The following is a 109,703-nucleotide window of genomic DNA, read 5'->3' on the forward strand; positions in this document are numbered from 1 at the left end:
GCGACAACGGCGCCTGCTGCCGCACCGGCAACGGCACGTTCGCTGTCATTGTACTGACAGCCCGCCAGGACGGCCGCGCAACCAACCGCGACCATGAATTTGAGATACTGCATCGTCTTCCGCCTCCTTGGGGTCGTTTTATGGAAACGATATGGGAGGGAAGATGCCGATTTGCAAAGCGAAATTCCGCCGCACCAGCCTTTTCGGCGCCGCACCGCCGATGGGGTGCGGGGGCAGAAAATTCTGGCCTGACCCGAAAAGGGCCAGACCAGAGGGAAGGGGAAGGGTAACGGTTAGTACAGGAGGGTGCGCCGCGACGCATGCAAACGACCCGCCATATGGATACAGTGTCGAAGAATTGTTGCCGAGAAAAGCACAAATAAAACATTTCTGCAGAATGAGCCATTTTTCGCCTAAAGCGGGTATTGCACAGCAGAATCATGCCAAGCCCCCACGGTCGATCAGACCCGGGAATGATTCTTCGACCGCGTCGGGATCGATTCGCAGCAACGCGTCGTAACTGGCTGGATCAAAAGCCTCTTCCACCGCCAGCACCTCGCGCCCAAAGAGCCATGACAGGCGCCCCGCATCGAGGTTTCCGCGCTCGAACGGCTCGGGTCCGAAATACTCCCACAGCGCGAGCAGGAAGCCTTCGTCGGCGCGCCGGTCAGCGGGGCGGCGATCGGCATAACGGGCACGCGCGACCAGCGGCGTGGCGCCTTCCTTGTTCGCGCGGCGGATGGTGAATTGGTAATCTGTACCGGGCAAACGGCCAGGGAAACCCCTGTGTTTTAACATTGCGCGCCCTCCCCGGTCCGGGGCGCGGTGTTCGGGGCGGGCAGAGCCCGCCCCGAAAAATGCTTACTTGTATTTGCCGGTGTAGACGGGCTCTTCCGTGACGGGCTCGACATACACAACTTCTTCTTCCTGCTGGGCACAGGCCGACAGGAAACCGACAAACGACAGGGCGATGAGTGCCTTGAAGGTGTTCGACATATTAAAGTCCTCTTTCTGTTATTTGTCCGACCCCCGCCGCAGGGCGTGAACCGGACTGGTCGCAAGGCAATGCGCCTGACGCATCCCTCTGGCGGGATCATAGCGGATCGCTCAAAAAATATACAAGCATTGCCGTGCACAACCTGCTCCTGTGTCAGGAATGCCGCATTTCGCAGGCACCGCCCGGGATATCCCGCAAGATATTGTGTCATCTTCAAAATCCCTCCCAGATACAGGTGCCATTTTCGGGGCGATAGGCCTCGAAAAACTGGGTTGCATCCGGCGAAATCTCGCCAAATTCGAGGATCCTGTCGGACAGCGAAATGATGATCTGCGAAATCGCCGGTCCGGACCCCGCCATGCGGGGCAAAGCATAGTGTTCGCACAGATGCGCCATGTCGGCTTCGGCCTCGATAAAGGTCATCCGGCCAAGGTCGCGTTCGATCTGCGGGGCAAGGAATCGGAACCGCACCGTCAGCCCATCGGGCCCGGGCGCGTTCCAGATCGTTTCGATCAGGCTGATCGGCTGGCCCGAGGGGACCTCGATCAGCGTGTCATCCGTGGCCGGTTCGATTCGCAGCGGATCGCCGCCCTGCCCTGTCTGCGTTTCGGTCATGTGCGGTCCCCCGCAGCATGGGCCAGCCAGCGGGCGCGATGACCGGGCCGGGCCAACAGATCGGCGATCTGCGCCTCGGCCTGGGCCTTGGCGAAGGGGCGCGTATCGACCTGCCCGCCCGCCGTAACCGTCAGGTACGGGCCATCCTCCATGACCCGCACCACCGGGCTGAACCCGCGCAGATGCCGCAGCATCCGCCAAAGGTCCTGCCGTATCTGATGCGCCAGACGCCCCTTGCGCGCAGCCGGAAACACGGCACTGACCGCCAGGTCGAACCGCGGCGGCACGCGCCGGGCGACGGTCAGCGATGTGTCATCGCGCAGGGTATGCCAAAGCGTCTTCGCCATCGTTCCGTTTCGATATCCCGCGATCAGAGCGGAATATTATCGTGCTTTTTCCAAGGGTTAGTCAGCTTCTTGTTGCGCAGGCTGGCGAAGGCACGGGCCACCCGGCGGCGCGTGCTGCGGGGCTGGATCACCTCGTCGATGAAGCCCTTTTCGGCGGCAACGAACGGGTTGGCGAACCGGTCCTCGTAATCCTGCGTGCGCTTGGCGATCTTTTCGGGGTCGTCCAGTTCCGAGCGGTACAGGATCTCGACCGCGCCCTTGGCGCCCATCACGGCGATCTGCGCCGTGGGCCAGGCATAGTTGAAATCGCCGCGCAGGTGTTTCGACGCCATCACGTCATAGGCGCCGCCATAAGCCTTGCGGGTGATCACCGTCACCTTGGGCACCGTCGCCTCGCCATAGGCAAAGAGCAGCTTCGCACCGTGCTTGATGACGCCGCCATATTCCTGGCTGGTCCCGGGCAGGAAGCCCGGCACGTCGACGAAGGTCAGGATCGGGATTTCGAACGCATCGCAGAACCGCACGAAGCGCGCGGCCTTGCGGCTGCTGTCGATGTCCAGGCAGCCGGCCAGCACCATGGGCTGGTTGGCGACCACACCCACGGTTTGCCCTTCAAGCCGGATGAAACCGGTGATGATGTTCTTGGCGTAGTCTTCCTGGATCTCATAGAAATCCCCCTCGTCCCCGATTTTCAGGATCAGTTCCTTCATGTCATAGGGCTGGTTGGGGTTTTCCGGGATCAGGGTGTCCAGGCTTTCCTCGATCCGGTCGGGGGCGTCGAAGAACGGGCGTACGGGCGGCTTTTCGCGGTTGTTCAGCGGCAGGAAATCGACCAGGCGGCGAACCTCGATCATCGCCTCGACATCGTTTTCGAACGCGCCATCGGCGACCGAGCTTTTGCGGGTATGGGTGATCGCGCCGCCCAGCTCTTCGGCGGTGACGTGCTCGTTGGTCACGGTCTTGACCACGTCGGGGCCGGTCACGAACATGTACGAGCTGTCTTTCACCATGAAGATGAAGTCGGTCATTGCGGGGCTATAGACCGCGCCACCGGCGCAGGGGCCCATGATCACGCTGATCTGCGGCACCACGCCCGAGGCCATGATGTTGCGCTGGAACACATCCGCGTATCCGGCCAGCGACGCGACGCCTTCCTGGATCCGCGCGCCACCGGAATCGTTCAGACCGATCACCGGCGCACCGTTCTGCACCGCCATGTCCATGATCTTGCAGATCTTTTCGGCATGGGTCTCGGAAAGCGAGCCGCCGAAGACGGTGAAATCCTGGCTGAACACATAGACCATGCGCCCGTTGATCGTGCCCCAGCCGGTGACCACCCCGTCACCTGCGGGCTTGTCGGCATCCATTCCGAATTCGGTACAGCGATGCGCCTTGAACATGTCGAACTCTTCGAACGAGTCCTCGTCCAGCAGCAGCTCGATCCGTTCGCGCGCGGTCAGCTTGCCTTTCTTGTGCTGGCTGTCGATCCGGCGCTGGCCACCCCCCAGTCGGGCGTCCTTGCGGCGTTCTTCCAATTCGTGAAGGATGTCTTTCATGTCGGCGGTTCCCCGATTAATTTTGCCGCAACCTATGCGCGCGACCGGCGAACATAAAGGAAATTTCGGTAAATTTGCAAATCTTTGTCGCGCTGATATCTGCAATTTGAATAAGTGCAAAATATGTGCATGGGTGAACAGTCACAGTGCTTTTGACCCGATGGACAAATCCCCGCCCGTGCGGCCCTATGATCGCGTTTCAGAAAGCCCTGTCATGCTCAGCTCTTCCCAGGTGCGGTTCCTGGATCGCCAAACGCCGCCGCATATCATGACGCTTGTTCTGCTGTCGGGGCTGTCGGCCCTGACGATGAACGTGTTCCTGCCCTCGCTGCCCAACATGACCGCGTATTACGACACCGATTACCGGCTGATGCAGCTGTCGGTGGCGATCTATCTGGCGGTGAACGCGGTGATGCAGATCCTGGTCGGGCCGATCTCGGACAAGCTGGGGCGGCGGCCGGTGCTGATCGGCGGCATCGCGCTGTTCATCCTGGCGTCGCTGGGCTGTGCGCTGGCGCCGACGGTCTGGACCTTTCTGGGGTTCCGGATGATGCAGGCGACGGTGGTGGTGGGCCTTGTGCTGAGCCGGGCCGTGGTGCGCGACCTGTACAGCCAGGACGATTCCGCCTCGATGATCGGTTATGTCACGATGGGCATGGCCGTGGTGCCGATGATCGGCCCCGCCATCGGGGGGGTTCTGGACAGCACGCTGGGCTGGCAGGCGAATTTCTGGCTGCTGATCGCGCTGGGGCTGGGCGCGCTTTGGCTGACCTGGAGCGACCTGGGCGAGACCAAGGCCGCGTCGGGCAAATCCCTGCTGCAGCAGTTCAGCGAATATCCCGAACTGTTCCTGTCGCCCCGGTTCTGGGGCTATGCGCTGGCGTCGGGCTTTGCCTCGGGGGCCTTCTTTGCCTATCTGGGCGGCGCGCCCTTCGTGGGGTCCGAGGTCTATCACCTGACCCCGTCGCAGCTGGGCTTCTTCTTTGGCGCCCCGGCGATCGGGTATTTCCTGGGCAATTACCTGTCGGGCCGCTTTTCGGTGCGGTTCGGCGTCAACCGCATGGTGCTTTGGGGGGCGATGGTGAATGCGGTGGGCATCCTGATCTCGCTGGGCGTGACCTATGCGGGGGCGGGCAGCGCGCTCAGCTTCTTCGGGCTGATGACCTTTGTCGGGCTGGGCAACGGCATGTCGATCCCCAATGCCACCGCAGGCATGCTGTCGGTGCGCCCGCATCTGGCGGGTACGGCATCGGGTCTGGGCGGGGCGATCATGCTGGGCGGTGGCGCGGCGCTCAGCGCGCTGGCGGGCGCGATGTTGCACCCCGATACGGGTGTGCTGCCGCTGCTGTGGATCATGGCTGCGACCGCCGGTCTGGGCATCCTGTCGATCAGCATGGTGATCTGGCGGACGCGGCAGTTGCGCAATTAGTCTGGACGCCGGGACTTTGCAAAGCTAGCCTGAGTCACCCGCAAATCCGCAAAGACCAGGCCCATGGCGACCCAGAAACTCTATGCCGGTGTCAAGCTGCGCGAAACCCGCACCCGTCTGGGCCTGACCCAGAAGGCCTTTGCCGCCAAGCTGAATGTCAGCCTGCCCTATCTGAACCAGATGGAAAACAACAACCGCCCGGTCAGCACCGGCGTGGTTCTGGCGTTGGCGCAGGAATTCGGCTTCGACGTGACCGAGCTGTCGACCGGCGACGCCGAGCGTATGGTCAGTGACATGCGCGAGGCGCTGGCCGACCCGGTCTTTGACGCCGACGCCCCACCTCTGGCGGATCTGCGGCTGGCGGCCTCGAACGCGCCGGCGCTGGCACGGGCGTTTCTGAACCTGCACCGCGCCTATCGCCAGACCCACGAACGGCTGGCCTCGCTGGACGAGGCGCTGGGGCGCGAGGATGCCCGCGTGCAGGCCAGCCCCTGGGAAGAGGTGCGCGATTTCTTCCATTATTGCGATAACTATATCGACGCGGTCGACCACGCCGCCGAACGGTTCGCCGCCACTAATACCGCGCAGGATGCCGACCCGATGGACACCGCCCGCGCGGCGCTGACCAAGCTGGGCATCACCATCCAGCGCAGCCGCGACGCCGATATCCGCGGCTATGACCCCGACACACAGGTGCTGACGCTGTCCAGCACCGCCGCGGCCCCGACCCAGCGGTTCCAGATGCTGCTGCAGGTGGCGCTGCTGACCCAAGGCAAGCTGCTGGACGCGACGCTGGATCTGGCGCGTTTCCAGTCCGAGACCGCCCGCGCCATCGCCCGGATCGGGCTGGCGAACTATTTCGCCGGTGCGGCGCTGATGCCCTATACCCGGTTCCTGCAGGCGGCACAGGAATACCGCCACGACCTGGAGCGTCTGGCCGACCGCTTCGGCGCGTCCATCGAACAGGTGGCGCACCGGCTGTCGACCCTGCAACGCCCCGGCGCCAAGGGCATCCCGTTCTTCTTTGTCCGCGTCGACCAGGCCGGCACGATCACCAAGCGCCACAGCGCCACGCGGCTGCAATTCGCGCGTTTCGGCGGGGCCTGCCCGCTGTGGAACGTCCACCGCGCGTTCGAAACCCCGGGCCGCTTCCTGCGCCAACTGGCTGAAACGCCCGACGGCGTGCGGTACCTGTGCCTGGCCTATGACGTGTCGAAACCCGCCGGCGCGTGGGCGGCCCCGGTCCGCCGCTTCGCCATCGGCCTGGGCTGCGAGGTGCAGCACGCCGAACAGATCGTCTATGCCGACAACCTGGATTTCAGCCGCGACGCCGCGTTTGCCCCCATCGGCATTTCCTGCCGCATCTGCGAACGCAAGGACTGCCACCAACGGTCCGTCCCGCCGCTGGAACGACGGCTGACAATCAACCCCAACCGGCGCGCGGTGCTGCCGTATGAGATTGCGGAGTAGCGGGGTGGTAAAAGCTGCCGCCGCTTTCCGGCCGCCTCGCTGAAGGGCGTTTCCGGCACACAGATTGGAAGACCGGCTCACCCCATGAGGAAACAATATCACACACGTTTTGTTGGCGATGATCGGCACACCTGGGATGTTCACCGCCTGATCCGGCTTTCCAAAACGCTCCCCGTGAGGGCCATGCTGATTTCGGACATTGCAGAGATTGACGAGCTCTGGTGGTATCGAGGCGACAACGATATTCCCACACCGCGATCCATTGCCGACCACATGCGATTGGTCGAACAGACTGATCTTCAGTGGCCCATCATCCTTTGTGCGGAAGGGCGTCTGATGGACGGGATGCACAGAGTCGTCAAAGCGCTGAAAGAGGGGCGCGAGAAAATCCTGGCCGTCCGCTTTCAACCGACACCAGAACCCGATTTTGTGAACGTCAACGTCGATACGCTTCCTTATCCCGACGAAGAGGTGTGAAAAGGCCCGCGCGTGAACGCGCCTTGTGTTCATGTGTCTTCAGATGGCGCCGAGCCGTTGCCCCGGAACGGGCTCTGACAGAACGCCAATCGTTTCAAACGCGACCGAAAGCAAACCCCGACAAGGGCGACCTTGCCGGGGCTGTCATGACGAATGGCCTTGGAAGCGCCCTACCCCTCGGCAGGCGCGGCCAGCATGCGGGCGATCTCGTCCTTCAGCGCCAGCCGCTGCTTGCGCATCTCCTGCTGGTGCAGGTCGTCGGTCGGCTCGACATCCGTTTCCGCCCGGTGCACGGCGCGGTTGATCTCATGATACTCGTCCACCAGCTTGGCGAAATGCGCGTTCTTGGCCTTCAGCGCGTGGATGGCGTCGACCTGATCGGGGAATTCCTCGGCCAATTCGTGCGGGGTGTTGGACATGGGACAGTCTCCTTCCTGTTCTGCGATCCCCACCCTAGGGCCGGTCGCTCCGCCCCACTTTGACCGGGATCAAACCGGACGGTTTCGCACAGAAAAAACCTCAGCGCTGCGACCCTTTCCAATCGGGGTGAATCCAGGGCGCGTCATTGGCCGGGGCCAGCGGCGCGCGGCCCAGGATGTGATCGGCGGCCTTCTCGCCCACCATGATCGACGGCGCGTTCAGGTTGCCATTGGTGATGCGCGGAAAGACCGAGCTGTCGGCCAGCCGCAGCCCATCCACACCGATCACCCGCGCCTGCGGATCAACCACCGCCATCGGGTCGTCGGCCCGCCCCATCCGGCAGGTCCCACAGGGGTGATAGGCGCTTTCGGCATGGTCGCGGATGAACCCGTCCAGCTCGTCATCCGTCTGCAGATGCGCACCCGGCAGGATCTCGGATTTGACGAAGGGCTTGAATGCCGCCTGCCCGAACACCTCTCGCGTCAGGCGCAGGCAGGTGCGGAAATCCTCCCAATCCTGCGCGGTCGACATATAGTTGAAGAAGATCCGCGGCGCGGCCTTGGGATCGGCCGAGGTCAGCGTGACCGCCCCGCGCGACGGGCTGCGCATCGGTCCGGTGTGGATCTGGAACCCATGCCCCTCGGCCGCGGCCTTGCCGTCATAGCGCACCGCTATGGGCAGGAAATGATACTGGATATCGGGATATTCCACGCCCCCGCGCGACCGGATGAAGGCGCAGCTTTCGAATTGGTTACTGGCGCCCAGCCCGGTTTTCGTGAACAGCCACTGTGCCCCGATCAGCGCCTTGCTGATCAGGTTCCAATGCCGGTACAGCGTCACCGGCTGGGCACTGGCCATCTGGAAATAGACCTCCAGATGGTCCTGCAGGTTCTGCCCCACACCGGGGCGATCCGCCACCAGCGGCACCCCGTGCTCGGCCAGATGCGCCGCCGGGCCGATCCCCGACAGCATCAACAGCTTGGGCGAGTTGATGGACGAGGCCGCGATGATCACCTCGGCCCGCGCGCGGATGACCTCGACCTTGCCGCCGCGCTCGACCTCGACCCCCACGGCGCGGCCATCCTCGACCACCACCCGGCGGGCGAAAGCGCGGACCAGGTCACAGTTTTCACGCCGCAACGCCGGTTTCAGATAGGCATTGGCCGCCGACCAGCGCCGCCCCTTCCACACCGTCTGTTCAAAGGGCCCGAACCCCTCCTGCTGGCGGCCATTGTAGTCCTCGGTCACCGGATAGCCCGCCTGCCGCCCGGCCTCGATAAAGGCCGCGTGCAGCGGATTGTCGCGCGGGCCGCGCGTCACATGCAGCGGGCCGTCGCTGCCCCGCCAATCGGGATCGCCGCCATGCCCGCCATCGTGCCAATGCTCCATCCGCCGGAAATAGGGCAGCACATCGGCATAGGCCCAGCCATCCGCCCCGACCGACGCCCAGTGGTCGAAATCCCGCGCGTGGCCGCGCACATAGACCATCCCGTTGATCGAACTCGACCCGCCGATCACCTTGCCCCGCGGCGTCACCAGCCGCCGCCCGCCGAGATGCGGCTCGGGCTCGGTCTGAAAGCCCCAGTCATAGCGCGCCATGTTCATCGGATAGCTCAGCGCCGCCGGCATCTGGATGAACGGCCCCCAATCGGTGCCGCCATGCTCGATCACCAGCACCGACCGCCCCGCCTCGGCCAGGCGATAGGCCATCGCGCAGCCCGCGCTGCCGGCCCCCACAATCACATAATCCGCTTCCATCACAGCTTGACCTTCGGCTTGCCCGTTCCCCGGGGCTTCTTCTTGGCAAAAATACTCATGGCCCCACCGATGCCACCTGCGCGTGGCCGGGCATGGGCCGCGTCAGAACGGCGCCTCGACATCGTTCATCGACACATAGACCGACCGCATTTCCGAATAATGGTTGATCGCCAGCTTCGAATTCTCGCGCCCCACGCCCGAGGCCTTGACCCCGCCAAAGGGCGCCTCGACCGGGGCCAGGTTATAGGTGTTGATGAAACACGACCCGGCCTCAAGCTGGCCGATCACCCGATGCGCGCGGGTCAGGTCATTGGTGAAGACCCCCGCCGCCAGACCGAATTCGGTCGCGTTGGCGCGCGCGATCACCTCTTCTTCATCCTCGAAATCCAGCACCGCCATGACGGGGCCAAAGATCTCCTCGCGGGCGATCACCATGTCATCGGTGACATCGGCAAACACGGTGGGTTGCAGATACCATCCGTCGCGGTCCAGCCGCTTGCCGCCAAAGGCCAGGCGCGCGCCCTCCTCTACCCCTTTGGCGATATAGTTCAGCACGATGTTCAACTGCCCTTCACTGACCATCGGGCCGAAACTCGTGGCCTCGTCCAGCGGATCGCCGATCACCGCCGTACCCAGCCGTTCGGCCAGACGCTTCAGAAATGCCTGCTTGATGCCCTTCTGCACGAAGACGCGGGTGCCGTTGGAACAAACCTGGCCGGTGGAATAGAAATTCCCCAGGATCGCGCCCGAAACGGCGTTTTCCACATCCGCATCGTCAAAGACGATCAGCGGCGACTTGCCGCCCAGTTCCATCGTCACATGCTTCATTTCAGCCGCCGCAGCGGCGTAAACCTTGCGGCCCGTCGGCACCGATCCGGTCAGCGACACCTTGGCCACGCGCGGGTCCGTGACCAACGCCGCGCCGACATCGCCCAGGCCCTGCACCACGTTGAACACGCCCGGCGGCGCGCCCGCCTCGGTCAGGATCTCGGCCACTTTCAGCGCGCAAAGCGGCGTGGTCTCGGACGGTTTGAACACCATCGTGTTGCCGCAGGCCAGCGCGGGCGCGCCTTTCCAGCAGGCAATCTGGGTGGGATAGTTCCACGCCCCGATGCCCACGCAAACCCCCAGCGCCTCGCGCACGGTATAGACGAAATCGCCACCGGCCAGCGGGATATGCTCGCCCGTCAGGCTGCCCGCCAGACCGCCGAAATATTCCAGCGCATCAGCCCCCGATGTGGCATCGGCCACCAGCGTTTCCTGCAAGGGCTTGCCGGTATCGAGGGTTTCCAGCACGCTCAGTTCGTGGTTGCGCTCGCGGATGATATCCGCCGCCCGGCGCAGGATGCGGCCACGCTCGGTGCCCGACATGGCGGCCCACGCCTTTTGCGCGGCTTTCGCGGCCTGCAAGGCCTGGTCGACAATGGCGAGCGTGGCGGAATGCACCTGCGCGATCTGTTCGCCCGTGGCGGCATAGATCACGGGGATCGGCGCGCCGGCGGTGTCTTCGACATAGTGGCCATTGATGAAATGGCTGGCGGTGGGTTGGGCATTTTGCGGCATTGGGATCTCGGCTTCAGATGGTGTCGCGCAGCGCGTCATAGGACAGCATGACGGCCTTTTGATAAGCGGGGCGCCGGGACAGGCGATTATAGTATTCGGTCAGGTTCGGCAGCGCGGGGCGTGGGATTTCGATATCGAAATATCGGAAAAGGACATGGCCGAACTGGATATCGGCGAGCGTCAGATCGGGGCCTGCCAAAAAATCGTGCTTGGCCAGTTGCGCCTCAGCGGTCGCAAGTTCGCCCTCCAGTGTGGCCAGCGCCTTGGCGATGGCCGGCTTGTCATGGCGTTCGGCGGGCGTGCGGACAACACGCCAGAAAACGGGCCCGGTAAAGCCCTCGGCCACGTGCCGCTTGGCCCATTCGGCCCATTGATCGACCTGCGCCCGCGCGACGGGGTCCTTGGGCCAGAAGCTGTCTGATCCAAAGACCGTGGCCACATAGCGCAGGATCGCGCCGGTCTCGAAAATCGGCGGCAGGTCGTCCTGCACCAGAACCGGGATCCTTCCGTGCGGGTTCATCGCGCGGAATGCGTCTGTGTCGAGGCCGCCGAACCCCTCGCCATAATCCAGCCGGGTGTATTCACACCCCAGTTCCTCCAACGCCCAGATCAGCGCCTGTACATTCGACGAGGTCGCGCGCCCATAGACCGTCAGCATCGGATGTCGTGCCTCCGGCGGGAGTATTTGCGGAACAATGAAGCCATCACTCCCCCCTCGGGAAGCGCGCGTTTTCCTCGACCACGTTCAGGTCCATGTGGTTGCGCATGTAGCGTTCGCTGGCCTTTTGCAGCGGCTGGTAGTCCCAGGGGAAATAGGCGCCGTTGCGCAGCGCCTCGTAGACGATCCAGCGGCGGGCCTGGCTTTCGCGCACCTGTGCGTCGAACTGGTCCAGATCCCAACGGGCTTCGGATTTGGCGCGCAGGCTGTTCAGGGTTCCGGCATGGGCGGGGTCGCCGGCCAGGTTGGTCAGCTCGTGCGGGTCTGCCGCAAGGTCGAAGAGCTGATCGGGGTCGAGTGCGCAGCTTGTGTATTTCCACTTGCCATAGCGCAGCGACACCAGCGGGGCATAGGACGCCTCGGCCGCGTATTCCATCGCCACCGGCGCGGTGCGTTCGGTGCCCGTGGCCGTGGGCACCAGGCTTTCGCCATCGGTCCATGGCATGACCGCGTCCATGCTGACACCGGCCAGATCGCACAAGGTGGGCGTCACGTCGATGGTGGACACGGGCGTGTCGATCCGACCCGCGGGCAGGTCGGGGGCCGCGATCATCAGCGGCACGCGCGCCGAGCCTTCGAAGAAGGTCATCTTGAACCACAACCCGCGCTCGCCCAGCATATCGCCATGGTCGGACACGAACAGGATCACGGCCTCTTGCCGTGTCCGCTCCAGAGTGTCGAGGATTTCGCCGATCTTGTCGTCCAGGTAGCTGATATTGGCGAAATAGGCGCGGCGCGACCGGCGGATGTCTTCTTCGGTGATGTCGAAATTGCGCCAGTCATTGGCATCAAAAATGCGCTGACTGTGGGGGTCATGGTCGGAATAGTCCATGGCCGGAACCTGTGGCAGCAGGTGGTCGCATCCTTCGTAGAGGTCCCAGTATTTGCGCCGCGCGACATACGGATCGTGCGGATGGGTGAAGCTGACGGTCAGGCACCACGGGCGGTCGTCATGGCCGCGCGCCAGGTCGTAAAGCTTGCGCGTGGCGTGATAGGCGACCTCGTCATCATATTCCATCTGGTTGGAAATCTCGGCCACGCCCGCGCCGGTGACCGAGCCCATGTTGTGATACCACCAGTCGATGCGCTCGCCCGGCTTGCGGTAGTCTGGGGTCCAACCGAAATCGGCGGGGTAGATGTCGGTGGTCAGGCGTTCCTCGAACCCGTGCATCTGGTCGGGGCCGACGAAATGCATCTTGCCCGACAGCGCGGTTTGGTATCCAGCCCGGCGCAGGTGATGGGCATAGGTCGGGATGTCGGAGGCGAATTCGGCCGCGTTGTCATAGACCCGGGTGCGCGACGGCAATTGCCCGGTCATGAAAGACGCCCGCCCCGGCGCGCAAAGCGGTGAGGCGGTATAGGCGTTGGCAAAGCGCGTCGACCGCGCGGCCAGCGCCCGCAGGTTCGGGGCGTGCAGCCAATCGGCCGGGCCATCGGGAAAGAGCGTGCCGTTCAGCTGATCGACCATCAGGATCAGGATATTGGGCCGGGTCATGCGCGCGCCTCCAGCTTGGCATCAAGGTAATCCAGCACCATCGCCGTGGCCGCAGCGCCGTCGGGCGGCGCCTCGCGCAGGGACTGGCGGATATAAAGCCCGTCGATCATCGCGGCCAGCCCTTCGGCAAGCGCATCCGCGCCCGGCCCGGCCAGCGGCCGCAGACCGGCGCGCAGATTCGACCGCAGACGGTGCTGATAGATTCGCAACAGCCGCGCCACATCGGGGGCATTCTGGGCCTGAACATAGAAATTCAGCCAGGCGCTGATCACCTCGGGGCTGAAGTTCAGATCGTCGAAACCGGCGCGGATCACCGCCTCGACCCGCTGACGCGGCGTGCGCGCGCCGGCCAGCGCGGCCCGCACATGGGCGCCGTATTGCCCCAGGATATGGCGCATCGCGGCCAGAAACATCTTGTCCTTATTGCCGAAGTAATGATGCGCCAGCGCGCTGGACATGCCCGCCCGCTTGGCGATCTGGCTGACCGTCACATCCAGCGATCCCGCCCGCCCGATTTCCAGGATGGTGGCCTTGACCAAGGCATCGCGCCTTATGGGTTCCATTCCGACTTTGGGCATGGTCCACTCTTGACTTGTCTTGCCATATCGAGACTGTTGTATTTTAATTGACTCGTCAATCAAGAAAACAGGGAGCGCCTACATGACCTTCAAAACCAGCCTGGCCGCCATGGCCGTGGCCAGCCTTGGCACCACGGCCCTTGCCGATTGCGGCACCGTGACATTCTCGGACGTGGGGTGGACCGACATCACCACCACCACCGCGACCGCCAATATCATCCTGACGGCGATGGGCTATGACGTGGACGTCAAGGTCCTGTCGGTGCCGGTGACCTTCGCCTCGCTGGAAAGCGACGATGTGGACGTGTTCCTGGGCAACTGGATCCCGGCCCAGAACGGCGCCATCGGCCCCTATCTGGAAAGCGGCGAGATCGAGCAGCTGACCGTCAACCTGGAAGGCACCAAATACACGCTGGCCGTGCCGACCTATACCTATGACGCGGGCCTCAAGACCTATGCCGATATCGCCAAGTTCCGCGACGAGCTGGACGAAAAGATCTATGGCATCGAGCCGGGCAACGAGGGCAACGCCTATCTTGTCAGCCTGACCGAGGAAAACAAATTCGACCTGGCCGGGTTCGAGGTCGTCGAAAGCTCGGAACAGGGGATGCTGGCGCAGGTCGCCCGTGCCTATAAGGACGAGAAACCGGTTGTCTTCCTGGGCTGGGAACCGCACCCGATGAACGCCAACTTCTCGCTCAAATACCTGACGGGCGGCGAGGATTTCTTTGGCGGCGAGGGCGTGGTCTATACCACCACCCGCAAGGGCTATGCCGCCGAATGCCCCAATGTGGGCAAGCTGCTGAGCAACATGAAATTCTCGCTGGCCATGGAAAACGAGATCATGGGCGCGATCCTGGATGACGGCGAAGAAGCCGACGACGCCGCGACCGCCTGGCTGACCGCCAACCCTCAGGTGCTGGACACCTGGCTGGACGGCGTGACCACGTTGGACGGTGGCGATGCCATGGCTGCGGTGAAATCCGCGCTTGGTCTGTAATCACGCGACCAACGCCCCCACATGCCCCCTCCCCCCGGCCACGGGGGGAGGACGGGAGGGGGGCCGAGGCGGCGTGGCGGGGTGCAAACCCCGGCAATTCGAAAGGCACCCATGGACTGGCTGACAGAAACGAAAATTCCCGTCGGGAAAACCGCAAAGGCGGCTTTCGACTGGCTTCAGGACAACGGGGCGTGGTTCTTCGACGGGCTGGCCGACGCGATGGAGGCCCTGATCGACGCCATCCTGTGGGTGTTGCAGACACCGCATCCGCTGGTCGTCGTGGCGGCGTTCGTCGCGCTGACATGGGTGCTGCAACGCAGTTGGAAAACCTGCCTGTTCGTGGTGCTGGGCTTCCTGTTCATCCTCAACCAGGATTATTGGGAGGAAACCACCGAAAGCCTGACGCTGGTCTTATCGGCCTGTGTCGTCTGCATGGCCGTGGGGGTGCCCATCGGCATCGCGGCAGCCCACCGGCCCCGGCTTTACGCCTGGATGCGTCCGGTGCTTGACCTGATGCAGACGTTGCCGACCTTCGTCTATCTGATCCCGGCCATCGTCTTTTTCGGCATCGGTATGGTGCCCGGCCTGATCGCCACGGTGATCTTTGTCGTGCCCGCCCCCATCCGCCTGACGCATCTGGGGGTTTCGTCGACGCCAGAGCCGCTGCTTGAGGCCGCGCGCGCCTTTGGCGCCACCCCGCGCCAGACCCTGCTGAAGGTCGAGCTGCCCTATGCCTTTCCGCAGATCATGGCGGGGCTGAACCAGACCATCATGCTGTCGCTGTCGATGGTCGTGGTCGCTGCACTGGTGGGCGCCGATGGATTGGGCGTGCCGGTGGTGCGGGCGCTGAACCAGGTGAACACCGCACTTGGGTTCGAATCCGGCTTCATCATCGTGGTTGTCGCCATCATGCTGGACCGCATCCTGCGGGTGGAGGGCAACAAATGACCGTCGCCGTCGATTTCGATACCGTTTCCATCGTCTTCGGGGACCGCCCCGACAGTGCCCTGCCCCTGATGGATGCGGGCCAGACCCGGCCCGAGATACAAGAGGCGACCGGCCAGGTGCTGGGCGTGCATGACTGCAAGCTACAGGTCAAGACCGGCGAGATCCTGGTACTGATGGGCCTGTCGGGCTCGGGCAAGTCCACGTTGCTGCGCGCCGTGAACGGGCTGAACCCGGTGGTGCGCGGGGCGGTGCGGGTGAATGACGGGCAGGACATGGTCGACATCACCCATGCCGACGCCCCCACCCTGCGCCGCATGCGCCGCCGCCACGTGGCGATGGTTTTCCAGCAATTCGGCCTGCTGCCATGGCGGACCGTGGCGGAAAATGTGGGCCTTGGGCTGGAGCTGGACGGGATGCCCAAATCCGAACGCGCCGACAAGGTCGCGGCGCAGCTGGACCTGGTGCATCTGTCGGATTGGGCCGACCGCAAGGTGGGCGAGCTGTCGGGCGGGATGCAGCAACGCGTGGGGCTGGCCCGCGCCTTTGCGACCGAGGCGCCGATCCTGCTGATGGACGAACCGTTCTCGGCCCTCGACCCGCTGATCCGCACCCGGCTGCAGGACGAGCTGATCGAGCTGCAGCAAAAGCTGAAACGCACCATCATCTTCGTCAGCCACGACCTGGACGAGGCGTTCAAGATCGGCGACCGGATCGCCATCATGGAAGGCGGCCGGATCGTGCAATGCGGCACCCCGCAGGAGATCTTTTCCAACCCGGTGAACGACTATGTCGCCGATTTCGTGGCCCATATGAACCCGCTGGGTGTCCTGTGCGCCCGCGACGTGATGGAACCCGCCACCGGCACCCCCGAAATCACCGTCGCCCCAGACGCGCAGATCCAGTCGGTGATGGAAACCGTCACCCATACCGGCCGCCCCGTCGGCGTGATCGAGGACGGCCAGATCGTCGGGCAAATCACCAAGGACGGCGTGCTGGCCAAGCTGCTGGACCCGCGGGGATAGACCCTCGCCCCGTATCGACGGCGAGGGCCTTCAAGCTGTTTTAAAGCGCCCCAATCCGCACCGCGTCGCCATCGAAGGTCGGCACGGTCATCACGAACGGATCTGTGGGATAGCATAGCGCCTGTTCCTGCAGCATGCCAATGGCAATCTGCTCGCCCATGCGCAGGCTGTCGTAATAGTCCGAGAAATAGTGCACCCCGGCCATGTTCCGCCCGATTGAGATATTGGCGGCCAGCTTGTTCAACTCACCCTCCAAGGTCAGTGGACAATCCGGTGTGGAATGCGAAAGCTCGTTTCCGTTCGCCACCGCCCAATATTGAATGGGTTCGCTAATATCCTTGGCCGCGTGGAACCCGGCCTGACCGTCGCGCAGACCGAAGAGCGCCGAGGTATCGAAAAACGCCTTCAGGATGGTGACGCAGGCCCCCGCGACCGTCGCATGCCCGGCGCCGTAAGACGGGTGCATGGGCGAGCCTTCGGCAAAGGCCATCGGCAACAAGGCAGTCGGGTTGCCGCCGTTCGCCGCATTCTGGTTGTGATCGCGGATCTCGGCGATGGTATCGGCCAGCTGATCCCGCATCGCGGTGAAGCAGCCGCAGGTCGCGGGGTATTCCTGGTCGATCCAATCCGCCTTTTCCAGACGCGCTCCCAGAACCTCGGGGCGTGGGCGAAGATGGTTGTTGAACTTCTGATAGCGCACGGCCTTTAGCGCACGCGTCGCAACCTCGGTCACCAGAGTCAGGATATGCGGCCCGCCATAAAGCGCGAAGCCCCCGGCATTGGCGTCGATCTCCTCATAGGTCGAAGCATTGACCAGGAATTTGTGCATCGCCGAGCCAGACAGGTGATCGAAATTCGGGTCCAGCGGCGTGCCGTTCGACCACAGGATCAGCGCGGCGTTCAGATAGGCCTGATAGAGCGCATCGAAATGCACATAGGTCGCCAGATCGCGCGGCGTAAAGATCCAGCGCCTGCTACCAGTGAAATTCTGCGCCGGACCCGCGGGTTTGAACCCTTGCTGGACCTCATACCAGTCATCCCAGAGCATCATGAAATCGTCCCCTTCGGCAGCTTCGGCGACGCGCTGGTCGATCTGCTGCGCACCATAGGTGATGCGCCCGTCGGTGGGATCGGAGGCACCCGTCTGATCCGAGTTACCGATCAGCAGGAACTGCGAGATATAAGGCCCCGCCTCGACCCCCGGCGCCGAGCCGCGAAACGCCGTCTGACGGGTTAGCACCCCGCCTTCGGTCTTGCGCGGACGACCGGGAAAACCCGCCTGCGCGAAGGGCAGCGCGTTCAGCCGCCCCAGCGTATCGTTCAATGCCCCCGATCCCGGCCCGCCATTCTGGTCGAACACGTAGAACGGCTTGTCGCGCAGCAGGGCCAGCTCATAGACCTCGGCCATTTCGAAGGCCAGTTCGTCCGAGCAAAGCTCTGGCGCGGGTGGCATGGTGACGGCCTGGGCGTCCGGCCCTTGCAGGTCGAACGCCGTCCCGGCGGTTGGGGCCTCCCATTGGCGGCGGGGCTTGCAGCCGTCGCGCGGCACCGGCACACGGGTGGTGAAGGGTTCGATGAAACCGTTGTTGATGCAGTTTCGGAAAGCCACCAGATGCTCGCGGCTGCGGATCAGCCCGGTGTCATAGTTATGATCCAGACCCTTGGTAAAGGTCATGGCGTAATTGGCCGCGGCATATTTCTGCTCGTCGCCATTGGCCTTGTGCGTGGGATGGGTGCGATTAAAAGCGGCCGCCGCTGCGTCTTCGCGCACACGACGCGCCGTCAGGCGTCTGTCGGTCGTCATATCAATACCTATAATAAATTAACGTTCAAAATAGTCGTATTCCCCCCGAAGACCGACGCCGGAAATATTGGCGCGCCTATGCCGAGGGCTTTTCAATTCTACAACTTGAATACGTTTCCGACAAGCCCGCAGGCCTTAGCCCTTGACCTGCGACACGGTCGGCGTGATCGCCCGGCGCTTCAGCATCGCCTCGCGCCAGGTGATGAAGCTGATCGCACCGATGATCAGCCCGCCGCCCAGCACGACATAGGCGTCGATCCCCTCGTTGAAGACCAGCCAGCCCAGCAGCGTCGCCCAGACCAGTTGCAGGAAGCTGACCGGTTGCGTCACCGTCAGCGGCGCGGATTTGAAAGCCATTGTCATGCAGTAATGCCCGGCCGTGGCAAAGGCCGCGACCAGGAACAGCCAGAACAGGTCGGCCCATGTCGGCGTGACCCAGACGGCGGCAGCAAAGGGCGCCAGGCCGATGGTGACAGTGATCGACAGCATGGCGACGACCACGGTCGGGCTGACCTCACCCGCCATGCGGTTGGCGATCAGGTAGGACGCCGCGAACAGCAGCGCGGTGCCCAGCATCGCGATGTGTCCCGGCGACACCTCGCGGAAGCCGGGGCGCAGGATGACAACCGCCCCCAGAAGCGCCACCAGCACAGCAAAGATCCGGCGCGCGGCCAGCTTCTCGCCGAAAAACAGCGCCGCGCCGATGGTGACATAGACGGGCGACAGGTAATTCATCGCCGTCACCTCGGCGATCGGGATCTGGGTCATGGCAAAGAACCACAGGATCACGCCCAGCGAATGCACCACACCGCGCGCCGAAAACAGCGCCCAGGCCCGGCGGCTCAACCCCGCCCGCCACAAAGGGCCCAGCATCGGGATCAGAAAGACCAGCCCCAGCACATAGCGCAGGAACGCCGCCTGCGCCGCGGGGACCGCATTGCCCACATATTTTACGATGGCGGTGACGGCCACGAAATTCAGGCCGGTCAACAGCATCCAGATCACACCCCCGACGGGGTTCGATTGCGCTTGACTCATGGCGCCACCTGACCCCATCGGCGGGGCGGGCACAACCCTAGAACAACAGGCTGGCCGCAATCGCCCACATGGTCAGTCCCACGATCACGTCCAGCACCCGCCAGGACACCGGATTGGCAAAGAACGGGCGCAACAGCCGCGCGCCATAGCCCAGCGAAAAGAAGAACACGCCCGAAGCCATCATCGCCCCGGCGGCAAAGGCCAGCTTGTCGTCATATTGCGCCGAAACGCTGCCCAGCAGGACGACCGTATCCAGATAGACATGCGGGTTCAGCCAGGTCAGCGCAAGACAGGTCAGCAGCGCCGCCCGCAGCCCCACAGCCGGGCCATTGCCCACCTGCAACGCCTCGCCGCCGCGCCACGCCGCCCGCAGGTTCATCGCCCCATACCAGATCAGGAACGCCGCCCCGCCGTAGCGCATCGCGCTTTCCAGCCACGGCACCGCCTGGGCCAGCGCCCCGAACCCCGCCACACCCCCCGCGATCAGCACCGCATCCGACACCGCACAGGTCAGGCAGATGGCGAACACATGTTCCTGCCGCAGCCCCTGACGCAGAACGAACGCGTTCTGCGCCCCGATGGCCAGGATCAGCGAAAAACCCAGCGCGAACCCCGATTGAAATGCCCACATATCGCCCTCTTGCGTTTCTGGCGGTCATCTAGGGCAATGACGAGTGATAAGTGTAGTGAATTTTTCTTATATCAATTAAGCAATACTTATGCAGCTCGACCCCGACCACCTGGCCACGCTGGCCGCCATCCTGCGCTGCGGCAGCTTCGATGGCGCCGCGGCCGAATTGTCGATCACTCCCCCGGCGGTGTCGCAGCGCATCCGCGCGCTCGAAGAACGCATCGGCACCACGCTGATCGAACGCGGCAGCCCCTCCCGGGGTACCGAAACCGGCCGCCGCCTGGCCCGCCATGCCGAGGCGCTGGCGCTGCTGGAACAGGATCTGGCGCGCGATATCTCGGGCCTGTCGCCCGCGCGCAGCACGGTGCGGATCGCCACCAATGCCGACAGCCTGGCGCTGTGGGTGATCCCCGCGCTGGCCGAGGTGCCGGATATGCTGTTCGACCTGGTGATCGACGATCAGGATCACAGCGGCGACTGGCTGAAACGCGGCGACGTGGCCGGGGCCATCACCGCCCATGCCACACCGATCCGGGGCTGCAACGCCACGCCCCTGGGCGCGCTGCGCTATGTCGCTTGCGCCGCGCCGGGTTTCATCGCCCGGCACTTTGCCGATGGCGTCACCGCCCCGGCGTTGCGCGCCGCGCCTGCCCTGCGGTTCAACCTGAAAGACCGGCTGCAACAGGAGTGGATGCGCCGCCATACCGGACAGGACATCACCCCTGCCTGGCATCAGATCGCGGCGGTGGACGCCTTCAACCAGGCCGCCCTGCACGGGCTGGGCTGGGGGCTGATCCCCGAGCCGCTGGCCGCGCCATTGCTGCAAACGGGGCAGCTGCGGGAACTGATCCCCGGCACGCCCCATGACGTGCCGCTCTACTGGCAGGTCAGCCGCCTGATGGCGGCACCGCTGAAACCGCTGACCCGCGCCCTGCGCCAAAGCGCGGCGCAGGTGCTGATCGGTTAAAGCTGCTCCATCACCTCGTCCGAGGCGTCGAAATTGCTGGTCACACGCTGCACGTCGTCATCGTCTTCCAGCGCGTCGATCAGCTTCATCAGCTTCTGCATGCCGTCCAGATCCATCTCGGTCGTGGTGGTCGGCTTCCAGATCAGCTTGGTCGAGTCGGATTCGCCCAGCTCTGCCTCAAGCGCGGTCGCTACCGCGTTCAGATCGGTATCGGCGCAATAGATGATATGCCCGTCCTCCGAGCTTTCGACATCCTCGGCCCCGGCCTCGATCGCGGCCAGCATCACCGTGTCGGCATCGCCCGCATCGGCGGGATAGGTGACCTCGCCCTTGCGCTCGAACATGAAACCGACCGAGCCGGTCTCGCCCAGGTTGCCGCCGTTCTTGGTAAAGGTCGACCGCACGTTCGACGCGGTCCGGTTGCGGTTGTCGGTCATCGCCTCGACAATCACCGCCACGCCGTTGGGGCCGTAGCCCTCGTACCGGATTTCCTCGTATTCCTCGCCGTCGCCGCCCGTTGCCTTCTTGATCGCGCGCTCGATATTGTCCTTGGGCATGGACTGGCCCTTGGCCTCCTTGACCGCCAGGCGCAGGCGCGGGTTCTTGTCCGGATCCGGGTCGCCCATCTTGGCGGCCACGGTAATCTCCTTGCTCAACTTGGAAAACAGCTTCGACCGGGCCGCATCCTGCCGCCCCTTGCGGTGCTGGATATTTGCCCATTTTGAATGGCCTGCCATGGGGACCTCCGGCGTCTTCGTATTTCGGGTTCCGACGTTCTATACGGCCTGCCCCCGCCATGGGCAAGCCACGGCCGCCTGCGCGCGTCCTGCCCCTTCTTCTTGGCACAAATACTCTCGCCGAAGGCGTCCCGACATAGCCGGCCGCACACCGGCAGCGGCTCAGGCGCGTTCGTCCTTGGGCGAGCCCATGACCACATGGGTCGTGATCTGGCGCACCTGCGGCTGCACCCCCAGCTTTTCGGTGTGAAACAGCTTGTATGCCGCCAGGTCCGCCGCCTCGACCCGCAACAGGTATTCCACGGTCCCGGTGATGTTGTGGCACTCGCGCACCTCGGGGCACAGGTTCATCGCGCGCTCGAAATCCTCTTGCGCAGCCTTGGTGTGATCCGACAACCCCACGGTGACATAGGTCACGAACCCCGCCCCCAGCGCCGCCCGGTCCAGCACCGCGCGATAGCCGCGGATCACCCCGCTGCGCTCCAGCTCCTGCACCCGCCGCAAACAGGCCGAAGGCGACAGCCCCACCTGTTCGGCCAGCTCGATATTGCTGAGTCGCCCGTCGCGCGACAGCGCCTGCAATATCCGCGTGTTTATCTGATCCATCTTCGCCATTTATTGCAAAGAAAGCCATATACGCCGCAACAACGCAATCCCGATGCGGGAATTTCAGGGCAGGATTGCGCCATGACCTATGAACTCCTCCCCGCGCTGATCGGCTTTGCCTTTGTCAGCACCATGACACCCGGCCCCAACAACCTGATGTTGCTGGCCTCGGGCGCGAATTTCGGCTTCCTGCGCACGGTGCCGCATATGCTGGGCATCGGCATCGGCTTTGCGCTGATGGTGTTTCTGGTCGGTGTCGGGCTGATGCAGGTCTTTGTCGCCCTGCCGCCCCTGCGCATGGTGATGCAGGCGCTCAGCATCGCGTTTCTGCTCTATCTGGCGTGGAAGATCGCCACCGCCGCGCCCCCGGCCGAGGGTGCCGCCACGGGCCGGCCGCTGACCTTCCTGCAGGCGGCGGCGTTTCAGTGGGTCAATCCCAAGGCCTGGGCGATGGGCATGGCCGCCGTGACCACCTATGCCCCCGGCAGCGGCGCCTGGGCGGCGCTTGTCGTCGCGTCGGCATTCGCGTTTTCCAGCCTGTTTTCCACCACCGGCTGGACGGCGCTGGGGCAACAGCTGCGCCGCTGGCTCAGCCGGCCCGGGCGGCTGCGCGCGTTCAACCTGACCATGGCGCTGTTGCTGCTGGCCACGCTTTACCCGATCCTGCTGGGCTAAGCCGCTCAGGGCGTGCCAAAGATCCAGTTGCGCCCGCCGCCGCCTTCGATCACCACGGTGGGACCGGCGCCCTTGCCCGCCAGGACCAGTTCCTGCCGCCTGGGCCGGGTCCCGTTTTCCAGATGTACCGCATAGGGATAGCTGACCGGGCATCCCGCCAGCTGTCCCGACCAACCGGTTTCGGTCACGGTCCCCTCGCTGCGGAAGCCCACACAGGGCCAGCCATTGCTCAGGCGGATGGTCACGCGGTCACGTTCCAGCAGCACCTGTTCCGGGGTCGCGCCGCCGCCCCCGCCGCAGGCGGCCAGAAGCAGCAAACCGATTGTCAGAATTCGCCACATCGCGCCCTCCCCGTCACGCCGATCCGCCAGAGCGCGAACCTTACAGCGGCCAGATGAAGGGGATCAAGGCCGAAGCCAGCAGCCCGACGCTCAGGTTCAGCGGAATGCCGACCTTCATGAAATCGGTGAACCGGTATCCGCCGGGACCATAGACCAGCATGTTGGTCTGATACCCGATGGGCGTTGCGAAACTGGCCGACGCCGCCACCATCACCGCCACGACCAGCGGGCGCGGATCGACGCCCAGCGCCTGCCCCAGCCCGATGGCGATGGGGGTCATGACGACCGCGACCGCGTTGTTGCTGACCAGTTCGGTCAAGACCGAGGTCAGCAGATAGATCGCCCAGACGATCAGGAACGGCGGCAGGTTGGTTAGGGCGGGCGCCACGGTCTCGACGATCAGGGTGACCGCGCCGGAATGTTCCAACGCCGCGCCGACCGCCAGCATCGAGAAGATCAGCGCCAGAAGCCGCCCGTCGATGAAGGAAAACGCCTCTTCCGCGTCGATGCAGCGCGTCAGCAGCACCAGCGCCACGCCCAGGATCGACAGCATCAGGATCGGCGCCACGCCCAGCGCGGCCAGCACCACGATCCCCACCAGCGTGGCGATCGCCAGCGGCGCATGGCCCCGGCGATAGGCCCGTTCCGACGGGCGGGTGATATCGACCAGCTCCATGTCGGCGGCCAGACGCTGGATGTCCTCGGGCGTGCCCTCCAGCAGCAGGGTATCGCCCACGCGCACCACCAGATCGTCCAGCTGGCGGCCGATATTCTGGTTCCGCCGATGCACCGCCAGCGGATAGACGCCATACCGGCGGCGCAGGCGCAGTTCGCCCAGCGACCGGCCCACCATGCGCGCGCCAGGGCTGATCAGCACCTCGACCGTGGTCGTCTGGACCGAGCTCAGCTTGTCGACCATGCGCAGGCTCTTGTTCTGTTGCAGGCCCAGCAGTTCCGACATCTGGGTGCGAAGGACCACGCGGTCACCGGCCTGAAGCGTCACGTCCTTCAGATTCCGCCGAAGCGAGGCATCGCCGCGCAGCACGTCGATCAGCCGCACGCCGCCGCGCCGGAACAGGTCGATCTGCGTGACCTCCTGCCCGATCAGTTCGCTGTCTTCGGGGATCGCGACCTCGGTGAAGAATTTCATCTTGGACTTGTCCGACAGCAGGTTGGCCATCGACGCCCGGTCCGGCAACAGCCGCGGCCCCAGGAACCGCAGATAGATCATCCCCCAGGCCACGACCACCAGGCCAAGCGGCGTGACCTCGAAGATCGTGAAGGGCTCCAGCCCGCGCGCCCGCGCCACCCCGTCGACCAGCAGGTTGGTCGAGGTCCCGATCAGCGTCAGCGTGCCTCCCATGATCGCCGCATAGCTGAGCGGGATCAGGAATTTCGACACCGGCTTGTTCAGCGTCTGGCTCAGCTGCACGAAGATCGGGATCATCACCACGACCACCGGCGTGTTCGACACGATCGCGGACGAGGCGATGACGAACAGCATCAGCCCCGCCACCGCCAGCATCGGACGGGATTCCGCCTGGGATTGCGCCAATTGGGTGAACCCGTGCAACGCCCCCGTCCGCACCAGCGCCCCCATGACGATGAACATCGCCGCGATGGTCCATGGCGCGGGGTTGGACAGCACCGCCAGCGCGTTCTGATAGGGCAGCACGCCGGTGATCAGCATCACCGATACCCCGGCCAGCGCCACGACCTCGGCCGGGTAGTCTTCGCGCAGAAACAGGATGAACATGAAACCGACAATGCACAGCGCCAGGATGGCGATGCCGGTCTCGGATAGGGGAAGGTCGATCATTCAGGTCGCCCGTTGCCTCGGTCAGCGTTTATCTTTAGCGGCAGATTGCGACTGTGCAAGCGTGGCGTTCGGGCGCGGCTGTACCAGAAAGATCCCCAGCAGCATCGCCAGAAAGGCCAGCCAGACCCAGCCGGGATAGGATTCGTGCAAGATCAGCACCGACCAGACCATGCCGAACCCGGTCACCAGATACGCCACCTGCGCCGCAAAGACCGCCCCCGCCTGCGCCAGAAGCCACAGGAATCCGGTATAGACGCAGGCATGGATCGCCGCGACCGCCAGCAGCGCCAGATCCGGCGGCGACAGCGGCCAGCGCGGGGCAATGAACTGTCCGGTGGCCAGCGCCAGACCACCCGCCGCTGGAAGGACCAACAGCATCGTTCCCAAAAACAGCTGTATCGGATCCATCCCGGCACGGCCGAACCGGGTCAGCAGGTTGCCGTTCAGCGCATAGCAGAGTGGCGCCACCGCCCCCAGCGCTACGAACCAAAGCGGGCTTTCACCGCCCAGCCCGCTGCGCGCGGCGATCAGGCACCCCGCCCCCGCGAACCCCGCCAGCAGCCCCGCCGCGCGGCGCCGGGTAAAGGCATCCTGCCCCAGCCCTACGGCGATCGGCAGCGACAGGATCGGGATCGGGATCGCCGCCATGATCAGCGCCATCACCCCCGCCGGCAAATGCGCCACCGCGCTGTAGGTGGCCCAATGTGGCAGCAGCGTGCCCAGCGTGGCCACCATCGCGCAGACCCGCCATTGCGCCGCCCCGCGCGGCAGACCACGCCCCCGCGCCGTGTTGATGATCATTAACAGGATCAGCGCCACGCCGCTTTGCCAGAAGATGATCCCCCAGGGACGATAGCCGCCGCTGACCACGATCTTGTTCAGCGGCTGCCCCAAGCCCCAGGCCGCCCCGAACAGGACAAGCGCCGCGGCAAGCAGCGGCGCGGGGGCGGTATGGGATCGGGCATTCATACCCGGAGTGCTAGCAGCATTGGCCGGATCGATGAAGCCCGGCGGTTCGGGGCGCGCATGCGCGTCGCGCGCCCCGCTCATCGGCCTAGGACGCCATGATGGCCTTTACATCGTCCAGCCCAAGGGCCCGGCCCCCGACGCCCCAATGCCCGTCCCTGACCTGATCGATGACAACCCAGGTGACATCGCGCAGCTTGTCGCTGGTGATTTCGACCACCACATCGGTGATCTTGGCAATCAGCGCCTCGGATTGTGCATCGGTCAGTTCGTTTTCAAAGGTTTTCACCTGGATCAGCGGCATGTGCTCTCTCCCTTTTCATGGCTGCCTTTCACCGCGAAAGACATAACCGTCTTTAAGTTATTTAGACGGTTAGACATGCGATCCCCCCAAAAGGTCGTAGAGGCCATGGGCAACGCGGGCCAATGGCTGACAACATCATGACTTTAAACGGATAATATGCGCCCGGATGGCGCAACTTCCGGGTCTACACGTTTTCTTGAACGATGGCCGGACGGTGTTGAACGGCAAAGGCCCGCTCGCCCGTTCAGGGTGCCGCCTGTTCCAGCCGCCCGCCCTGGCGGATCATCCGGACGCGCGTCGCCTTGCCCGTGCGGTCGTCCGTTTCGACGTAAAGACCCGACAGCGTGGCCGCGCCCGCCGCGGGGGTGAAGCGCGATTTGGGCATGCCGGTGATGAAACGGCGCATCGGCTCGGCCTTGTCCATGCCGATGACGGAGTTGTAGTCGCCACACATCCCCGCATCCGACTGGAAAGCCGTGCCGCCGGGCAGGATCTGCGCGTCGCCGGTGGGGACATGGGTGTGGGTGCCCACCACCGTGCTGGCCCGCCCGTCGCACCAATGGCCCATCGCCATCTTTTCCGACGTCGCCTCGCAATGCATGTCGACCAGCGTGGCATTGGCCAACCCGCCCAAGGGATGGGTTCTCAGCACCGTGTCGATGGCCGAAAACGGATCGGCGAAGGGGCGTTTCATGAATACCTGCCCCAGCACCTGTACCACCAGCACCTTGCGCCCGCCCGGCGCATTGAACAGCCGCGCGCCCTTGCCCGGCGCGTCCTTGGCAAAATTCAGCGGCCGGATGATCCGCGGTTCCTGTGCGATGAAGCTGAGCATGTCCTTCTGGTCGAAGGCGTGATCGCCCAGCGTCAGGCAATCGGCCCCGGCATCGAGCAGCGTCTTGGCATGGGCCGCCGACAGCCCCGCGCCCGAGGTCGCATTTTCGCCGTTCACCACCACGAAATCCAGCGCCCACTCGGCGCGCAGCCGCGGCAGGTTTTCCGTCACCGCCGCGCGCCCGGCGCGGCCCATCACATCGCCCAGAAAGAGTAACTTCATCCCCTTGGCCTAGGGGCAGCGGCCCGCAAGGGCAAGATCAAATCCGCGCCGCGCGTCGATGTGGATGGTGCGGCCAGAGTTTTCATGCCTCCGGCAGGAGTATTTGCGCCAAGAAGAAGGCCAGGGTCATGCGCATGTCAGAACGCCCGCTTCGGTCACGATCATGTCGAGCGGCTGGTCCGTGCCCTCGTGCGGGAGGGTGTCGGCCTGTTGCGCGGCATAGGCGAACCCGATGGCGGTGGTCGGGCGGGCAGCGCGCAGCTGTTGCAGCGTCCGGTCGTAGAAGCCGCCGCCATAGCCCAACCGCCCGCCCCGTGCGTCGAAGGCCACAAGCGGCACGATCAGCACATCGGGCGTGATGACATCGGCGGTGGCGGGCACCAAAGCGCCGAAGGGGCCGGGCACCATGGCGCAGCCCGGGGACCAGGTGTGAAATTGCAGCGGCCTGTCGGGGCCCTGGATCACCGGCACCCCCACCGGGCCATGATCGGCCATGGCGGTCATCGCGGGCCGCGGGTCGATCTCTGTCCGGATCGGCATGTAGCCTGCGAGCACCCGTCCGCGATAAGGGGCGAGCGCGGTCAGAAGGGCGGCGTTTGCGGCGTCGGTACGGGCGGGGTCGGTATGGGCGGTCTTGCGGCGCAGGAATGCGGCCTGGCGCGCCGCCGCCTTGGCCTGCGCCAGATCGGTCACAGCAGGACGGCCCCGGCCAGGCCCAGAAACGCGAAGAAGCCCACGACATCGGTTACGGTGGTCACGAAGGCGCCCGAGGCCAGCGCCGGGTCCACGCCCGCGCGTTCCAGCGCCACCGGGATCAGGATGCCAGCCAGCCCCGCGATCACCAGGTTCACGACCATCGCCACAGCGATCACCACACCAAGCATGACCGGGCCGAACCAAAGCGCGCCGACAATGCCCATCACCACGGCGAAGATCACGCCATTGACCAGGCCCACCATCGCCTCGCGTCGGACAACGCGCCAGACGTTGCTGCCGGTCAAGTCCTTGGTGGCCAGCGCGCGCACCGCGACGGTCAGGCTTTGCGTGCCCGCGTTGCCCCCCATCGAGGCCACGATCGGCATCAGCACCGCCAGCGCCACGAATTGCGCGATGGTGTCTTCGAACTGGGCGATGACCATCGAGGCCAGGATCGCCGTCACCAGGTTGACCGCCAGCCATGGCAGCCGCTGCCGGGTGGTTTCGATCACCCGGTCGCTCAGGCTGCTTTCGCCGACACCGGCCAGGCGCAGGATGTCTTCCTCGTGCTCTTCGTCCAGCACCGCCATCGCGTCGTCGATGGTCACCATCCCAATCAGCCGCCCGTCATCATCGACCACGGGCGCCGAGATCAGGTGATACTGGTTGAAGGCATAGGCGACCTCGGATTCCGATTGCAGGACCGGGATGGTCAGGAAATTGGCCTCGAATATGCGGGTCAGCGGGACCGACCGCTTGGCCGAAAGAAGCTTGCCCAGCGAAACATATCCCACCGGTTTCATACGCGGATCGACGACGAAGATGTGATAGAATTCTTCGGGCAGCGCCTTCTTGTTGCTGCGCAGATGGTCGATGGCGTCGCCCACGGTCCAGTGTTCTGGCGCGGCCACGACCTCGCGCTGCATCAGGCGGCCGGCCGAGAATTCAGGATAGGTCAGCGCCTGTTCGACGGCGACACGGTCGGTGTCTTCCAGCGCGTCCAGAACCGCGGTCTGGTGGGTTTCGTCCAGATCCTCGACCAGGTCGACGACATCGTCGGATTCCAGCGCCCGGACGGCATCGGCCAGCACGTCCCTGGGCAGGAATTCGATCACCTCGTCGCGGATGCTTTCATCCAGTTCCGACAGCACCTCGCCATCGAAGAAGCGCGCGCCCAGGAACAGGATCTCGCGCCGGTGGCTGCTGTCGACCTGTTCCAGAAGGTCGGCGATGTCGGCGGCGTGCAGCGGCTCCAGCAGCTCGCCCAGACGGTCGCCATCCCCGGCGGCGACGGCCATGCGGATGGCCGCAAACGTGCCGGCGTCCAGGGCATAGGCCGCCTCGTCGTGTTCGGTCTCGGTAACGATGTCGTCCGCCATGCCTGCCCCCTGCGCTTTTGGCCCAGCTTAGACAATCCCGCCGTGCTGCAACAGCGAAGATTGCGTGATTTACGCGCGCGCCGCCCGGGCCTAGGCTGGATCCGGCGGGAAAGGGATTCCATGACAGGCCAACATCTTCTTCTGGGACAGGTGCTGCGGTTCGACGGTACGCCCTTTGCCGATATCGGCGCCGCGCGGCATATCCGGCGGGGCGCCGTGCTGGTCGTGGATGGCCGGATCGCCGATCACGGCGATGCCGATGCGTTGTGCGCCGCCCATCCACAAGCGACGCGGCATGACTATGGCGCGGGGCTGATCACCGCGGGCTTCGTCGATGCGCATGTGCATTACCCGCAGACCGCCATCATCGCCAGCTGGGGCAAGCGGCTGATCGACTGGCTGAACACCTATACCTTCCCCGAGGAGATGCGGTTTGGCGATCCCGATGTCGCGGCCGAGATCGCCGCGCGATACCTTGATCTGACGCTTTCACATGGCACCACAACCGCCTGTTCCTATTGCACAATCCACCCCGAAAGCGTCGATGCCTTCTTTACCGCTGCCCAGGCGCGGGGGCTGCGGGCGCTGGCGGGCAAGACCTGTATGGACCGCAACGCGCCGGACGGGCTGCGCGACACTGCCCAAGGCGCCTATGACGACAGCCGGGCGCTGCTGAACCGCTGGCATGGGGTGGATCGGCTGTCCTATGTCATCACGCCGCGCTTCTCGCCCACCTCGACCCCGGAACAGCTGGATGCGCTGGGGGCGCTTTGGGCCGAACACCCCGATTGCCTGATGCAAACCCATCTGAGCGAACAGGTGGACGAGGTCGAATGGGTGCATGACCTGTTCCCCGAGGCGCGCGATTACCTGGACACCTATGAACGGTTCGGCCTGCTGGGTCCGGGCGCGGTTTTCGGGCATGCGATCCACCTGACCGGGCGGGAACGGGCGCGGCTGAAGGATACCGGTGCCAGTCTGATCCATTGCCCGACCTCGAACACCTTCATCGGCTCGGGCCTTTTCGACATGGACGGGCTGATGGCCGAGGGGCAACGTATCGGGCTGGCGACCGATACCGGGGGCGGCTCCAGCTTTTCGATGCTGCGGACGATGGCGGCGGCCTATGAGGTCGCGCAGCTGATGGGCCGCGCGTTGCACCCGGCCGAGCTTTATTGGCTGGCCACCGCCGGGTCGGCGCAGGCGCTGCGGCTGGATGAAAAGATTGGCAATATCGCCAATGGTTTAGAGGCCGATCTTATCGTTCTGGATCTGGCCTCCACCCCCGCCATCGCGCAGCGGGCCGCGCGTGCCGATGATATATGGGAGGCGCTGTTTCCCACCATCATGATGGGCGATGACCGGGCGATCCGGCAGGTCTGGATCGGCGGCGTGCCGCGCGGGTGATCACCCCGCCAGACGCCGCGCCAGCCGGTTCTGATCCTCGATCGCCCGGGGCAGGTCGATGGTGGTGATCTGCCCGTCGCGCACCACTTGACGGCCCTCCACGAACAGGTCGCGCACCCGGGTCGGCCCCGCCAGCAACAGCGCGGCGGGATCCCAGCTGCCCGCGCTGTCGATGCCCGAAACATCCCAGATCGCCACATCGGCCCGCATGCCGGGGGCCAGATATCCGCAATCGTCGCGGCCCAGCACTTGGGCGCCGCCTCGGGTCGCGATCTCCAGCGCCTCGCGCGCGCTCATGGCATCGGCCCCGCGCGCCACACGTTGCAACAGCATCGCCTGCCGCGCCTCGGCCACCAGATTACCCGCGTCGTTGCTGGCCGAACCATCGACACCCAGCCCCACGCGTACGCCCGCATCCAGCATCGCCCGCACCGGCGCGATGCCCGACCCCAGACGGCAGTTGGAACAGGGACAATGCGCAACGCCGGTTCCCGTTCTGGAAAACAAATCAACCTCTTGCGCGTCCAGCTTCACGCAATGGGCATGCCAGACATCGTCGCCGGTCCAACCCAGATCCTCGGCATATTGCCCCGGGCTGCAGCCGAACTGCGACAGGCTATAGGCGATATCCTCGTCATTCTCGGCCAGGTGGGTATGGAGCCGCACCCCCTTGTCGCGGGCCAGCAGCGCGGCGTCGCGCATCAGATCGCGGCTGACCGAGAACGGCGAACAGGGCGCGATGCCCACGCGCACCATCGCCCCCGGGCGCGGGTCGTGGAAGGCGTCGATCACCCGGATGCAATCATTCAGAATGGCGTCTTCCCGCTCGACCAGCGCGTCGGGCGGCAGGCCACCATCGGATTCGCCGATGCTCATCGCGCCGCGCGTTGGCGCGAAGCGCAATCCGATCTGGCGCGCGGCGTCGATCGTATCCTCCAGCCGCGATCCGTTGGGATACAGGTACAGGTGATCGGAGCTGAGCGTGCAGCCCGACAGCGCCAGTTCCGCCAGACCGATCAGGGCGGACACCCGCATCTCCTCGGGCCCGAACCGCGCCCAGATCGGATAGAGCGTCCGCAGCCAGCCGAACAGCAACGCATCCTGCCCGCCGGGAACCGCGCGGGTCAGCGTCTGATACAGGTGATGATGGGTGTTCACCAAACCGGGCGTCACGACGCAGCCGCGCGCGTCGACCAGTTCCGCGCCATCGGCGGACAGCCCCACCCCGGCCTCGACCACCACGCCGTCGCGCAGCCGCAGATCGGCGCCCGCCAGTTCGGCGCGCGTGTCGTCCATGGTGACGATCACGTCGGCATTGCGGATCAAGGTGTGGGCCATGCGGCCTAGTCTTGCGGCGCGTGCCGCAGGATGTCCAGCGCGGCGGCGTGGATCGCGGGGTTCGCGGCGGCCAGAACCCGCCCGCCCATATGCACCGGCCCGCCCTGCCAGTCGGTGACGACGCCGCCCGCGGCCTCGATCACCGCAATCGGCGCCTGGATGTCATACGGGTAAAGCCCGGCCTCGATCACCAGGTCGATCTGCCCCAGCGCGATCAGCGCATAGGCATAGCAATCCAGCCCGTAGCGGGTCAGCTTGACGCGGTCGCGCACCTGCTGGAACGCGGCGCGCTCGGCCTTGGACCCGATTTCGGGGAAGGTGGTGAACAGAACCGCATCGGCCAGATCGGCGGTCTCGCGCACCTTGAGCGGCGCGGTGCCATGCGGCCCCTGCAACTGCGCGCGGCCCAAGCCGCCCTCGAACCGCTCGCCGATATGGGGCTGGTCGATGATGCCATATCGCGGACCGCTGTCATCCGACACCGCGATCAGCACGCCCCAGGTCGGGCTGCCCGACATGAAGGACCGCGTTCCGTCGATGGGGTCCAGCACCCAGGTCAGGCCACTTTCGCTGGGCTTGTCGCCGAACTCCTCGCCCAGGATACCGTCCTGCGGGCGCCGCTCGGCCAGAATGGCGCGCATGGCCTGTTCGGCCGCGCGGTCGCCTTCGGTCACGGGATCGAACCCGCCGTCATGCTTGTTGTCGATGCCAAGACCCCGGCCGCGGAAATGCGCCAGGGTCTGAACCCGCGCCGCATCGGCCAAGGCATGGGCCGTTGCGATCAATTCGGTCTTTTCAGCATCGTTCATTGCACGTCCCCGGTCGCCCTGCACCCTGTCGGGCGGTAGCCGCAAGCCGGGGGAAGGTCAAGCGATCCGGCGCTTACGCCGCATCGCTTAGCACACGCGCCAGCTCGAACAGGCGACGGCGCTGATTTTCGGGGATCGCGTAATAGGACCGGACCAGTTCCAGCGCCTCTTTGTCCGACAGCAGGTCGGCCGGCAGGCTGGCTTCGGTCTGGGCGCCCGCGTTCTTCTGGTCGAGCCCTTCGAAGAAGAAGCTGACCGGCACTTCCAATGCATCCGCGATATCCCAAAGCCGCGAGGCACTGACACGGTTCATTCCGGTTTCGTATTTCTGGATCTGTTGAAACTTGATCCCAACGCGTTCTGCCAGCTGCTGCTGGGTCATGCCGACCATCCACCGACGGTGGCGCACGCGTTTCCCCACGTGAACATCAACGGGATGTTTCATTGGCGCACTCCTGTGTTACGCAGTTATGTATGCAATTTCCGTGCCAAACCCACGTCTCATCGCAAAAATATTTCAAATTTGCCCTATCGCGCTGTTTTACAGGCGAGTTTCCCCGGCTACCTGATGCACCTTACACAAAAACCTGCCATTTGGCATGTGTTGAATGATAAAAACGCAATTCTCGCCCTGCGTGTTTCGCGTTTTGCAATGCAATATGCAAAGCCTTTATCTTAACCTTTTGTTTTTATGACCAGAAAAAAACCGTTAAACAGGGCAGCGAAACGATCACAAATTTTGGAAAACTGTACAAGGACAGGGATGCGCGCACTTCAGGTAGAGAGAATCGGTACCGATCCGCTGATGGTTGAGGTCGACCGCCCCGAACCCGGCCCGAACGACGCCCTTGTGCGGATCGCGGCCTGCGGTCTGAACTTCGCCGATCTGCTGATGATCAAGGGCAGCTATCAGGAAACGCCGGAACCGCCCTTTACCCTGGGGCTGGAGATGGCGGGCACGGTCGACGCGCTTGGCGACGGGGCCGATCCGGCGCTGATGGGCCAGCGGGTCGCGGTTTTTGCCGGATCGGGCGGGCTGGCCGAATACGGCGCCTTTCCGGCCGCGCGCTGTGTCCCCCTGCCCGACCGGATGACGTTCGAGGAAGCCGCCGGGTTCCAGATCGCCTATGGCACCAGCCATGTCGCGCTGGACCACAAGGCGCGGCTGCAACCGGGCGAAACGCTGCTGGTGCTGGGCGCGGCGGGGGGCGTGGGCCTGACCGCGGTCGAGATCGGCAAGCTGATGGGCGCCCGTGTCATCGCCGTGGCGCGGGGGGCCGAAAAGCTGGCGGTGGCCGAGCGCGCGGGCGCCGATCACCTGATCGACGCGGAATCCGACGATCTGCGCGGTCAGCTCAAGGCCCTGGGCGGGGTCGACGTGATCTATGACGCGGTGGGCGGAAGCTTGTGCGAACAGGCCTTTCGCGCCTGCAACCCCGAGGCACGCATCCTGCTGATCGGTTTCGCCAGCGGCCAGGTGCCGGTGATCAAGCCCAATCACCTGCTGGTCAAGAATGTCTCGCTTCTGGGGCTGTACTGGGGCGGCTATCTGAATTTCCGCCCCGAGGTTCTGACCGACAGCATGGCGCAACTGTTCGACTGGTACGATGCGGGCAAGCTCAGCCCGCCGGTCGGGCATGTGCTGCCCTTCGACCAGGCGCTTGAGGGGCTGGCCATGCTGCGCGAGCGGCGCTCGACCGGCAAGGTGGTTATCCGACTGCCCTGATGCGCGACACCGGCACGTTGGCATAGCCCTGGCGGATCAAATCCGCCAGCGCCCCGCTCAGCGGGTCCTTGGGGTCGGCCACATACATGTTGATCGACTGCGCCGGCAACTCGGGCAGCGCGCCGCCGTGGTGGATCACCTCGAGCTGTGGCGGTTCGGACCCCTCCAGCATCACGCCCACGGCCAGATCGGCGCTGACCGTCGCCTCAATCGTGCGATCCGATTCGGTATCCACCGCGCGCTCCCAGCCGATCCCGTCGCGATCCAGAACCGCGATGGCCAGCGGGTGAAACCGGCAATGCCGTGACGACCCGATCCGCAGCGGCCGCTGGCGCCAGCAATTGCCGCCGGGCGCGCCGATCCAGCGCAGCGGAATGGTTGTCAGACGCTCGGCATTTCCCGCGACCTCGTCCTCGGTCGTCAGGATCAGGTCGCATTCCCCCTTTGCGAATTGCTGCTTCAGATCGTTGGTATAGGACGAGATCAGCTGCACCTTCACGCGCGGAAACTCTGCCGCGAACCGTTGCAGCACCTGCGGCACCACCGGATAGATGATGTCATGCGGCACGCCCAGCAGGACCTCGCCCTCGAACGCGGTGTCGGTCAGGCGGCTGTAGATCTCGTCGTTCAAGTCCAGCATCCGCCGCGCATAGCTGAGCAACTGCTCGCCCGATGCGGTCAGCGCGATCTGCCGCGCGCTGCGGTCCAGAAGCGTGGTGTCCAGCGATTCCTCCAACCGTTTCAGCTGCATCGACACCGCCGATTGCGTCAGGTTCAGGAACCCGGCGGCGCGGGTCACCCCGCCGGTATCGGCCACGGTCACGAAAGAGCGCAGGGCGGTCAGGTCGAGATTTCTGGGCACATCACGTTCCTTGATGGTTCAGATAAAAATCATTCGTTTGATTTATGACATGCGGCACGGCACATATCAAGCATGTTCATGGGTAACCAAACACCCATCACAGAAACGAAAGGAAACGACATGGCACATTCGATTATCGAGCGTCACCCCGCCCGCGCCGCCGCTGCCGGTGGCGTTCTCCCCCGTATCTATCGCGCATTCGCCGTCGCCGAGCAGCGCCACAAGCTGGCCCAGATGGACGATGCGCGCCTTGCCGATATCGGTGTCACCCGCGCCCAGGCCCGCGCCGAAGCGCGCCGCCCCTTCTGGGATGTCCCCAAGGGTTGGAAAGCATAAGCGAAACCGTCGGAAATCCGGACGGAAACACTTGAAAATTGGCGCATACTCGCCAATATTTACCCCAAAGCGGCTGTCCGACCGGATGGCCGTCCCTGGTAACATGGAGGCTTGAATGGCTGAATTTGATACGATCCGCGCAGGTCAGGCGGGCGTCCGCACTGCGCAGATTGACGAGGGCCTGCGCGCCCATATGAACAAGGTCTACGGCACGATGTCGGGTGGCCTTCTGGTGACCGCGCTGGTGGCGTGGGCCGTTGGCACGAACGATGCGATGGTCAGCGCGATCTTCGCAACGCCGCTGAAATGGCTGGTGATGTTCGCGCCGCTGATCATGGTTTTCGCCTTTGGCGCGATGATCAACCGCCTGTCGGCCGCCGGTGCGCAACTGTTCTTCTATGCCTTCGCGGCGATGATGGGCCTGTCGATCAGCTATATCATGGTGGTCTTCACCGGCATCTCGATCGCACAGACCTTCCTGATCACCTCGATCGCATTCGCCGGCCTGTCGCTTTGGGGCTATACCACCAAGAAAGACATCTCGGGCTGGGGCAGCTTCCTGATCATGGGTGTGATCGGCCTGATCGTGGCGTCGATCGTGAACATCTTCCTGGGCAGCCCGGCGCTGATGTTCGCAATCTCGGTGATCGGCGTGCTGATCTTCGCGGGCCTGACCGCTTATGATACGCAGAAGATCAAGACCGATTACCTGCAGCACGCGCATGCGATGGACAGTGAATGGCTGGGCAAAGCGGCGATCATGGGCGCACTGAACCTGTACCTGGACTTCATCAACATGTTCATGTTCCTGCTGCAGCTGTTCGGCAGCCGCGAGTGATCCGCGCGAACATCTGAAAACACCAAGGCCGGCATCACGCCGGCCTTTTTCTTGTGCGGTGTCAGCGCTTGATCCGGCCCGTCCAGAACAGGAATGCGCCGTCCTGCCCCACCACCTGCAGATCCCGCAAGCGCGGCGCCAGCTGCGGCAGGTCATCCTGATGGCACACGCCGCGCAGCTTGCCCCTGAGCCGTTCGCGATACCCATCCACGCGATCGGGGGTCTTCAGCCCGACAAAGGGCTTGTCATTAACCGCGCCATAGACCGAAATCATACCATCGGGAAAACGGCTTTCGCGGGTGAAATTGCACACGACAAGGGTTTCGTCCTGCTGCAATCCCGGCGCCATCTTCGACAACGCCGCGATCTTGGCCAGGGTCAGGTCGCTGGGATAGAGCGTCAGGTCCGCCGCCGGACGAAACGGCCCGCCCGCCCCGGCCGAGATCAGCGCGGCCAGGCCCAGCCCCAGCACCTGCCAGCGGCGCGCGCACAGCGACACCAGCACCACGCCCAGCGCCGCCGCCAACAGCGGCACGAACAGCAGCGTATAGCGCGCATAGACGCTGCCATTGGCCAGCAGCATGGCCAACGCGAAAATGGCAAACAACCCCGGCAGGAACAGAAGATCCGCCTGCCGCAGGCGGAACGGCAACCAGGCCAGCGCCACGATCATCAGGCTGCGCAACAGCGGCTCGGACGCGATGATCAGATCATAAAGATCGCTGCCGGTGCGCTGCTTCACCACCGGGCCGACGGGCGCGAACCGCTCGACCATCTGGCGCCCGTACAGGTCCTGGATCGCGATCCCCCCATGCAGCAGAGACTGGAACAGGGGCCAGACCAGCACGCCCGCGATGGATAGCCAGATCGCGCGCTTGTAGTGCGGCGTTTCCTTGAACCGCGCGGTGGTGCCGCCGTGATAGGCCGCCGTCCGGTTATACAGCCACAGGCCCAGCCACAGTATCACCAGCCCCACCGGCGCCTTCTGCAACGCGCCCAGCGTGATCGACAGCGCGACCGCATACCACCATCGCGGGTTCTGGAACGCCTTGAGCATGGTGATCAGCGTCAGGGTCAGGAAAAACGTCGCCCCCACATCCAGCATCGCGGATACCGCATGGCCCCACAGCTCGACCGAGCTGGCGCATAGCAGCACCGCGGCGGGCATCGCCCAGGGCAGACCCGGCGCCAGCAGCAGCGCCAGCCAGGCGCACAGCCCCAGCGTGCCCAGCATGAACAGCATCGACGGCAGGCGCAGCGCCACGGTCTGGTCGACCCCGGCCTCGATCAGGCCGCCGATCATCCAGTATTGCAGCGGCGGCTTGCGAAAACCCGGCCTGTTGTTGTTATAGACGGTCGTCCAATCGTCGAACCGGGCGAAGCCCATCGACCGGTCCAGCGTGTGGAATTCGTCGAAATGCCGGATCGCCCCCTGGGGCAGGTATTGCAGATGCCAGATCCAGACCGCCGCGATCAGCAAAACGGTGACAATGGCCGGCAAAAGCACGGGCCCGGGCACCGCGCCCAAAGGCGGCTTTGCCTGGAAATGTTCCTTGATACGGTCGCTCAGCCGCGCAAGCGTCTGCTTCAACATCTTTGCCCCCAGCCCTGACCGGGGATCAGGATTTCTGGCCCTAAACTTCAAAGGGCCGCGCTGATGCGCGGCCCTGTGTCATGTTTACGATCAGGAAGGCTTACTTGATCTTGCCTTCTTTGTATTCGACATGCTTGCGCACGACGGGATCGTATTTCTTTACCACCATCTTCTCGGTCATGGTGCGGGCATTCTTCTTGGTCACATAGAAGTGGCCGGTGTCCGCGGTCGAGTTCAGGCGGATCTTGATCGTGGTCGGCTTCGCCATTTTTCGTCTCCGTCGAGCGGGCGGCGCGGCCACCCGTGAAATCCTTGAAGCCCGCCTTTTACTGTTCTGACGACCCGAGTCAACCGCGATTTCGCAATAACTGCGCCTGACCGGGCCGTGCCGTGGGAAAACCGGCCTGTGCCGGGCCGGTTCAGGCCTTCATCCCCATCGCCGCATGGACCCGGGCGCGGGTCGCATCGCTGAGACCCAGCGCCTTGGCCAGCCCGTCGAGATACTGTGCCTCGGGCGCGCTGTCGACCTTGACCGTCATCAATGAGGTTGCATAGACCTGCGATTTCATCTGTTCCGAGGTATCGGCAGCCAGCGCGGTGATATCGACGGGCGCGGCCATTTCCTTTTTCACGAAGTCGCGCTCTTCCTTGTCGAGCTCGCCCATCATCTCCATGATCTTGGCCTGCTCGTCCTTGTCGATCTCGCCATCGACCTTGGCGGCCTGGATCATCGCGCGGATCATCAGCTTGGCGTTTTCCTCCATGCTGGAACTGGCGACCTTGTTACCGGTCAGCGTGTCCCAGAAGGCGCCGGTCTGCTCGGCGCCCGCGGCGGCGGCCCCGGTCATGGCGCTCATCAGCCCGCCCATGCCCGCCATCGCGCTTTCGCCCGCCTGCGTCGGCATGCCGAATTTCGAAAACATGTCCTGCATCGCCTTGGTCCCGCCGGGAATGCCCAGCTTTTCCATCATGCCGTCCATCTGCTCGGCCATGTTGGCCGTGGCCGGGTTGGATTTCATCGCCTCTTGCAGGCCCGCCATGCCGCCCATCTGCTTGTATTTGTCCAAGCCCTTGGCGGCGGCGAAACCTGCGGCCAGCGTGGCCAGCGTTCTGACGAAACTCATGGAAATCTCCTTTGTGGCACCCTGCGATGAAACGTATCGGACCCACTGTAGCAATTTTTTTCGCGATTGCAGAAAAATATGCGCGGATGGCCTGTAAGCCGGATTCTGTCCACCCCGGACCGTGATCCGGGGCTGGATGACCATTCCTCTGGGCGCATCGTTGCCGATACGCTCTAGCTGCCAACCCGGGTCTCTGGGCCAAAGCTTCCCTGCGGGCGCACCCGCGCGAGACCCCTATTCGGCATTGCTCCCGGTGGGGCTTGCCGTGCCACGACTGTTACCAGCCCTGCGGTGGGCTCTTACCCCACCGTTTCACCCTTGCCCCGGCCGGGCCGGGGCGGTCTGTTTTCTGTGGCGCTTTCCCTCGGGTTTCCCCGGCCGGGCGTTACCCGGCACCGTTGCCTTGTGGAGTCCGGACTTTCCTCCCTGGCGGGTTGCCCCGCCGAAGGCGGCCATCCGGCCATCCGCGCAAGGGGGCAATACTCTTTGTGGACGGTCCGCGTCAATGCGGCTCAGGTCCACAGCGCGCTGTGGCCCAGGGGCGTGAAATCCTCGGGCGCCAGCGGCCCTGTGGCCTGCGGGCGGTACCGCAAGCGCACAGCGGCCAAAAGGGTTTCGTCGTCAACCGGGGCCGTGAACCCCGCATCACGAGCAAGCTGTCGAAACAAGTCTGCCGGCACGTCCCCCGGCCCGGCATCATACCCCCGTCGTCCAGCCAGCCCCATCCGTTCCAGCCGCAGCCAGTCGAAACGCGGACCGGGATCGCATTTGCGGCCCGGCGCCATGTCGGAATGCCCGATCACGCCTGCGGGCGGAATGGACCAGCGCGCCATGATACCGGGCAAAAGCCGTTCCAGCGTCGCCATCTGGGGTTCGGGGAAAGGGTGATCGCCGGTATTGGCCAGCTCGATCCCGATGGAATGGGAATTCACATCCGTGATCGCGCCCCACTGCCCCGCCCCGGCATGCCAGGCGCGCTGGCCCTCGTCCACCATCTGCCACAGGGTGCCGGTTTCGCAGATCAGGTAATGCGCCGAAACCTCGGCCAGCGGGTCGCACAGGCGTTCCAGCGCCGCATGGGCGCTGGTCATGGCGGTATAGTGCAGCACGATCAGACCGGGCCGCGCCCCGTCACGACGCGGGCCGAAATTGGGTGACAGGTGCCGGATCGGCGTCACCGTGCTCAGCGGTTCACGGCCAGCCGGAACGGGCGCGGGTCCCAACCACAGGCAAAGCCGTCGCCATCGGGGTCCAGGTTCAGCTTGTCCTTTTCCGGGCCACCGGCCTTCAGGAAGGCCTCCTGCGCCAGATCGGACGAGGTGTATTTGGCACAGGACCGCGCCGGATCGCCGCGCAGCCCCGACCGGCGATAGGCCTGCTGTCCGGGCTGGTTGTTGGTGGACAGCGCGAAGTCGACGATGTTCACACCGCTGCCGCCCTGCCGCGTGGGCACGGCGGTGGGCGCGATCACCTCATAGGTCTGGCGCTGCGCCTGCAGGCGCTGGCGGTCGCTCTGTATCGTTTCACGCTCGGACACGGCCGAAAAATCCTGTTCGTCCGAGATCCCGGGGTTGTTGGTCGTGACCACAGGCGCGGGCGCGCCCGTCCCCTCTGACGCGTCAATGGCCGCACCCGCGACCCGGGCGATGTCGACCTCGGCGGATTCGGGGGGACCCGCGATCTGTTGCGGGCTGACGGTTGCCTGACCCTGCGGCGCGCGCACGGTGGTTTCCCCGGCCAGCTGCCGGTCCCGCTGGATACGCTGCTGCTGATAGCTGCCGTAATCTTCAAACCCGACACCGGCACCGGAATCCGGCACCTGCGGCGCGCATGCCGTCAGAAGAACACCGACCAGAACGAAGGAACCCGTACGCATCATACCAACCTGCCCTTGTTTTCAAGCGTTTCGGCGCAACTTACCACCATTTCACAGGCTTGGAAACAAAGCCCGCGGCGGCTTCCAGCGCATAGGCCGTGTTCAGCAGATCGCCCTCTTCCCACGGCCGCCCGATCAGTTGCAGCCCTAGCGGCAGCCCTTGTTTATCAAGCCCCGCGGGCACCGAAATGCCGGGCAGACCGGCCAGGTTCACGGTGACGGTGAAGACGTCGTTCAAATACATTTGAACCGGATCGGCATCGGCCATCTCGCCCAGCCCGAAGGCGGCCGAGGGCGTCGCGGGCGTCAGGATCGCATCGACCCCGGCGGCAAAGACATCCTCGAAATCCTTCTTGATCAACGCGCGCACCTTGCGGGCGCGGTTGTAATAGGCGTCATAGAAGCCCGCCGACAGCACATAGGTGCCGATCATCACCCGGCGCTTGACCTCGGGGCCGAAGCCCTCGGCGCGGGTCTTTTCGTACATCTGCACGATGCCGTCGCCCTGTGCCAGCTTGGCCCGGTGGCCATAGCGCACCCCGTCATAGCGCGCCAGGTTGCTGGACGCCTCGGCCGGGGCCACCACGTAATAGGCGGGCAGCGCGTATTTGGTGTGCGGCAGGGTGATATCGACGATCTCGGCGCCCGCATCCTTCAGCATCTCGGCGCCGTCATGCCACAGCTTCTCGATCTCTTCGGGCATGCCATCCATGCGGTATTCCGCCGGGATGCCGATCTTCTTGCCCTTGATGTCGCCGGTCAGCATGGCTTCGAAATCCGGCACCGGCAGATCGGCGCTGGTGCTGTCCTTGGGGTCATGGCCCATCATCGCCGTGCCCATGATCGCCGCATCGCGCACGGTCTTGGTCATCGGCCCGGCCTGATCGAGGCTCGAGGCAAAGGCCACGATGCCCCAGCGCGAGCACCGGCCATAGGTGGGTTTCAGCCCCACGATGCCGGTAAAGGCCGCGGGCTGGCGGATCGAGCCGCCGGTATCGGTGCCGGTCGCCGCCAGGCACAGGTCGGCGGCCACGGCACTGGCCGAGCCACCGGACGAGCCGCCCGGCGTCAGCGCCGCGTCGTCATTGCCGCGCCGCCAGGGGTTCACCGCATTGCCGTAAACGCTGGTTTCATTGGACGATCCCATGGCGAATTCGTCCATGTTCAGCTTGCCTAGCATCACCGCACCGTCATCGGCCAGTTTCTGGCTGACGGTGGATTCGTATTCCGGCTTGAACCCTTCCAGAATGCCACTGGCGGCCTGGCTGGCCACGCCTTTGGTGCAGAACAGGTCCTTGATCCCCACCGGGATGCCGCACATGGCGGGCGCGTCCCCGGCCTGAATGCGGGCATCGGCGGCCTTGGCACGCTCCAGCGCGATCTCGGGCGTCTTGTGCACGAAAGCGCCCAGCGCATCGGCGGCGTCGATGGCGCTCAAACAGGCTTCGGTCAGTTCGACGGCGGTGGTGTCGCCCGCGCGCAGCTTGTCGCGCGCCTCGGCAATGGTCAGGTTGTTCAGATCAGACATTATTCCACCACCTTCGGCACGGCAAAGAACCCCTCGCGCGCGTCGGGCGCGTTCGACAGGATCTGGTCCTGATAGCCCCCGTCGGTCACCACGTCGTCACGGCGTTTCAGGCGCATTGGCGTCACGCTGGTCATCGGCTCTACGCCCTCGACATCGACCTCGTTCAACTGCTCCATGAAGGTCAGGATCTGCGACAGCTCGCCCGCCAGCGCGGGCAGGTCGGCTTCGTCTACAGCGATGCGCGCCAGATGGGCCACCTTGCGCGCGGTGTCGATATCGATGGACATGGAAATCTCCGTCTCTTGTCAGCGCCGGGTTTAGCCTTGCGGGCCTTGGGCTGCAAGCCTGTGGCGGCGCAGAACCGCGATCATCCAGCCCAGCATCAACGCATTGCAGCAATGCCACAGGAAATGCGTGCCCACCGGGATCGCGGCGCAAAGCGGTTGGTCGAGACTGCGAAAGGTCAGCGACACCACCAGAAGCCCCGCGCCGATGGCCAGCCCGCGCGCCACCTGCGGCAGGCGGTTGCGCAGCAGCACGGCATAGATCGCGATCAGGATCGGCAGCGGCGCATAGGCCGATGCCGCCTGCATCCCGGGCACCCGGTCGACCAGCGGGGTGACCACGGCGGCAAAGGGAAAGAACAGCGCCGTCAGGCCCAGCGCAAGCCAACGGCCAAGCCCCCAGAACCGGCGATTGGCCGCAAAGATATAGAGCAGCGAGAACACCGCGATGGGCGCCACATCCGCCACCCCGGCCCAGACCGTGGCATGGGTGTGAAACAGGTACGACCCCACCCCGATGCCCCCCAGGATCAGGCACAAGGCACGCTCCAGCACGCCATCCACCCGCCGCCACATCACCAGCGCCGCAATCACGAAGGCGGCATTCGTCACCGCGTTCAGCGGCTCGGCCCAATAGCCCGGGCCAAGCCGTTCGCAATAACCGTCAACCTGACGCATCCAGTCCATCGTGACAGGGGCCCGTGCTTTGTTAGACTTCCCCCAACCACATAGGAGGGAATCGATGAAAATCATATGGCTCGGGCATTCCGGCTTTCGCATCGAAATCGGCGATCAAGTCCTGCTGGTCGACCCGTGGCTGACCGGCAACCCGATGTTCCCCGAAGGCGCGCGGGCCGAAGCCATTGCCGGGGCGACCCATATCCTGCTCAGCCACGGTCATGGCGATCACTCCGCCGACACGCTGGCGATTGCCAAGGACCTGTCGATCCCTGCCGTCGGCATCTATGACCTGATGTCCTTCTGGGAGGAAAGCGAGGGCATCGCCACCGTGGGCTTCAACAAGGGCGGCACGGTCACCCTGGGCGATGTGTCGGTGACGATGGTGCATGCGGTGCATTCCTCGTCGCTGGGGTCGGCCAACGGGCCGGTCTATGCCGGGTCCGAGGCCGGGTTCATGATCTCGGGCGAGGGGCGCACGATCTACTTTACCGGCGATACGGATGTGATGGCCGACATGGCGCTGTTTCAGGACCTGCATGCGCCCGATATCGGCATTCTGTGCGCGGGCGGGCATTTCACGATGGGGATGGAACGCGCGGCCTATGCGGCAAAGAAATTCTTCGATTTCAAAACGGTCATCCCCTGCCACTACAAGACCTTCCCGCTGCTGGAACAATCCGCACAGGCGTTGAAAGACGGGTTGCCCGGCGTCGATGTGATCGAGCCCGAGGTCATGACACCCATGGTGCTGTAACCGCATGCCCGCACAGGATTTCACACCCGCCGAATACGAAACCCGCCTGTCCCGCACCCGCGCCGAGATGGCGCGCCGGGGGCTTTCCGTCCTGATACTGGCCGATCCGTCGAACATGGCCTGGCTGACCGGCTATGACGGGTGGAGCTTTTATGTCCCCCAGGCCGTCATCGTGCATGTGCGCGACGGCGTGTTGTGGTGGGGGCGAACAATGGACATGCCGGGGGCCGCCCAGACCACATGGCTGTCTGATGACGACCTGTTCGACTGGCCCGAGGCGCATGTGCAGCACCCCGACCACCATCCGTTCGACCATCTGGCCGAGAGCCTGCAATCGCGCGGCTGGACCGCCGGGATCGGGGTCGAGATGGACAATTACTATTATTCCGCCGCCGCGCACCGGGTGCTGGAACGCGCGCTGGGGGCTGGCGCGTTGCAGGATGCGACCGGGCTGGTCAACTGGCAGCGCGCGGTGAAAAGCGGCGCCGAACTGGCGCTGATGCGCAAGGCCGGGCAACTGACCGCCGCCATGCATCGGGTGTTGCGCGAAACCGCCCGGCCCGGCCTGCCCAAGCACGAGCTGGTGGCGCGGGTTCAGGCCGCAGGGCTGACCGGCGTGCCGGGGTTGGCCGGCGATTACCCGGCAATCGTACCCATCGCGCCATCGGCGCGCGAGGCCGCCGCAGCGCATCTGACCTGGAACGACAAGCCGATGCAGCCGGGCGAGGCGACCTATTTCGAGATCTCGGGTTGCTATCAACGCTATCACTGTCCGGTCAGCCGCACGCTGCACCTGGGCCCGCCCCCGGCCGAGATGAAGCGCGCCGAAGAGGCGGTTCTGCAAGCGGTCGCGGATGCGCTGGCCGCCGCCCGGCCCGGCGCAACCTGCGAGGCTGTGGCGGCCTGTGTCTATGACGCGCTGGGGCGGGCGGGGTTCGAAAAGACCAGCCGCACCGGCTATTCCGTGGGCCTCAGCTATCCGCCCGACTGGGGCGAGCGCAGCATGAGCCTGCGGCCCGGCGATACGACGGAGCTGCAGGAAAACATGTGTTTTCACCTGATGCCCGGGCTTTGGACACCCGAATGGGGGCTGGCGATCACCGAAACCTTTGTGGTGACCCCCGATGGCGGCCAGCCGCTGACCGACATCCCGCGCGGGATTGCCGAAATCGGCTGACCCCGCGCGCCCGTCACCACAGATCGTGCCGCCCCGCCGAGGTGGGCGGCACCGGGGGCAAGCCGATATCGCGCCGCAAATGATCGGACAGATCCTGCGGCGGCATGTGCCGCGCGCGGGGTTTCAGGACCACCGCGATCACCGCCCGCAGGGTCGCCCGCGCGCCGTAACGGGCGATCAGCCGTTCGACCGTATCGGACAGGGGAATTTCATCGTCCAGAAGATCAATATTCATAGCGGGTCCCAGCCGGTGCTTACCGGCCCTTTCGAAATAGATTGGTCAAGACATCTGCGCAGACCCCGCAACCGGGTGCCCTGCGCTTACGCGTCCGAAGCTGTGAAGGGTTTGAAAAATCCAGCCGTCAGGCTGGACGCCGGATCAGCGCTGACGGCCTCGTCGTGCTGCGGCAACCGCTGCCACTGTGCAATAGCCGGGGCGCGAAATCATGTACGTCATGTCAGTGCCTCCTTCTTGCATTGGCGGGATGCGTGCTCTTTAGCAATTTATGGGAAAAATTGCCATGCATTTCTGCGGGCACCGCAGACCGGCACGCACCGCGCGCGGGAAACCGCCGGAATTTGAGTATTTTCGGAGCAATGAAACAGCCGGGTGGCGATCTTAGCGCAGCCGGTCGAAGAACGACCGGAGCAGGCTTTCGGCCGCGCGCGCGTCGATCCCGTCATAGACCTGTGGGACGTGGTGTGCCTGTGGGTGGTCGAAGACGCGCGGGCCGTGGGCCACGCCGCCCGATTTCGGATCGGCCGCGCCATAGTATAGCCGCGCGATGCGGGCCTGGCTGATCGCGGAGGCACACATCGGACACGGCTCCAGCGTCACATAGAGGTCATGTCCCGGCAGCCGTTCCGATCCGGCGGCGGCGCAGGCGGCGCGCAGGGCAAGGATCTCGGCATGGGCAGTGGGATCGTGCAGCTCGCGCGTGCGGTTGCCGGCGCGGGCGACGATGCTGCCATCCGGCGCCACGATCACGGCGCCCACCGGCACCTCGCCCCGGGTGGCGGCGGCGCGGGCCTCGTCCAAAGCGGCCTGCATATGGCTGGTGAAGGGGCTCATGCCCCCTGATGCCCTGCCCCGCCCCGGCTGCGCAAGCCGCTTTCGCTTGGCCGCGGAAACCGATAGGGATCGGCCATGAGCACTGAAACACCCAAGGGCGACCGCATCGCCAAGGTTCTGGCGCGGGCCGGTATCGCCAGCCGGCGCGAGGCCGAGCGCATGATCGAGGCCGGTCGCGTGACCGTGAACGGGCGCAAGATCGACAGCCCGGCGCTGAACGTGACGCCCGCCGACAAGATCACCGTCGACGGCAAGCCGCTGGCCGAACCCGAGCCGCCGCGGCTGTGGCTTTACCACAAGCCCACCGGGCTGGTGACCACGGCACGCGACGAAAAGGGGCGCGAGACCGTGTTCGACGCCCTGCCCGAGGGGATGCCGCGCGTGATGTCGGTGGGGCGGCTGGACCTGAATTCCGAAGGCCTGCTGCTCTTGACCAATGACGGCGAGATCAAGCGGCGGCTGGAGCTGCCGTCAACCGGCTGGCTCAGGCGGTACCGCGTGCGGGTCAAGGGCGCGCCCGAGGATGCGACGCTGGAGCCGCTGCGCCAGGGGCTGACCGTCGATGGCGAGGCGTTCCAGCCGATGGAGGTCACGCTGGACCGGCAGCAGGGCGCGAATGCCTGGCTGACCGTCGCCCTGCGCGAGGGGCGCAACCGCGAGATCCGCCGCGCGATGGAGGCCGTGGGCCTGACGGTGAACCGGCTGATTCGTGTCAGCTATGGCCCGTTCCAGCTGGGAAACCTGAAACCCGGCGAGGTCGAGGAGCTGCGCGCGCGCGTTCTGCGCGACCAGCTGGGCCTGGACAAGGAATTCAAGCCTGCGACAAGCCCGAAACGGGCGGTCAAACGCCCGGCGCGCAAGCGTGGGGGAAAACCGCCGCGTCAGTAACCTTGCCCCAGGGTCGGGAATATGGCTGGATGCCACGGGACCAACCGGGATGGAGAGGCGTTGAATGGCCGACTTGCTGACGATCGAAAATCTGGGAAACCTGCTGATGCTGTGTTTCCTGCAGGCCGTGCTGGGCTTCGACAACCTGTTGTATATCAGCATTGAATCGCAACGCGCGCCGGTCGCGCAACAACGCGCGGTGCGGTTCTGGGGCATCATCATCGCCGTGGCGCTGCGGGTGGTGCTGCTGTTCGTGATGATCAACCTGATCGAACGCCTGAGCGAACCGTTCTTCGTCATGAACTGGACCGGCATCCTGGAAGGCGGGGTGAATTTCGCCACGCTGGTCTTCGTGATCGGCGGGATTTTCATCATCTATACGGCGGTCAAGGAAATCTCGCACATGTTGTCGGTCGAACACCTTGACCATGATGTGGAACATAAATCGGGCAAGTCCGCGGTTCAGGTGATCATGCTTATCGTGTTCATGAACCTGATCTTCAGCTTCGATTCGATCCTGTCGGCGCTGGCCATCACCGATGTCTTCTTTGTTCTGGCCACCGCGATCCTGCTGTCGGGGGCGGCGATGCTGCTGTTGGCCGATCATGTGACCGCCTTTCTGGAAAAGAACCGCATGTACGAGGTTCTGGGCCTGTTCATCCTGCTGATTGTCGGCGTGGTTTTGCTGGGCGAGGCCGGGGTCGCGGCCGAACATGCGATGCATGCGGCCGCAGCCGAGGCCGCCCATGGTGCGGCCGATGCCGCACACGGTGCCGCCGAAGCCACGGATCTGAGCATCAGGGTCTTCGGCTATCCGCTTGTTCCGATGTCGAAAACCACGTTCTATTTCGCGGTGATCGTCCTGTTTGCGGTCGAGATCCTGCAATCGGGCTATGCCCGCAAGCTGGCCGCCGAACGCCACGCCGCGCAAAGCCGCAAGGTCTGAGCGCCGCGCTTTCACCGAAACGCTGCATCGCCTATAACGGGCGGTGTGGCACGTTCAGGGGGTGACCTTCCATGTCGGAAACGGGACTGCAGAAAATGTCCTTTCTTCTGCTGGTGATGCTGATCTTCTATGTCTCGGCCAGCGCGGTGGCTGGCTGATGGCGCAGCGCTATGGCGGCAAATACAGCCCCCAGGGCGATCCGGCTGGCACGACGCCGCCGGGGCAGAACCCCTATCACGGCAAGAAACGCACCCGGGTAGGCGCCAAGATCAACATGCTGTTCTTTGCGCCGCTGCCGCTGGCGATCAAGGCGTTTTCGGCGGAACCGGTGGTCATGGCGACCTATCTGGTGGCGTTCGGCACGCTGATCCTGGCGGCCTGGCTGACGCGCGAGGGGCTGATCGCGCAAGAGGCGTTTGAGGCGCGCAAGATCGCCCGCCGCCCCGCCCTGCCGCGCAAGATCCTGGGATCGGTGCTGACCGGCGCCGGGCTGGCGATTGCCGGGTTCGCGGGCCACGGGGTGGTCGAGGCTGCGATTTTCGCCGTGCTGGGCGCGGCGCTGCATTTCTTCACCTTCGGGCCGGACCCGCTGCGCGACAAGGGGATGGACGGTGTCGACACGTTCCAGCAGGACCGTGTCGCGCGCGTGGTGGACGAGGCCGAAGCGCATCTGAAAGCCATGTCCGACGCAATCCGCCGGGTACAGGACCGCCAGCTGGAAACGCGCGTGGACCGGTTCATGACGATCGCCCGCGACATGTGCCGCACGGTCGAGGATGACCCGCGCGACCTGACCGCTGCGCGCAAGTATCTGGGCGTCTATCTGCTGGGCGCGCGCGATGCGACGGTGAAATTCGCCGATCTTTACGCCCGCAACCGCGACCCCCGGGCGCGCGCCGATTACGAGGCACTGCTGGACGATCTGGAACGCAATTTCACCGCCCGCACGCAGACCCTGCTGCTGGATGACAAGACCGACCTGGATGTCGAAATCGAAGTGCTGCGTGAAAGATTGCAGCGCGATGGCGTGCGCCTGGAACGCGCGCAGTAAAATGGAGAGTTGAGAGATGTCTGATACCGTTCGCGATAAGGCCAAGCAGGCCCTGGCCGAGGTCGAGGAGATCACCGCCGTGATCCTGCCCGAACCGGCGGGCGATGTGGTCCCCCTGGCGGCCGCCGAGGCCCCCGTCGCCGGCGAGATCCGCAAGCGCATGGACGAGATCGACATGTCCAACACCCAGTCGATCATCGAATTCGGATCCTCCGCCCAGGCCGAGTTGCAGGAAATCAGCCAATCGATGCTGGCCGATGTCCGCAACAAGGATGTCGGCCCCGCCGGTGACAACCTGCGCGACATCGTCACCACCATCCGCGGCTTTTCGGTCAGCGAACTGGATGTGCGCCGCAAGCGCAGCTGGTGGGAACGGCTGCTGGGCCGCGCCGCGCCCTTCGCCAAGTTCGTCGCGCGTTACGAGAACGTGCAAAGCCAGATCGACAAGATCACCGACAACCTTCTGGGGCATGAGCACAAGCTGCTGAAGGACATCAAGTCGCTGGACAAGCTCTATGAGAAGACGCTCGATTTCTATGACGAGCTGGCGCTTTACATTGCGGCGGGCGAGGAGAAGCTGGCCGAGCTGGACAACACCATCATCCCCGCCAAGGATGCCGAGGTTCAGGCCGCGCCCGAGGACCAGCAGGTCATCAAGGCGCAGGAGCTGCGCGATCTGCGCGCCGCGCGCGACGACCTGGAACGCCGGGTGCATGATCTGAAACTGACCCGCCAGGTGACGATGCAGTCGCTGCCGTCGATCCGGCTGGTACAGGAAAACGACAAATCGCTGGTGACCAAGATCAACTCGACCCTGGTCAACACCGTGCCGCTTTGGGAAACCCAGCTGGCGCAGGCGGTGACCATCCAGCGCTCGCGCGAGGCGGCCGAGGCCGTGCGCGAGGCGACCGACCTGACCAACGAGCTGCTGACCAGCAATGCCGAGAACCTGAAAGAGGCCAACAAGGTCGTCCGCCAGGAGATGGAGCGCGGCGTTTTCGATATCGAGGCCGTCAAGCACGCCAACGCCACCCTGATCGACACGATCGAGGAAAGCCTGGCCATCGCCGACGAGGGCAAGGCGCGCCGCGCCGCCGCCGAGGTCGAGTTGAAGAAGATGGAGGCCGAACTGCGCGATACGCTGGCCGCCGCCAAGTCACGGCGCGACGGTGTGGGCGATACCGCCGGCACCTCGGTTCCGCGCAGCTGACGCGCCGACGCGACGAATGAAACGGATCCGCGCCGCCATAATCGGTTGTCTTGCCCTGATCGCGCTGGGGGCCTGCGAATTGCAGGACCCCGGCAGCGGCACGGTCCCGCCCCCGGCCGAACCGGCCAAGCCCGAACCCCCGACGCCACAGCCCCCGTCAAAGGCCAGCCAATCCATCGCGCGCCATTTCGCCAGGGTACAGGCGGACCTGGTCGCGCGCGGCTTGCTGCGCACCGATGGCGGCGGGCCGGACGTGCCCTTCGACGCCAAGATGCTGGCCGAGGATTTCGTCCGCATCGCGCTTTACGACGAATATGTCACCAATGGCGGGGTGCTGGTCGCGCGCGAAACCGAAAGCCGCCTGCGCCGCTGGAAGGACCCGATCGCCCTGGGCGTGGTCTTTGGCGATTCCGTGCCCGCCGCCAAGCGCGCCAAGGACAAGGCGATCATCGCCAGCTATGCCGCGCGGCTGCGCCGAGTGTCCGGGCACCCGATCTTCGTGGTCCCGCCCGAACACGCCAATTACCACCTGCTGATCCTGAACGAGGACGAACGCCGCGCCCTGGGCCCGCGCCTGCAGGATCTGGTGCCGGGGGTCGACGATACCGTCATTCGCACCATCACCCAGATGCCGCGCTCGACCTTCTGCCTGGTCTTCGCCTCGTCCGAGGGCGCCTCGCCCAACTACAAACAGGCGGTCGCGGTCATCCGGTCGGAACACCCCGACCTGCTGCGCAAATCCTGCATCCACGAGGAGCTGGCCCAGGGCATGGGCCTGGCCAACGACAGCCCGCAGGCACGGCCGTCGATCTTCAACGATGACGAGGAATTCGCACTGCTGACAACGCATGACGAACTTCTGCTGAAGATGCTCTACGATCCGCGCCTGCGCCCCGGCATGACCCCGGACGAGGCCCGCCCGATCGTTCAGGCGCTCAGCCGTCAATTGCTGGGCGGCGAAAGCTGACCGGCCCGAAACCGAACACACAGCAACCCGACATGCCGGGAGGTAACCATGGGTATTTTCGATTTTCTGTCCGGTGAATTCATCGACGTCATCCACTGGGTCGACGACACGCGCGACACGATGGTCTGGCGCTTCGACCGCGAAGGGCACGAGATCAAATACGGTGCCAAGCTGACCGTCCGCGAGGGCCAGGCCGCCGTCTTCGTCCACGAGGGGCAGCTGGCCGATGTGTTCACGCCCGGGCTCTACATGCTCGAAACCAACAACATGCCGATCCTGACCACGCTTCAGCATTGGGATCACGGGTTCAAATCGCCCTTCAAGTCAGAGATCTATTTCGTCAACACCACGCGGTTTGCCGATCTGAAATGGGGCACCAAGAACCCGATCATGCTGCGCGATCCGGAATTCGGCCCCACCCGGCTGCGCGCCTATGGCACCTATACGGTCAAGGTGAGCGATCCCGCGCGCTTCCTAGTCGAAATCGTCGGCACCGACGGCGAATTCACCATGGACGAGATCAGCTATCAGATCCGCAACATCATCGTGCAGGAGTTTTCCCGCATCATCGCCTCTGCCGGTATCCCGGTGCTGGACATGGCCGCCAATACCGGCGCCCTGGGCAAGCTGGTTGCGACCCATATCGCGCCGGTGCTGGAACAATACGGGCTGACCATCCCCGAGCTTTACATCGAAAACATCAGCCTGCCCCCCGCGGTCGAAGAGGCGCTGGACAAGCGCACCTCGTTGGGGATGGCGGGCGATCTGGGCCGCTTCACCGAATATTCCGCGGCCGAGGCGATGACATCGGCCGCCCGCAACACCGGCGGTGCGGGGGCCGGGATCGGCGCGGGCATCGGCATGGGGCTTGGCATGGGGCTGGCGCGCCAACTGCCGCAATCGGGCCCTTGGGGCCCGGTCACCCCCGACCAGCCGCAATTGGCAAAGATGCCCACCGCGGCCCAACTGCCGCCCCCCGCCCCGGTCGAACATGTCTGGCACATCGCCGAGGCCGGCCAGACCCGCGGCCCCTTCTCCAAGGCCGACCTGGGCCGCATGGCGCTGGACGGCAGCCTGACCCGCGACACCCATGTCTGGACCCCGGGCCAGGACGGCTGGCAAACCGCCGACGAGGTCGCCGAGCTCGCGCAGCTCTTCACCATCCTGCCCCCACCGCCACCGGGGGCGTGATATACCGCTTCTTCTTGGCCGAAATACTCCCGCCGGAGGCATGAAATCAAAATGGCCCTGCGCCCGTTTCCCGCGCCTGACGATGCGATGCAGGAACACCGCTTTCCCTGCGACAATTGCGGGGCCGATTTCCGGTTCGATCCCGAAACCGGCGATCTGGCCTGTGATCATTGCGGCAACCGCCAACCGATCGAGGGGTCGGGCCATTTCACTTCCGCGATCCGCGAGCTTGACCTGCGCACCGCGTTGCAGGCCGCCCTGCCCGAGGCCGAGATCGAGGAAACCCGCGTCCTGTCCTGCCCCAATTGCGGGGCGCAGGTGGAATTCGATGCCGACACCCATGCCGCCGAATGCCCGTTCTGCGCCACGCCCGTGGTCACCGATACCGGCACGCACCGGCATATCAAACCCAAGGCCCTGCTGCCCTTCGCGCTGGACGAAGGCACCGCGCGGCAGGCCATGAGCGACTGGCTGGGCCGGCTTTGGTTCGCGCCAAACGGGTTGCAGCAATATGCACGCAAGGGGCGCCGGATGCAGGGGATCTATGTGCCCTATTGGACCTTCGACGCCGACACGCGCAGCGTCTATCACGGCGAACGCGGCACGGTTTACTATCAGACCCGCACCGTCACCCGGAACGGCAAGCGCCAGCAGGTCCGGGTCCAGAAAATCCGCTGGACCCGCGCCTCGGGCCGGGTGGCGCGGTTCTTCGACGACGTGCTGGTGCTGGCCAGCCGGTCGCTGCCCAAACGGTTCACCGACGCGCTGGAACCCTGGGATCTGGCCGCGCTGGAACCCTATCGCCCCGAATACCTGGCGGGCTTCCGGGCCGAGGGTTACACGGTCGAGCTTGAGGACGGGTTTGGCGAGGCGCGCCACCACATGGACCGCATGATCGAACGCGACGTGAAATTCGATATCGGCGGCGACCGGCAGCGGATCCACAGCCTGGATACCAGCCTCAGCGATGTGACCTTCAAGCATATCCTGCTGCCGGTCTGGCTGGCGGCCTATAAATATCGCGGCAAATCCTATCGGTTCGTCGTCAATGGCCGCACGGGCCGGGTGCAGGGCGAACGCCCCTATTCGGCCTGGAAAATCGCCGCCGCGGTGATCCTGGGCCTGATCGTCGCGGCGGCGGTGGGCTATGTCTTTGCGCTGAACCAAGACGCGGGCGGCTGGGTGCCGCGCTAGCCCTGCCGAAATGCGCGGAAAACCGGTTCCGGGAACCTTGACCAGTGCTGGAATTCGCTCCACCGAGCGGGTTGAAAAAATAGGAGGGAAGCGGCAATGCGCGCAGTTGTTCAACGGGTATCCGAGGCCCGCGTCAGCGTGTCCGGTCAGGTGGTCGGGCAGATCGGCGCGGGGCTGGTGATCCTGGTCTGTGCCATGCCGGACGACACCGCCGAAACCGCGCGGGCGCTGGCGGCCAAGATCGCGAAGATGCGGATCCTGGCCGATCCCGACGGCAAGATGAACCTGTCGCTGCTGCAGACCGGCGGCGGGGCGCTGGTGGTCAGCCAGTTTACCCTGGCCGCCGATACACGCCGCGGCAACCGGCCGGGCTTTTCCGCCGCCGCGCCGCCCGATCTGGGCCGGGCGCTGTACCGGGAATTTGCCGCGGCCCTGCGTGCCTTGGGCATGCCCACCGAAACCGGCCGGTTCGGCGCCGACATGCAGGTTTCGCTGACAAATGACGGGCCCATCACGATCTGGCTGGACAGCGACGGCTGACGGGCGCCCAAAAATTAACCATTTGCCCACCCGCTGGACGATTTTGCAGCGTCAGCCGGGGTGTTTCGACGAAACAAGTTGCAGCCCGCTGCTCAAATCCTAGGCTTGACCCATGACGGACGAACCCCATTTCTTTGACGAAATGCGTAAGGCAGACAACGCACCGCGCGCGCCTTACCAAGGCTTCAACAACTGGTTTTCGGGCGAGGATATCAGCCGGCTGCAACGCAAATCGCGCGAGGCCGAGCAGTTCTTTCGCAAGACCGGCATCACCTTCAACGTCTATGGCTCGGGCGAGGCCGATGAGCGGCTGATCCCCTTCGACATCGTGCCGCGCATCATCTCGGCGCAGGAATGGGCGCGGCTGACCAAGGGGATCGAACAGCGCGTGCGCGCGATCAACGCGTTTCTCTATGACATCTATCACCGGCAAGAGATCCTGCGCGCGGGCCGCATCCCGACCGAGCTGATCGCCCGGAACGAGGCGTTCCTGCCGCTGATGATCGGCGTGGCACCGCCCGGCGGGATCTATACCCATATCGTGGGCGTCGATCTGGTGCGCACGGGCGAGGATGATTTCTTCGTGCTCGAGGACAATGCCCGCACGCCATCGGGCGTGTCCTATATGCTGGAAAACCGGGAAACCATGCTGCAGATGTTCCCCGAACTGTTCAGCAAGATCAAGGTGCAGCAGGTGTCCGATTACCCCACCCGGCTGCGGCGGTCGCTGTGCGCCGCGGCGCCGCCGGCGACCACCGGCAAGCCGGTGGTGGCGGTGCTGACGCCGGGGCTGCACAACTCGGCCTATTTCGAACATTCCTTTCTGGCCGATCACATGGGGGCCGAGCTGGTCGAGGGGCACGATTGCCGCGTGGTCGACGGGCGGATCGCCATGCGCACCACGCGCGGCTATCAGCCCATCGATGTGCTCTATCGCCGCGTAGACGACGATTTCCTGGACCCGCTGAACTTCAATCCCGACAGCATGCTGGGCATTCCGGGCATCATGGATGTGTACCGCTCGGGCGGGATCACCATCGCCAATGCGCCCGGCACGGGCATCGCCGATGACAAGGCGATCTATAGCTACATGCCCGATATCGTGGAGTTCTATACCGGCGAAAAGGCGATCCTGAAGAACGTGCCGACCTGGAGATGTTCGGAACCCGATGCGCTGGCCTATGTGCTGGATCACCTGGACGAGTTGGTGGTGAAAGAGGTCCACGGCTCGGGCGGCTATGGCATGCTGGTGGGGCCTGCCGCGTCCAAGCGCGAGCTTTCGGCGTTCCGCGCCAAGCTGACGGCGCGGCCCGGCAACTATATCGCGCAGCCGACGCTGGCGCTCAGCACCTGCCCCATCCTGACGAAAGCAGGCCTGGCGCCGCGCCATGTTGATCTGCGCCCGTTTGTTCTGGTGTCGCCCGAAAAGGTGGATATCACGCCGGGCGGTCTGACCCGCGTGGCGCTGAAAAAGGGATCGCTGGTGGTGAATTCCAGCCAGGGCGGCGGGACCAAAGACACCTGGGTACTGGGGGAGTAACGGGTCATGCTGGGCAAGACGGCCGGTGGCATTTTCTGGATGTTCCGCTATCTGGAGCGGTCCGAGAACACCGCGCGCCTGATCGAGGCGGGCTTTCGCATCGCGTTGACGCGCCCGGATTCGGCGCAGGACGAATGGGCCTCGGTCCTGCAATCGGCCAGCGTACGCGACCTCTATGACCAGCACCATGACGACTATGACGCCAGCCAGGTGGTCAACTTCCTGCTACGCGACAAGGCCAACCCGTCGTCGGTCCTGAGCGCGTTCGAGGCGGCGCGCAACAATGCCCGCATGGTCCGCACCGCCCTGACCCAAGAGGTGTGGGAGGCCGTGAACGAAAGCTGGATGCAGCTGACCGATGCGCTGCGCCGCCCCGTGCGCGAGGCCGACCTGCCCGAGGCGCTGGGCCTGATCCGCCGTCACAGCGCGCTGGTGCGCGGGGCGACCCACGGCACGATGCTGCGCAATGACGTGTTCGATTTCGCCCGTGTGGGCACATTCCTGGAACGCGCCGACAACACCGCGCGCATCCTGGATGTGAAATACTATGTGCTGCTGCCGTCGATCACCCAGATCGGATCGTCGCTGGACAATGTGCAGTGGGAAACCATCCTGCGGTCTGTTGCGGGCCAGCGCTCGTACCGCTGGCTGCACGGCACCGATATCAGCCCGCGCGGCATTGCCGAGTTCCTGATCCTCGATTCGCGCATGCCGCGTTCGTTGGCGTTCTGCGTGTCCAAGATGTCGGGCAACCTGGGCTATCTGCAATCGCAGTATTGCGAGGACTGTCCCAGCTTTGCCAGGATGCAGGTGCTGCGCGATCAATTGAAGGAAACCGAGATTGATCATGTGTTCGAGATGGGCCTGCACGAATTCATCATCGGCTTCCTGCGCGACAACGCCGATCTGGCCGCCCAGATCGAGGAGGATTTCCGTTTCAATGGCTGACGCATGCTTCTGAACCTGACACACCGCACCCGCTACAGCTATGAACGGCCGGTCACCTATGGGCTGCAGCAATTGCGCCTGACGCCGAAATCGCGCCAGACGCAAAAGGTGCTGAGCTGGGAGATCGAGATCACCGGCGGCGCGATCGAGCTGCAATTCGATGACGAGCATATGAACACCGTCACGCTGATCAGCTTCGACGGCGATGGCCACACGATCGAGATCGCCTGCCACGGCCAGGTCGAAACCACCGACACATCGGGCGTGATCGGCCAGCACAAGGGCGACGTGCCGCTGTGGCTGTTCGAAACCCCAACCGACATGACCCGCGCCGGCAATGCCACGCGCAAGCTGATCAAGGGGCTGAGCGCCGAATTCGACGATCCGATCGCACGGATGCACGAGCTGTCGCGCCGGGTCCTTGAGGCGGTCAAATATGAGCTGGGCCACACCCACGCCCTGACCAGCGCCGAGGATGCACTGGCCGCCGGGCATGGTGTCTGCCAGGATCACGCGCATGTCTTTCTGGCCGCCGCCCGCGCGATGGGCGTGCCCGCGCGTTATATCTCGGGCTATCTGATGATGAACGACCGGGTGGAACAGGATGCCTCCCACGCTTGGGTCGAGGCGCATATCGACGGCATCGGCTGGGTCGGCTTCGACATTTCGAACCAGATCAGCCCCGATGAACGCTACGTCAGGGTGGCCACGGGTCTGGACTATCGCGGTGCGGCCCCGATATCGGGTATCCGGATCGGCGATCACGGCGAAGAAGCGCTCGAGGTGGACATACAGGTCCAGCAATAAGATGATCGGCGCAACAAGCGGCAAGGCGGGCCCATGACCTATTGTGTTGGCATGATGTTGAATGCGGGACTGTTGTTCATGTCCGATACCCGCACCAATGCGGGCGTCGACAACATCTCGAGCTTTCGCAAGATGCAATGCTGGTCGGAACCCGGCCAGGCGGTGATCACCGTGATGACGGCGGGCAATCTGGCCACCACCCAGGCGGTGATCAGCCTGTTGGACGAACGCAGCAAGGCGAAAGAGGACCGCAACCCGTCGATCCTGGAACAGCCGTCGATGTTCCGCGTTGCACAGCTGGTGGGCGAGACCCTGCGCGAGGTCATCGCCGAACATGCCGACGAAGGCCAGCGCGCCGACAGCTCGTTCAACGCCACGATGATCGTCGGCGGCCAGATCGGCAATGGCGCCCCCCGGCTGTTCCTGATCTATCCCGAGGGCAATTTCATCGAAGCCTCGCCCGACACGCCGTTCTTTCAGATCGGCGAAACCAAATACGGCCGTCCGATCCTGGTGCGCGCCTATGATCCGGACATGAGCTTTGCCGAGGCGGTGAAGCTGTTGATGGTGTCCTTCGATTCCACCATCAAGGCGAACCTGTCGGTCGGCCTGCCGCTGGATTTCCAGACCTATCGCACCGACAGCCTGACCCCCGATCCGATCCGCCGGATCGAACGCGACGATCCTTATTACGAAACGATCTCGGACGGTTGGGGCGATGCGCTGCAGCTGGCTTTCAACAGCCTGCCCCCGTTCCAGATGCCCGAGGACGGCTGAACGCCGCCCTTTCGGCGCCCCGAAAACGGCCCGGCACCCGCGTGGCGCCTGGCCGCTTGTCATCCGCTCTCAGGGATGAAACAAAGACCGTGGAATTGCGCCCCGGCCCTTTCGTTTCACAGGAGAGTTGATCATGAAAGACCTTGATAACACTGGCTTTGGTCCGTCGCTGGCCGCTTTCGACTGGGCCGATCCCTTCCGTCTGACCGATCAGCTGGACGAAGACGAACGGATGCTGGCCGATGCCGCCCATGGCTTTGCCCAGGACGTTCTGTTGCCGCGCGTGACCCAGGCCTATGCCCAGGAAACCGTCGACCCCGAAATCTTTGCCCTGATGGGGCAAGCCGGTCTGCTGGGCAGCACCATCCCCGAGGAATTCGGCGGGCTGGGCGCGGGTTACGTGACCTATGGCCTGATCGCCCGCGCGGTCGAACGGGTGGACAGCGGATATCGGTCGATGATGAGCGTTCAAAGCTCGCTGGTGATGTATCCCATCCACGCCTATGGCTCGGACGCGCAAAAGGCGAAATACCTGCCGGGCCTGTCCAGTGGCGAACTGATCGGCTGTTTCGGCCTGACCGAACCCGATGCCGGATCGGACCCCGCGGGCATGAAGACGCGCGCCGAAAAGATCGACGGCGGCTATCGCCTGACCGGCTCGAAAATGTGGATTTCCAACAGCCCGATTGCCGATGTCTTTGTCGTCTGGGCGAAATCGGCGGCCCATGACGGCAAGATCCGCGGCTTCGTGCTGGACAAGGGCCTCAAGGGCCTGTCCGCGCCCAAGATCGAGGGCAAGCTTTCCCTGCGCGCCTCGGTCACCGGTGAAATCGTTCTGGACGGGGTCGAGGTCGGCGAAGACGCCCTGCTGCCGGGGGTCGAGGGGCTGAAGGGCCCGTTCGGCTGTCTGAACCGCGCCCGCTATGGCATTGCCTGGGGCACGATGGGCGCGGCCGAGGATTGCTGGCTGCGCGCCCGCGACTATGGTCTGGACCGCAAGCAGTTCGGCCGCCCGCTGGCCCAGACCCAACTGTTCCAGAAGAAACTGGCCGACATGCAGACCGAAATCACGCTGGGCCTGCAAGCCGCGCTGCGCGTGGGCCGGTTGATGGACGAAGGCAAGGCCGCGCCCGAGATGATCTCGATGATCAAGCGCAACAATTGCGGCAAGGCGCTGGATATCGCGCGCATGGCCCGCGACATGCATGGCGGCAATGGCATCAGCCAGGAGTTCCACGTGATCCGCCACGCCGCGAACCTGGAAACGGTGAACACCTATGAGGGGACCCATGACGTGCACGCGCTGATCCTTGGGCGGGCACAGACCGGGCTTCAGGCGTTCTTCTAAGTCATGGACCGCACCCGGATCGTCGAGGAGAATTTCCTGACCCGCGTCGCGACCGGGGATTTCCCCGCAGGCGGCGATCCGGTCGCGGGGCTGGGCGATGACGACGCCGTAGGCCTGTTCCGCGCGCAGGTGCTCAGCCGGGCGCTGGACCTGGAAGCACGCGCGATGCAGAAGGCGGGCCAGGGGTATTACACCATCGGTTCGTCCGGGCACGAAGGCATGGCCGCTGTTGCGCACGCCCTGCGCCCCACCGACCCCGCGTTCCTGCATTACCGCGACGGTGCGTTCCAGATTGCCCGCGCGGGTCAGGTGCCGGGCCAGACGATCCTGCGCGACATGCTGCTCAGCTTTGCCTGTTCGGCCGAGGACCCGATCTCGGGCGGGCGGCACAAGGTGCTGGGGTCCAAGGCGCTGTGCATCCCGCCGCAGACCTCGACCATTGCCAGCCACCTGCCGAAAGCGGTCGGCGCGGCCTATGCCATCGCGGCGGCCCGGCGCAACCGGCCCGAACATGCCGAATACGCCGATGATGCGATTGCGGTGGCGACATTCGGCGATGCCTCGGCCAACCATTCCACGGCGCAGGGCGCGTTCAACACCGCCGGCTGGACCAGCTTTCAATCCGCCCCGCTGCCGATCCTGTTCGTGTGCGAGGATAACGGCATCGGAATTTCGGTCAAAACGCCGAAGGGCTGGATCGCGGCCAGTTTCGCGCAGCGCCCCGGCATCCGGTATTTCCATGCCGACGGGCTGAACATCTATGAGACCTATGCCGTCGCGCGCGCGGCGGCCGATTACGTGCGCACCCAGCGCAAGCCCGCCTTTCTGCATCTGCGGACCGTGCGGCTTTACGGCCATGCGGGCGCGGATGTGGCGACCAGCTATCTGCCCCGGGCCGAGGTCGAGGCGGATGAGGCCAACGATCCGCTGCTGCATTCCGCCCGGCTTCTGGCGGCGACCGGCGCGCTGGCGCCCGACGCGGCGGTGAATATCTATCACGACACACGGGCCGAGGTTGCCCAGGCCGCGCAGGAGGTCATCACCCGCCCTCGCCTGCGAACCGCAAGCGATGTGATGGGCAGCCTTGTGCCCCCTGCCCGCGCATGCGCCGCCACGAACGGCCCGACGGACGACGCCCGCGCCGCGGCCTTTGGCGGGGATCTGAAATCGCTTGCCGAGCCGCAGCCGATGAGCCGCCTGATCAACTGGGCGCTGACCGATCTGATGCTGGACCACCCCGAGATCACGTTGATGGGCGAGGATGTGGGCCGCAAGGGCGGCGTCTATGGCATCACGCAAAAGCTGCAAAATCGCTTTGGCCCGGACCGGGTGATCGACACGCTGCTGGACGAAACCTCGATCCTGGGGCTGGCGATCGGTATGGCGCAGAACGGCTTCATCCCGATCCCCGAGATCCAGTTCCTGGCCTATCTGCACAATGCCGAGGATCAGTTGCGGGGCGAGGCCGCCACCCTGCCCTTCTTCTCGAACGGGCAATACACCAACCCGATGGTCGTGCGGATCGCCGGGCTGGGGTATCAGAAGGGCTTCGGCGGGCATTTCCATAACGACAACTCGGTCGCCGTGCTGCGCGATATTCCGGGGCTGATCCTGGCCTGCCCGTCGAACGGGGCCGATGCCGCCCGGATGCTGCGCGAATGTGTCCGGCTGGCGCGTGAAGAACAGCGGCTGGTGGTGTTCCTGGAACCCATCGCGCTTTACCCGATGCGCGATCTGGATGCGCCGGGCGATGGCGGCTGGATGCATCCCTATCCCGCGCCGGACGAACGGATCGGGCTGGGCGAGATCGGCCAGCATGGCGATGGCACCGACCTGGCGATTGTCAGCTTTGGCAATGGCGTCTACCTGTCACGTCAGGCGCAGGCGCGGCTGCTGGCCGAGGGGGTTGCGGCCCGGGTGATCGACCTGCGCTGGTTGTCGCCCCTTCCCCGCGCCGCTCTGCTGGAGGCCGTGCGCGACTGCGCCCATGTGCTGATCGTCGATGAAACCCGCCGCTCGGGCGGGGTGTCCGAGGCGCTGATGACCCTGATGGCCGAGGATACGGATATCCCCACCCGCCGCATCGCGGCCGAGGACAGCTTCATCGCCACCGGCCCGGCCTATGCCGCCACGATGCCGTCGGCCGACACCATCCACGCCGCCGCCCGCGCGCTGATTGCCGGGCAAAAGCAATGACACGACAGGAGCCGAAGATGACCCATGCAGATGTTTTGAAAGCCGCCGGACTGACCGAGGCGGAATTGCAGGGCGGCACGCTGGCGGTGCAGTCACCGATTGACGGGGCCGTGGTGGCGCATGTGCACGAAACCGGGCCCGAGCAGATGCCCGACATTATCGCCCGCGCGCAGGCGGCGTTCAAAGCCTGGCGCAGCGTGCCCGCCCCGCGCCGGGGCGAGTTGGTCCGCCTGCTGGGCGAGGAGCTGCGCGCATCCAAGGAGGAACTGGCCGCCGTCGTAACGCTGGAAGCCGGCAAGATCCTGTCCGAAGGCCTGGGCGAGGTGCAGGAGATGATCGACATCTGCGACTTTGCCGTCGGCCAGTCGCGGCAGCTTTACGGGCTGACCATCGCCTCGGAACGGCCCGGTCACCGGATGATGGAAACCTGGCACCCGATGGGGCCCTGTGGCGTGATCACCGCGTTCAACTTCCCCGTCGCGGTATGGTCGTGGAACACCGCGCTGGCGCTGGTCTGCGGCGATCCGGTGATCTGGAAACCGTCGGAAAAAACCCCGCTGACCGCCATGGCCTGCATGAAAATCCTGGACCGCGCGCTGGCCCGGTTCGGCGACGCGCCCGACGGTCTGGTGCAGCTGGTCATCGGCGGGCCCGAGATCGGCGCGGCGCTGGTCGCCTCGACCGATATCCCGATCCTCAGCGCGACGGGATCGACCCGGATGGGCGGCCAGGTGGGGCCGCAGGTCGCCGCGCGCTGGGGCCGCCCGATCCTGGAACTGGGCGGCAACAATGCGATGATCGTGGCCCCCTCGGCCGATCTGGAAATGGCCGTGCGCGCCATCGTCTTTTCGGCGGTGGGCACTGCCGGGCAGCGCTGCACCTCGCTCCGCCGGGTGATCGCGCATCATTCGATCAAGGACGATCTGGTGGCGCGGCTGACGGCGGCCTATGCCAGCCTGCCCATCGGCGATCCGCGCGACGCCGCCACGCTGATCGGGCCGCTGATCGACCAGGCCAGCGCCGACCGCATGGCAGCGGCCCTGTCCGATGCCACGGCGCAGGGCGGCACGGTGCATGGCGGCGGCGCGGCCGATTGCGGGATCGGCGGTGCCTATGTCCGGCCCGCGATCGTCGAGATGCCCGCGCAGACCGAGATCGTGCGCACCGAAACCTTTGCGCCGATCCTGTATGTCATGGGCTATGACGATCTGAACGCGGCCATCGCGCTGCAAAACGACGTGCCGCAGGGGCTGTCATCCTGCATCTTCACCCTGAACCTGCGCGAGGCCGAGGTGTTCCTGTCCGCCGCTGGCTCGGATTGCGGGATCGCCAACGTCAATATCGGGCCGTCGGGGGCCGAAATCGGCGGGGCGTTCGGCGGCGAGAAGGAAACCGGCGGCGGGCGCGAAAGCGGCTCGGACGCGTGGAAGGGCTACATGCGGCGCCAGACCAACACGATCAATTACTCAGCCGAATTGCCGCTGGCGCAGGACGTGGTGTTCGACATCTAGGCGTGATCTGCCCCGGCGCAGCGTCGGGGCATATTCCTGTTGCCGTGGGGCGGCCCGGTGCGGCTAAGCTGGCGCAGCACCAACAGGACGACCCGATGCCCGACAGCCCGGCGATCTTTCCCGCCACCGAATACGCCGCCCGTGTCGCGCGGCTGCAATCGGGACTGCATCGGGCCGGGATCGACGCGCTGCTGCTGACCACACCGGCGGATGTGTTTTACGTGACCGGTTTCCTGACCCGGTTCTGGGAAAGCCCCGCGCGGCCCTGGTTCATCGTGGTGCCCGCCCAGGGCGATCCGGTCGCCGTGATCCCGGCCATCGGCGCTGAGCTGATGGGACGCACCTGGATCAGCGATATCCGCACCTGGCCCGCGCCCGACCCGCAGGATGACGGCGTCGGGCTGCTGACCGATACGCTGGCAACGCTGGTCCCCGAAGGCGGGCAGATCGGCATCCCGATGGGTCTGGAAACCCACCTGCGGATGCCGCTGGCCGATTACCACCGCCTGCGCGACCTGCTGGCCCCGCGCCGGTTCGTGGATGCGACCGCATTGGTGCAGCGCGTGCGCGAGATCAAGTCCGAAGCCGAGATCGCCAAGATCCGCGCGACCTGCGCCGTGGCGGACCGGGCCTTTGCCCGCGTGCCGGAATTTGCCGGGGTCGGCCGACCGCTCGACCGGGTGTTCCGCGATTTTCAGATCGCGCTGCTGCAGGAAGGCGCCGATTGGGTCAGCTATGTCGCCGGCGGCGCGGGCCCCGGCGGTTATGGCGATGTGATCTCACCCGCCGATGCGCGGCCACTGGCGCGCGGCGATGTGCTGATGCTGGACACCGGCGCGGTGCGCGACGGGTATTTCTGCGATTTCGACCGCAACTTTGCCATCGGCGCCGCCAGCGATGCCGCCAAACGCGCCCATGCGGCACTGTTTGCCGCGACCGAGCGTGCCTTGCGCGATCTGCACGCGATCCTGTGGGATGCGCTGATTGCCCGGGACGCCACGCCACTGGACGGGCGGCTGGGGCACGGTCTGGGCCTGACGCTGACGGAATGGCCCTCGCTGTCGGCAAAGGATAACACGGTGCTGCGGACGGGGATGGTGCTGACGCTGGAACCGGGCGTGGAAATCGAGAAGGGCAAGATCATGGTGCATGAGGAAAACATCGCCCTGCGCGACACCGGGCCGGAACTGCTGTCGCAACGCACGCTCGACACCCTGCCCGAGATCGACACATGATCCGCGCGCCCTATCGCCTGGCCACACCCACCGGCGCGACGTTGGGCCTTGTGGTGCTGCAATCGGATGAAACGGTCGAACAGGACATCCGCCGGCTGTTTCCCTACCCGGATACCGCGCTGCATTTCACGCGCATCCCCTCGGGCGCGGCGGTGACGCCCGAAACACTGACCCAGATGAAAACCGACCTGCCGCGTGCGGTATCACTGTTGCCGCCATCGGCCAGCTTCGACGTGATCGGCTATGCCTGCACCTCGGGCGCGACGATGATCGGGGCGGCGGCCGTGCATGCGCTGGTCGCCGACAATGCCCGGACCCGCGCCGTCACCGACCCGTTGACCGCCGCGCTGGCCGCGCTGAACAGCCTGCAAGCGCGCAGCATCGCCATCGTCTCGCCCTATATCGACACGGTGGCCGCGCCCATGCGCCGCGCGTTCGAGGCCGGCGGGATCAACGTGCGCGAAACCGTATCCTTCGGCGAAGAGACCGAGGCCCGCGTCGCCCGGATCGACGCCGCATCGATCCGCGACGCGGCGCTGCTGGCGGCCCGGACGCCGGGCATCGACGCGCTGTTCCTGTCCTGCACCAATCTGCGCACGCTGGACGTGATCGACGATCTGGAAGACCGGCTGAACCTGCCGGTGCTGAGCAGCAATCAGGTGCTGGCCTGGCACATGGCCGTTCATGCCGGGTTGCCGCTGCCCGGCCTTGGCCCGAGACGGCTGTTCCGACAATAAGGGCGGCCGTGAGCGGGTGGATTCGCTCGCCAGGCGCCACGCGCCCCAGCCAACAAAGGCAGAAATTGCGACCGTAATGCGCACAGTCCGCGCGCAATCGGGATAAAAACGATGCAATTGCGATCTGCGGGCGGATGCTGCGCACGCGAGACTGGACAATCCGCCACCGGGGTTTCCACCATGGAAACGGTGTAAGGGGTCCAGCCAGACCGATTCCGATCGGTCCGCGTTGCCAGATCAGGCATTTCCTTGAAAGGCCATTAAGCCATGCACTTCGACGTTGCAGAGCCAATTCGTGTCATTTCCTCGGCCTCCCGCCGGCCCAGCGATCACAGTGCGACGCGGGAAACCGAAATCTCGTCGCTTGAGACGCTGTTCGAAATCTCGAAGATCCTGACCGGCGCGGTCGATCCCGTTGCCGCGATGCCGGGGGTGTTTTCCGTGCTGTCGTCCTTCATGGGGCTGGAGCACGGATCGCTTGCGCTGATCTCGGAACCCGATACCCGGCGTGGGGCGCGGCCCGGGCAGAACCCGTTCATCCTGGCCGCCACCGAACACGGCACGGCTGAGAACCTGTCGCGCAAGACGCCGCGCCCGAACCGCGCGGTCGAGATGGTGATGCTGACCGGTGTGCCGCTGGTGTCGCTTGATATCGTCGGGGAGTTCGGCCGCGATGCGCTGCCGCCGCGAGTCGACCCGGGCAAGCACGCGCTGATCGCCGTACCCGTGCGCGCCGAGCCGCATCTGCCGCTGGTCGTGGGGGTGCTGACCGTCTATCGCCCCTTTGTCGATGACCCCGCGCGCGAGGTCGCCAACGATCTGCGGGTCATGTCGATGATCGCCTCGGTGCTGGAACAGTCGCTGCGGTTCCGCCGCGCCGTCGCACGCGACCGCGAACGGCTGTTCCGCGAGGCCGGCAATGCGCTGAAGGCCGCGCAGGAGGTTCACGAGCCCGTCGAGCCGCTGGCGCCCGAACAGGGGATTGTCGGCGAAAGCCCGGTGATCCTGTCGGTGATCAAACGCATCCGCAAGGTGGCCAAGACATCGGCCCAGGTTCTGCTGCGTGGCGAAAGCGGCACCGGCAAAGAGCTGTTTGCGCGCGCCATCCACCAGCTGAGCGACCGCGCCGACAAGCCCTTCGTCAAGGTGAACTGCGCCGCGTTGAGCGAAACCCTGCTGGAGACAGAGCTGTTCGGGCATGAAAAGGGCTCGTTCACCGGCGCCACGACCCAGCGCAAGGGCCGGTTCGAACTGGCCGATGGCGGCACGCTGTTCCTGGACGAGATCGGCGAGATCAACCCCGAGTTCCAGACAAAGCTGCTGCGGGTCCTGCAAGAGGGCGAGTTCGAACGCGTGGGCGGCACCAAGACGCTGAAGGTCGATGTCCGCCTTGTGACCGCGACCAACCGCGATCTGGAAGCCGATGTCGCGCAGGGCAAATTCCGCGCCGACCTGTATTTCCGGATCTGCGTCGTGCCGATCCAGCTGCCGCCGCTGCGCGAACGGCCCGAGGATATCCCGGAGCTTGCCCAGACCTTCCTGACCCGTTTCAACCAGGAAAACGGCACCTCGATCGGGCTGTCGCATGACGCGCTGGACACGCTTGTGGGCTGCCGGTTCCCCGGCAACGTGCGCGAGCTGGAAAACTGCGTCAACCGCAGCGCCGCGCTGTGCGAGGGCGATGTGATCCGGGAACAGGACATGGCCTGCACCCAGGGCACTTGCCTGTCGGCCCTGCTGTGGCGGATGCAGAACAACTCGATGACCCCCATCGAAAGCCTGTCGGCGGGCGAGGTCGTCTTTCCCGCCACGCCCAACACCCCCAACCCGCGCGCCACGACGCCGCGCGCGCCGGTGCAGCCGCGTAAATCCACCAATACCGAACGTGACGAACTGATCCAGGCCATGGAACAGGCCGGGTGGGTTCAGGCCAAGGCGGCCCGGCTTCTGGGCCTGACGCCGCGCCAGATCGGCTATGCGCTGAAAAAGCACAATATCGAGATCAAGAAGATCTGATCCGCCCCCCCCGGCCCCTTTCCCATTTTCTGTAATTGTCGATGTCGGTTTCGCGACGGCTTTGTCGGCCCCGCAACGGGCGCGCAAATATTATCCCCCTGATTTCACGTGATAATATCTTGGCACGCCCCTTGCTTTGATCCTTTCAGGAACACGCGTAGTCAGAAAGGAACAGCGCATGACAGAGAATGTTATCTCGCTTGGCGGTCTGCAGGTGACAAGCCGCGACGCCCTCAGCAAGGCCATGGAAAGTTCCGGCTGCGAAAGTTCGGCCTGCGGCACATCGGACGGCCCCGCCGACATGGCGCCCGAGGTCTGGGAAAAGGTCAAGGATCACCCCTGCTATTCCGAAGAGGCGCATCACTACTTCGCCCGCATGCACGTGGCCGTGGCGCCGGCGTGTAACATTCAATGCAACTACTGCAACCGCAAATACGACTGTGCCAATGAAAGCCGCCCCGGCGTCGTGTCGGAACGACTGACCCCCGATGGCGCGGCCCGCAAGGTGATCGCCGTTGCCAACGAGATCCCCCAGCTGTCGGTGCTGGGCATCGCCGGCCCCGGCGACAGCGCCTATGACTGGCGCAAGACCAAGGCGACATTCCAGCAGGTGGTGCAGGATCTGCCCGACATCAAGCTGTGCCTGTCCACCAACGGCCTGGCCCTGCCTGACCACGTGGACGAGTTGATGGATATGAACATCGATCACGTCACCCTGACAATCAACATGATCGACCCCGAGATCGGGACGAAGATTTATCCCTGGATCTTCTATGACCACCGCCGGATCGAAGGGCTGGAAGCCAGCCAGATCCTGCATGAACGGCAGATGCAAAGCCTGGACATGCTGTCCGAACGCGGCATCCTGGTGAAGGTCAATTCGGTGATGATCCCCGGCATCAACGACAAACACCTGCTGGAGGTCAACAAAGAGGTCAAGAAGCGCGGCGCGTTCCTGCACAACATCATGCCGCTGATCTCGGACCCCGCGCATGGCACCGTCTTCGGCCTGAACGGCCAGCGTGGCCCGACCGCAGCCGAGCTGAAGGAACTGCAGGACGCCTGTGCCGGTGGGGCCAACCTGATGAAGCATTGCCGCCAGTGCCGCGCCGACGCGGTCGGCCTGCTGGGCGAGGATCGCGGCCAGGAATTCACCATGGATCAGGTGCCCGAGCAGGTCACATACGATCCCAGCAAGCGCGAGGCCTATCGCGAATGGGTGGCCGAGGAACGTGGCGAACGCCGCGCTGCCGCGCAGGAGGCCAGGACCGAAACCGCCGCGGCAGTCACCAGCGACGCCGATGCGATGCTGATTGCCGTGGCCACCAAGGGCGGCGGCCGGATCAACCAGCATTTCGGCCATGCGACCGAATTCCAGATTTTCGAGGTCGACGCCCAGGGCGTGCGCTTCGTCACCCACCGGCGCTGCGACAATTACTGCGTCGGCGGCTATGGCGAAGAGGACAAGCTGGAGCTGGTGATCAAGACGCTGGAGGGGATTGACACGATCCTGTGCGCCAAGATCGGCGATTGCCCGCGCGAGGATCTGGCCGCCGCCGGGATCGAGGCGATCCAGGACTATGCCTATGACTATATCGAAACGGCGGTCTCGGCGGTCTATCGCGCGCGGATGGGCCAGCCTGCAACCGAAGCCGAAATCGCCTGATCCCCAAGGCGCTTGTCAGGAAAGGAAGCCCCGATGGCCCTGAAGATCGTCGTTGAAAACTGCACCGTGTGCGGAGCGTGCGAATTCGAATGCCCCAACGCCGCGATCACCTTCGCCGATGACACCTATGTCATCGATCCCGACCTGTGCACCGAATGCAAGGGCCACTATGACACGCCGCAATGCGTGGCGGTCTGCCCGGTGCCCGAAACCTGCGTTCCGGCCTGAGCCGATGCCCGAGGGTCCCGCCCCCGTCGACTGGCAGGGCACCGCGCTGGATTGCGCACGGTGCCGGTTCCGGGCGCGCCTGGACCTGGGGCGCTGCGGCTTGCGATGGGCCTGTGTGCATGACCGCTATGCCAAGCGGATCGAACGGTTCTTCGTGCTGAACCCGGAACTGGCCGACGATTGTCTACGCATGCCCTATTTCGAAACCCGCATCAACGCGGCGCGGGTGGCCACGCTGTTCCGCCTGCCGCCGCTGCTGAATGATCCCGATGCCGGGGTGCGGGCGATGGCGGTGCTGCGCCTGCCGGTCAGCCACGCGCGACGGCGGATCAAGGATCCCGACCGCCGAGTGCGGATCGCGGTGGCCCATCGCCTGCCATCGGACGAACTGCTGCCGATGCTGTCCGATCCCGACAATTACGTCCGTCAGATCGCGGTGCGGCGGGCCGAACCCGGCACCCTGCCCGCCCTGCTGGGCGACGCAGACCCCGAGATCCGCCGCGTGATCGTGCGCCGCATCCGCCCCGACTGGCTGACCGCGTTCATCACCGATCCCGATCCGCTGGTGCGGCGCGACGCCGCCCATCGCATCGCGCCCGAACGGCTGCACGGGTTTGCCGCCGATCCCGATATTCGGGTGCGCCACGCGGTGGCCGAACGCGCGCCCCGCCCGGTGCTGGAAACCCTGCTGCACGACCCCGAGGCGCTGATCCGCGAAACCGCGGCCGAACGGCTAGCCGCCCCCACACAGGAGACACCCCATGTCGACCGATGACCGCGAGATCGAGGTCTATAGCCCGCCTGTCTTTCTGCCGGGGGACAAGGTGGTTTCGAAGAAGAACGTCAAGAATGACGGCACCATGTTCGGCAAGGAGATCGGCGAGGTCGTCGTGCGCAAGGGCGATGTTGGATACGTCCGCGATATCGGCACGTTTCTACAGCAATTCTACATCTATGCCGTCGACTTCATCGAGCGCGGTTCGATCGTCGGCATGCGCGCCCGCGAATTGACCAGCCTCGCCGAACCGGCCACCGAAAAGGAGAAGACATCATGAAGATCATGGTTCGCAAGACCCCCAAGGGCACCGAGGTCTATGTGCCCAAGAAAGACCTGGAAGAGATGGTGGTCGAAACCGAAAAGCCGGGCCTGTGGGGCGGCTGGGCGCGGCTGTCGAATGGCTGGATGCTGGAAATGCCCGCCTTTCCCGAGCCGCCCAAGATGCCGATCACCGTCGATGCCCGGCGCCTGGCGGATGCGGAGTGACGAAGATGAGCGATATGGACAAGCTGAACGCCGCATTGGATGCCGTCGCCGCAGGCCGGATGATCCCCTATCTCGGGCCCGGCATCGCCGGGTTGAGCGATGCGGTTCCAGCCTCGCCCGAGGCGCTGTGCGCGCGGATCGAGGCCGAGGTGCGGGTGCCGAAACGGTCCACCGGCAACCTGTGGTCCGCTGCGCAATATGTCGAAAGCCGCAAGTTTCGCGCCACGCTGGACGACATCATGCACCGCGCCTTTGCCCCCGGGCTGGGACAGGCGAACGCGGTGCACAAGGCGCTGGCGGCCATGCGCCCGCCGATGATCGTCGACACCTGGTATGACGACGGGATGCTGGCGGCGCTTGACGGGCAATCCGGCTGGGGCTGGGTTCAGGGCGTCAGCCGCAATGGCGAATGGATCGAGATCTGGACCCGAACCTATGCCCCCGACGGGACCGAACGCGCCGAAGGCCCCGACAGCGGCTGGGAAACGCTGGTCTACAAACCGCACGGCATGGCGCGCAAGGGGTCGAGTTTTCTGATGTCGGACAGCGACTATGTCGAGGTCCTGACAGAGATCGACATCCAGACCCCGATCCCGGACGAGGTCCGCACCCGCCGCACCGACCGCGGCTTTCTGTTCCTGGGCTGCCGGTTCGACGACCAGATGCTGCGCATCTTCGCGCGCCAGATCGCCAAGCGGTCGGGCGGCCAGCATGTCGCGGTGATCGAGGGCGAGCTGACCCGGATGGAACGGAAATTCCTGGACGAGCTGAACATCACCCGGCTGGACCTGCCGGTATCGGCCATCACGGACGCGCTGGCCGCCACGGTCTGATGCCCGCCCCGCCGCACCCCGAACGGCCCGTTGCGCTCCCGTCGGCGCAGCGGGCTTTTCTTATGGCGTTGGGCCCTGAACAGGTGGATTGCGCGATCGCGGTCATGCTGAAGATCCTGGACGGCAAATGCCGGATGCCCCCGCCCGAGGCGCGGATCATGACCGGCGTCTATGAGCTGTTGCGTGACAGGTCCGGCGCGCGCCTGGGCGCGGACAGTCACCGCCTGATCGACCGGGCGCGGGCGGATCGCGACATGCCGCGCCGTCAGATCTATGAGGCGCGCGTTCTGGCCGAAACCCGCATCTCGCGCCCGGTGATGAAGGCGTTCAAGGCCGCCCTGCGCGATGCCCGCGTCCTGCCGGACAAGACCCCGCCCGCCCCGGCCGACAGGCCCTGACCGGCCGGCCGCGCGAATGTCGGGGAAATGTTGCGTTCAGCACATTGGACCGATCCGGCGAAACCCCGGCAACCACCTGAAAAACAACAGTTTCACACGAAACCGGGCTTGGCACGCTTGCTGCTTCTAACCCGGCAGGGCGGAGGATCGCCCTTTGATGGATGAAACTGACCTGCAAAAGGACCTTACCATGAGCGAACTCCGGCAGATCGCCTTTTACGGCAAGGGTGGCATCGGCAAATCGACCACCTCACAGAACACCCTCGCGGCACTTGTCGAGATGGGGCAGAAAATCCTGATCGTTGGCTGCGACCCGAAAGCGGACTCCACCCGGCTGATCCTGAACTCCAAGGCCCAGGACACGGTCCTGCACCTGGCCGCCGAGATGGGATCGGTCGAGGATCTGGAGCTCGAGGACGTGCTGAAAGTCGGCTATCAGGACATCAAATGCGTGGAATCCGGCGGCCCCGAGCCGGGCGTTGGCTGCGCCGGTCGCGGTGTCATCACCTCGATCAACTTCCTTGAGGAAAACGGCGCCTATGACGATGTGGACTATGTGTCCTATGACGTTCTGGGCGACGTGGTCTGCGGCGGGTTCGCGATGCCCATCCGCGAGAACAAGGCGCAGGAAATCTATATCGTCATGTCGGGCGAGATGATGGCGCTTTATGCGGCCAACAACATCTCGAAGGGCATTCTGAAATACGCCAACTCGGGCGGAGTGCGCCTGGGCGGGCTGATCTGCAACGAACGCCAGACCGACAAGGAGCTGGAACTGGCCGAGGCGATGGCCGCAAAGCTGGGTTCGAAGCTGATCCATTTCGTGCCGCGCGACAACATCGTGCAACACGCCGAACTGCGCCGCCAGACCGTTCTGCAATACGCCCCCGACAGCCAGCAGGCCGACGAATACCGCCAGCTGGCCAAGAAGATCCACGAGAATTCCGGCAAGGGCGTGATCCCGACCCCGGTCACGATGGACGAGCTGGAAGAGATGCTGATGGAATTCGGCATCATGCAGTCGGAAGAAGAGCGTCTGGCCGCCATCGCCGCCTCGGAAGCGCAGGCCGGCTGAGCACCCCCAGGGGGCCGGGTGCGACCGGCCCTTTTTCCCAAACCCGCAGTGAGAGGAGCCAAAAGAATGGCCAAAGATCACGCAGACGGCCCGGAAGACTATGAAGCCCTGATCGAACAGGTGCTGGAAGCCTATCCCGCCAAAGCCAAGAAGAAGCGCGCCAAGCACCTGCAGGTGTCGGCGCCCGATCCCGAAGCCGAGCCCGATCCCGCGACCGGCATCGCATCGAAATGCGACACGACCAAGTCGAACATCAAGTCGATCCCCGGTGTGATGACCGTGCGCGGCTGTGCCTATGCAGGGTCCAAGGGCGTGGTCTGGGGGCCGGTCAAGGACATGATCCACATCAGCCACGGCCCCGTGGGCTGCGGACAATACAGCTGGTCGCAGCGCCGCAATTACTACATCGGCAAGACCGGCGTCGACAGCTTCGTGACGATGCAGTTCACCACCGATTTCCAGGAAAAGGACATCGTGTTCGGCGGCGACAAGAAGCTGGCCAAGATGATCGACGAGCTGGAAGAGCTGTTCCCGCTGTCGAATGGCACCACGATCCAGTCGGAATGCCCCATTGGCCTGATCGGGGACGACATCGAAGCGGTCGCCAAGCAGAAGAACAAGGAACACGACAAGACGATGGTTCCGGTTCGCTGCGAAGGGTTCCGCGGGGTGTCGCAATCGCTGGGCCACCACATCGCCAACGACGCGGTCCGCGACTGGGTCTATGAAAAGGGCGATGGCGGCGCGGCCAAGGATTACGAGCCCGGCCCCTATGACGTGAATGTCATCGGCGACTATAACATCGGCGGCGACGCATGGGCCTCGCGCATCCTGCTGGAAGAGATGGGCCTGAACGTGGTCGGCAACTGGTCCGGCGACGCGACCCTGGCCGAGATGGAGCGCGCGCCCAAGGCGCGGCTGAACCTGATCCACTGCTATCGGTCGATGAATTACATCTGCCGCTACATGGAAGAGAAGTACGATATCGGCTGGATGGAATACAACTTCTTCGGCCCGACCCAGATCGCGGCGTCGCTGCGCGCCATCGCCGAGAAATTCGACGACAAGATCAAGGAAGGCGCCGAAAAGGTCATCGCCAAGTACCAGCCGCTGGTGGATCAGGTGAACGCCAAGTATCGCCCCCGCCTAGAGGGCAAGTCGGTGATGCTGTACGTGGGCGGGCTGCGTCCGCGCCACGTGGTCACCGCCTATGACGACCTGGGCATGAAGGTGGTCGGCACCGGCTATGAGTTCGGGCATGGCGACGACTACAAACGGACCGGCCATTACGTCAAGGACGGCACGCTGATCTATGACGACGTGACCGGATACGAGCTGGAGAAGTTCATCGAGGGCATCCGCCCCGATCTGGTCGGCTCGGGCATCAAGGAAAAGTACCCGGTGCAGAAGATGGGCATCCCGTTCCGCCAGATGCACAGCTGGGACTATTCCGGCCCCTATCACGGCTATGACGGCTACGCGATCTTTGCCCGCGACATGGACCTGGCGATCAACAACCCCGTCTGGGGCATGTACGACGCCCCCTGGACCCAGCCCGCGGCCATCGCCGCCGAATGATCCCCGCCGGTGCGCGCAGCCCGCGCGCACCGCAACCACCGCGGGGAGGTGTCCCGCCCTCCCCGCGGCCCAAATCTTCAGACAAGGCGCGTCTCGGAATGCGGACGGCCCATAGAAGGATCAAGACTATGCCTCAATCGGCTGACAAAGTGCTCGACCATGCTCCTCTGTTCCGCGAACCGGAATACCAGGAGATGCTGGAAAACAAGAAGGTCAAATATGAATGCGGTCACCCGGACGAACTGGTCCAGGAGATCGGCGACTGGACCAAATCCTGGGAATACCGGGAAAAGAACCTGGCCCGCGAGGCCGCGACGATCAACCCCGCCAAGGCCTGCCAGCCGCTGGGCGCGGTCTTTGCTGGCGCGGGCTACGAAAAGACCATGAGCTTCGTGCATGGCTCGCAAGGCTGCGTGGCCTATTACCGGTCGCACCTGTCGCGCCATTTCAAGGAACCCAGTTCCTGCGTGTCCTCGTCCATGACCGAAGACGCGGCGGTGTTCGGCGGTCTGGTCAACATGGTGGACGGCCTGGCCAACACCAAGGCGCTTTACGACCCCGACATGATCGCCGTTTCAACCACCTGCATGGCCGAGGTGATCGGCGACGACCTGAATTCGTTCATCCTGCAGGCCAAGGAAAAGGGCTCGGTCGCCGAGGATTTCGATGTGCCCTTCGCCCACACGCCCGCTTTCGTCGGCAGCCATATCGATGGCTATGACAACATGCAGAAAGGCATCATCAGCCATTTCTGGAACAAGACCGACGCGCGCACCGAAACCGACAGCATCAACATCATCCCCGGCTTCGACGGGTTCGCGGTCGGCAATGTGCGCGAGCTGAAGCGCATTCTGGCCGAGATGCAGATCACCGGTTACACCATCCTGTCGGACGTATCGGATGTCTATGACACCCCGTCAGATGGCGAATTCCGGATGTATTCGGGCGGCACCAGCCTGGCCGACATGCCCGCGGCCAAGAACGCCAAGGCGACGCTGAGCCTTCAGGAGTTCTGCACGCCCAAGACGCTGGCCTATTGCAAGGAAAAGGGCCAGGAAACCGCGTCCTTCCACTATCCCATGGGCGTCAAGGGCACCGACGCATTCCTGATGAAACTGTCGGAACTGACGGGCAAGGAGATCCCCGAAAGCCTGCGCCTGGAACGCGGCCGCCTGATCGACGCGATGGCCGACAGCCAGGCACACCTGCATGGCAAGACCTATGCGATCTATGGCGATCCGGATTTCGTCTATGCCATGGCCGCGTTCATCCTGGAAACCGGGGGCGAGCCGCGCCACTGTCTGGCCACCAACGGCTCCAAGGCCTGGGCCAAGCAGATGCAGGAACTGTTCGACAGCTCGCCCTTCGGCAAGGAATGTCAGGTCTGGGCCGGCAAGGATCTGTGGCACATGCGCTCGTTCCTGAACACCGAGCCGGTGGATATGCTGATCGGCAATTCCTATGGCAAGTATCTGGAGCGCGACACCGGCACGCCGCTGCTGCGTCTGGCCTTTCCGATCTTCGACCGGCACCATCACCACCGCTTCCCGACGATGTTCTATCAGGGGACGCTGACGGTGCTGGTCAAGGTTCTGGACATGATCTTCGACAAGTTCGACCTGGACACGATCGAACCGGGGGTCACCGATTATTCGTTCGACCTGACACGCTGATCTCTCCGCGACTGCCACCCCCAAGCTGGCAAGACGCACCTGACCGGCCGCTCCGTGCGGCCGGTCCTTTTTTGTTGATGAGGGCCAGTCCAGACAGCGCGCCGCAATGTCGTGTCGCATCACCGACAATCGCGCACGAAAATCGCACTTTGCCGCCCACAACGGCCGATCCGCCACTTGGCACGGTTGATGCTTGAGAAAGGGCAGAAAGCGGTGGAGAGCCAGATGTCCGATGCGCTGAAAAGCAAGATCAACGATGTGTTCAACGAACCCGCCTGCGGGCACAACGTGAACAAGACCGAGCAGCAGCGCAAGAAGGGCTGCGCCAAGCCGCTGACCCCCGGCGCGGCGGCGGGCGGCTGTGCCTTTGACGGGGCCAAGATCGTGCTGCAACCCATTGTCGATGTCGCCCATCTGGTCCACGCGCCGCTGGCCTGCGAGGGCAATGGCTGGGACAATCGCGGCGCGGCCTCGTCGGGGTCGGAACGCTATCGCACCGGGTTCACCACCGACCTGACCGAGCTGGATATCGTCATGGGCCATGGCGAAAAGAAGCTGTTCCGGTCGATCCGCGAGGTGATCGAGGCCGAAAATCCCCCCGCCGTCTTCGTCTATGCCACCTGTGTGCCGGCGCTGATCGGCGATGACATCGACGCCGTCTGCAAGGCCGCGACCCAGACCTTCGGCGTGCCCTGCATCCCGGTCAATGCGCCGGGCTATGTCGGGTCCAAGAACCTGGGCAACAAGCTGGCGGGCGAGGCGATGCTGGATCACGTGATCGGCACGGTGGAGCCCGCGGAATGCACGCCCTATGACCTGAACTTCGTCGGCGATTACAACCTGTCGGGCGAGCTGTGGCAGGTCAAGCCGCTGCTGGACCGGCTGGGCATCCGCATCCTGGGATCACTGTCGGCGGACGCGCGCTATAAACAGGTCGCGATGATGCACCGCGCCCGGGTGACGATGATGGTCTGTTCCAAGGCGCTGATCAACGTGGCCCGCAAGCTGGAAGAAAATTACGGGATCCCCTATTTCGAGGGGTCTTTCTACGGCATCTCGGACACGTCGGACAGCCTGCGCCAGATGTGCCGCATCATGATCGAGCGCGGCGCCGCGCCCGAGCTGATGGATCGCTGCGAGGCGCTGATCGCCGAGGAAGAAGCCAATATCTGGGCCCAGCTGGAACAGTTCCGCCCCCGCGTCGCGGGCAAGAAGGTGCTGCTTTATACCGGCGGCCACAAAAGCTGGTCCGTCGTCGCCGCGCTTCAGGAACTGGGGATGGAGGTGATCGGCACCTCGGTCCGCAAGGCCACCGAGGGCGACAAGGACCGCGTCAAGGACATCATGGGCGATGACAAGCACATGTTCGACAACATGGCGCCCAAGGACATGTACCGCCTGCTGAAAGAGGCAAAGGCCGATGTGCTGATGTCGGGCGGGCGCAGCCAGTTCGTGGCGCTGAAGGCCAAGATGCCCTGGGTCGACGTGAACCAGGAAAAACACGAACCCTATGCCGGTTACATGGGGATGGTCGATCTGGTCCGCGCCATCGACCGGGCGGTGAACAATCCGATGTGGGCCGACCTGCGCGGCCCGGCCCCGTGGGACGAACCGGTCGCCAGTCAGGGCGCTTATGTCCCGCCGCTGCGCGGGACCTGTCCGGTCACCAATGCCAGCACGCCGGGGGTGACCATCCCCGTCGCGGATGCGGCGTTCGGCCCGTCCTCGGACACCGATTTCGAGGATTGCTGAGATGGCCCGCATCACCCACCCCAAACGCGCATTGTCGACGAACCCGCTGAAATCCTCGGCCCCGCTGGGGGCCGCGCTGGCCTATTTGGGTATGGACGGGGCGGTGCCGCTGTTTCACGGCTCGCAAGGGTGCACCGCCTTTGCGATGGTCCATCTGGTGCGCCATTTCAAGGAAGCCGTGCCGCTGCAGACCACGGCGATGAACGAGGTTTCGACGATCCTGGGCGGGGCCGACCAGATCGAAGAGGCCATCGAAAACCTGCGCAAGAAATCCAACCCGCGCTTCATCGGCATCGCCTCGACCGCGCTGACCGAAACCCGGGGCGAGGATGTGGTGGGCGAGCTGAAGGACATCGTCGCCCGGCGCAGCGATTTCGCCGATACCGCGATCGTCTATGCCTCGACCCCCGATTTCAGCGGCGGGATGGAGGACGGCTGGGCCAAGGCGGTCGAGGCGATCGTCGCCGCGCTGCTGCCCGATATCGACCCGGTCTTTCGCAAGACCGAACCGCGCCAGGTGAACCTGCTGTGCGGATCGTACCTGACCCCGGTCGAGATCGAAGAGATCGTGCGCCTGATCCGTGCCTTCGGGCTATCGCCCATCGTGCTGCCGGATATCTCGACCTCGTTGGACGGGCATATGTCCGACAACTGGTCGGGGACCTCTCTGGGGGGGACGACCCGCGCCGATGTCGCCAGGATGACCGAAAGCGCCTTTACCCTGGCCATCGGCGAAAGCATGCGCGGCGCGGCCAAGTTGATCGAAGACAGGGCCTTTGTTCCCTATCGCGTGTTCCAGTCGGTCACCGGCCTGAAACCTGTGGATGCGCTGGTGCGCACGCTGATGGGGGTGTCGGGGCAGCCCGACGCGCCGCCATCTGTCAAACGCGACCGGTCGCGCCTGATCGACGCCGCGCTGGACGCGCATTTCCATATCGGCGGGCTGAAGGTCGCGATGGGCGCCGATCCCGATCTCCTGTTTGCGCTGTCAAACTGCCTGAGCGGCATGGGCGCGCAGATCGTCACCGCCGTCAGCACCACCACCGCCAATCCCGTGGCCGAACGGGTGCCGGCGGACACGGTGCTGATCGGCGATCTGGGCGATCTGGAACGGCACGCGGGCCAATCCGGCGCGCAGATGCTGATCACCCATGCCCATGGCCGCCACGCGGCGCAGCGGCTGCAGCTGCCGCTGTTGCGCGCGGGCTTTCCGATTTTCGACCGTCTGGGCGCCCAGGACATCTGCCGCGTCGGCTATCGCGGCACGCGCGCGTTCCTCTACGAGGTCGCGAATATCGTCCAGGCCCGGCACCACCGCGCGCGTCCCGAAGATTTCGGCGCCGCCCCAATTCCCGAGGAGTTCGAGCATGACCCGCACCCTGCGTCTCATTGATACCAACGCCCCCGATCCGGCCGAAAGGCCGCTGCGCGTGGCCATCGCCACCAACGATCTGGAAAACCTGAACGCGCATTTCGGGTCGGCGAAGAAATTCGCGATCTACGATGTCACGACCACGGGCGTGCAGTTCATCCAGGCGGTTGGGTTCGACGATGTGACGACCCAGTCGGGCAAACACGACGATATCGACGACAAGATCACCCCCAAGGTCGCGGCCCTGAGCGGCTGCGCGCTGCTGTTCGCGCTGGCCATCGGCGGCCCGTCCGCCGCCAAGGTGGTCAAGGCCGGGGTGCACCCGATCAAGCGCAAGCAGGCCGAGCCGATCCCGGCGGTTCTGGATCAGGTCCAGACCATGCTGAAGGGCACGCCGCCCCCCTTCCTGCGCAAGATCCTGGGCCGCGCCGACAAGCCCAGCTTCATGGACGATTACGAAACCGAAGGATACGCCCAATGAGTGACGCAGCCGACATCGCCGCCCCCCGTGGCGGCGAGATGACCGAAAGCCCGTTCCTGAAACAGCTGGCCGCGGTGATCCGCGCCGAAGACAGCTATGGCACCTGGGACGACAAGACCGATGCCGACATCATGGCCGAATTCATCGTCACCGCCGACGAACGCCGCGAGATCCCGATCATCGGCGATCCCGATCCCGACGTGATGTGGCGGATCGGCAAGTTCTATGACGCGGTCGGGCTGATGATCGAAAAGGAAACCGGCTGCATGGCCAGCCAGATGCAGAAGATGAGCCACGAGGGGTTCGGCCGGATCGTCCTGATCGCGGGCAAGCTGGTCGTGGTGTCAAAGCACCTGCGCGACGTGCACCGGTTCGGCTTCACCACCTGGGACAAGCTGGCCCAGGGCGGCGAGAAGATCGTGGCGCAGGCGGTCGAGGTCATCGAACGCTTCCCCGATGCGGCCCGCGCGTAATGATCCAGATCGTCCTGCCCTTTTCCCGCCCCGGCGCGGCGCCGCGCAAGCCGCTGCCGCCAGTCAAGCTGAAACCGTCCACCGGACGCACCGCCGCCAGCCGCCGGCTGCGCAGCGCGCGCGTCAAACCCGAAAGGAAACCGACATGAGCATCGAAGAGCTGCAAGCCAGGGTCAAGAAACTGTCGATGCGGTCGACCACGGCCAAGATGAACCTGCATGACCTGTCCGAGGAATTGCCGACCGACTGGGAAAAGATCCCCGACGTGGCCCAGGAAACCTTCGAGGTGTTCCGCGAACTGGCCGACGCGCGCAAGGCGCTGAAGGCCGCCCGGAAAGCCGAGGAGGTCTGAGCCATGCCCATGGTGGCCTATAACCGGGGCGGGGCGGAATACACGCCGGAATTCCTGATGGCGATCGACGACAAGAAATGCATCGGCTGCGGGCGCTGCTACAAGGTCTGTGGCCGGGATGTCATGACGCTGAAGGGGATCACCGACGAGGATATGGTGGTCGAACTGGATGACGAGGAATACGAGGACGACATCGAACGGCGGGTGATGGTGATGACGAACCCCGACAATTGCATCGGATGCGGCGCCTGCAACCGGGTCTGTCCCAGCGATTGCCAGACCCATGCACCGCTTGATTGAGGCGACCCAGGTCAAACCGACGCTGCTGCGCACCCTGATCCGGTCCGATTTCGCCTGTATCCTGTCGCTGGCGCTGGAAGAGCGCGAGGCCGGTCTGGGCAGCCTGCCGGAACGGCTGGGGGTGATGCCCGCCCAACTGGCCGAGCTGGCCGATACCTGGTTTCCCGATCTGCACCTGCCCGATCTTGACGCGCCCGATCCGCAGCGCCCCGCCGATCAGGATGCGATCGCACTGCTGTTGCTGTGGCGCGGCGGTGGGCGGGCGCCGGAAAGCCACTGGCTGGCGGCCATGATCGGACGCCGCGCGCTGGAACGGCGCCACCTGTGGCAGGATATGGGCCTGCCCAGCCGGGCCGCGCTGGGCGACCTGATCGCCCGGCATTTCCCCCGGATCTATGCCGCCAACCACCAGAACATGCGCTGGAAGAAATTCTTTTATCGCCAGATCTGTTCGGACAGTGATTTCGCGCTGTGCCTGTCGCCCACCTGCGACGATTGCAAAGAACGCGCCGATTGTTTCGCCGACGACTAGGGGCGCGGATGACATCACCCGACGACGATACCGCCGCCGCATTGGACCTGCTTCGGGGCGGGGCCGCCCGCGCCCGCAGCGATCCCGCCCGGTCCGAAGCCGCGCTGCAACAGGCGCTGCGCCTTGCGCCCCAGGATTTCGATGTGCGGCTGGGGGCCTATCGGTTCTATTTCTACAACCACCGCTATGACGACGCGTTGCCCCATTGCGCCGCGCTGATCGCGCATGCCGCGCGGCGGCTGAACATCGCCGCCGACTGGCGGTCGGTCGGGCCCGGGGACGCGCCCTTTGCCGAAGCCGAATTCGCACCGGGCCTGTATCTGCAGGCGCTGATCGCCTGGGGCTATTGCCACCTGCGCCTGGGCGACCATGACACCGCCCGGGCCGCCCTGTCGAAATGTGTTGCGCTCGATCCCGGCGACCGGTTCGGCGCTGCCGCGATCCTGGGGCATCTGCACGACCGCCTAAACGATTCCGCCACCTGAGCGGCGCGGACTGTCAGAAAACCGTCATTGTCGCATCCCTGTCGTCGCACGGCCCTGGCGCGCCAATCACGATAACCCACTGATAAATAGCGAAAACCAGCTTGGCACGGCTTTTGCTTTGATCCCATCGAAGCGCGACTTTTCCAGACAGGAGAGAAAAATGCTCGAACTCACTGACACCGCGAAACAGGCCATACGGTCGGCCATAGACGGCGCCGGACAGCAGGTCGCCGGGCTGCGCGTGATGGTCCAGGACGGCGGCTGCGCGGGTTTGAAATACGGCATGGCGCTGGAACTGGACCAGCAGGACGACGATGCCGTGATCGAAGCCGATGGTGTTGTGGTCCTGATCGACCCGGCCAGCCAGGAACATCTGAACGGCACGACGATCGACTATGTCACGTCGCTGGAAGGGTCCGGTTTCGTCTTCAACAACCCCAACGCCACCAAAAGCTGCGGTTGCGGCAAATCATTCTGCTGAGGAGGCCTGCCATGTGGGAATACAGCGAAAAGGTAAAGGACCACTTCTTCAACCCGCGCAATGCTGGCGCGATGGAGGACGCCAATGCGGTGGGCGAGGTCGGCTCGTTGTCCTGTGGCGATGCGCTGAAGCTGATGCTGAAGGTCAACCCCGAGACCGACATCATCGAGGACGCGAAATTCCAGACCTTCGGCTGCGGCTCGGCCATCGCCTCGTCCTCGGCGCTGACCGAGCTGGTGATCGGCAAGACCATCGACGAGGCCCGCGCGCTGACCAACCAGGACATCGCCGAATTCCTTGACGGCTTGCCGCCCGAGAAGATGCATTGCTCGGTCATGGGGCAAGAGGCGCTGACCGCCGCCGTCGCCGCCTGGAAGGGCGAAGAGCTGGAAGAGGACGACCACGAGGAAGGCGCGCTGATCTGTAAATGCTTTGCCGTCGATGCGGGCATGATCGAACGCGCGATCCGCACCAACAAGCTGACCACGCTGGAAATGGTGACCTTCTATACCAAGGCGGGCGGCGGGTGCAGTTCCTGCCGCGAACCGCTGGAAGAGCTTCTGTCCGACGTGAATGCCGCCATGGTCGCCGAAGGGGTGATCGCGGCGGCGGATGCCTTCGTGTTCGGCGCGGCCCCCGTCGCGCCCCCGCCGCAGAAAAAGACCACCGGCTTCGTCATCCCCGACATGCCGCCCGACCCGCCCGCCACCGCCGCGCCTGAACCGATCGCCATCCAGCCGATCCGGGTCAAGCCCGCCACCGCTGCCAAGCTGCCCCCGGCACCGGCGCCGGAAACCGCGACCTCGCCCAAGGGGTTGTCGCTCGCCCAGGAAACCATCGCCATCGCCCGCATCATCGAGGAAATGCGCCCGATCTTTCAGGCAGATGGCGGCGACGTGATCCTGATGGATGTCGACGGCAACAAGGTCTCGGTCGAGATGACGGGCGCCTGCGCGGGCTGCCAGATCGCATCGCTGACACTGGGCGGGCTGCGCAAGCGGATCCGCGACGAACTGGAACGCGATTTCATCGTCGTTCCGGCCCCGAAAAACTGATGGAGCGCGCCATGGACCCGATCTATCTGGACAACAACGCCACCACGCGGGTCTTCCCCGAGGTGGTGCAGGAAATGCTGCCCTTTTTCACCGAACAGTTCGGCAATGCCTCGTCGATCCATGCCTTCGGCGAGGAGGTGGGCAGCGCCATGCGCACGGCCCGCCGGGCGGTGCAGGCGCTGATCGGCGCGGAACATGATCACGAGATCATCTTTACCTCGGGCGGGACGGAATCCAACAACGCCGCAATCCGTTCGGCGCTGGCCGCCAATCCGGCCCGGAACGAACTGATCACCTCGGCCGTCGAACACCCGGCGATCCTGTCGCTGGCCGACTGGCTGGAAAAGCACGAGGGCGTGGTCGTCCACCGCATCCCCGTCGACGGCAAGGGGCGGCTGGATATCGACGCCTATCGCGCCGCACTGGGGCCGAAGACCGCCCTGGTCAGTTTCATGTGGGCCAATAACGAGACCGGCACGATCTTCCCGGTCGACGGTCTGGCCGATCTGGCCCATGACGCGGGCGCGCTGTTTCACACCGATGCGGTACAGGCGGCGGGCAAGGTGCCGATCGACCTGAAATCGACCGAGATCGACATGCTGTCGCTTTCCTCGCACAAGCTGCACGGGCCAAAGGGCTTGGGCGCGCTTTACCTGCGCAAGGGCACGCGGTTCCGGCCGCTGCTGCGCGGCGGGCATCAGGAACGCGGCCGCCGGGGCGGCACCGAAAACGCCCCTGCGATCATCGGTCTGGGCAAGGCCGCCGAGATGACGCTGGCCACCATGGCCCAGGATCTGCCCCGGATCGAGGCGCTGCGCAACCGGCTGGAAAACGGCATCGTCCAGAAGGTCGGGCATTGCTTCATCACCGGCGACACGCGCGACCGGCTGCCCAACACATCGACCATCGCCTTCGAATATATCGAGGGCGAGGCGATCCTGATGCTGCTGAACAAGCAGGGGATTGCGGCTTCGTCGGGGTCGGCCTGCACCTCGGGCTCGTTGGAGCCCAGCCATGTGCTCAGGGCGATGGACATCCCCTTTACCGCCGCCCATGGCGCGATCCGGTTCTCGCTGTCGCGCGAAACGACCGAGGCCGAGATCGACCGCGTGATCGACGCCGTGCCCGCAATCATCGATCAGTTGCGCGACATGTCGCCCTTCTGGTCGACCGAAGGCGGCGTCGCGGCCTTCAACCCCGAATACGCCTGAGGGGCCGCGCGATGACACAGCCCGCCTTTGCCCATTCCGCCGCGCCCGCCCCGGGCAAGGTCACGATCTGCGACACCACCCTGCGCGATGGCGAACAGACCGCCGGGGTGGCTTTCAGCCTGAGCGAGAAATGCGCCATTGCCCTTGCGCTGGATGCGGTGGGCGTGGCCGAGGTCGAAATCGGTGTCGCCGCGATGGGCCATCAGGAAATCGCCGAGATGCGCGCCATCGCCGCCACGCTGGAACGCGCGGCGCCGGTCGTCTGGACGCGCCTGCGGCGGGGCGATATCGAACTGGCCCGCCAGACCGGCGTGCGGCGGCTGCATATCGCGGTGCCCACCTCGGACGCACAGGTCAGCGGCAAGCTGCGCACCGACCGCGCCTGGGTCCTGGAGGAAACCGCGCGGCTGGTGCGGCACGCGGTCGGGCTTGGCTTCGGCGTTTCGGTCGGCGCCGAGGATGCCAGCCGGACCGAGCTGGGCTTTCTGATCCGCCTGGCCGATGTCGCCGCGCGGGCGGGTGCGATCCGGTTCCGCATTGCCGACACGCTGGGCATCCTGAACCCGTTTGCCGCGCATCGCCTGGTCTGCGACCTGACCGGGGCGGTTCGGCTGCCCGTCGAATTTCACGCCCATAACGATTTCGGGATGGCCACCGCCAACACGCTGGTCGCGGCCAGCGCGGGCGCGCCGTTCCTGTCGGTCACGGTCAACGGGCTGGGCGAACGGGCCGGCAACGCCGCGCTGGAAGAGGTCGCCGCCGCGCTGGAGGCCGCGGGCGTCGCGACCGGCATCACCCTGAACACCCTGCCCCAGCTTTCGGCGCTGGTCGCGACCGCATCGGCGCGCCCGCTGCCCGCGGCCAAGCCCATCGTGGGCGAATATGTCTTCACCCACGAGGCCGGCATTCACGTCGACGGCTTGCTGAAGGACCGCCGCGTATACGAGGCCGCGGTGATCGCACCCGACCGGTTCGGGCGGGCACATCGGCTGGTGGTGGGCAAACATTCGGGTGTCAGCGGTCTTTGCCATGCCCTGCGCGAAGCCGGGCTGCCCGACGATCCCGACACCGCGCGGGCGCTGCTGCCGTTTCTGCGCGCCTGGGCAAACGGGGCCAAGCGCCCCGCCGGACCGGCGGATCTGGCCCAACTGATGCAGGCGCTGCCGCCCCTGCACCATGGCGGGGGCACCGCGACAGGGGGGCTGGCATGAGGCTGGGCTTCCGGACATTGGTCGCGCGCGACTTCGCCGCCATCCGGGCCCGCGACCCGGCGGCACGCGGGGCGCTGGAAACCGCGCTGTGCTATCCCGGCCTGCACGCCACATTCGTCTATCGGATCGCCAATGCGCTCTGGCGGCGCAATTTCCGCTTCGGCGCGCGGTTCATGTCCTATCTTGCCCGCGCGTTTACCGGCATCGACATCCACCCCGGCGCGACCATCGGTCCGGGCTTCTTTATCGACCATGGGGCGGGCGTGGTGATCGGCGAAACCGCCGAGGTCGGCGCCGATGTGACGCTTTATCACGGGGTGACACTGGGCGGCGTGTCCTGGTCGCCCGGCAAGCGCCACCCCACCCTGGGCGATGGCGCCATGGTCGGCGCGGGCGCCAAGATCCTGGGGCCGGTCACGGTGGGCGCCGGTGTCCGCGTCGGCGCGAATTCGGTCGTGGTGTCCGATGTCCCGGACGAGGCCACGGTGATCGGCATCCCCGCCCGCATCGTGCAGACCGACCTGAAACCGTCGGCCGATCCGCTGCGCGTGAACCTGGACCACCACCTGATGCCAGACCCGGTCGGCCGCGCGCTGGCCCGTCTGGCCGACCGCACGGCCTTTCTGGAGGCCCGCCTGAATGCCCGACAGGGGCATATCCCGCCCATCGGCGACCCCAACAAGAAACCCCAAAGGGCCGATTGCCCGCTTTGACCAACAGGAGACAGCCATGACATCCAGCTATGAACAAAACGGCGTATTGACCCATATCGCCAACCTCTCCTCGGCCGAGGATATCTTTACCTATCTGCTGCTGCCCTTCGAACAGGAGGTGCTGAACGTCTCGCGCCTGCACATCATGAAACGCATGGGCCAATACCTGAAAACCGCCGATTTCGCCGATCAGGACGAAGAGACGATCTTTCTGGAAACCCGCAAGCAGCTGAAACGCGCCTATCTCGATTTCGTGGAATCGACCCCGTTGCGGGAAAAGGTGTTCAAGGTCTTTACCGACAAGGCCGCCGAACAGGCCGCCAGCCTGGTTCAGATCGACGCGTCCGGCATGACCGTGCACTAGGCCGGAAAGGAAAGCGTCCGATGGCGAACCGCCCCCTGCGATGGAAACGGCTGGGCCTTGCGCTGCTGGCGGCACTGGGCCTGTCGGCGGCGCGGGCCGAACCGGTGGTCTTTGCCGCCGCATCGACGCGCGCGGCCCTAAGCGCGGCCATCGCGGAGTGCGGCTGCGGCGGGGTGGTGTCCTATGGCGCATCTGGCACGATCGCGCGCCAGATCGCCCAGGGCGCCCCCGCGGATATCTTCCTGAGCGCCAATCCCAGATGGATGGCCCATCTGGTCGATGCCGGGCTGATCGACGCCCAGACGGTACAGGTTCTGGCATCGAACCGGCTGGTGCTGATCGCCCCGCAGGGCCACGCCGAAACCGCCCTGACCGCCGCCGATCTGACGCGGGCGCTGGATGGCGGGTTCTTCGCGGTGGCCGATCCCGATATCGCCCCGGTCGGCCAATATGGCCGCGCCGCGTTACAGGCGCTGGATCTGTGGGCGGCGGTCGAACCCAGCCTGCTGCCGACCCGCAACACGATCGCGACCGTCGCGGCGGTGCGCAGCGGGGCGGCGGCCCTTGGCCTGGTCTATCGCAGCGACACCATCGGGGCGGACGGGGTAACCGTCGCCGCCGCGATCCCCGCCGACAGCCACCCGGCCGTGCAATACCTGATCGCCCCCGTGGCCCAGGGCCGCGACCCGGGCGCCGCCGCCGAGCTGCTCTCCTGTCTGGTGGGCCCGGCGGGACAGGCCCGGTTCGCCGCCTTCGGTTTTGCCCCGGCCAGGGGGGACGGCTCGTGACCTGGACCCTGACAGAGATGGAGCTTCAGGCGCTGATGCTGAGCCTGCGCGCGTCGGTTCTGGCGGTTTTGGTCTCGTTGCCGCCGGCGCTGTTCTTCGGCTGGCTGCTGGCCCGGCGGCGCTTTCCCGGCCATGACCTGCTGAACGCCGCGCTGCACCTGCCGCTGGTGCTGCCGCCGGTGGTGACGGGCTATCTGCTGTTGCTGCTGCTGGGGCGCAATGGCTGGATCGGCGGCCCGCTGGAGCGTCTTTTCGACCTGCGCATCGCGTTTTCCACCACCGCCGTGGTGATCGCGTGTGCCGTCGTGTCCTTTCCGCTGATGCTGCGCGCCATCCGCCAGTCCGCCGAGGCCGCCGATACCCGGCTCGAGACCGCCGCGCGTAGTCTGGGCGCGTCGGAACTGCGCATCCTGCTGACGGTCACGCTGCCGCTTCTGTCGCCGGGGATCCTGACCGGGATGACGCTGGCCTTTGCCCGCGCGGTCGGTGAATTCGGCGCCACGATCACCCTGGCGGCCAACATTCCCGGCCTGACCCAGACCCTGCCGCTGGCGCTTTTTTCGGTAACGCAGGTGCCCGGCGCCGATGCCGCGGCGGCGCGACTGTGCGTGCTGTCGCTTCTGCTGGCCGGTGGAGCGCTTGTCACCGCCGAGGTCATCGCCCGCCGCCTGAACTGGGAGCCGCAGACATGATCGAGATCGACATCGCCAAGCGTCAGGGCGACTTTCACCTGAACATCCAGGCCGCGCTGCCGTTTCAGGGCACATTCGGCCTGATCGGGCCGTCCGGTTCTGGCAAAAGCTCGCTCTTTTCCATGCTGGCGGGGCACAGCGCGCCGGATGCGGGCCATATCCGCATCGCCGGGCGGACGCTGTTTGACGCCCACCGGCGGATCGACGTGCCCCCGGCCCGGCGCGGCATCGGGCTGGTGTTTCAGGACGGGTTGCTGTTTCCGCATATGACCGTGCGCCGCAACCTGACCTATGGGGCGGGTCCCGGCGCGCAGACCCTGTTCGATGAGCTGGTGGACACGCTGCGCCTGGCGCCGCTTCTGAACCGGCGCCCCGCGCGGCTGTCGGGCGGCGAGCGCCAGCGGGTCGCCATCGGGCGCGCGCTGATGGCCCAGCCCCAATTCCTGCTGCTGGACGAGCCCGTCTCGGCGCTGGATCCGGGGCTGCGGGCGGATGTGCTGACGCTGTTGCAGGCGCTGCACCGCCGCACCGGCACGCCGATGATCTATATCAGCCATGCCCCCGAAGAGATCCGCCAGCTGGCAAACACCGTCGTGACGCTGAAAGATGGGGCGATTGCCGACATTTCCCGAAACCCGCACCCCTATCCGCTTGGCGCGCCCGCGCCCGCCAGGGATATGCTGGCCACAGGCTGAAGCCACCACGGAGACACCACCACCCGCCAGACCGACCGGAAAGACGAAGCCCATGCAGCTTTTACAGACGGCAGAGACCAGGATCACCCTGGCGATGACACAGCGGATGCAGGCCAGCCTGAACATCCTGCAGATGAACAACGCCGATCTGACGGAATTTCTGGCCGAAAAGGCGCTGGAAAACCCGTATGTCGAGCTACGCATGCCCAGTCGCGGCAGCGGCGGGGATGCCGACTGGGACCGTATCGCGGCGCTGGAATCCGATCTGCCCAGCCTGTTTTCCCATGTGTCGGCGCAGATCGAGCTGACCTTTGACGCGCCCAAGCTGAAATCCGTGGCCTATGGGTTTCTGGACGGGCTGGACCGCAGCGGCTGGCTGACCGCCAACCCTCATGCCATCGCGATTGCCAAGGGCGTGTCGTTCCGCGTGGCCGAGGCGGTGCTGGAGCAGATGCAACGGTTCGAACCGACGGGGATCTTTGCCCGCTCGCTTGCCGAATGCCTGATGCTTCAGGCCGAAGAGGACGGCCTGCTGACATGGGAGCTTCGGGCGCTGATCGAGAACCTGCCGCTTCTGGCCGATGGCAAGACCGCCGAGCTGGCCGAGATCTGTGACTGCGCCCCCGGCGACATCCCCGAGATCGCGGCGATCCTGCGCCGTTTCAATCCCAAGCCCGGCCTGCGCTTCGACGACGACCGGCCGCCGGTGTTCCCGCCCGATCTGACGGTGCGGCGCGTGGGCGGCAAATGGCAGGTCGAACTGAACCGCTCGACCCTGCCCGCGATCACCGTGGCCGATGCCGCCATCGGCCGCGACCAGGCGGCCGAAGCGCGCAAGTACCAGGCACAGGCCCTGTCCGAGGCGCGCTGGCTGGCCAGCACCCTGGTGCGGCGGCAATCGACGCTGTTGCAGACCGCCACCGCGATCGTGGCGCATCAATCGGGCTTTCTGGAACAGGGGCCCGGCGCGTTGCAGCCCCTGTCGCTGGCCGATATCGGCGCGACGCTCGATCTGCATCCCAGCACCATCAGCCGCGCGATTGCCGGGCGCATGATCGACACGCCCATCGGTGCGCTGCCGCTGAAATCCTTCTTCAGCCGGGCCTTTCCGGCCAGCGCGGGCCACCCTGCGCAATCGCAGGACGCGGTCCTGCAACTGGTGCGCCGGATCGTCGAGGACGAGGACGCCCGCAACCCGCTCAGCGATACCGAGATCGCCGAACTGGCCGCCCGCGCGGGCACCCCGATCGCCCGGCGCACCGTGGCCAAGTTCCGCGGGCTGCTGGGCATCGCGTCGTCCTATGCCCGCCGCAAGGTGGCGATGGCCTGATGTCGTTTTCACGACAGTTGCCCCCGCAACCGCACGCGGGGGCGGGCGATGCGGGTGGCACGGGCCTTGCTTCACTATCAACAGGCAGAGGCGCAGTTGCCTGGAACCCGAAACCCGTGGGTGGGCCGTTCGGCCAGCCCCCAAACCTGTCCGAAAGGAGCCATGAGGATGGCAAATATCACGTTCACCTCGCCGGTGATGCACCGGGACAAGACGATCTATGCGGTGGCTGGCGACACCAAGACGATCCTGGCGCTGGCCGATGAGCACCAGATCCCGATCCCCTTTGAATGCCGCGACGGGAATTGCGGCTCGTGCCTGATCGAGGTCACATATCTGGAAGACAAGCCCAAGATGGGCATGGCCCTGACCGAAAAGGAAAAGGCGCGGCTGAAAGAGCTGCAATTGCTGAGCAGCGCCGATATCGAGGAGGCCGAGGTCAACGACATGCCGCCGCGCTTTCGGCTGGCCTGTCAGTTCATCGCCCGGCACGAGGATGTGCGCATCAGCTTTACCGGAACGCCCGGCGGGTCGTGATCGCCGCGCCCTGACCTGGAAACGGCGCCGAAGGATACGGCGCCGTTTTGCGTCCGGGTCAGGCGGACAGGACCGCCGCCACGGCCCGGCCCTGTGCGCGGGCGGCGGCAGTGGTGCGCGTTGCGCCCTTGCGCGCGTCCCCCAGCACCATCGTCTGTGGCCGCAGCCGGGACCGATGGGCATCGTCGCAGGGACACCAGCCGCTGTCATCGGTCAGCCCGGCCAGCCGCGCCAGATCGCCCGCCTGCTGCGGCACGATGAAATTGACCGCATCGGCGCGGATCTCTCCGGCATCGGTGCCCAGCACCCCCCGCGCGGTATTGACCCACAGCACCCCGCCCCCGGCACCCGGACCCCGCCAGTCGACCGGAATCGGCACCTCCGCCCCGGCAAGGTGCGCGTCATAAAGCGCCGCTGCCTGCGATTGCCGCGCGCCATCCAGTACCGTCAGCCGCGCATCGGGGCGATGGTCCCGCAGGTATCGCGCCAGCGCCCGGGCACGGTCGGCGGCAATCGCCGGATATCCACCGCCGTCGGCGGGCAGGCGCAGCACCACATGCGCGGATGCGGGCAGCGCGCCCAGTTGCGCCAGCAGGCGCCGCGCCGCGCGCGGGCTGCCCCAGGCGGCGGGCCAATGGTGCGCGGCGGCGGCGTCATAGCCCGCGATCCCCTCGTCCCTTGGGGCGGTGCCGGGGGCCAGCACCAGCCGGCCAAAGGGCAGCGTGCGGCCGCTGAAGAGTTCGACCCGCCCGGCCCGCCAATCGACCCCAACCGCGTCGTCCAGCACCAGATCGACCCCCGCCGCGCGCAGGCGCCGGTGATCGGGTCCACCCGCCGGGCGCGTGAACCCCTGCAGCGCGGTCTCGACGGGCCGCAGCCGGGTCGGGTCTCGCTCGACCAGGATCACGGGCCGGTCGGGCGCCGCGCGGCGCAGCGTCAGCGCGGCGCGCGCACCTGCCGGACCGCCGCCGACGACGATCACCGGCTCGGCCCGCGCGCGCGGGCCAATCAGCCCAGCCGCGCCCAGCGCCGTGGCACCGCCCAGCGCGGTATGAAGGAAATGACGACGTGTCAGCATCATGTGCCTGGCCCCTTTTCTCATATCCAGTCCCGGGACCGGCCCTACAGCGGCCCGTTCCCTGTTTTCCGAAGCAAGATCCGCGCCAACCGTCGCCTGTCGGCAATCCGACACAGGTCAGTTCAGCGCGGCGGGATGCAGCACCCGCAGCACCGGCCGCCGCCCCCCGCCGGTTGGCGGCAAAAGCTCCAGCCGCGCCGCCATCTCCGGTGTCGCCAGCATCTGGCCGCTGTCGTCGATCAGCAGAACCTGATCCAGCCCCATCGCCTGTGCGATCTCTGCCCAGTGATCCGGTCCCGCCACGCTCAGCGCCGTGGCCCCAGCATCAGCGCGGGCACCATCGCGCGCCACCACCGTGGCCGACACGATTCCGCGCACGGGCCAGCCGGTGCGTGGGTCGATGATATGCGAAAACCGCACCCCGTCGCCTTGCAGGAAACGCTCGTAATTGCCCGAGGTATAGACGCCCTCGCCCGGTTCCACCGACAGCGCCGCCACCGCGCCCCACCCCTGCGGGTCGCGGATCGCCACGCGCCAGGGCCGGTCGCCATGGCGGCCGATCACCTGCAAGTCGCCACCGGCATTCAGCACCGCATTGTCGATGCCCAGTGCGATCAGCCTTTGCACCGCCAGATCCAGCGCGGCGCCCTTGGCATAGCCGCCCAGATCGAGTTGTACCGCCGGGTTGCGCGACGTGACCACGTGGCCATCGAAACGCAGATCCGCAATGCGCGGACGGGCCGCCACAAGCCGGTCGATCTGTTGGGGATCGGGCATCGGTCCCTGCGGCGGCAGGTCGTCGTGAAACCCCCAGAGCGCGACCAGCCCCCCGATCGCGGGATCGAACGTGCCCCGGCTTTCGCGCGAAAGCGCCTGCCCCTGTTTCAGCACCTGCAACAGCGGATCGGACACCGCCATGCCCTGCCCCCTGGCCAGCGCCGCGTTCAGCCGCGTCAGCTCGCCCGGTCGCCAGGCATGCCAGTCGCGGTGAAGCCGGCGAAAGTCGCCCTCAAGCATCGACATGGCGGCGCGGGCGCGGGGTTCGGGGGTGTCGCGGATCACGACCTCGACCAGCGTCCCGAACAGATAGAACGTCTGGGACAAGCCGTCATCGGGGGCGGCCTGGCGCGGGTCACGCGCCCAGAGGCCAAGCGCCAGCACCAGCGCCGCAAGCGCGCCGGGCACAAGACGCCGCGCGGGCGTCACGGCGCCGTGTCCGCAGGTTCCAGCCACAGCACGGGCGCGCGCCCCGCCCGCCGGTCGGCCCGCCGCAACGGCACAAAGGACACCGCCAGCGCCGGGACGCAGATCACTGCCGTCGCCAGATCCGACAGGCCAAGCGCGGCGCAAACCGACGCGGCACCGGCCAGGGCCACGGGCGGGATCAGATAGGCCCGCAGCGCCGCGCCCAGGAACACGTCCCGTTCCATCGCCACGGTCACATCCGTACCAGCCGTCAGCGGCGCGTCACCGGGCAGGCTCAGATCGCGATCCGTGCCCAGCAATTGCGCCAGCGCCGCCGCCCCGCACCCGGCCCGGGCCGCACAGGCCGCGCAGCCCGCATCGCGTTCCAGACGCAGCGCGGCCCGGCCATCGTCCAGCGCCACGACCTGCAACCGTTGGCGCAGCGCCGTGTCCGCAGGCCCGGTCATTCCGCCGGGATGATGCACCCGTCCTCCAGGCACACGCTCAGGCATTGCGGCATGTCGTGATCGGGTTCGCATTCGGTGCAGATGTCGGCCTTGATGAAGAACACGCCCTTTTGGGGAATGATCGCCCCGGTGGGGCAGACCGGTTCGCAATCCCCGCAAGAGGTGCACAGATCCGCCACTATTTGCATTGCCATCTGAATTTCCTTTCCTGGTTTCAATCCGATATCCCCGCGCCGCGGGGACGTTGCATTGCGCGCCGCGCCGGTCAGGCGGGACGCACCGTGACCTCGCCCCCTAGAACCTGACACTGGCAGGCCAGCCGGTCGTTGCGGGCGGCAAGGTTTTCCTTCAGCACCCGCTGTTCCAGCGCGGATGGTTCTGTCAGGTTCTCGGCCCCCGACACGATCCGGGTCAGGCAGGTGCCGCATTCCCCCTCGCGGCAGCCATAGGTGATCCCGGCGCCAATCTTTTCCGAGATCTCGATGATGCGCGTTCCGGCGGGGACGTTGACGGTCAGCGATACGTCCGCGAATGTCAGCTTGGCCTGGGCCATGTTCGGTTCCTTTCGTCCTTGCGCGCGTCACAGATCGGCGAAGTCGACCTCGCGCGGTTGCATGCGGCCGGTCAGATGCGCCGCCAGACGGCGGCCGAAGTCCCGGCAATCTTCCAGTTCGGCATCGGTCGGGTGCAGCTTGATCTTCAGCCCCTTTTCCGGCACCCGCATCTTCAGCCCCTGCAGGCGCCCCTCGACCATCTGCACCGCCTCGCCGGTCCAGCCATAAGAGCCAAAGGCCGCGCCAAGCTTGCCCTTGGTGTCGATATCGACCAGCCCCGCCAGCAGGTCCCAGACCGTCTTGACCGCATCGCCGTTGATGGTGGGCGAGCCGAAGACCAGCGCATCGGCTTCCTCGATCAGGTCGACAAAGGGCGTGAACTCGCCGATCTGCAGATCGAAGAGCGAGGCGCGCACATCGGGATTTTCCGCCGCCCCCTCATAGATCGCGCCGGCCATCATCGACGTCGCGCCATAGGCGCTGACATAAAAGATCAGCAGGGTCTTCTGATCGCCCACCTCGCTGGCCAGGCGCGATTTCACCAACCGGCGGTAATGGGTGATGTACTGGCGCGGATGCGCGCGCAGGATCGGTCCGTGGCTGGGGGCGATCATGGCGATGTCCAGAGGCTCGATCAGGTCCAGCGCCGCGACGACATAGGCCTTGAAGGGCCGCATGATGTGTTCGAAGTAATATTCGAACGAAAACCGGAAATCGCCGACCCGGTCGTTGAACAGCCGCGCATCGCAGAAATGGCAGCCAAACAGGTCGCAGGTGAACAAAAGCCGCTGATCCTGAAGATGCGTGCATTGCGTATCGGGCCAATGGACATAGGGCGTGGTCAGGAACCGCAGCGTCTGATCGCCCAGCGAAACCGTATCGCCGGTGCGCACGATCCGCACCGCATAATCGTCGAACCTGTCCTTCAGCAAGGCGCGTAGAACCTGTACCCCGCGCGGCGATACGCAGATTTCCAGATGCGGGGCGCGGCGCAGCAATTCGGGCACCGCGCCGGTGTGGTCGGGCTCCAGATGGTTCAGCACCAGGGTGGTCAGTTCGTCATAGCGCGCCACCGCCTCCAGCCGTTTCAGGAAGGGTTCGGTGAATTCCTGTTTGACCGTGTCGATGACCGCGACGCCGGTGCTGCCGCGCACGACATAGGCATTATAGCTGGTCCCGTTGGCGGTGCGCAGGATGATGTCGAAATTGCGCAGATCGGGGTCCAGCGCGCCGACCCAATGCACACGGTCGGCCACGGGCACCGGCTGCATCGCATCCGCGGCACCGGCCATCTGTGGCAGGTCGAGTGTTGCACGTGGGGTCACCGAAAGCTCCTGCAGCGTGGTCTTGGCCCGGAGCCGCCGTGGCGCCCCGGGTCGATGCAGGTGAAGCAACCCGCGTGCCAAGCGCCGGACCCCGCGAGGCCGCCCCGCCCCAGCGGTCAATCGGGGCTGGATCGCGCGCGTTGCGCGCCCGGTCCGCCTGGATGCGACATCGGCCCGACAATTGTCGCAAAACCGACCTTGCCCTGCCCCGGCAGGACACCCCGTGCAAGACCGACGCGCCCCTTGGCACATGAGAGCCGCCCGGCGCCACCCGTGTCGGCAAGCCAACATGGCATGGCGCTTGCTTCAACATCGCCAAGCCCGGGGCGCCGTCCCCGGCCCCGAAGCCACACGCGGCGGAGCAATTCGATGCAAGACTATCTGGTCATCCTGCTGAGCACGGCATTGGTCAACAATGTGGTCCTGGTGAAATTCCTGGGGCTCTGCCCGTTCATGGGCGTGTCGCGCAAGACCGATGCGGCGCTTGGGATGGGCTTTGCCACCACATTCGTCCTGACCCTGGCCGCCGCCGCCAGCTGGTGTGTCGAAACGCTGTTGCTGGTGCCGCTGGGGCTGGAATTCCTGCGCATCCTGTCCTTCATCCTGGTGATTGCCGGGATCGTGCAGTTCACCGAAGCCGCCATCCGCAAGATCTCGCCCACGCTTTATCGGGCGCTGGGGATCTATCTGCCGCTGATCACCACCAATTGCGCGGTGCTGGGCGTGGCGCTGCTGAACATCCAACAGGGCCATTCCTTTGCCGAAAGCCTGCTTTACGGGTTCGGATCGGCGGCGGGCTTCACGCTGGTGCTGGTGATCTTTGCCGGGCTGCGGGAACGCCTGGCGCGTCTGGATGTGCCCGCCCCGTTCCAGGGCGCCCCCATCGCCTTTGTCACCGCTGGCCTGCTGTCCATGGCGTTCATGGGCTTTGCGGGGCTGGTAAGCCAATGACCGGAAAGGACAGACCATGATCGAGGCCGTCGCGACGATGTCCGCCCTGGGGCTGGGGCTGGGAACCATCCTGGGGGTGGCCGCGCGGCGGTTTCACGTCGAAACGCCGCCCATCGTCGACGAGATCGAGGCCCAGTTGCCCGGCACGAATTGCGGCCAATGCGGCTTTCCGGGGTGCCGGGGCGCGGCCGAGGCGGTGGCCGAAGGCGCCGCGCCCGTCACCCTGTGCCCGCCCGGCGGGCGCGAGGTCGCCGTGACTCTGGCCGAGATCACCGGCGCCGAACCGCCTGGCAGCGGCGGCACGGGGCAGGATGCCGAGCCGGTCGTGGCGTTCATCTTCGAGGATCACTGCACCGGCTGCACCAAATGCTTCAAGCGCTGCCCGACCGACGCGATCATCGGGGCCGCCAAGCAGATTCATACCGTGGTCAACGACGCCTGTATCGGCTGCGACGCCTGTGTCGCGGTCTGCCCGACCGAGGCGATCATCCTGCGCACCAAGCCGCGCACCTTGCGCAACTGGCACTGGCCCAAGCCCGGCACCCCCGCCGATGCCACGCTGTAACGAGGCCCGCCCATGTCCCTGATTTCGCTTTCCGCCCTCAGACGCACCGCCGGGGCCTTTGCCGGGCGGGGCGGCATCCACCCCGAAACCCGCAAATACCTGTCCGCCGACAGCCCGATCGAAGCGATGCCGCTGCCGTCGATCCTGCGGGTGCCGTTGCAACAGCACATCGGGGCCGAGGCCGTACCGGTTGTCGCACGCGGCGACCAGGTGCTGAAAGGGCAGCTGATCGGCAAGGCGCGCGGGCCGGTATCGGCCAATGTGCACGCCCCGACCTCGGGCAAGGTAATCGCGGTGGGCTATTTCGCGGCGCCGCACCCGTCGGGGCTGCCGGTGTCGACGATCACGATCCGCCCCGATGGCGCGGACCGCTGGGGCGCGCGCCTGCCGCGTCTGGTGCCCGAACAGGCGACACCGGACGAGATCGCGGATCATGTGAAACAGGCCGGGATCGTCGGCATGGGCGGGGCGACGTTTCCTTCGGCGGTCAAGCTGGACCTGCGCAAGCGTTTCGCCCTGAAGACGCTGATCATCAACGGCGCGGAATGCGAACCCTATCTGACCTGCGACGACCGGTTGATGCGCGAGTTTTCCGAAGAGCTCGCCGATGGCATCGCGATCATGGCCCGCGCGCTGGGTGTAGAGCAGGTGATCGTCGCCATCGAATCCAACAAACCGCAGGCGATCGAGGCGATGCAGCGCCGTATGCTGGCCATCGGCTGCCCGGCGCGGGTGACCCGGGTGCCGACGCTCTATCCCATGGGGTCGGAAAAGCATCTGGTGCAGGCCGTTACCGGTCTGGAAACCCCCGCCCGCGCGCTGACGGCGGAACTGGGCGTCGTGGTGCATAACGCGGCCACGGCCTATGCGGTGCATCTGGCGTTGCGCTATGGCGAGCCGCTGATCTCGCGCGTGTTGACGGTGTCGGGCTTCGGCGTGACCCGCCCGGCGAATGTAAAGGTTCTGATCGGCACGCTGGTGGCGGAAATCCTGGACCATTGCGGCGGGCTGGATGGCACGCCCGACCGGCTGTTGCTGGGCGGGCCGATGATGGGTCTGCCGATCCGCAGCCAGCGTGTGCCGGTGATCAAGGGCACGAACGGCATCCTGGCCCTGCAGAAATCGGAAACCCGGCGGCACCGGGAAATGCCCTGTATCCGCTGCGGTGGCTGCATCAAGGTCTGCCCCTGCGGGCTGATGCCGATGGAAATGCACGGGATGATTCAGGCGGGCGATCTGGACAAGGCCGTCGATATCGGCCTGCTGGATTGCGTGGCCTGCGGGTCGTGCTCGTTCAACTGCCCGTCGAACATCCAGCTTGTGCAAAGCTTCAACTATGCCAAGGGGCGGCTGGCCTTTCAGCAGAGCCAGAAGCACCAGCAGGAGGAAACCAAGCGCCTGGCCGAAACCCGCAAGGCGCGCATGGATGCCATCGCCGAGGCCAAGCGCCAGGCGATGGCCCGCCGCAAGGCCGAGATGGCCGCACGCAAGAAGCGCGAGGCTGAAACCGAAACGCCCGCCGTCCCGGCCCCGGCTCCCACCGCCGAGCGCACCGGATGACCGCCCCGCTGATCATAAGCGGGCCGCACACCCACTCGAAATTCTCGGTCACCGAAACGATGATCGCCGTCATGCTGTGCCTGACCCCGGCCACGGCGCTGGGATTCTATATGTTCGGCCTGCCCGCGATCCTGCTGTTTGCCGTCACGATCGCCAGCGCCCTGCTGTTCGAGGCGCTGTGCCTGGCGCTGGCCGCACGACCGGTCGGGCGCGCGCTGTCGGACGGCTCGGCCATCCTGACCGGCTGGATCCTGGCGATGACCCTGCCGCCCTGGGCGCCATGGTGGATCGGCACCGTGGGGGCGTTCATCGCCATCGTGCTGGGCAAGCATGTCTATGGCGGGCTGGGACAGAACCCGTTCAACCCGGCGATGGTCGCGCGCGCGATGCTGCTGGTGGCGTTGCCGGTGCCGATGACGATGTGGGTCCTGCCCGCGCCGCTCTTGTCGCCCGGCGCCCCGGATCTGGGCGCGGCGCTGGCGATCACCTTTGGCACGCCGCCGGCCGATATCGACAGTGTCAGCGCGGCATCGACGCTGGGCCATGTTGGCGCGGCGCTGGATGGTGGGCGCACGCTGGACCGCATCCTGCCTGAAACCTTCGACCTGCACCGGCTGTTTTTCGGCAATGTCCCGGGCAGCATGGGCGAGACCAGCGCGCTTTTGCTGCTGGTGGGCGGCGTATTTCTGGCGGCGATGCGGATCATCCGGCTAAATATCCCGCTGGCGGTTCTGGGATCGGCGGCGGCGCTGTCGGGGCTGCTGCATCTGATCGACCCGGGCCAGTTTCCGTCGCCGCTTTGGCATCTGTCGTCCGGCGCGCTGATGTTCTGTGCGTTCTTCATCGCGACCGATTACGTGACCTCGCCGGTATCCGGTGTGGGCCAGTTGATCTATGGCGCGGGGATCGGGCTGTTGGTGGTTGTGATCCGCACCTGGGGATCCTTCCCCGAGGGGGTGGCCTTTGCCGTTTTGCTGATGAATGCCTGCACACCGCTGATCGATACCTATACCCGCCCGCGCATCTTCGGTCGGGACCGCCGGGGCCGCCCGCTGAAGATCGACGAGGGCGACGCGCCATGACCGACGACACCGCGTCCCCCCCGGCGCCCTCGCGTCTGACCGCGCTGCGCCAGGCGCCGCTGGGCCACGGGCTGTTGCTGGCGCTGTTCTGTCTGGCAACCGCGCTGATCCTGTCGCTGGTCGATCAGGCGACACGCGCCCCCATCGCCCGCCGCGCGACCGAGGATCTGACCGCGTCGCTGGCGCAGGTGGTCCCCGACGACCGGCACGACAATGACCTGACCACCCGCACCCGCCGGATCGACGACAGCGCCGAGGGCACGAAGACCGTCTATCAGGCCACCGCGAACGGGACCGTCACCGGGGTGGCGTTTCGGATGACCGGGGCGGGCTATGCCGGCCCGGTAGAGGTTCTGCTGGGCGTCGCGCCCGATGGCACGCTGCTGGGGGTCAGGGTGCTGTCCCATGCCGAAACGCCGGGGCTGGGCGACAAGGTGGATGTGGCGATCTCGGACTGGATCCTGGGGTTTACGGGCCTGTCGCTGTCCCAACCCGCACCCGCCGACTGGAAGGTACGGCGCGATGGCGGGGTGTTCGACCAGTTCTCGGGCGCGACCATCACGCCCCGCGCGGTCGTGGATGCGGTGCGGCGCGGGCTGGAATTTCACGCCCGGCACGCGGATGCGCTGGGGCAACTGCAACAGGGGGACGATTGATGTCAGGGGATCTGGGCCGCATCGCACGCAACGGGCTGTGGGACAACAACATCGTCTTTGGCCAGCTTCTGGCGCTCTGCCCGCTGCTGGCGGTGACCGGCACGGCGACGAACGGGCTGGGCATGGGGCTGGCGACGCTGGCGGTGCTGGTCGGATCGGGGCTGATCGTGTCGCTGCTGCGCAATGCCATCACGCCCGAGATTCGCATCCCCGCCTTTGTCCTGATCATCGCCTGTATCGTCACGGTGGTGGACATGGGGCTGAACGCCTGGCTGCACGACCTGCATAAGGTGCTGGGCCTGTTCATCCCGCTGATTGTCACCAACTGCGCGATCCTGGGCCGGGCCGAGGCCTTTGCCTCGCGCCGGTCACCGCTGGCGGCCACGTTCGACGGGCTGATGATGGGCATCGGCTTTACCCTGGCGCTGGTCACGCTGGGCGCGGTGCGCGAAATCGTCGGCAGCGGGACGCTCTTTGCCAATGCCTCGGTGCTTCTGGGGGATGGGTTCGGCTTTCTGGAGATGACGGTGATCCCCGATTACGGCGGGTTTCTTCTGCTGATCCTGCCGCCGGGCGGGTTCATCGCGCTGGGTCTGCTGCTGGCACTGAAATCGCTGATCGACCGGCGCATCGACGCGGCCACCCGCACCGCGCCGCAGCCGCATGACCCCAAGGTCTTTACCGCCGCGGGTGTGCTGGGCCAGCCCCGAACCACGGAGGTGCCGGAATGAATGTGGGTGTCGCCTTTGCCAAGCAATCGGCGCAGTTCTGGATCCGGATCGAGGTGCCCGACGGCGCCACGGTGCAACAGGTGATCGAACAATCGGGCCTGCTGGACCAGTTCCCCGAGATCGACCTGGCCGTCAACCGCGTGGGCATCTTCGGCGCGCTGACCAAGCTGGACAAGCCCGTCAAGGACGGCGACCGGGTCGAGGTCTATCGCCCGATCCATCCCGACGCCGAATTGCTGGACCGCAAGGACGGTTAAGGGCCCCGGGGCGGGCATTCTGCATGATCTTCGGAAAATGGCGCGGTTGACGGGGCTCGAACCCGCGACCCCCGGCGTGACAGGCCGGTACTCTAACCAACTGAGCTACAACCGCGCAGCGCATCGGATCGGTCTGGGGAAGCAGTGGCGCGGTTGACGGGGCTCGAACCCGCGACCCCCGGCGTGACAGGCCGGTACTCTAACCAACTGAGCTACAACCGCTCTGCTTCACCCGGTCCAGGACCCGGCGTGAGGGCGTTATTATGCCCCCCGCCAAGGCGCGTCAAGCGCTGTTGTCGCGGAATCTGAACCTTTGCACACGGCGCGCGGCCTCAGTCGGGCAGCGGGATGAATTCCGCCGCGTCGCCCGGGGGCAACTGGAACCGGCCATGCGCCCAGTCGCCCGCGCGCCAGGCCTCTTTCGCGGCATCGATCCGGTCGCGGGACGAGGCGACGAAGTTCCACCAGATATAGCGCGGGCCGTTCAGCGTATCGCCGCCCAGCAACATCAGCCGTGCGCCCTGTTCGCCCGCAGTGACGGTGATCGCGTCGCCGGGGCGGAACACCGCCATCTGTCCGGTTTCCAGCCGGTCACCGCCCACGGTCACATCGCCGCCCACGACATAGATCCCCCGATCCTCGTGATCGTCGGGCAAGGGAATCGCCGCGCCGGGGTCCAGCTGTGCATCGGCATAGAACAACCGCGAATGCGTCTTGACCGGCGCGCGTTCGCCATAGGCCTCGCCCAATATCAGGCGCAGCGATTTGCCCTCGGCCTGTAGCAGCGGCAGATCGGCCTTGGCGGCGTGCTGAAACCCGGCGGGGTCGTCCTCGGCATCGTCGGGCAGCGCGACCCAGGTCTGGATGCCGAACAGCGACATCGGCCCCTGCCGCGCCGCGCCATCGGTGCGTTCGGAATGAGTGATGCCGTGGCCCGCGACCATCCAGTTCACCGCGCCCGGCTCGATCCACTGATCGGTGCCCAGGCTGTCACGGTGGTGCAGCTTGCCCTGATAAAGATAAGTGACCGTGGACAGGCCGATATGCGGATGCGGGCGCACGTCGATCCCCTGCCCGGTCAGAAACTCGGCCGGGCCCATCTGGTCGAAGAAGATGAACGGTCCGACCATCTGCCGCTTCGGCGCGGGCAAGGCGCGGCGCACCTCGAACCCGCCCAGATCGCGGGCGCGCGGGAGGATCAGCGTATCGATCAGATCGACCTGATCGCCGATCGGGGTCTGCGGGTCGAGGATGGGATTCCAGCTCATGCGGTGTCTCCTGTGTTGTGCCAGAAGATAGGTGCGCGGTCAGATATATATACCCCAACAGAAACGCGGGTGGGGTGCGTTATTGCACAGAAACGCGCACCGGGCACATGCAGGTGGCCACGGCAATCGTCGGCTTTGAATGCGGCACGGCACGTTTTACTATTCGAGAAACTCTGGATACGTAGGTTCGCTTGCTCCGGGCTCAGCATCCGCTCGAAAAGGCTCGTTGACCAGAAACCGCCATGTCGCTTTTTCTGTTTTTTCGAAATGCCGGAGCCAAACTTCGCGAAACCGCGCTGAAATGGCGAAAGCCGCTTTTGGACCCGCCAGCCATAATGGATCTCGAAAGGGTCCGCCAAATTCTATGTCTGTCCGAAATATGCCATCCTCGGCGATGATTTCAGGGTTTTCAAAACGGTATTGGCAGCCCTTGAATGTCTGGTTCCAGTGGAAGCCACAGTCTGGACAAGGTGTGTTATCACCAGCCTTGAATTCAGTGCTGTACAAGATGAGATCGTCGGGGTTTTGTACAACCAGCACCCGCACAGGTTCCGCCTCCCATGCATTCTCGAAAATCTGGCGGAGCCTGATCTGGCCGGGCCAGTATGTCTCCAGATGCTCTTTGGCTCGCGCTGAGATTATGACTTTTCCGTCATTGGTATCGTTGAAATCGTAAGGAAGCTTCTTGGTTTGGGCTTTCCTCGGGCGTTGCCACACTTTGGTTCGTACGTCGCATGTTGGACAGGAAGCGGCCTGTCTTCCCGCAGCGCTGTAATAGCTCCACTCCATATCGAACCCGCCAAACTCATAGAGTTCCGTATTCTTTGTGGAGCGGTGTTCGACGTTTGACATGGAGCTTGGCATATCCAATCGGGAAAAACTCAATTCAGGTCGCGACCCTATCGTCGTTTCTGGGCGATAGTATGTCCTTGTAAGCAACTTAGCCGACATTCGCACGCGGTGCAGCATCGCTCACATTGGGCTCACATCAGCCCTCCACGCCGACCGCAGGATGCATGCCCCACAAGCTCAAATGATCTCGAACTTCACCACATCGACCAGCCCCCGGTCGGTGATCTTCAGCGCCGGGATCACCGGAAGCGCGGTGAAGGCCAGTTGCAGAAACGGTTCCTCCAGCACCACGCCCAGCGATGTCGCCGCCGCGCGCAGGGCGATCAGGTCGTCGCGCACGGTTTCAAACGGTTGCAGGCTCATCAGCCCGCCCACAGGCAGCGCCAGCTCGGCCAGCACCGCGCCGTCGCGGGCGACGACGAAGCCGCCCTCGATCTCGCCCAGGCGGGTCGCGGCCCGCGCCATGTCGGCGTAATCGGCGCCGATCACCACGATATTGTGGTGATCATGGGCGACCGTCGCGGCAATCGCCCCGTGTTGCAGGCCGAAGCCCCGCACGAAGCCGGTGGTGATATTGCCGTTCACCCCGTGGCGTTCGATCACCGCGATCTTGATCAGGTCGCGCGCGGGATCGGGGCGCTTGTCGCCATCGGCGATCGGGATGGTCTCGTGCAGGTGTTCGGTGATGATCTTGCCGGGCAGGATGCCGATCACATCCGTGGCCTCGCGGTTGCCGGTGGTACGGAAACTGTCGGCGGTGACGGTCGGGGCCTTGACGCTGTGCCGCCCCACCGGCGCGATGGTGTCACGGGCGGCAAAGGCCGCGTCCTCCACCACCTGCCCGCCCGCGATCACCAGCGCCGCGCGGCAGTCCGCCAGATCGGGCAGCGCCACGATATCGGCCCGCTTGCCCGGCGCGATCTGGCCGCGATCCTTCAGCCCGAACGCCTCAGCCGCGGACAGGCTGGCGGCGCGATAGACGGCCAGCTCGGGCACACCCAGCCCGATCAGCGTGCGGATCATGTAATCCAGATGCCCGTGCTCGGCGATATCCAGCGGGTTCCGGTCGTCGGTGCACAGGCACATATAGGGCGCGGTGCGGTCGGTCAGCGCTGGGGCCAGCGCGTGCAGGTCCTTGGAAACCGAGCCCTCGCGGATCAGCACGCGCATCCCCTTTTGCAGCTTTTCGGTGGCCTCTTCGGCGGTGGTCGCCTCGTGCTCGGTCCGGATGCCCGCGGCGATATAGGCGTTCAGGTCACGCCCCGAAAGCTGCGGCGCGTGGCCGTCGATATGGCGCCCTTCGAACGCGGCCAGCTTCGCGATGCAACCGGGGTCGCGGTGGATCACGCCGGGGAAATTCATGAACTCCGCCAGCCCGATCACTGCCGGATGATCGGCGCGCGCAGCCAGTTCGGCGGCCCCGATGCGGGCGCCGGCGGTCTCCATCTCGGTCGACGGCACGCAGGAGCTGAGCTGCACCCGCAGATCCATCACCAGATGCCCCGCCGCGTTCAGGAAATAGTCGATGCCGTCGGTACCGATCACATTTGCGATCTCGTGCGGGTCGCAGATCGCGGTGGTGATGCCGCGCGGGGTGACGCAACGGTCGAACTCGTATGGCGTGACCAGCGAGCTTTCGACATGCAGATGCGTGTCGATGAAGCCCGGGACCAGCACCAGCCCGCTGACATCCACCACTCGCGTACCGTTATAGTCCGCGCCAATGCCGACAATCGTGTCCCCACAGATCGCCACATCGCCCGCGATCCGCGCACCGGTGACCAGATCCTGTACCGCGCCCCCGCGCATCACCAGATCGGCTGGACTGTCGCCGCGCGCCTGAGTGATCTTTCGGATCAGGGGATCAAGTTTCATGGTGTCTTCCTTTGCAGCAACATTCGCAAGAGCCGCATACGCTTTCAAGCCACACAACAAACAAAGACATGGAAACGGGAACAAACCACGTGAATTCCCCCCCCCAGGAAGTTTCCCAAACGTAATATACATTAGAACATCTTGAGCGAACGACATGGAAGACAGGCCAAACTTATTCGGAGCTGACGAAACGCGATGCCACTGAATCCCGGTGACCTGATGTTCATCGGCTGGGATGCCGATAGCGAAGATATCGCGTTTGTGACAACTGTCCCATTGCAACCGGGCGAGGTCATCTATTTCACAGACGACGAGTGGACAGGCACCAGCTTCAACGGCAGCGAACAGTTATTCGAATGGACTGTGCCCGCCGCCGGAATTCCCGTGGGCACAGTCGTCACCATCGACATGGACCCCGTTGCCGACACGGTCACCTTCGACAGTGGTGGCAGTGTCGATTACATTCAGGGCGGCTATCAAATCGCTACTCAGAATGAGATGTTCTGGGCATTTCAGGGGTCGCGGGTTGGGGATGACGTCACACCAACCAACTTCATCGGCGTCATCGCGAACGAGGCAGACGGAAACGCCAATCAGACCCCGAACCTCAGCGGAACCGGCCTGACGACATCGAACGGTGCAATCATCATTGATGGCGACGAAGACTACATGGAATATACCGCAGATGCGGGCCTTCCCGATCCAATTACACGTCAGGCACTGATCGATTCCATTTCCGACACCAACAACTGGGCCACCGCAGACGGTACAGGCAACAGCAACCCCAACCCCGGCAGTGGATTCGAGCTTTCATTTCCTCCAGTCGTCTGCTTCTGCGCCGAAACCCGTGTCCAAACCTCGCAAGGCCTTCGCCGCATCGGGGATCTGGCACCCGGCGATCTGGTTGATACGGTGGACGGCGGTCCGCAACCCGTACGGTGGGTCGGCCAAAGAAGAGTGCTGGCAAGGGGTGCTCTGGCGCCGGTGCATTTTTCCACAGGCACCGTTGGAAACAGTCGACCCTTGCGCGTTTCCGCCCAGCACCGCATCCTTATCGGCGGATGGAAAGCGCAGCTTCTTTTCGGCGAGGACGAAATCCTTGTCCCGGCGTGTCAGTTGATCAACGGCGACACGATCACACGCATTCACGGGGGCTGGGTCACATATGTCCACATCCTTTTCGATCGGCACCAGGTCATCCTGGCCGAGGGTGCACCATGCGAAAGCTTCTTCCCCGGCGAAACCGGACTGGATGCAATGATCGACCAGATGCGGGACGAGTTGATGGCCCTGTTTCCGGAACTTTTTGTCAAGCCGCATCGCTATAGCAAAACCGCGCGCATGGTGATTTCGAAACCAAGCGCACGACTGCTGACGAACTGACCCCGAACTAAACAAAGGGCCGCCCAACGGGCAGCCCTTCGCAAGATCGGTATGGCGAATGCCTTAGCGCTTCGAGAACTGGAAGCTGCGGCGGGCCTTGCGGCGGCCGAACTTCTTGCGTTCCACGACGCGGGCGTCACGGGTCAGGAAGCCCGCGGCTTTCAGGGCACCACGCAGCGACGGATCGTAAAGCTGCAGCGCTTTCGAGATGCCGTGCTTGACCGCACCGGCCTGGCCCGACAGACCGCCGCCCTTGACGGTGGCGTTCACGTCGAACTGATCTTCGACACCGGCCACAGTGAAGGGCTGGCGCAGGATCATCTGCAGCACGGGGCGCGCGAAATAGGCGTCCATTTCCTTGCCGTTGACGGTGACCTTTCCGGAGCCCGGCTTGATCCACACGCGGGCAACCGCGTCTTTCCGCTTGCCGGTGGCATAGGACCGGCCCAGCTCGTCACGAACGGGTTCGCGGGGGGCTGCGATCTCGGCGACCACGGCCTCGGCACCGCCAGCGACGGCGTTCAGCTCGTCGAGGGATTTGATTTCTTCAGCCATTGTCAGCTCCGGGTGTTCTTCTTGTTCATGGACTTGACGTCCAGCACTTCAGGGCTCTGGGCCTCATGCGGGTGCTCGGCACCGGCATAGACGCGCAGGTTGGTCATCTGCTGGCGGCTCAGGCGGTTGCCCGGCAGCATGCGCTTGACGGCCTGGGTCACCACACGTTCGGGGTGGGCGCCTTCGATGATCTGACGCGCGGTGCGCGACTTGATCCCGCCGGGATGGCCGGTGTGCCAGTAATAGTTCTTGTCATCACGCTTCTTGCCGGTCAGCTGGACCTTGTCGGCGTTGATGATGATCACGTTGTCGCCCATATCCATGTGCGGCGTGAACGAAGCTTTGTGTTTGCCACGCAGGCGCATGGCGACGATCGAGGCAAGACGGCCCAGAACCACGCCTTCGGCGTCGATCAGGATCCACTTCTTGTCGATGTCTGCAGGCGTTGCAGAGAAGGTTTTCATCGTCGTTAGACCTTAGATTAGAGTGAGGCGGCCGCGCCGCCCGAATTCGATTGCGCGTTTATATACAGCCCGAAATCCCAGTCAACGACGTTTATTCCGCAATTATTAAGCAATTTCAATGGCTTGAAAAATAGGTATCATAATACCCCAAAGACTCAGACGCTGATCCGCTCTGGCGGATTGTCCAACAGCACCCGCAGCCGCCCCATCGCGGCCTCGAAGCTGGCGGGCGTGACCTGGGCATTGATCGCCAGGCGCACCGCATGCGGGGCCCGTGCATCCCGCGCGGCGAACTCTTCGGCAGGGCGGATCTTGACGCCCGCGCCCTCGGCCGCCTGACAGAATACCCCGGCGCGCCAGCCCGGCGGCAGGGTCAGCCACAGGAACGGCACATCCGCGCGCCATGTGACCTCGTAACTGCCCAGAATGTTCACCGCCATCCGCATGTAGTCCGATATGCCCGCACAGACCTTTTCGGTGATCCCCGGCAGGCGCGGGTCGGTCAGAATGGCGGTCATCATGTCGACCAGCGGCGTGGCCAGACCGAAATAGCTGTGTTCGGCCGCGCGCCGCAGCGCCGATTGCCGGCCATCCGGGGCAATCGCAAAGCCCATCCGCAAGGCCGGCGTGATGGTTTTCGAGATTGAGCTGACATACCACCCCCGCTCTGGCAGCAGCATCCGATAGCTGGGCGCGCGCGCCTCGCTCATGCGATAGCAGTCATCCTCGATCACCTGCAGGTCGCAGCGCCGCGCGACATCGGCCAGCTCCTGGCGCCGTTCGTGGGGGGTGAACCCCGCCGTGGGGTTATGCACCTCGGGCGACGTACACAGGACCTGCGCCCCGTGTTCGCGCGCGGCGGCCTCCAGCGCCTCGGGGATCAGCCCGTGCGCGTCCATCGGCACCGACACGGTGCGCGCCCGCAACAGATCGGCCACCCGCCGAAACCCCGGATAGGTCAGATCCTCGGTCAGCACCACCGGCTCGGCCCCGCTCAGCACCGCCTGCAGGACCAGCGCGATCGCGTTCTGCCCGCCATGGCTCAGGACGATGTGGTTCTCGTCATAACTGCCCAGCGGCGTTTGCCCCAGCCAGCCGATGATCGCGCGCCGCGCATCAACCGTCTTGGCCCGCGCGGGATAATTCAGAAAGCCCGAGGGCGGATCCTGCGCCACGCGGATCATCACCTCCTGGATCAGCGCCCCCTGCCCCGCATCGGGCAGGTTCGGCGAATAAAGGTTCACCTCTTCGCTTTCGACAGCTGTGGCCCGCCAGACCGTCGCCGGACGCACCACCGCGCCCCCGGCCGGCGCAAGTTCGGCCACGAAAGTGCCCCGCCCCACGGCGGCCTCAAGCACGCCCTCATCGGTCAGAAGCGTATAGGCCCGCGCAACGGTGCCGGGCGTGATCTTCAGCTCCCACGCCAGATCGCGCA

Annotated in this window: 120 protein-coding genes, 2 tRNA genes and 1 other RNA gene (2 of these 123 only partly in view); 70 read left to right on the plus strand and 53 right to left on the minus strand. The window is 65.2% G+C overall.

Features of this window, described 5'->3' with window-relative positions:
• The 6 genes from CLM60_RS17400 to CLM60_RS17420 all read right to left on the minus strand — a co-directional run.
• Positions 1–113, minus strand: the 5' portion of a protein-coding gene (locus CLM60_RS17400) for a hypothetical protein (RefSeq protein WP_095590360.1). The gene continues 85 nt to the left of window position 1, outside the view; the window shows 113 of its 198 coding nt (coding positions 1–113); its start codon is at positions 111–113; its stop codon lies beyond the left edge, outside the window.
• A 325-nt stretch (positions 114–438) separates the two neighbouring features.
• Entirely contained in the window at positions 439–798 is a 360-nt protein-coding gene (locus CLM60_RS17405; protein ID WP_095590361.1) for a hypothetical protein, read from the minus strand.
• Positions 799–861: 63 nt separating this feature from the next.
• Complete coding sequence (locus CLM60_RS21360) at positions 862–996, minus strand: hypothetical protein (RefSeq protein ID WP_281256711.1); 135 nt, start codon at positions 994–996, stop codon at positions 862–864.
• Between the two features lie 214 nt (positions 997–1,210).
• Entirely contained in the window at positions 1,211–1,612 is a 402-nt protein-coding gene (locus tag CLM60_RS17410) for a DUF6497 family protein (RefSeq protein WP_245848463.1), read from the minus strand.
• On the minus strand, positions 1,609–1,959 hold the full coding sequence (locus CLM60_RS17415; protein ID WP_095590362.1) for a hypothetical protein: 351 nt from the start codon (positions 1,957–1,959) through the stop codon (positions 1,609–1,611). The genes CLM60_RS17410 and CLM60_RS17415 overlap by 4 nt, the downstream gene beginning before the upstream one ends.
• 23 nt (positions 1,960–1,982) lie before the next feature.
• Positions 1,983–3,515, minus strand: coding sequence for an acyl-CoA carboxylase subunit beta (locus CLM60_RS17420; RefSeq protein WP_095590363.1), 1,533 nt, complete (start codon positions 3,513–3,515; stop codon positions 1,983–1,985).
• Positions 3,516–3,729: 214 nt separating this feature from the next.
• Between CLM60_RS17420 and CLM60_RS17425 the strand changes: the two genes are divergently transcribed.
• The 3 genes from CLM60_RS17425 to CLM60_RS17435 all read left to right on the plus strand — a co-directional run bounded on the left by CLM60_RS17425 (position 3,730) and on the right by CLM60_RS17435 (position 6,891).
• Positions 3,730–4,944 carry a multidrug effflux MFS transporter gene (locus CLM60_RS17425; protein ID WP_095590364.1) on the plus strand — a complete coding sequence of 405 codons (1,215 nt, stop codon included), beginning with the start codon at positions 3,730–3,732 and terminating at the stop codon, positions 4,942–4,944.
• Between the two features lie 63 nt (positions 4,945–5,007).
• A complete protein-coding gene (locus CLM60_RS17430) occupies positions 5,008–6,414 on the plus strand; it encodes a helix-turn-helix domain-containing protein (RefSeq protein ID WP_095590365.1) in 1,407 nt (468 codons plus the stop codon).
• Positions 6,415–6,498: 84 nt separating this feature from the next.
• Positions 6,499–6,891, plus strand: a complete 393-nt coding sequence (locus CLM60_RS17435) for a hypothetical protein (protein ID WP_095590366.1) — start codon at positions 6,499–6,501, stop codon at positions 6,889–6,891.
• A 170-nt stretch (positions 6,892–7,061) separates the two neighbouring features.
• On the opposite strand, the gene CLM60_RS17440 is transcribed toward CLM60_RS17435, so the two are convergent.
• From CLM60_RS17440 to betI, 6 genes are all read right to left on the minus strand, one after another.
• Complete coding sequence (locus CLM60_RS17440) at positions 7,062–7,310, minus strand: HP1242/YdcH family protein (RefSeq protein WP_095590367.1); 249 nt, start codon at positions 7,308–7,310, stop codon at positions 7,062–7,064.
• Between the two features lie 100 nt (positions 7,311–7,410).
• Positions 7,411–9,069, minus strand: a complete 1,659-nt coding sequence (gene betA, locus CLM60_RS17445; protein ID WP_095590368.1) for a choline dehydrogenase — start codon at positions 9,067–9,069, stop codon at positions 7,411–7,413.
• A gap of 102 nt (positions 9,070–9,171) precedes the next feature.
• Positions 9,172–10,632 (minus strand): betaine-aldehyde dehydrogenase, encoded by a 1,461-nt coding sequence (betB, locus tag CLM60_RS17450; RefSeq protein WP_095590369.1) that lies wholly within the window; start codon positions 10,630–10,632, stop codon positions 9,172–9,174.
• A gap of 13 nt (positions 10,633–10,645) precedes the next feature.
• The gene (locus CLM60_RS17455) at positions 10,646–11,290 is read right to left on the minus strand and encodes a glutathione S-transferase family protein (RefSeq protein WP_095590370.1); all 645 of its coding nucleotides are present in this window, start codon (positions 11,288–11,290) and stop codon (positions 10,646–10,648) included.
• 46 nt (positions 11,291–11,336) lie between these two features.
• The gene (gene betC / locus CLM60_RS17460; protein ID WP_095590371.1) at positions 11,337–12,845 is read right to left on the minus strand and encodes a choline-sulfatase; all 1,509 of its coding nucleotides are present in this window, start codon (positions 12,843–12,845) and stop codon (positions 11,337–11,339) included.
• Positions 12,842–13,423 carry a choline-binding transcriptional repressor BetI gene (gene betI, locus CLM60_RS17465; RefSeq protein WP_095590372.1) on the minus strand — a complete coding sequence of 194 codons (582 nt, stop codon included), beginning with the start codon at positions 13,421–13,423 and terminating at the stop codon, positions 12,842–12,844. Before betI ends, betC begins: the two co-directional genes overlap by 4 nt.
• A gap of 82 nt (positions 13,424–13,505) precedes the next feature.
• Between betI and choX the strand changes: the two genes are divergently transcribed.
• From choX to choV, 3 genes are all read left to right on the plus strand, one after another.
• Positions 13,506–14,423, plus strand: a complete 918-nt coding sequence (choX, locus tag CLM60_RS17470; protein WP_095590373.1) for a choline ABC transporter substrate-binding protein — start codon at positions 13,506–13,508, stop codon at positions 14,421–14,423.
• A gap of 111 nt (positions 14,424–14,534) precedes the next feature.
• Positions 14,535–15,371 (plus strand): choline ABC transporter permease subunit, encoded by an 837-nt coding sequence (gene choW, locus CLM60_RS17475; RefSeq protein WP_095590374.1) that lies wholly within the window; start codon positions 14,535–14,537, stop codon positions 15,369–15,371.
• Positions 15,368–16,393: a choline ABC transporter ATP-binding protein gene (choV, locus tag CLM60_RS17480; protein ID WP_095590375.1), complete on the plus strand. Its 1,026-nt coding sequence runs from the start codon at positions 15,368–15,370 to the stop codon at positions 16,391–16,393. The genes choW and choV overlap by 4 nt, the downstream gene beginning before the upstream one ends.
• 40 nt (positions 16,394–16,433) lie before the next feature.
• Here the strand turns inward: choV and CLM60_RS17485 are convergent, their stop codons facing one another.
• From CLM60_RS17485 to CLM60_RS17495, 3 genes are all read right to left on the minus strand, one after another.
• Positions 16,434–18,197: a vanadium-dependent haloperoxidase gene (locus tag CLM60_RS17485; protein WP_095590376.1), complete on the minus strand. Its 1,764-nt coding sequence runs from the start codon at positions 18,195–18,197 to the stop codon at positions 16,434–16,436.
• Between the two features lie 135 nt (positions 18,198–18,332).
• The gene (locus CLM60_RS17490) at positions 18,333–19,235 is read right to left on the minus strand and encodes a DMT family transporter (protein ID WP_095590377.1); all 903 of its coding nucleotides are present in this window, start codon (positions 19,233–19,235) and stop codon (positions 18,333–18,335) included.
• A gap of 37 nt (positions 19,236–19,272) precedes the next feature.
• Positions 19,273–19,866 carry a LysE/ArgO family amino acid transporter gene (locus CLM60_RS17495; RefSeq protein ID WP_095590378.1) on the minus strand — a complete coding sequence of 198 codons (594 nt, stop codon included), beginning with the start codon at positions 19,864–19,866 and terminating at the stop codon, positions 19,273–19,275.
• An 88-nt stretch (positions 19,867–19,954) separates the two neighbouring features.
• On the opposite strand from CLM60_RS17495, the gene CLM60_RS17500 reads away from it, so the two are divergent.
• Positions 19,955–20,833 (plus strand): LysR family transcriptional regulator ArgP, encoded by an 879-nt coding sequence (locus CLM60_RS17500; RefSeq protein ID WP_095590379.1) that lies wholly within the window; start codon positions 19,955–19,957, stop codon positions 20,831–20,833.
• Here CLM60_RS17500 and CLM60_RS17505 read toward each other — a convergent pair.
• Both CLM60_RS17505 and CLM60_RS17510 read right to left on the minus strand, forming a co-directional pair.
• On the minus strand, positions 20,830–21,570 hold the full coding sequence (locus tag CLM60_RS17505) for a YebC/PmpR family DNA-binding transcriptional regulator (RefSeq protein ID WP_095590380.1): 741 nt from the start codon (positions 21,568–21,570) through the stop codon (positions 20,830–20,832). The two genes, CLM60_RS17500 and CLM60_RS17505, sit on opposite strands and share 4 nt — an antisense overlap.
• Before the next feature lie 162 nt (positions 21,571–21,732).
• Positions 21,733–22,185 carry an Lrp/AsnC family transcriptional regulator gene (locus tag CLM60_RS17510; protein ID WP_095590381.1) on the minus strand — a complete coding sequence of 151 codons (453 nt, stop codon included), beginning with the start codon at positions 22,183–22,185 and terminating at the stop codon, positions 21,733–21,735.
• 72 nt (positions 22,186–22,257) lie between these two features.
• Between CLM60_RS17510 and CLM60_RS17515 the strand changes: the two genes are divergently transcribed.
• Positions 22,258–22,851: a LysE family translocator gene (locus CLM60_RS17515; RefSeq protein WP_095590382.1), complete on the plus strand. Its 594-nt coding sequence runs from the start codon at positions 22,258–22,260 to the stop codon at positions 22,849–22,851.
• A 5-nt stretch (positions 22,852–22,856) separates the two neighbouring features.
• Here the strand turns inward: CLM60_RS17515 and CLM60_RS17520 are convergent, their stop codons facing one another.
• The 7 genes from CLM60_RS17520 to mgtE all read right to left on the minus strand — a co-directional run bounded on the left by CLM60_RS17520 (position 22,857) and on the right by mgtE (position 29,413).
• Entirely contained in the window at positions 22,857–23,192 is a 336-nt protein-coding gene (locus CLM60_RS17520; protein ID WP_095590383.1) for a hypothetical protein, read from the minus strand.
• A 40-nt stretch (positions 23,193–23,232) separates the two neighbouring features.
• Complete coding sequence (locus tag CLM60_RS17525) at positions 23,233–25,011, minus strand: SLC13 family permease (RefSeq protein ID WP_095590384.1); 1,779 nt, start codon at positions 25,009–25,011, stop codon at positions 23,233–23,235.
• A gap of 21 nt (positions 25,012–25,032) precedes the next feature.
• On the minus strand, positions 25,033–26,061 hold the full coding sequence (locus CLM60_RS17530) for a DMT family transporter (RefSeq protein ID WP_095590385.1): 1,029 nt from the start codon (positions 26,059–26,061) through the stop codon (positions 25,033–25,035).
• 4 nt (positions 26,062–26,065) lie between these two features.
• Positions 26,066–26,281 carry a tautomerase family protein gene (locus CLM60_RS17535; protein ID WP_095590386.1) on the minus strand — a complete coding sequence of 72 codons (216 nt, stop codon included), beginning with the start codon at positions 26,279–26,281 and terminating at the stop codon, positions 26,066–26,068.
• Positions 26,282–26,525: 244 nt separating this feature from the next.
• Positions 26,526–27,338, minus strand: a complete 813-nt coding sequence (locus CLM60_RS17540) for a TIGR00282 family metallophosphoesterase (protein ID WP_095590387.1) — start codon at positions 27,336–27,338, stop codon at positions 26,526–26,528.
• A gap of 126 nt (positions 27,339–27,464) precedes the next feature.
• Positions 27,465–28,031, minus strand: coding sequence for a 5-formyltetrahydrofolate cyclo-ligase (locus CLM60_RS17545; protein ID WP_095590388.1), 567 nt, complete (start codon positions 28,029–28,031; stop codon positions 27,465–27,467).
• Positions 28,028–29,413, minus strand: a complete 1,386-nt coding sequence (gene mgtE, locus CLM60_RS17550) for a magnesium transporter (RefSeq protein ID WP_095590389.1) — start codon at positions 29,411–29,413, stop codon at positions 28,028–28,030. Before mgtE ends, CLM60_RS17545 begins: the two co-directional genes overlap by 4 nt.
• 120 nt (positions 29,414–29,533) lie before the next feature.
• Between mgtE and guaD the strand changes: the two genes are divergently transcribed.
• Positions 29,534–30,820: a guanine deaminase gene (gene guaD / locus CLM60_RS17555; protein WP_095590390.1), complete on the plus strand. Its 1,287-nt coding sequence runs from the start codon at positions 29,534–29,536 to the stop codon at positions 30,818–30,820.
• Here guaD and CLM60_RS17560 read toward each other — a convergent pair whose 3' ends face one another.
• The 3 genes from CLM60_RS17560 to CLM60_RS17570 all read right to left on the minus strand — a co-directional run bounded on the left by CLM60_RS17560 (position 30,821) and on the right by CLM60_RS17570 (position 33,412).
• A complete protein-coding gene (locus CLM60_RS17560; RefSeq protein ID WP_095590391.1) occupies positions 30,821–32,158 on the minus strand; it encodes an 8-oxoguanine deaminase in 1,338 nt (445 codons plus the stop codon).
• Between the two features lie 5 nt (positions 32,159–32,163).
• Positions 32,164–32,967: a histidinol-phosphatase gene (gene hisN, locus CLM60_RS17565; RefSeq protein WP_095590392.1), complete on the minus strand. Its 804-nt coding sequence runs from the start codon at positions 32,965–32,967 to the stop codon at positions 32,164–32,166.
• 73 nt (positions 32,968–33,040) lie between these two features.
• Positions 33,041–33,412 carry a helix-turn-helix domain-containing protein gene (locus CLM60_RS17570; RefSeq protein WP_095590393.1) on the minus strand — a complete coding sequence of 124 codons (372 nt, stop codon included), beginning with the start codon at positions 33,410–33,412 and terminating at the stop codon, positions 33,041–33,043.
• A 318-nt stretch (positions 33,413–33,730) separates the two neighbouring features.
• On the opposite strand from CLM60_RS17570, the gene CLM60_RS17575 reads away from it, so the two are divergent.
• A complete protein-coding gene (locus CLM60_RS17575; RefSeq protein ID WP_095590394.1) occupies positions 33,731–34,693 on the plus strand; it encodes an NADPH:quinone oxidoreductase family protein in 963 nt (320 codons plus the stop codon).
• Here the strand turns inward: CLM60_RS17575 and CLM60_RS17580 are convergent.
• A complete protein-coding gene (locus CLM60_RS17580) occupies positions 34,677–35,555 on the minus strand; it encodes a LysR family transcriptional regulator (protein WP_095590395.1) in 879 nt (292 codons plus the stop codon). The genes CLM60_RS17575 and CLM60_RS17580 overlap by 17 nt on opposite strands.
• Positions 35,556–35,675: 120 nt before the next feature.
• Between CLM60_RS17580 and CLM60_RS17585 the strand changes: the two genes are divergently transcribed.
• Both CLM60_RS17585 and CLM60_RS17590 read left to right on the plus strand, forming a co-directional pair.
• Positions 35,676–35,891: a YjiS-like domain-containing protein gene (locus tag CLM60_RS17585; protein WP_095590396.1), complete on the plus strand. Its 216-nt coding sequence runs from the start codon at positions 35,676–35,678 to the stop codon at positions 35,889–35,891.
• 115 nt (positions 35,892–36,006) lie between these two features.
• Entirely contained in the window at positions 36,007–36,729 is a 723-nt protein-coding gene (locus CLM60_RS17590; RefSeq protein WP_095590397.1) for a Bax inhibitor-1/YccA family protein, read from the plus strand.
• Positions 36,730–36,790: 61 nt separating this feature from the next.
• Here CLM60_RS17590 and CLM60_RS17595 read toward each other — a convergent pair whose 3' ends face one another.
• The 9 genes from CLM60_RS17595 to CLM60_RS17635 form a co-directional block, all read right to left on the minus strand.
• The gene (locus CLM60_RS17595) at positions 36,791–38,323 is read right to left on the minus strand and encodes an ArnT family glycosyltransferase (RefSeq protein WP_095590398.1); all 1,533 of its coding nucleotides are present in this window, start codon (positions 38,321–38,323) and stop codon (positions 36,791–36,793) included.
• Positions 38,324–38,423: 100 nt separating this feature from the next.
• Positions 38,424–38,591 carry a 50S ribosomal protein L33 gene (gene rpmG, locus CLM60_RS17600; RefSeq protein WP_008034579.1) on the minus strand — a complete coding sequence of 56 codons (168 nt, stop codon included), beginning with the start codon at positions 38,589–38,591 and terminating at the stop codon, positions 38,424–38,426.
• A gap of 151 nt (positions 38,592–38,742) precedes the next feature.
• Complete coding sequence (locus CLM60_RS17605) at positions 38,743–39,447, minus strand: DUF533 domain-containing protein (protein WP_095590399.1); 705 nt, start codon at positions 39,445–39,447, stop codon at positions 38,743–38,745.
• 78 nt (positions 39,448–39,525) lie between these two features.
• An RNA gene (rnpB, locus tag CLM60_RS17610) (RNase P RNA component class A) lies at positions 39,526–39,915 on the minus strand.
• A 44-nt stretch (positions 39,916–39,959) separates the two neighbouring features.
• A complete protein-coding gene (locus CLM60_RS17615; RefSeq protein WP_095590764.1) occupies positions 39,960–40,634 on the minus strand; it encodes an N-acetylmuramoyl-L-alanine amidase in 675 nt (224 codons plus the stop codon).
• Complete coding sequence (locus CLM60_RS17620; protein WP_245848465.1) at positions 40,631–41,326, minus strand: hypothetical protein; 696 nt, start codon at positions 41,324–41,326, stop codon at positions 40,631–40,633. Before CLM60_RS17620 ends, CLM60_RS17615 begins: the two co-directional genes overlap by 4 nt.
• 37 nt (positions 41,327–41,363) lie before the next feature.
• Positions 41,364–42,851, minus strand: a complete 1,488-nt coding sequence (gene gatA / locus CLM60_RS17625) for an Asp-tRNA(Asn)/Glu-tRNA(Gln) amidotransferase subunit GatA (protein ID WP_095590400.1) — start codon at positions 42,849–42,851, stop codon at positions 41,364–41,366.
• Entirely contained in the window at positions 42,851–43,138 is a 288-nt protein-coding gene (gene gatC / locus CLM60_RS17630) for an Asp-tRNA(Asn)/Glu-tRNA(Gln) amidotransferase subunit GatC (protein WP_095590401.1), read from the minus strand. The genes gatA and gatC overlap by 1 nt, the downstream gene beginning before the upstream one ends.
• Positions 43,139–43,168: 30 nt before the next feature.
• On the minus strand, positions 43,169–43,822 hold the full coding sequence (locus CLM60_RS17635; protein WP_095590402.1) for a ceramidase domain-containing protein: 654 nt from the start codon (positions 43,820–43,822) through the stop codon (positions 43,169–43,171).
• 55 nt (positions 43,823–43,877) lie between these two features.
• On the opposite strand from CLM60_RS17635, the gene CLM60_RS17640 reads away from it, so the two are divergent.
• Together CLM60_RS17640 and CLM60_RS17645 are read left to right on the plus strand one after the other, a co-directional pair.
• Positions 43,878–44,570 carry a metal-dependent hydrolase gene (locus CLM60_RS17640; RefSeq protein WP_095590403.1) on the plus strand — a complete coding sequence of 231 codons (693 nt, stop codon included), beginning with the start codon at positions 43,878–43,880 and terminating at the stop codon, positions 44,568–44,570.
• A gap of 4 nt (positions 44,571–44,574) precedes the next feature.
• Positions 44,575–45,747, plus strand: a complete 1,173-nt coding sequence (locus tag CLM60_RS17645) for a M24 family metallopeptidase (protein WP_095590404.1) — start codon at positions 44,575–44,577, stop codon at positions 45,745–45,747.
• A gap of 13 nt (positions 45,748–45,760) precedes the next feature.
• Here CLM60_RS17645 and CLM60_RS17650 read toward each other — a convergent pair whose 3' ends face one another.
• Together CLM60_RS17650 and CLM60_RS17655 are read right to left on the minus strand one after the other, a co-directional pair.
• On the minus strand, positions 45,761–45,982 hold the full coding sequence (locus CLM60_RS17650) for a hypothetical protein (protein ID WP_095590405.1): 222 nt from the start codon (positions 45,980–45,982) through the stop codon (positions 45,761–45,763).
• Between the two features lie 384 nt (positions 45,983–46,366).
• Positions 46,367–46,819 (minus strand): nucleoside deaminase, encoded by a 453-nt coding sequence (locus CLM60_RS17655; protein ID WP_176473918.1) that lies wholly within the window; start codon positions 46,817–46,819, stop codon positions 46,367–46,369.
• A gap of 75 nt (positions 46,820–46,894) precedes the next feature.
• Here CLM60_RS17655 and CLM60_RS17660 point away from each other — a divergent pair, with 75 nt between their 5' ends.
• From CLM60_RS17660 to CLM60_RS17890, 48 genes are all read left to right on the plus strand, one after another.
• Entirely contained in the window at positions 46,895–47,707 is an 813-nt protein-coding gene (locus tag CLM60_RS17660; protein ID WP_095590406.1) for a pseudouridine synthase, read from the plus strand.
• Positions 47,708–47,771: 64 nt separating this feature from the next.
• Entirely contained in the window at positions 47,772–48,653 is an 882-nt protein-coding gene (locus tag CLM60_RS17665; RefSeq protein ID WP_095590407.1) for a TerC family protein, read from the plus strand.
• A gap of 157 nt (positions 48,654–48,810) precedes the next feature.
• Positions 48,811–49,704 (plus strand): 5-bromo-4-chloroindolyl phosphate hydrolysis family protein, encoded by an 894-nt coding sequence (locus CLM60_RS17670; RefSeq protein WP_095590408.1) that lies wholly within the window; start codon positions 48,811–48,813, stop codon positions 49,702–49,704.
• Between the two features lie 16 nt (positions 49,705–49,720).
• A complete protein-coding gene (locus tag CLM60_RS17675) occupies positions 49,721–50,914 on the plus strand; it encodes a toxic anion resistance protein (RefSeq protein ID WP_095590409.1) in 1,194 nt (397 codons plus the stop codon).
• A gap of 16 nt (positions 50,915–50,930) precedes the next feature.
• Positions 50,931–51,881 (plus strand): DUF2927 domain-containing protein, encoded by a 951-nt coding sequence (locus CLM60_RS17680; protein ID WP_095590410.1) that lies wholly within the window; start codon positions 50,931–50,933, stop codon positions 51,879–51,881.
• Between the two features lie 48 nt (positions 51,882–51,929).
• A complete protein-coding gene (locus CLM60_RS17685) occupies positions 51,930–53,072 on the plus strand; it encodes an SPFH domain-containing protein (protein WP_095590411.1) in 1,143 nt (380 codons plus the stop codon).
• Between the two features lie 51 nt (positions 53,073–53,123).
• The gene (locus CLM60_RS17690; protein WP_095590412.1) at positions 53,124–54,266 is read left to right on the plus strand and encodes a TFIIB-type zinc ribbon-containing protein; all 1,143 of its coding nucleotides are present in this window, start codon (positions 53,124–53,126) and stop codon (positions 54,264–54,266) included.
• Between the two features lie 96 nt (positions 54,267–54,362).
• Complete coding sequence (gene dtd, locus CLM60_RS17695; protein ID WP_095590413.1) at positions 54,363–54,806, plus strand: D-aminoacyl-tRNA deacylase; 444 nt, start codon at positions 54,363–54,365, stop codon at positions 54,804–54,806.
• A gap of 112 nt (positions 54,807–54,918) precedes the next feature.
• Positions 54,919–56,346: a circularly permuted type 2 ATP-grasp protein gene (locus CLM60_RS17700; protein WP_095590414.1), complete on the plus strand. Its 1,428-nt coding sequence runs from the start codon at positions 54,919–54,921 to the stop codon at positions 56,344–56,346.
• Positions 56,347–56,352: 6 nt separating this feature from the next.
• Complete coding sequence (locus tag CLM60_RS17705) at positions 56,353–57,294, plus strand: alpha-E domain-containing protein (RefSeq protein ID WP_095590415.1); 942 nt, start codon at positions 56,353–56,355, stop codon at positions 57,292–57,294.
• Positions 57,295–57,297: 3 nt separating this feature from the next.
• Positions 57,298–58,101 (plus strand): transglutaminase family protein, encoded by an 804-nt coding sequence (locus tag CLM60_RS17710; RefSeq protein WP_095590416.1) that lies wholly within the window; start codon positions 57,298–57,300, stop codon positions 58,099–58,101.
• Between the two features lie 33 nt (positions 58,102–58,134).
• Positions 58,135–58,878 (plus strand): proteasome-type protease, encoded by a 744-nt coding sequence (locus tag CLM60_RS17715; RefSeq protein WP_095590417.1) that lies wholly within the window; start codon positions 58,135–58,137, stop codon positions 58,876–58,878.
• Between the two features lie 133 nt (positions 58,879–59,011).
• A complete protein-coding gene (locus CLM60_RS17720) occupies positions 59,012–60,226 on the plus strand; it encodes an acyl-CoA dehydrogenase (protein ID WP_095590418.1) in 1,215 nt (404 codons plus the stop codon).
• Between the two features lie 3 nt (positions 60,227–60,229).
• The gene (locus CLM60_RS17725) at positions 60,230–62,422 is read left to right on the plus strand and encodes a thiamine pyrophosphate-dependent enzyme (protein ID WP_095590419.1); all 2,193 of its coding nucleotides are present in this window, start codon (positions 60,230–60,232) and stop codon (positions 62,420–62,422) included.
• Positions 62,423–62,439: 17 nt separating this feature from the next.
• On the plus strand, positions 62,440–63,933 hold the full coding sequence (amaB, locus tag CLM60_RS17730) for an L-piperidine-6-carboxylate dehydrogenase (protein ID WP_095590767.1): 1,494 nt from the start codon (positions 62,440–62,442) through the stop codon (positions 63,931–63,933).
• A 95-nt stretch (positions 63,934–64,028) separates the two neighbouring features.
• Positions 64,029–65,168, plus strand: coding sequence for a M24 family metallopeptidase (locus tag CLM60_RS17735; protein WP_095590420.1), 1,140 nt, complete (start codon positions 64,029–64,031; stop codon positions 65,166–65,168).
• Positions 65,165–65,905 carry a maleate cis-trans isomerase family protein gene (locus CLM60_RS17740; RefSeq protein ID WP_095590421.1) on the plus strand — a complete coding sequence of 247 codons (741 nt, stop codon included), beginning with the start codon at positions 65,165–65,167 and terminating at the stop codon, positions 65,903–65,905. Before CLM60_RS17735 ends, CLM60_RS17740 begins: the two co-directional genes overlap by 4 nt.
• A 267-nt stretch (positions 65,906–66,172) precedes the next feature.
• Complete coding sequence (gene nifA / locus CLM60_RS17745; RefSeq protein WP_095590422.1) at positions 66,173–67,921, plus strand: nif-specific transcriptional activator NifA; 1,749 nt, start codon at positions 66,173–66,175, stop codon at positions 67,919–67,921.
• Positions 67,922–68,099: 178 nt separating this feature from the next.
• Positions 68,100–69,587 carry a nitrogenase cofactor biosynthesis protein NifB gene (gene nifB / locus CLM60_RS17750; protein WP_095590423.1) on the plus strand — a complete coding sequence of 496 codons (1,488 nt, stop codon included), beginning with the start codon at positions 68,100–68,102 and terminating at the stop codon, positions 69,585–69,587.
• Positions 69,588–69,620: 33 nt separating this feature from the next.
• A complete protein-coding gene (locus CLM60_RS17755; protein WP_095590424.1) occupies positions 69,621–69,815 on the plus strand; it encodes a 4Fe-4S dicluster domain-containing protein in 195 nt (64 codons plus the stop codon).
• A gap of 4 nt (positions 69,816–69,819) precedes the next feature.
• Positions 69,820–70,590: a 4Fe4S-binding leucine-rich repeat protein gene (locus CLM60_RS17760; protein WP_095590425.1), complete on the plus strand. Its 771-nt coding sequence runs from the start codon at positions 69,820–69,822 to the stop codon at positions 70,588–70,590.
• Positions 70,577–70,870 carry a nitrogen fixation protein NifZ gene (locus CLM60_RS17765; protein WP_095590426.1) on the plus strand — a complete coding sequence of 98 codons (294 nt, stop codon included), beginning with the start codon at positions 70,577–70,579 and terminating at the stop codon, positions 70,868–70,870. The genes CLM60_RS17760 and CLM60_RS17765 overlap by 14 nt, the downstream gene beginning before the upstream one ends.
• Positions 70,867–71,079 carry a putative nitrogen fixation protein NifT gene (gene nifT / locus CLM60_RS17770; protein ID WP_095590427.1) on the plus strand — a complete coding sequence of 71 codons (213 nt, stop codon included), beginning with the start codon at positions 70,867–70,869 and terminating at the stop codon, positions 71,077–71,079. The genes CLM60_RS17765 and nifT overlap by 4 nt, the downstream gene beginning before the upstream one ends.
• 5 nt (positions 71,080–71,084) lie before the next feature.
• Positions 71,085–71,912, plus strand: a complete 828-nt coding sequence (locus CLM60_RS17775) for an SIR2 family NAD-dependent protein deacylase (protein ID WP_095590428.1) — start codon at positions 71,085–71,087, stop codon at positions 71,910–71,912.
• Positions 71,913–71,974: 62 nt separating this feature from the next.
• The gene (locus tag CLM60_RS17780; protein ID WP_095590768.1) at positions 71,975–72,310 is read left to right on the plus strand and encodes a hypothetical protein; all 336 of its coding nucleotides are present in this window, start codon (positions 71,975–71,977) and stop codon (positions 72,308–72,310) included.
• Positions 72,311–72,500: 190 nt separating this feature from the next.
• Entirely contained in the window at positions 72,501–73,385 is an 885-nt protein-coding gene (gene nifH / locus CLM60_RS17785) for a nitrogenase iron protein (RefSeq protein ID WP_095590429.1), read from the plus strand.
• Between the two features lie 66 nt (positions 73,386–73,451).
• Positions 73,452–74,963: a nitrogenase molybdenum-iron protein alpha chain gene (gene nifD, locus CLM60_RS17790; RefSeq protein WP_095590430.1), complete on the plus strand. Its 1,512-nt coding sequence runs from the start codon at positions 73,452–73,454 to the stop codon at positions 74,961–74,963.
• Between the two features lie 128 nt (positions 74,964–75,091).
• On the plus strand, positions 75,092–76,636 hold the full coding sequence (nifK, locus tag CLM60_RS17795; RefSeq protein ID WP_095590431.1) for a nitrogenase molybdenum-iron protein subunit beta: 1,545 nt from the start codon (positions 75,092–75,094) through the stop codon (positions 76,634–76,636).
• A 225-nt stretch (positions 76,637–76,861) separates the two neighbouring features.
• Complete coding sequence (gene nifE / locus CLM60_RS17800; RefSeq protein WP_095590432.1) at positions 76,862–78,388, plus strand: nitrogenase iron-molybdenum cofactor biosynthesis protein NifE; 1,527 nt, start codon at positions 76,862–76,864, stop codon at positions 78,386–78,388.
• 1 nt (position 78,389) lies between these two features.
• Entirely contained in the window at positions 78,390–79,781 is a 1,392-nt protein-coding gene (gene nifN, locus CLM60_RS17805; protein ID WP_095590433.1) for a nitrogenase iron-molybdenum cofactor biosynthesis protein NifN, read from the plus strand.
• Positions 79,756–80,241, plus strand: coding sequence for a nitrogen fixation protein NifX (gene nifX, locus CLM60_RS17810; protein ID WP_095590434.1), 486 nt, complete (start codon positions 79,756–79,758; stop codon positions 80,239–80,241). Before nifN ends, nifX begins: the two co-directional genes overlap by 26 nt.
• Positions 80,238–80,714 carry a NifX-associated nitrogen fixation protein gene (locus tag CLM60_RS17815; RefSeq protein WP_095590435.1) on the plus strand — a complete coding sequence of 159 codons (477 nt, stop codon included), beginning with the start codon at positions 80,238–80,240 and terminating at the stop codon, positions 80,712–80,714. The genes nifX and CLM60_RS17815 overlap by 4 nt, the downstream gene beginning before the upstream one ends.
• A complete protein-coding gene (locus CLM60_RS21010; RefSeq protein WP_176473919.1) occupies positions 80,714–80,863 on the plus strand; it encodes a hypothetical protein in 150 nt (49 codons plus the stop codon). Before CLM60_RS17815 ends, CLM60_RS21010 begins: the two co-directional genes overlap by 1 nt.
• The gene (locus tag CLM60_RS17820; RefSeq protein ID WP_095590436.1) at positions 80,860–81,066 is read left to right on the plus strand and encodes a CCE_0567 family metalloprotein; all 207 of its coding nucleotides are present in this window, start codon (positions 80,860–80,862) and stop codon (positions 81,064–81,066) included. The genes CLM60_RS21010 and CLM60_RS17820 overlap by 4 nt, the downstream gene beginning before the upstream one ends.
• Before the next feature lie 3 nt (positions 81,067–81,069).
• Complete coding sequence (gene fdxB, locus CLM60_RS17825; RefSeq protein WP_095590437.1) at positions 81,070–81,366, plus strand: ferredoxin III, nif-specific; 297 nt, start codon at positions 81,070–81,072, stop codon at positions 81,364–81,366.
• Positions 81,350–81,898 carry a nitrogen fixation protein NifQ gene (locus CLM60_RS17830; protein WP_095590438.1) on the plus strand — a complete coding sequence of 183 codons (549 nt, stop codon included), beginning with the start codon at positions 81,350–81,352 and terminating at the stop codon, positions 81,896–81,898. Before fdxB ends, CLM60_RS17830 begins: the two co-directional genes overlap by 17 nt.
• 8 nt (positions 81,899–81,906) lie before the next feature.
• Positions 81,907–82,383 carry a tetratricopeptide repeat protein gene (locus CLM60_RS17835; protein WP_095590439.1) on the plus strand — a complete coding sequence of 159 codons (477 nt, stop codon included), beginning with the start codon at positions 81,907–81,909 and terminating at the stop codon, positions 82,381–82,383.
• Positions 82,384–82,543: 160 nt separating this feature from the next.
• The gene (locus CLM60_RS17840; RefSeq protein ID WP_095590440.1) at positions 82,544–82,864 is read left to right on the plus strand and encodes a HesB/IscA family protein; all 321 of its coding nucleotides are present in this window, start codon (positions 82,544–82,546) and stop codon (positions 82,862–82,864) included.
• Between the two features lie 11 nt (positions 82,865–82,875).
• Positions 82,876–83,919, plus strand: coding sequence for a Fe-S cluster assembly protein NifU (gene nifU / locus CLM60_RS21430; RefSeq protein ID WP_095590441.1), 1,044 nt, complete (start codon positions 82,876–82,878; stop codon positions 83,917–83,919).
• Between the two features lie 11 nt (positions 83,920–83,930).
• Positions 83,931–85,130, plus strand: coding sequence for a cysteine desulfurase NifS (nifS, locus tag CLM60_RS17850; RefSeq protein ID WP_095590769.1), 1,200 nt, complete (start codon positions 83,931–83,933; stop codon positions 85,128–85,130).
• An 11-nt stretch (positions 85,131–85,141) separates the two neighbouring features.
• Complete coding sequence (gene nifV, locus CLM60_RS17855) at positions 85,142–86,341, plus strand: homocitrate synthase (RefSeq protein WP_095590442.1); 1,200 nt, start codon at positions 85,142–85,144, stop codon at positions 86,339–86,341.
• Entirely contained in the window at positions 86,338–87,054 is a 717-nt protein-coding gene (gene cysE / locus CLM60_RS17860) for a serine O-acetyltransferase (protein ID WP_095590443.1), read from the plus strand. The genes nifV and cysE overlap by 4 nt, the downstream gene beginning before the upstream one ends.
• A gap of 16 nt (positions 87,055–87,070) precedes the next feature.
• On the plus strand, positions 87,071–87,418 hold the full coding sequence (gene nifW, locus CLM60_RS17865; RefSeq protein ID WP_095590444.1) for a nitrogenase stabilizing/protective protein NifW: 348 nt from the start codon (positions 87,071–87,073) through the stop codon (positions 87,416–87,418).
• A 20-nt stretch (positions 87,419–87,438) separates the two neighbouring features.
• Positions 87,439–88,206 carry a molybdate ABC transporter substrate-binding protein gene (gene modA / locus CLM60_RS17870; RefSeq protein WP_095590445.1) on the plus strand — a complete coding sequence of 256 codons (768 nt, stop codon included), beginning with the start codon at positions 87,439–87,441 and terminating at the stop codon, positions 88,204–88,206.
• The gene (gene modB, locus CLM60_RS17875; RefSeq protein ID WP_342745134.1) at positions 88,203–88,898 is read left to right on the plus strand and encodes a molybdate ABC transporter permease subunit; all 696 of its coding nucleotides are present in this window, start codon (positions 88,203–88,205) and stop codon (positions 88,896–88,898) included. Before modA ends, modB begins: the two co-directional genes overlap by 4 nt.
• On the plus strand, positions 88,895–89,593 hold the full coding sequence (locus CLM60_RS17880) for an ATP-binding cassette domain-containing protein (RefSeq protein ID WP_095590447.1): 699 nt from the start codon (positions 88,895–88,897) through the stop codon (positions 89,591–89,593). Before modB ends, CLM60_RS17880 begins: the two co-directional genes overlap by 4 nt.
• A 52-nt stretch (positions 89,594–89,645) precedes the next feature.
• Positions 89,646–90,923 (plus strand): RNA polymerase factor sigma-54, encoded by a 1,278-nt coding sequence (gene rpoN, locus CLM60_RS17885; protein WP_095590448.1) that lies wholly within the window; start codon positions 89,646–89,648, stop codon positions 90,921–90,923.
• A gap of 168 nt (positions 90,924–91,091) precedes the next feature.
• A complete protein-coding gene (locus CLM60_RS17890; protein ID WP_095590449.1) occupies positions 91,092–91,460 on the plus strand; it encodes a 2Fe-2S iron-sulfur cluster-binding protein in 369 nt (122 codons plus the stop codon).
• A 58-nt stretch (positions 91,461–91,518) separates the two neighbouring features.
• On the opposite strand, the gene CLM60_RS17895 is transcribed toward CLM60_RS17890, so the two are convergent.
• The 6 genes from CLM60_RS17895 to CLM60_RS17920 all read right to left on the minus strand — a co-directional run bounded on the left by CLM60_RS17895 (position 91,519) and on the right by CLM60_RS17920 (position 96,069).
• Complete coding sequence (locus CLM60_RS17895) at positions 91,519–92,541, minus strand: FAD-dependent oxidoreductase (RefSeq protein WP_176473920.1); 1,023 nt, start codon at positions 92,539–92,541, stop codon at positions 91,519–91,521.
• A gap of 114 nt (positions 92,542–92,655) precedes the next feature.
• A complete protein-coding gene (locus CLM60_RS17900; RefSeq protein ID WP_245848467.1) occupies positions 92,656–93,744 on the minus strand; it encodes an FAD:protein FMN transferase in 1,089 nt (362 codons plus the stop codon).
• On the minus strand, positions 93,741–94,190 hold the full coding sequence (locus tag CLM60_RS17905) for a SoxR reducing system RseC family protein (protein WP_176473921.1): 450 nt from the start codon (positions 94,188–94,190) through the stop codon (positions 93,741–93,743). Before CLM60_RS17905 ends, CLM60_RS17900 begins: the two co-directional genes overlap by 4 nt.
• Positions 94,187–94,384, minus strand: a complete 198-nt coding sequence (locus CLM60_RS17910; protein ID WP_095590452.1) for a 4Fe-4S binding protein — start codon at positions 94,382–94,384, stop codon at positions 94,187–94,189. Before CLM60_RS17910 ends, CLM60_RS17905 begins: the two co-directional genes overlap by 4 nt.
• Before the next feature lie 71 nt (positions 94,385–94,455).
• Complete coding sequence (locus CLM60_RS17915) at positions 94,456–94,743, minus strand: 2Fe-2S iron-sulfur cluster-binding protein (RefSeq protein ID WP_095590453.1); 288 nt, start codon at positions 94,741–94,743, stop codon at positions 94,456–94,458.
• 27 nt (positions 94,744–94,770) lie between these two features.
• A complete protein-coding gene (locus tag CLM60_RS17920) occupies positions 94,771–96,069 on the minus strand; it encodes an FprA family A-type flavoprotein (protein ID WP_483855347.1) in 1,299 nt (432 codons plus the stop codon).
• Between the two features lie 369 nt (positions 96,070–96,438).
• Here CLM60_RS17920 and rsxA point away from each other — a divergent pair, with 369 nt between their 5' ends.
• Genes rsxA through CLM60_RS17955 form a run of 7 tightly spaced genes read left to right on the plus strand, consistent with a single transcriptional unit; the run spans position 96,439 to position 101,871 of the window.
• On the plus strand, positions 96,439–97,020 hold the full coding sequence (gene rsxA / locus CLM60_RS17925; protein WP_095590455.1) for an electron transport complex subunit RsxA: 582 nt from the start codon (positions 96,439–96,441) through the stop codon (positions 97,018–97,020).
• Between the two features lie 16 nt (positions 97,021–97,036).
• Complete coding sequence (locus tag CLM60_RS17930) at positions 97,037–97,585, plus strand: RnfABCDGE type electron transport complex subunit B (protein ID WP_095590456.1); 549 nt, start codon at positions 97,037–97,039, stop codon at positions 97,583–97,585.
• Positions 97,586–97,597: 12 nt separating this feature from the next.
• On the plus strand, positions 97,598–99,145 hold the full coding sequence (gene rsxC, locus CLM60_RS17935; protein ID WP_095590457.1) for an electron transport complex subunit RsxC: 1,548 nt from the start codon (positions 97,598–97,600) through the stop codon (positions 99,143–99,145).
• Positions 99,142–100,227: an RnfABCDGE type electron transport complex subunit D gene (locus CLM60_RS17940; RefSeq protein WP_095590458.1), complete on the plus strand. Its 1,086-nt coding sequence runs from the start codon at positions 99,142–99,144 to the stop codon at positions 100,225–100,227. Before rsxC ends, CLM60_RS17940 begins: the two co-directional genes overlap by 4 nt.
• A complete protein-coding gene (gene rsxG / locus CLM60_RS17945; protein WP_095590459.1) occupies positions 100,224–100,883 on the plus strand; it encodes an electron transport complex subunit RsxG in 660 nt (219 codons plus the stop codon). Before CLM60_RS17940 ends, rsxG begins: the two co-directional genes overlap by 4 nt.
• Positions 100,883–101,614, plus strand: coding sequence for an electron transport complex subunit E (locus CLM60_RS17950; protein ID WP_095590460.1), 732 nt, complete (start codon positions 100,883–100,885; stop codon positions 101,612–101,614). Before rsxG ends, CLM60_RS17950 begins: the two co-directional genes overlap by 1 nt.
• Positions 101,611–101,871 carry an RnfH family protein gene (locus CLM60_RS17955; protein ID WP_095590461.1) on the plus strand — a complete coding sequence of 87 codons (261 nt, stop codon included), beginning with the start codon at positions 101,611–101,613 and terminating at the stop codon, positions 101,869–101,871. Before CLM60_RS17950 ends, CLM60_RS17955 begins: the two co-directional genes overlap by 4 nt.
• Before the next feature lie 38 nt (positions 101,872–101,909).
• Here the strand turns inward: CLM60_RS17955 and CLM60_RS17960 are convergent.
• The 5 genes from CLM60_RS17960 to ade form a co-directional block, all read right to left on the minus strand.
• Positions 101,910–101,986 (minus strand) — tRNA-Asp (locus tag CLM60_RS17960).
• A 30-nt stretch (positions 101,987–102,016) separates the two neighbouring features.
• Positions 102,017–102,093: transfer RNA gene (locus CLM60_RS17965), tRNA-Asp, on the minus strand.
• 110 nt (positions 102,094–102,203) lie between these two features.
• A complete protein-coding gene (locus CLM60_RS17970) occupies positions 102,204–103,139 on the minus strand; it encodes a pirin family protein (protein ID WP_095590462.1) in 936 nt (311 codons plus the stop codon).
• A gap of 159 nt (positions 103,140–103,298) precedes the next feature.
• The gene (locus CLM60_RS20750) at positions 103,299–103,991 is read right to left on the minus strand and encodes a hypothetical protein (protein WP_141246551.1); all 693 of its coding nucleotides are present in this window, start codon (positions 103,989–103,991) and stop codon (positions 103,299–103,301) included.
• Positions 103,992–104,168: 177 nt separating this feature from the next.
• Positions 104,169–105,866: an adenine deaminase gene (gene ade, locus CLM60_RS17975; protein WP_095590463.1), complete on the minus strand. Its 1,698-nt coding sequence runs from the start codon at positions 105,864–105,866 to the stop codon at positions 104,169–104,171.
• 195 nt (positions 105,867–106,061) lie between these two features.
• Here ade and CLM60_RS17980 point away from each other — a divergent pair, with 195 nt between their 5' ends.
• Entirely contained in the window at positions 106,062–107,249 is a 1,188-nt protein-coding gene (locus tag CLM60_RS17980; RefSeq protein ID WP_095590464.1) for a Hint domain-containing protein, read from the plus strand.
• Between the two features lie 63 nt (positions 107,250–107,312).
• Here the strand turns inward: CLM60_RS17980 and rpsI are convergent, their stop codons facing one another.
• The 3 genes from rpsI to CLM60_RS17995 form a co-directional block, all read right to left on the minus strand.
• Positions 107,313–107,804: a 30S ribosomal protein S9 gene (gene rpsI, locus CLM60_RS17985; protein ID WP_036557933.1), complete on the minus strand. Its 492-nt coding sequence runs from the start codon at positions 107,802–107,804 to the stop codon at positions 107,313–107,315.
• Between the two features lie 2 nt (positions 107,805–107,806).
• Positions 107,807–108,268 (minus strand): 50S ribosomal protein L13, encoded by a 462-nt coding sequence (rplM, locus tag CLM60_RS17990; protein WP_095590465.1) that lies wholly within the window; start codon positions 108,266–108,268, stop codon positions 107,807–107,809.
• 155 nt (positions 108,269–108,423) lie between these two features.
• Positions 108,424–109,703: the 3' portion of an aminotransferase-like domain-containing protein gene (locus tag CLM60_RS17995; protein ID WP_095590466.1), read on the minus strand. 124 nt of this gene lie beyond the right edge of the window; only the last 1,280 of its 1,404 coding nucleotides appear in the window; its start codon lies off the right edge, out of view; its stop codon occupies positions 108,424–108,426.

Source organism: Actibacterium ureilyticum (assembly GCF_002285435.1).
GTDB classification, from domain to species: domain Bacteria; phylum Pseudomonadota; class Alphaproteobacteria; order Rhodobacterales; family Rhodobacteraceae; genus Actibacterium_C; species Actibacterium_C ureilyticum.

What these genes read in the sequence shown, in the direction of transcription:
- CLM60_RS17405 (WP_095590361.1), bottom strand. Translation starts at nt 798, where the DNA reads ATGTTAAAACACAGGGGTTTCCCTGGCCGTTTGCCCGGTACAGATTAC.
- CLM60_RS21360 (WP_281256711.1), bottom strand. Translation starts at nt 996, where the DNA reads ATGTCGAACACCTTCAAGGCACTCATCGCCCTGTCGTTTGTCGGTTTC.
- CLM60_RS17410 (WP_245848463.1), bottom strand. Translation starts at nt 1,612, where the DNA reads ATGACCGAAACGCAGACAGGGCAGGGCGGCGATCCGCTGCGAATCGAA.
- CLM60_RS17415 (WP_095590362.1), bottom strand. Translation starts at nt 1,959, where the DNA reads ATGGCGAAGACGCTTTGGCATACCCTGCGCGATGACACATCGCTGACC.
- CLM60_RS17420 (WP_095590363.1), bottom strand. Translation starts at nt 3,515, where the DNA reads ATGAAAGACATCCTTCACGAATTGGAAGAACGCCGCAAGGACGCCCGA.
- CLM60_RS17425 (WP_095590364.1), top strand. Translation starts at nt 3,730, where the DNA reads ATGCTCAGCTCTTCCCAGGTGCGGTTCCTGGATCGCCAAACGCCGCCG.
- CLM60_RS17430 (WP_095590365.1), top strand. Translation starts at nt 5,008, where the DNA reads ATGGCGACCCAGAAACTCTATGCCGGTGTCAAGCTGCGCGAAACCCGC.
- CLM60_RS17435 (WP_095590366.1), top strand. Translation starts at nt 6,499, where the DNA reads ATGAGGAAACAATATCACACACGTTTTGTTGGCGATGATCGGCACACC.
- CLM60_RS17440 (WP_095590367.1), bottom strand. Translation starts at nt 7,310, where the DNA reads ATGTCCAACACCCCGCACGAATTGGCCGAGGAATTCCCCGATCAGGTC.
- betA (WP_095590368.1), bottom strand. Translation starts at nt 9,069, where the DNA reads ATGGAAGCGGATTATGTGATTGTGGGGGCCGGCAGCGCGGGCTGCGCG.
- betB (WP_095590369.1), bottom strand. Translation starts at nt 10,632, where the DNA reads ATGCCGCAAAATGCCCAACCCACCGCCAGCCATTTCATCAATGGCCAC.
- CLM60_RS17455 (WP_095590370.1), bottom strand. Translation starts at nt 11,290, where the DNA reads ATGCTGACGGTCTATGGGCGCGCGACCTCGTCGAATGTACAGGCGCTG.
- betC (WP_095590371.1), bottom strand. Translation starts at nt 12,845, where the DNA reads ATGACCCGGCCCAATATCCTGATCCTGATGGTCGATCAGCTGAACGGC.
- betI (WP_095590372.1), bottom strand. Translation starts at nt 13,423, where the DNA reads ATGCCCAAAGTCGGAATGGAACCCATAAGGCGCGATGCCTTGGTCAAG.
- choX (WP_095590373.1), top strand. Translation starts at nt 13,506, where the DNA reads ATGACCTTCAAAACCAGCCTGGCCGCCATGGCCGTGGCCAGCCTTGGC.
- choW (WP_095590374.1), top strand. Translation starts at nt 14,535, where the DNA reads ATGGACTGGCTGACAGAAACGAAAATTCCCGTCGGGAAAACCGCAAAG.
- choV (WP_095590375.1), top strand. Translation starts at nt 15,368, where the DNA reads ATGACCGTCGCCGTCGATTTCGATACCGTTTCCATCGTCTTCGGGGAC.
- CLM60_RS17485 (WP_095590376.1), bottom strand. Translation starts at nt 18,197, where the DNA reads ATGACGACCGACAGACGCCTGACGGCGCGTCGTGTGCGCGAAGACGCA.
- CLM60_RS17490 (WP_095590377.1), bottom strand. Translation starts at nt 19,235, where the DNA reads ATGAGTCAAGCGCAATCGAACCCCGTCGGGGGTGTGATCTGGATGCTG.
- CLM60_RS17495 (WP_095590378.1), bottom strand. Translation starts at nt 19,866, where the DNA reads ATGTGGGCATTTCAATCGGGGTTCGCGCTGGGTTTTTCGCTGATCCTG.
- CLM60_RS17500 (WP_095590379.1), top strand. Translation starts at nt 19,955, where the DNA reads ATGCAGCTCGACCCCGACCACCTGGCCACGCTGGCCGCCATCCTGCGC.
- CLM60_RS17505 (WP_095590380.1), bottom strand. Translation starts at nt 21,570, where the DNA reads ATGGCAGGCCATTCAAAATGGGCAAATATCCAGCACCGCAAGGGGCGG.
- CLM60_RS17510 (WP_095590381.1), bottom strand. Translation starts at nt 22,185, where the DNA reads ATGGCGAAGATGGATCAGATAAACACGCGGATATTGCAGGCGCTGTCG.
- CLM60_RS17515 (WP_095590382.1), top strand. Translation starts at nt 22,258, where the DNA reads ATGACCTATGAACTCCTCCCCGCGCTGATCGGCTTTGCCTTTGTCAGC.
- CLM60_RS17520 (WP_095590383.1), bottom strand. Translation starts at nt 23,192, where the DNA reads ATGTGGCGAATTCTGACAATCGGTTTGCTGCTTCTGGCCGCCTGCGGC.
- CLM60_RS17525 (WP_095590384.1), bottom strand. Translation starts at nt 25,011, where the DNA reads ATGATCGACCTTCCCCTATCCGAGACCGGCATCGCCATCCTGGCGCTG.
- CLM60_RS17530 (WP_095590385.1), bottom strand. Translation starts at nt 26,061, where the DNA reads ATGAGCGGGGCGCGCGACGCGCATGCGCGCCCCGAACCGCCGGGCTTC.
- CLM60_RS17535 (WP_095590386.1), bottom strand. Translation starts at nt 26,281, where the DNA reads ATGCCGCTGATCCAGGTGAAAACCTTTGAAAACGAACTGACCGATGCA.
- CLM60_RS17540 (WP_095590387.1), bottom strand. Translation starts at nt 27,338, where the DNA reads ATGAAGTTACTCTTTCTGGGCGATGTGATGGGCCGCGCCGGGCGCGCG.
- mgtE (WP_095590389.1), bottom strand. Translation starts at nt 29,413, where the DNA reads ATGGCGGACGACATCGTTACCGAGACCGAACACGACGAGGCGGCCTAT.
- guaD (WP_095590390.1), top strand. Translation starts at nt 29,534, where the DNA reads ATGACAGGCCAACATCTTCTTCTGGGACAGGTGCTGCGGTTCGACGGT.
- CLM60_RS17560 (WP_095590391.1), bottom strand. Translation starts at nt 32,158, where the DNA reads ATGGCCCACACCTTGATCCGCAATGCCGACGTGATCGTCACCATGGAC.
- hisN (WP_095590392.1), bottom strand. Translation starts at nt 32,967, where the DNA reads ATGAACGATGCTGAAAAGACCGAATTGATCGCAACGGCCCATGCCTTG.
- CLM60_RS17570 (WP_095590393.1), bottom strand. Translation starts at nt 33,412, where the DNA reads ATGAAACATCCCGTTGATGTTCACGTGGGGAAACGCGTGCGCCACCGT.
- CLM60_RS17575 (WP_095590394.1), top strand. Translation starts at nt 33,731, where the DNA reads ATGCGCGCACTTCAGGTAGAGAGAATCGGTACCGATCCGCTGATGGTT.
- CLM60_RS17585 (WP_095590396.1), top strand. Translation starts at nt 35,676, where the DNA reads ATGGCACATTCGATTATCGAGCGTCACCCCGCCCGCGCCGCCGCTGCC.
- CLM60_RS17590 (WP_095590397.1), top strand. Translation starts at nt 36,007, where the DNA reads ATGGCTGAATTTGATACGATCCGCGCAGGTCAGGCGGGCGTCCGCACT.
- CLM60_RS17595 (WP_095590398.1), bottom strand. Translation starts at nt 38,323, where the DNA reads ATGTTGAAGCAGACGCTTGCGCGGCTGAGCGACCGTATCAAGGAACAT.
- rpmG (WP_008034579.1), bottom strand. Translation starts at nt 38,591, where the DNA reads ATGGCGAAGCCGACCACGATCAAGATCCGCCTGAACTCGACCGCGGAC.
- CLM60_RS17605 (WP_095590399.1), bottom strand. Translation starts at nt 39,447, where the DNA reads ATGAGTTTCGTCAGAACGCTGGCCACGCTGGCCGCAGGTTTCGCCGCC.
- CLM60_RS17620 (WP_245848465.1), bottom strand. Translation starts at nt 41,326, where the DNA reads ATGATGCGTACGGGTTCCTTCGTTCTGGTCGGTGTTCTTCTGACGGCA.
- gatA (WP_095590400.1), bottom strand. Translation starts at nt 42,851, where the DNA reads ATGTCTGATCTGAACAACCTGACCATTGCCGAGGCGCGCGACAAGCTG.
- gatC (WP_095590401.1), bottom strand. Translation starts at nt 43,138, where the DNA reads ATGTCCATCGATATCGACACCGCGCGCAAGGTGGCCCATCTGGCGCGC.
- CLM60_RS17635 (WP_095590402.1), bottom strand. Translation starts at nt 43,822, where the DNA reads ATGGACTGGATGCGTCAGGTTGACGGTTATTGCGAACGGCTTGGCCCG.
- CLM60_RS17640 (WP_095590403.1), top strand. Translation starts at nt 43,878, where the DNA reads ATGAAAATCATATGGCTCGGGCATTCCGGCTTTCGCATCGAAATCGGC.
- CLM60_RS17645 (WP_095590404.1), top strand. Translation starts at nt 44,575, where the DNA reads ATGCCCGCACAGGATTTCACACCCGCCGAATACGAAACCCGCCTGTCC.
- CLM60_RS17650 (WP_095590405.1), bottom strand. Translation starts at nt 45,982, where the DNA reads ATGAATATTGATCTTCTGGACGATGAAATTCCCCTGTCCGATACGGTC.
- CLM60_RS17655 (WP_176473918.1), bottom strand. Translation starts at nt 46,819, where the DNA reads ATGAGCCCCTTCACCAGCCATATGCAGGCCGCTTTGGACGAGGCCCGC.
- CLM60_RS17660 (WP_095590406.1), top strand. Translation starts at nt 46,895, where the DNA reads ATGAGCACTGAAACACCCAAGGGCGACCGCATCGCCAAGGTTCTGGCG.
- CLM60_RS17665 (WP_095590407.1), top strand. Translation starts at nt 47,772, where the DNA reads ATGGCCGACTTGCTGACGATCGAAAATCTGGGAAACCTGCTGATGCTG.
- CLM60_RS17670 (WP_095590408.1), top strand. Translation starts at nt 48,811, where the DNA reads ATGGCGCAGCGCTATGGCGGCAAATACAGCCCCCAGGGCGATCCGGCT.
- CLM60_RS17675 (WP_095590409.1), top strand. Translation starts at nt 49,721, where the DNA reads ATGTCTGATACCGTTCGCGATAAGGCCAAGCAGGCCCTGGCCGAGGTC.
- CLM60_RS17680 (WP_095590410.1), top strand. Translation starts at nt 50,931, where the DNA reads ATGAAACGGATCCGCGCCGCCATAATCGGTTGTCTTGCCCTGATCGCG.
- CLM60_RS17685 (WP_095590411.1), top strand. Translation starts at nt 51,930, where the DNA reads ATGGGTATTTTCGATTTTCTGTCCGGTGAATTCATCGACGTCATCCAC.
- CLM60_RS17690 (WP_095590412.1), top strand. Translation starts at nt 53,124, where the DNA reads ATGGCCCTGCGCCCGTTTCCCGCGCCTGACGATGCGATGCAGGAACAC.
- dtd (WP_095590413.1), top strand. Translation starts at nt 54,363, where the DNA reads ATGCGCGCAGTTGTTCAACGGGTATCCGAGGCCCGCGTCAGCGTGTCC.
- CLM60_RS17700 (WP_095590414.1), top strand. Translation starts at nt 54,919, where the DNA reads ATGACGGACGAACCCCATTTCTTTGACGAAATGCGTAAGGCAGACAAC.
- CLM60_RS17705 (WP_095590415.1), top strand. Translation starts at nt 56,353, where the DNA reads ATGCTGGGCAAGACGGCCGGTGGCATTTTCTGGATGTTCCGCTATCTG.
- CLM60_RS17710 (WP_095590416.1), top strand. Translation starts at nt 57,298, where the DNA reads ATGCTTCTGAACCTGACACACCGCACCCGCTACAGCTATGAACGGCCG.
- CLM60_RS17715 (WP_095590417.1), top strand. Translation starts at nt 58,135, where the DNA reads ATGACCTATTGTGTTGGCATGATGTTGAATGCGGGACTGTTGTTCATG.
- CLM60_RS17720 (WP_095590418.1), top strand. Translation starts at nt 59,012, where the DNA reads ATGAAAGACCTTGATAACACTGGCTTTGGTCCGTCGCTGGCCGCTTTC.
- CLM60_RS17725 (WP_095590419.1), top strand. Translation starts at nt 60,230, where the DNA reads ATGGACCGCACCCGGATCGTCGAGGAGAATTTCCTGACCCGCGTCGCG.
- amaB (WP_095590767.1), top strand. Translation starts at nt 62,440, where the DNA reads ATGACCCATGCAGATGTTTTGAAAGCCGCCGGACTGACCGAGGCGGAA.
- CLM60_RS17735 (WP_095590420.1), top strand. Translation starts at nt 64,029, where the DNA reads ATGCCCGACAGCCCGGCGATCTTTCCCGCCACCGAATACGCCGCCCGT.
- CLM60_RS17740 (WP_095590421.1), top strand. Translation starts at nt 65,165, where the DNA reads ATGATCCGCGCGCCCTATCGCCTGGCCACACCCACCGGCGCGACGTTG.
- nifA (WP_095590422.1), top strand. Translation starts at nt 66,173, where the DNA reads ATGCACTTCGACGTTGCAGAGCCAATTCGTGTCATTTCCTCGGCCTCC.
- nifB (WP_095590423.1), top strand. Translation starts at nt 68,100, where the DNA reads ATGACAGAGAATGTTATCTCGCTTGGCGGTCTGCAGGTGACAAGCCGC.
- CLM60_RS17755 (WP_095590424.1), top strand. Translation starts at nt 69,621, where the DNA reads ATGGCCCTGAAGATCGTCGTTGAAAACTGCACCGTGTGCGGAGCGTGC.
- CLM60_RS17760 (WP_095590425.1), top strand. Translation starts at nt 69,820, where the DNA reads ATGCCCGAGGGTCCCGCCCCCGTCGACTGGCAGGGCACCGCGCTGGAT.
- CLM60_RS17765 (WP_095590426.1), top strand. Translation starts at nt 70,577, where the DNA reads ATGTCGACCGATGACCGCGAGATCGAGGTCTATAGCCCGCCTGTCTTT.
- nifT (WP_095590427.1), top strand. Translation starts at nt 70,867, where the DNA reads ATGAAGATCATGGTTCGCAAGACCCCCAAGGGCACCGAGGTCTATGTG.
- CLM60_RS17775 (WP_095590428.1), top strand. Translation starts at nt 71,085, where the DNA reads ATGAGCGATATGGACAAGCTGAACGCCGCATTGGATGCCGTCGCCGCA.
- CLM60_RS17780 (WP_095590768.1), top strand. Translation starts at nt 71,975, where the DNA reads ATGGCGTTGGGCCCTGAACAGGTGGATTGCGCGATCGCGGTCATGCTG.
- nifH (WP_095590429.1), top strand. Translation starts at nt 72,501, where the DNA reads ATGAGCGAACTCCGGCAGATCGCCTTTTACGGCAAGGGTGGCATCGGC.
- nifD (WP_095590430.1), top strand. Translation starts at nt 73,452, where the DNA reads ATGGCCAAAGATCACGCAGACGGCCCGGAAGACTATGAAGCCCTGATC.
- nifK (WP_095590431.1), top strand. Translation starts at nt 75,092, where the DNA reads ATGCCTCAATCGGCTGACAAAGTGCTCGACCATGCTCCTCTGTTCCGC.
- nifE (WP_095590432.1), top strand. Translation starts at nt 76,862, where the DNA reads ATGTCCGATGCGCTGAAAAGCAAGATCAACGATGTGTTCAACGAACCC.
- nifN (WP_095590433.1), top strand. Translation starts at nt 78,390, where the DNA reads ATGGCCCGCATCACCCACCCCAAACGCGCATTGTCGACGAACCCGCTG.
- nifX (WP_095590434.1), top strand. Translation starts at nt 79,756, where the DNA reads ATGACCCGCACCCTGCGTCTCATTGATACCAACGCCCCCGATCCGGCC.
- CLM60_RS17815 (WP_095590435.1), top strand. Translation starts at nt 80,238, where the DNA reads ATGAGTGACGCAGCCGACATCGCCGCCCCCCGTGGCGGCGAGATGACC.
- CLM60_RS21010 (WP_176473919.1), top strand. Translation starts at nt 80,714, where the DNA reads ATGATCCAGATCGTCCTGCCCTTTTCCCGCCCCGGCGCGGCGCCGCGC.
- CLM60_RS17820 (WP_095590436.1), top strand. Translation starts at nt 80,860, where the DNA reads ATGAGCATCGAAGAGCTGCAAGCCAGGGTCAAGAAACTGTCGATGCGG.
- fdxB (WP_095590437.1), top strand. Translation starts at nt 81,070, where the DNA reads ATGCCCATGGTGGCCTATAACCGGGGCGGGGCGGAATACACGCCGGAA.
- CLM60_RS17830 (WP_095590438.1), top strand. Translation starts at nt 81,350, where the DNA reads ATGCACCGCTTGATTGAGGCGACCCAGGTCAAACCGACGCTGCTGCGC.
- CLM60_RS17835 (WP_095590439.1), top strand. Translation starts at nt 81,907, where the DNA reads ATGACATCACCCGACGACGATACCGCCGCCGCATTGGACCTGCTTCGG.
- CLM60_RS17840 (WP_095590440.1), top strand. Translation starts at nt 82,544, where the DNA reads ATGCTCGAACTCACTGACACCGCGAAACAGGCCATACGGTCGGCCATA.
- nifU (WP_095590441.1), top strand. Translation starts at nt 82,876, where the DNA reads ATGTGGGAATACAGCGAAAAGGTAAAGGACCACTTCTTCAACCCGCGC.
- nifS (WP_095590769.1), top strand. Translation starts at nt 83,931, where the DNA reads ATGGACCCGATCTATCTGGACAACAACGCCACCACGCGGGTCTTCCCC.
- nifV (WP_095590442.1), top strand. Translation starts at nt 85,142, where the DNA reads ATGACACAGCCCGCCTTTGCCCATTCCGCCGCGCCCGCCCCGGGCAAG.
- cysE (WP_095590443.1), top strand. Translation starts at nt 86,338, where the DNA reads ATGAGGCTGGGCTTCCGGACATTGGTCGCGCGCGACTTCGCCGCCATC.
- nifW (WP_095590444.1), top strand. Translation starts at nt 87,071, where the DNA reads ATGACATCCAGCTATGAACAAAACGGCGTATTGACCCATATCGCCAAC.
- modA (WP_095590445.1), top strand. Translation starts at nt 87,439, where the DNA reads ATGGCGAACCGCCCCCTGCGATGGAAACGGCTGGGCCTTGCGCTGCTG.
- CLM60_RS17880 (WP_095590447.1), top strand. Translation starts at nt 88,895, where the DNA reads ATGATCGAGATCGACATCGCCAAGCGTCAGGGCGACTTTCACCTGAAC.
- rpoN (WP_095590448.1), top strand. Translation starts at nt 89,646, where the DNA reads ATGCAGCTTTTACAGACGGCAGAGACCAGGATCACCCTGGCGATGACA.
- CLM60_RS17890 (WP_095590449.1), top strand. Translation starts at nt 91,092, where the DNA reads ATGGCAAATATCACGTTCACCTCGCCGGTGATGCACCGGGACAAGACG.
- CLM60_RS17895 (WP_176473920.1), bottom strand. Translation starts at nt 92,541, where the DNA reads ATGATGCTGACACGTCGTCATTTCCTTCATACCGCGCTGGGCGGTGCC.
- CLM60_RS17905 (WP_176473921.1), bottom strand. Translation starts at nt 94,190, where the DNA reads ATGACCGGGCCTGCGGACACGGCGCTGCGCCAACGGTTGCAGGTCGTG.
- CLM60_RS17910 (WP_095590452.1), bottom strand. Translation starts at nt 94,384, where the DNA reads ATGGCAATGCAAATAGTGGCGGATCTGTGCACCTCTTGCGGGGATTGC.
- CLM60_RS17915 (WP_095590453.1), bottom strand. Translation starts at nt 94,743, where the DNA reads ATGGCCCAGGCCAAGCTGACATTCGCGGACGTATCGCTGACCGTCAAC.
- rsxA (WP_095590455.1), top strand. Translation starts at nt 96,439, where the DNA reads ATGCAAGACTATCTGGTCATCCTGCTGAGCACGGCATTGGTCAACAAT.
- CLM60_RS17930 (WP_095590456.1), top strand. Translation starts at nt 97,037, where the DNA reads ATGATCGAGGCCGTCGCGACGATGTCCGCCCTGGGGCTGGGGCTGGGA.
- rsxC (WP_095590457.1), top strand. Translation starts at nt 97,598, where the DNA reads ATGTCCCTGATTTCGCTTTCCGCCCTCAGACGCACCGCCGGGGCCTTT.
- CLM60_RS17940 (WP_095590458.1), top strand. Translation starts at nt 99,142, where the DNA reads ATGACCGCCCCGCTGATCATAAGCGGGCCGCACACCCACTCGAAATTC.
- rsxG (WP_095590459.1), top strand. Translation starts at nt 100,224, where the DNA reads ATGACCGACGACACCGCGTCCCCCCCGGCGCCCTCGCGTCTGACCGCG.
- CLM60_RS17950 (WP_095590460.1), top strand. Translation starts at nt 100,883, where the DNA reads ATGTCAGGGGATCTGGGCCGCATCGCACGCAACGGGCTGTGGGACAAC.
- CLM60_RS17955 (WP_095590461.1), top strand. Translation starts at nt 101,611, where the DNA reads ATGAATGTGGGTGTCGCCTTTGCCAAGCAATCGGCGCAGTTCTGGATC.
- CLM60_RS17970 (WP_095590462.1), bottom strand. Translation starts at nt 103,139, where the DNA reads ATGAGCTGGAATCCCATCCTCGACCCGCAGACCCCGATCGGCGATCAG.
- CLM60_RS20750 (WP_141246551.1), bottom strand. Translation starts at nt 103,991, where the DNA reads ATGTCAAACGTCGAACACCGCTCCACAAAGAATACGGAACTCTATGAG.
- ade (WP_095590463.1), bottom strand. Translation starts at nt 105,866, where the DNA reads ATGAAACTTGATCCCCTGATCCGAAAGATCACTCAGGCGCGCGGCGAC.
- CLM60_RS17980 (WP_095590464.1), top strand. Translation starts at nt 106,062, where the DNA reads ATGCCACTGAATCCCGGTGACCTGATGTTCATCGGCTGGGATGCCGAT.
- rpsI (WP_036557933.1), bottom strand. Translation starts at nt 107,804, where the DNA reads ATGGCTGAAGAAATCAAATCCCTCGACGAGCTGAACGCCGTCGCTGGC.
- rplM (WP_095590465.1), bottom strand. Translation starts at nt 108,268, where the DNA reads ATGAAAACCTTCTCTGCAACGCCTGCAGACATCGACAAGAAGTGGATC.